A 115,343-nucleotide genomic window follows, 5' to 3' on the forward strand; every position below is an offset into this window, starting at 1 on the left:
GGTGCCCGAGGTCCGGCGGCGGGTTACAGCGGCAGGCCGCGGGCGAGCATGCCCAGGGCGCGGTCGATGTCGTCCTCCATGGCGTCCACCCGGTGGTGGTCGAAGCAGTGGGAGACCGCCTCCTGGAGGGCGCCGAGGACCGCTCCGACGAGCACCCGCACCTCGAAGTCCTCCGGTGACCGGCCGCTGCGCTCGGCCAGCACCTCGCCCAGCAGGGTGCCGGTCTTGGCCATGCCCTCGCCCATGCGGGCGCGCAGCGCCGGGACCTGCCGGATCAGGGTGAGGCGGGTCAGCATCTCCGCGCGCTCGTCATCGGTGAGCTGCCGCGCCATGTCGATCAGGACGCGCCGCAGGGAGGAGACCGGCGGCTCGTCCAGCGGCCGGTCCCGGATCCCGGCGGCCATGGCCTCGTCGTACTCGTCCGTGAGGACGATGTCCTCCTTGGTGGGGAAGTAGCGGAAGACGGTGCTGGTCGAGACGTCGGCGGCCTCCGCGATCCGGTCCACCGGGGTGGCGTCGTAGCCCTGGTCGGCGAACAGCCGGTAGGCGGCCCGCCGGATCGCCTGCCGGGTCTGGATCTTCTTGCGTTCGCGCAGCCCGGGCCGGGGGTCGGCGGGGGTCGTGTGTGCGGAGGCCATGTCGATCATTGTCGGGCACCGGCGGGCGGTGCGGAGTCAGGAATGCTGATAGGCGACCAGCGAGATCCCGACGTAGTGCACGATGAAGGCGGCGAGCGTGAGGGAGTGGAACACCTCGTGGAAGCCGAACCAGCGGGGTGAGGGGTTGGGGCGCTTGGTCCCGTAGATCACCGCGCCCGCGCTGTAGAGCAGACCGCCGACGACGATCAGCGTCATGACGGCGATGCCGCCGGTGCGCAGGAAGTCCGGCAGGAAGAACACCGCCGCCCAGCCCAGGGCGATGTAGCACGGGGTGTAGAGCCAGCGCGGGGCGCCGACCCAGAACACCCGGAAGGCGATCCCCGCGAGCGCTCCGGCCCACACCAGCCAGAGCAGCAGCTGCTGTTTGCCGTGCGGGAGGAGCAGCATCGTGAAGGGCGTATAGGTGCCCGCGATGATCAGGAAGATATTGGCGTGATCCAGGCGGCGCAGCACCGCCGTGGCGCGCGGGCCCCAATTGCCCCGGTGGTACAGGGCGCTCGTGCCGAAGAGCGCGCAGGCGGTGAGGGTGAAGATGGCGCAGGCGATGCGCCCGCGGGGACTGTCGGCGAGCGCGGTGAGCACCACTCCGGCGACGAGCGCGGCCGGGAACATGCCGGCGTGCAGCCAGCCGCGCAGCATGGGTTTGAGGGGGAGTGGGGCTGCCTCGGGCCCTGGGGATTGGTCAACGGCGGCATCGGGCGCGGCTGCAGTCATGGCGCTCATGCTACCGACGCCACCGTACGTTACCGGTCCGTGTCGAGTGGTGGTCGTCACCAAGGTGCCCACTGGACAGATGGCCCGAGCCGTCGGATGATCAAATGAGCGCGGTCGGCACCGGATGAGCTAAGCATCCGGGTCGCAGCCCCCAAGGGGTAGCTGTCTCCATATGCGGATATGCGTGCACATATCCGCCCAAACCCTCAAACCAAGACGCCGGAGCAGTGCGGTTCCGGCGGGATGGAGCGATCGTGGCGCCCAGCAATGTGGCTTCCTCCCTCATCACGGCCCCGACCAGCCACCAGGAACTGATCTCCTGGGTCGGCGAGATCGCCGCCCTCACCCAGCCCGATGAAGTGGTGTGGTGTGACGGTTCGGAGTCGGAGTACGACCGTCTGTGTGCGCAACTCGTCGAGAAGGGCACGTTCAAACGTCTCGACCCGATCAAGCGCCCCAACTCGTACTACGCGGCCTCCGATCCCAGCGATGTGGCGCGCGTCGAGGACCGCACCTTCATCTGCTCCGAGAAGGAGGCGGACGCGGGTCCGACGAACCACTGGAAAGACCCCGCCGAGATGCGTGAGATCTTCGCGGGTGAACAGGGCATATTCCGGGGTTCGATGCGCGGCCGCACCATGTACGTCGTCCCGTTCTGCATGGGCCCGCTCGGCTCGCCGCTGTCCGCGATCGGCGTCGAGATCACCGACTCCGCGTACGTGGCCGTCGCCATGCGCACCATGACCCGCATGGGACAGGACGTGCTCGACGTCCTGGGTGACGAGGGCTTCTTCGTCAAGGCCGTCCACACCCTCGGCGCCCCGCTGGAGCCCGGCCAGGCCGACGTTCCGTGGCCGTGCAACAGCACCAAGTACATCTCGCACTTCCCGGAGACCCGCGAGATCTGGTCGTACGGCTCCGGCTACGGCGGCAACGCGCTGCTCGGCAAGAAGTGCTACGCGCTGCGCATCGCCTCCGTCATGGCGCGTGACGAGGGCTGGCTCGCCGAGCACATGCTGATCCTCAAGCTCACCCCGCCGCGCGGCGAGGCCAAGTACGTCGCCGCGGCCTTCCCGAGCGCGTGCGGCAAGACCAACCTCGCGATGCTGGAGCCGACCATCCCCGGCTGGACGGTCGAGACGATCGGCGACGACATCGCCTGGATGCGGTTCGGCGAGGACGGCCGGCTGTACGCGATCAACCCCGAGGCGGGCTTCTTCGGCGTCGCGCCCGGCACCGGAGAGCACACCAACGCCAACGCGATGAAGACCCTGTGGGGCAACTCCGTCTTCACCAACGTCGCGCTCACCGACGACGGCGACGTGTGGTGGGAGGGCATGACCGAGGAGCAGCCCGCCCACCTCACCGACTGGAAGGGCAACGACTGGACCCCGGCGAGCGAGACGCCCGCGGCCCACCCCAACGCCCGCTTCACCGTGCCCGCCGGACAGTGCCCGATCATCGCGCCCGAGTGGGAGGACCCCAAGGGCGTGCCGATCTCGGCGATCCTCTTCGGCGGCCGCCGCGCCAGCGCGGTCCCGCTCGTCACCGAGTCCTTCGACTGGCAGCACGGCGTCTTCCTCGGCGCGAACGTGGCGAGCGAGAAGACCGCGGCCGCCGAGGGCAAGGTCGGTGAGCTGCGCCGCGACCCGTTCGCGATGCTGCCCTTCTGCGGCTACAACATGGGCGACTACATGGCCCACTGGGTCAAGGTCGGCAAGACGTCCGACCCGGAGGCCGCGGCCAAGCTGCCGAAGATCTACTACGTCAACTGGTTCCGCAAGGATGCCGACGGGCACTTCGTGTGGCCGGGCTTCGGCGAGAACAGCCGGGTGCTGAAGTGGATCGTGGACCGGCTGGACGGCAATGCCGACGGGGTCGAGACCCCGATCGGCGTGCTGCCCACCCGCGACGCGCTCGACACGGACGGCCTGGATCTCGACGACGCCTCGCTCGACCTGCTGCTCAGCGTCGACAAGGACGTCTGGCGCGAGGAAGCGGCCCTGGTGCCCGACCACTTGAACACCTTCGGTGACCACACGCCGAAGGAGATGTGGGACGAGTACCGGTCGCTGGTGCAGCGCCTGGGCTGAACCGCCACGTCATCAGGCCGGGGCCCGCACCGCACGGTGCGGGCCCCGGCCTGTGCGCACACGTTCTCCATGCGGGATGTGATCGAGGGGAGTCCCTACACATGGGGGCTGGACGGTTTTCGGTGCGGCGACGGATGGTAGGCCCTGGACCCCAGCACGATGCCGAGGAGAGCACCGCATGAGTGTCGCGCCCAGTGAATCCGTCGCCTTCAAACCCTTCGCCTCCGCTCCCGGCGAGGCGAGCACCGACCGGGTCTCGGCGATCCGGCTCTCCCTGGTGTACCTGCCGCTGCACGCGCCCATCAGCGACGCCAAGGTGCTGACCGGCAGGCAGAAGCCGCTCACCGAAGTGGCCTTCCTCTTCGCCGAGATCAGCACCGAGGGCGGCCATCAGGGGCTCGGCTTCAGCTACTCCAAGCGGGCGGGCGGGCCCGCGCTGTACGCCCATGCCCAGGAGGTCGCGCCCGAGCTGATCGGCGAGGACCCCAGCGACATCGCCCGGCTCTGGAACAAGCTGGTGTGGGCGGGCGCGTCCATGGGCCGCAGCGGGGCCGCCGTGCAGGCGGTCGCCGCGTTCGACATCGCGCTGTGGGACCTCAAGGCCCGGCGCGCGCGGCTGCCGCTGGCCAAGCTGCTGGGCGCGCACCGCGACGCGGTCAGCGTCTACAACACCTCCGGCGGTTTCCTCTCCACGCCCATCGAGCAGGTGCTGGAGAACATCGACCTGGCCCGCGCCCGGGGCGTCGCCGGGATCAAGCTCAAGGTCGGCTCGCCGGACCCGCGCGTGGACCTCGCCCGGGTGGAGACCGTACGGGAGCATCTGGGAGACGGCGTTCCGCTGATGGTGGACGCCAACCAGCAGTGGGACCGGACCACCGCCACCCGGGTCGGCCGGGTGCTGGAGAAGTTCGACCTGACGTGGATCGAGGAGCCGCTCGACGCGTACGACGCCGAGGGGCACGCGGCGCTCGCCGCCACCCTGGACACCCCCATAGCCACCGGCGAGATGCTGACCAGCGCGCATGAGCACGCGGCGCTGATCGAGGCGGGGTCCTCCGACTTCGTACAGCCCGACGCCCCGCGGGTCGGCGGCATCACCCCGTTCCTCCAGATCATGACGCTCGCCGACTACAAGGGCCGGGGCCTCGCCCCGCACTTCGTGATGGAGATCCACGCCCATCTCTCGGCGGCCTACCCGCGCACCGCGTGGGTCGAGCACTTCGAGTGGCTGGAGCCGCTGTTCAACGAGCGGATGGAGCTGCGCGACGGCCGCATGGTCATCCCCAACCGCGCCGGGCTCGGCCTCTCGCTCAGCGATCAGGCGGCGGCCTGGACGAAGGAGGCGGCGCGCTTCGGCGAAGGCGCCTGACGGCCGCTAATCGGTCTGCGCCGTGAAGGCCGCGTACGCGGGCTCGTCGAAGAGGACGAAGCGCACCTCTTCGACGGCCGTGTCCGCGGCGCGGACCGTCTCCACCGCGATCCGGGCGGCGTCGTCCATCGGCCAGCGGTAGACGCCGGTGGAGATCGCCGGGAACGCGACCGTCCGCGCGCCCAGTTCGTCGGCGACGCGCAGGGACTCGCGGTAGCAGGACGCCAGCAGGCCGGAGCGGTCCTCGGTGGCGGACCACACCGGGCCCACGGTGTGGATGACCCAGCGGGCGTCGAGCCGCCCCGCCGTCGTGGCCACGGCCCGGCCGGTGGGCAGCCCCTTGCCGTAGTGGGAGGCGCGCAGGTCGCGGCAGGCGGCGAGGATCTCGGGCCCGCCCCGCCGGTGGATCGCGCCGTCGACCCCTCCGCCGCCGAGGAGGGAGGAGTTCGCCGCGTTGACGATGGCGTCGACGTGCTGGGCGGTGATGTCGCCGTGGACGAGGGTGAGGGTGGTCATGGTTCCATCGTGGGCCATGGCCCCGGGCCGCCCCAGTTCAGACCGCGACGGCCAGCCCCGCCGCATGCGCCTCCAGGCGCTCGGCGGTGAGCTCGGTGGCCGCCGCGTCCTCGCGCGAGGTGGCGATGACCAGGGCCCAGCCCGCCAGGGTGTGGGCGCGCTGGTGGAGCGCGGCGACATGGGCCGGGTCGGCGCTGGCCGTGGTGGGGTCGGCGCGCAGCGGGGCGCGGCCGTCACGCAGCCGTGTGACCTGGTCGACCAGGCGCTCGGCGGCCTCGTCCAGCGCCGGGTCCGGGGTGAGGACGCGCAACTCGTCGGTCACGGTCAGCAGCGCGGTCAGATGTCCGGCGAGCCGAATGTCCAGTTCCTCCTCGCGGGAGCGGTGGGGGAAGTCGGGCTCGGGCTCGGCCATGGTGTGGACCGACTTGGTGCGGATCGGCTCGTACATGGATGGCCTCCAAACGTTCAGGAGGCCATCCTAACTTAGACACAGTCTAAAGTTGAGCCTTCTGTAGAAACTCGCTTCCGGTCGCTCAGGGCTGGCCGTAACCGTCGAGGAAGTTCCCGATCCGGGTCACCGCGTCGGCCAGGTCCTTCTTCGCCGGGAGCGTGACGATGCGGAAGTGGTCCGGCTCCGGCCAGTTGAAGCCCGTGCCGTGCACGATCATGATCTTCTCGGCCCGCAGCAGGTCGAGCACCATCTGCCGGTCGTCCTTGACCTTGTAGACCTTGGGGTCCAGCTTCGGGAACGCGTACAGCGCGCCCTTCGGCTTCACGCAGCTCACGCCCGGGATCTGGGTCAGCAGCTCATACGCGGTGTCGCGCTGCTCCAGCAGCCGACCGCCCGGGAGCACCAGGTCGTTGATCGACTGACGGCCGCCGAGGGCGGTGGCCACCGCGTGCTGTGCGGGCATGTTGGCGCACAGTCGCATGTTGGCGAGGATCGTCAGCCCCTCCAGATAGCTGGAGGCGTGGGCCTTGGGGCCGCAGACCGCGAGCCAGCCGCTGCGGTAGCCCGCGACGCGGTACGCCTTGGAGAGCCCGTTGAAGGTCAGCGTCAGCAGGTCCGGGGCGATGACGGCGGTCGGGGTGTGGGTGGCGCCGTCGTAGAGGATCTTGTCGTAGATCTCGTCGGAGCAGACGATCAGCTGGTGGCGGCGGGCGATGTCGGTGATGCCGCGCAGCACCTCTTCGCTGTAGACGGCGCCCGTCGGGTTGTTCGGGTTGATGATGACGATCGCCTTGGTGCGGTCGGTCACCTTGCGCTCGATGTCGGCGAGGTCCGGCAGCCAGTCCGCCTGCTCGTCGCAGCGGTAGTGGACGGCGGTGCCGCCGGCGAGCGAGACCGAGGCGGTCCACAGCGGATAGTCGGGGGAGGGGACGAGGACCTCGTCGCCGTCGTCCAGCATCCCCTGCATCGACATCTGGATCAGCTCGGAGACGCCGTTGCCGAGGAAGATGTCCTCGACGTCGAGGTGGATGCCCTGGGTCTGGTAGTGCTGCATCACCGCGCGCCGGGCGGAGAGCAGCCCCTTGGCGTCGCCGTAGCCGTGGGCGTCGCCGAGGTTGCGCAGCATGTCCTCGAGGATCTCCGGCGGGCAGTCGAACCCGAAGGTCGCCGGGTTGCCGGTGTTGAGCTTGAGAATGCGGTGACCCGCTGCCTCCAGTCGCATCGCCTCCTCGAGTACCGGGCCACGGATTTCGTAGCAGACGTTGGCGAGCTTCGTGGACTGGATCACCTGCATGTCGGCCACCTTACGGCGGAGTATCCGGCCGTGCTCGGTGTTTTTCGCCACGTGGACGGCGTGTGGACGGTGTGCGGGGGCGCTCCCGGGCCGTTCCGAGCGCATCGCGCCCCCTCCGCGCCGGTCGGTAACAAGTGGGTTACCCCCGTTAATTTCCGCGAACGAAGGGTTGGCCTGGGCGGAACCGCTGGCTATCGTTCACGCACCTCACCCAATCGTTCAGCTGAACGAATCTGAACGAATCGAGTCGGCGCGTGAGCCGAAGGGGCCTGGCCGAAGCGCCCCGGAGGCGAACCGAGCCCCGAAGCGAAGGTGCCCCCGTCCATGTCCGAGACCTCCCTCCGAACAGACCCCGGGGCGGCCGGGATACCGCGGCGGTCGGTGCTCGCCGCGGCGGCCGCGGGCGGCGGTGCCCTCGCCGGGTCCGCCCTGCTGACCGGCTGCTCGGGCGCCGCGTCCGCGTCCCCGACCGAGGCCGTGCCCACCCGCGGCCCGGCCGGGCGCCCCGACCGCGGCGGCACCCTGCGCATCGCCCGGCCGCCCGCCTCCGACGCCGAGACCCTGGACCCGGCGAGCGCGCTGTCCGCGTACGAATACCTCGGCGCCCTCTACAACCGGCTCGTCCGCGTCGACAAGGAGGGCAAGGTCGCCCCCGACCTCGCCGAGTCCTGGGAGCCCGACGCCAAGGCGAGCACCTGGACCTTCCGGCTCCGCCGCGGGGTCACCTTCCACGACGGCTCCGCCTTCACCTCCGCCGACGCCGCCTACACCCTGCGGCACATCCTCGACGCCGCCACCGCCTCCCCGCAGGGCCCGGTGCTGGCCCCGCTCGTGGACCCGAAGCGGCTGCGCACCCCGGATCCGCACACCCTCGTGATCCCGCTGAAGAGCCCGCACGCCGAGTTCCCCAGCCTGCTCACGCACTACAACTGCTACGTCGTCCCCGACGGCAGCGCCAAGTCCATCGGCCGCACCGGCATCGGCACGGGACCGTTCAAACTGGCCTCGTTCACCTCCGCCGGGCCCGGCCGGGTCGTGGCGTACGGGGACCACTGGGCCGGGCGCCCGGTGCTGGACGCCATCGACTTCTTCTCCGTCGCCGACATGCAGGCCCGGGCCAACGCCCTGCTCGCCGGGCAGGTCGACCTGCTCTCCCAGACGAACCTGGACTTCGCCACCGCCCGCGTCATCGCCGCCTCCAGCCGCGCCACCATCGCCCGGTCGAAGAACGCCCAGTGGTATGTGCTGCCGATGCTCACCACCGAGAAGCCGTTCACCGACGTACGGGTCCGGCAGGCCATGAAGCTCGCCTACGACCCCGAGCACATCCGGAAGGTCGCCCTCCAGGGTGCGGGCACGCTCGGCTGGGACAACCCCGTACCGCCGAACGACCCCACCCACATCGCCGCCCACCCCGCCCACGACCCCGAGCGGGCGCGCCAGCTGCTGAAGCGGGCCGGGCACGAGCGGCTGGCGGTGGACCTCTACACGTCCTCGTACGACCCGATCTTCACGCCCATGGCCCTCGCCTACCAGGAGTCCGCGGCCCGCGCCGGGATCCGGGTCCGGGTCAGGACCGCGGCGGCCGACTCGTACTACACCCAGATCTGGATGAAGAAGCCGCTCATGGCCACCTACTGGTACACCGGGCGCCCCGTCGACCAGCTGCTCAACCAGGTCTTCCGCAGCGGCTCCTCCTACAACGAGACCGCCTGGTCGGACAAGGAGTTCGACGCGCTCCTCGACCGGGCCCGCCGCGAGACCGACGAGGGCCGCCGCCGCGAGCTGTACGGGCAGGCGCAGACCCTGTTGATCGAACGGGGCGGGGCGATCACCCCGATGTTCGCCGACCGGCTCACCGGCATCTCCCGGAAGGTGCGCGGCTACGCCGAGCACGGCTTCGAGTTCGACTACCTCGGCATCGGCCTGAAGGGGGCGTGAGGAGCGTGCTCACCTTCATCGTCCGCCGCATCGTCGCCGCGTTCGGCACCCTGCTGCTGTCCTCCGTCATGGTCTTCCTGGCCGTCCAGGCGCTGCCCGGCGACGTCGCCACCCAGGTGCTCGGCAAGGACGCCACCCCCGACGCGGTCGCCGCGCTGCGCAAGCAGATGGGGCTCGACCAGCCCGCCTGGGAGCGCTACCTCGACTGGATCAAGGGCGCCCTGCACGGCGACTTCGGCACCTCGCTGGTCACCACCAAGCCAGTGGGCTCCGAAGTCGCCCAGTACCTCGGCAACTCCGCCCTCATCGCCGTCGTCACCGTCCTCTTCGCGGTCACCGGCTCGCTCGTCCTCGGCATCCTCGCCGGGCTCTACCGCGACCGCTGGCCCGACCACGTGATCTCCACGGTCAGCCTGGTCGGGATGTCCATCCCCGAGTTCGTCGTGGCCACCCTGCTGGTGCTCGCCTTCTCCGTCACCGTCCCCGTGCTGCCCGCCGTGGTGCTGTACGGGCCGGGGGCCGGGGTCGGGCAGCTGCTGCCCGCGGTGTGGCTGCCCGCCGCGTCGCTCGCCATCGTGATGGCCGCGTACATCGTGCGGATGGCCCGTACGTCGGTCATCGACGTCATGGCGAGCGAATACGTCACCACCGCCCGCCTCAAGGGCCTGTCCACCTGGCGCGTGGTCACCCGGCACGCGCTGCCCGGCGCCCTGCTGCCCACCCTCCATGTGATCGCGCTCAACGTGGCCTGGCTGATCGGCGGCGTCGCCGTCGTCGAGAACGTCTTCAACTACCCCGGCATCGGCAAGCTGCTGCTCACCTCCGTGCAGAACCGCGACCTGCCCGTCATCCAGGCCATCGCCCTCATCAGCGCCGTCGTCTACGTCGTCTGCAACCTCGCCGCCGACCTCGGCTCCATGGCCCTCAACCCCAAGCTCCGCACCCGAGGAGGGAGGATCCGATGAGCGCGCTGAAGACGCCTGCCGCGGCCCCCGTTCCCGCACCGTCCGCCCGGTCAGGGGCCGCCGGCTCCGCCGCCGCCCGCGCCTGGCGCACCGTACGCTCCTCCCGCCCCGCCGCCATCGGGCTCGCAATCGTCGCCGTCCACGTCGTGATCGCGCTGCTCGCCCCGCTGCTCACCCCGTACCACCCCACCGTCGGCGACGCCTCGCACGCGCTGCTCGGGCCCGGCGCCGACCACTGGGCGGGCACCGACCAGTACGGGCGCGACGTGCTGACCCGGGTGCTGTACGGCGGGCGGTACGCGCTCGGCGTCTCCGTCACCGCGACCCTCCTCACCATCGCGCTCGGCACCGTCCTCGGCTGCGCGGCCGCCCTGCGCGGCGGCTGGCTGGACGATGTGCTGATGCGGATCCTGGACGCGGTGCTGTCCATCCCCGCGATCCTCGTCCTGCTGGTCATCGTGACCGCGCTGGGCACCGGCTCCGGGGTCATCGTGCTGGCCATCGGCGTCATCTGCGTCCCCCAGGTGGTACGCGTCGTCCGCGGCGCCGCGCTCGCCGTCGTCCCCCAGGACTACGTGACCGCGGCACGCGCCCGCGGCGAGAGCACCTGGGCGATCCTGCGGCGCGAGGTGCTGCCCAACATCACCGACGTGGTGTGCGTCGAATTCGCCATGCGCGCCTCCTGGGTCGTGCTGCTGATCTCCTCGCTGTCCTTCCTCGGCTTCGGCGCCGACCCGCCCACCCCCGACTGGGGCCTCATGGTCTCCGAGAACCGCACCGCCATCACCGTCGTGCCGATGGCCAGCCTCGCGCCCATCATCGCCCTCGCCACCCTCGTCGTCGGGCTCAACCTCGCCGCCGACGGCCTGTCCAAGGCGTGGGGCGTCGACCGCATCCGGGAGGGCTCCTGATGAGCGCCATCGTCTCCGTGGCGGGCCTGGGCGTCGCCTACCGGTCCGGCGGGCGGGAGATCCCCGTCGTCCACGATGTCGGTTTCGAGCTGCTTCCCGGCCGGACCCTCGCCCTCGTCGGCGAGTCCGGCAGCGGCAAGTCCACCGTCGCCGCCACCCTGCTGGGCCATCTGCGGTACGGCTCGCGGCTCACGGGCGGCACGGTGCGCGTCGACGGGCAGGACGTCTTCGCGCTCCCCGCGCGCGAACTGCGGCGGCTGCGCGGCGGCACGGTCGCGATGATCGCCCAGAACGCGGGCCAGGCCCTCACCCCCTCCATGCGCATCGGGCGGCAGATCGCCGAGGCGGGCGGCGACGTGCCCGTCACCGACCTCCTCGAACAGGTCCGGCTGCCGCGCCCCGCCGAACTCGCCCGCCGCTACCCGCACGAACTCTCCGGCGGGCAGCAGCAGCGCGTCGCCATCGCCATGGCCATCGCCACCCGCCCCAAGGTCCTGGTGTTGGACGAGCCCACCACCGGACTCGACGTCCTCACCCAGCGCTCCGTCCTGGACCTCGTCCGCTCCCTGCGCGACGAACTCGGCCTCGCCGCCGTCCTCGTCAGCCACGACCTGGGCGTCGTGGCGCGGATGGCCGACGAGGTGTGCGTCTGCGAAGCGGACCGTCTTCGCCGGCCGACCCGTACACCCGCCGCCTGCTCGCCAGCGTTCCCCGGCTGACGGACACCGGGCTCGCCCTCGTCGGCGAGGACGGGACGCGGGAGGTGCGTCCGAAGCGGACCGTGCCGGACGATGCGGTTCCGTCTGTTGATGTGCGGGACGTGACGATCGACTACGGCTCGTCCCGTGCCGTCGATGGTGTCTCCTTCCAGGTGCGGCGGGGTGAGGTGCTGGCCCTGGTCGGCGAGTCCGGCAGCGGAAAGTCCACCCTCGCGTGGGCCCTGGCCGGACTGCGGGGCCTCTCGGGCGGGGCGATGACCCACGAGGCCGGTGGCCAGGCCGGTGACGGGGCCGGTGACCTGGGCGCGAGCGCGCGGCGGCGGCCGCTTGCGCTCCGGCGCAAGATCCAGCTCGTCTTCCAGAACGCCGATACGTCGCTCAACCCGCGGCGTTCGGTGGGTGACGCGGTGCGGCGGCCCCTGCGGTTCTTCGGTGCCGCGGCTTCCCGTGATGAGGCCGCCGAGCGGGCTCGCCGCCTCATCACCGACGTCCGCCTCGACCCCGACTTCGCCGACCGGCTCCCCGCGCAGCTCTCCGGCGGCCAGCGGCAGCGCATCGGCATCGCGCGGGCGCTGGCCGGTGAGCCGGATGTCCTCATCGCGGATGAGATCACCACGGCGCTGGATGTGTCCGTACAGGCCGATGTGCTGCGCCTGCTCGATGATCTGCGGCGGGAGCGGGACGTGGCCTGCCTCTTCATCAGCCACGACCTGGCGGTGGTGCGGGGGATCGCCGATCGGGTGGTGGTGCTGCGGCACGGGGTGGTGGTGGAGGAGGGGCCGACGGACGCGGTCTTTGCCGCCCCCGGTCACCCTTATACGCGGCAGCTGATGGCCGCCGCGCTGGAGCCCGACCCGGATGCGGTGTCCCCTGCCGGGGCGGCCGACGACTGGGCCGATGCCGCGGAGCCGGGTGCGGTCTGGGACGACGTGGGCGACGCCCACCGGGTGCGGCGCTGGCGGTCCGCGGATGGTTAGCCCCCACCCCGCCCCTTCCCGAAACCGGGGCGCAGCCCCGGACCCCAGGCCCCGGCGTTGCCCCTTGAGCTTTCGTCGCCGCGCGCGGGCCGGTGGCCGGGTTGTGCCCACCCGTTCCGCCCTGCGGAACGATTGCCCACAACATGGCGCACATCCGCCCCGCCGCGGGAGCGGGGTCCGGGGCGGAGCCCCGGTTCGGGAAGGGGCGGGTGGGGAATGGGGCGCCGTTGCGGGTGAGCCCCAGCCTGTCGCCGCAACCATCAATTGAGGAACCCCGACGGTGAGAACCCGGTCCGCGAGAGCGGCGCCGGTTTAGGCGCAAAAAAGGGAGTGACGTGAGGTACCGCGAGACGTTCGACCGTGAGGTGCGGGTCGAGGACGTATGGATTCCGACCCGCGACGGAACGCGGCTGCACGCGCGCGTCTGGCGGCCGACGGACGCGGAGACCGCCCCCGTACCCGCCCTGCTGGAATACCTCCCGTACCGCAAGAGCGACTGGACCGCGCCCCGCGACGCGCAGCGTCACCCCTGGTACGCCGGGCACGGCTACGCCTCCGTACGGGTCGACCTGCGCGGCAGCGGCGACTCCGAGGGCGTGATGCGCGACGAGTACGACGAGACCGAGCTGGCGGACGGCGTGGACGTCGTCAACTGGCTGGCCGCGCAGCCCTGGTGCACCGGCAAGGTGGGGATGTTCGGGATCTCCTGGGGCGGGTTCAACGCGCTCCAGATCGCCGCCCTGCGCCCCGAGCCGCTGAAGGCGATCGTCACGGTGTGCTCCGCGGACGACCGTTACGACAACGACGTCCACTACATCGGCGGCGCCGTCCTCGGCATCGACATGCTCGCCTGGGCGGGCACGATGCTGGCGTTCACCGCGCGCCCCCCGCACCCCACCTCCGTCGGCGAGGACCGCTGGCTGCCGATGTGGCGGGAGCGGCTCGACGCGCTGGAGCCGTATCTGCACACCTGGCTCGCGCACCAGGAGCGGGACGCGTACTGGCGGCACGGCAGCGTGTGCGAGGACTACGCGGCGGTCGACGCCGCCGTGCTCGCGGTCGGCGGCTGGGCCGATCCGTACCGGGACACCGTGCTGCGCCTGGTGGAGCACCTCGACGCGCCCGTACGCGGGCTGATCGGCCCCTGGTCGCACCAGTACCCGGACCGGGGGCTGCCGCCGGGTCCGGCGATCGGGTTCCTCCAGGAGACGCTGCGCTGGTGGGACCACTGGCTGAAGGGCGAGGAGACGGGGGCCATGGACGAGCCGCTGCTCCGGGCGTGGATCAACGATCCGGTGCCGCCCGCCACCTCGTACGACACGATGCCCGGCCGCTGGGTCGGCGACGACGCCTGGCCCGCCCCGTCCGTGACCTGGGACGAACGTCCACTGGGAGGCGACGAGCCGGTGATCGTGCGGTCGCCGCTGCACACCGGGCTCGACGCGGGCCGCTACTTCCCCTTCGGCAACGCCACCGATCTGCCGCCGGACCAGCGCGAGGAGGACGGCCGCTCGCGCTGCTTCGACTCGGCGCCGCTGGACGAGCGGGTGGAGATCCTGGGCCGCCCCCGCGTACGGCTGCGGCTCGACAGCGCGACCCGGCGCGCCCATGTGATCGCGCGCGTCTGCGACGTGGCGCCCGACGGCTCGTCCACCCTCGTCACCCGCGGGGTGCTCAACCTGATGTCCCGGCACGGCCGGGAGAAGGCCGTGGAGTGGGAGCCGGGGCGTTACGAGGACGTCGAGTTCGAGCTGAACGGGACCGGCTACGCCTTCCCGCCCGGGCACCGCATCCGGGTCGCGGTCTCCGACGCGTACTGGCCGTGGGTCTGGCCGCACGGCGAGCGGGGACAGCTCACCGTACGGCCCGCGGAGAGCGCGCTGCTGCTGCCCGTACGGGACCCGGGCGCGGACGCCGCGCGCCCGCCGATCACCTTCGAGGAGCCCGAACAGGCCCCGCCGCTCGCCGTGACCGTGGACGCGCCCGCCGAGCCCCGCCCCGAACGGACCGTCACCCACGACGTCGCCGCGGGGGAGTGGGTGCTGGACGTGGATCCCAACTACGGCGGTTCGCGCACCTATCCGGACGGGCTGCGGTACGAGGAGAGCGCCCGCGAGACGTACCGCATCCGCGCCGAGGACCCGCTGTCCGCCGTGGCAAGCTCGCGGTGGACCATCCGGCTGCGGCGCGACGGCTGGGACGCGGAGATCCGTACCACGACCGAACTGCGCGCCACGGCGGAGGAATTCATCATGGACAGCAGCGTCGAAGCACGGGCGAACGGAGAGACAGTGGCCAACCGCGTATGGCAGCACAGCATCCCGAGGACGTCCGCGTGACGTCCTCGCCCGAACGCCGCCCCGCCCGCCGCGCCGTCGCCGCCTCGGCCCGCACCCGACAGCCGACCGAGGTACGGCGCCGACTGATCGTGGAGGCCGCCGTTCCGCTCATCGCGGAGCGGGGCACCGCGGGGGTCGGGGTGCGCGAGGTCGCCGCCGCGGCGGGGGTCTCCGTCGGCACCGTCACGTACCACTTCGAGAGCGTGCAGGAAGTCCTCTCCGAGGCGATGGTCCTGCACATCGAGCGCTACTACGCCGCCCTCACCGAGGCCGCCGACCGCGCCACCAGCGGCGCGGAGGGCCTGCGGCTGCTCATCGACGCGCTCTTCACGGACGACACGGACCGGCACTGGCGGATGTGGTTCGACTACTGGAACGCGGGCGAGCGCGACCAGACGTTCGCGCGCGGGGCGGCCGAGCGGTACGAGAGCTGGCACGGCGAGATCCGGTCGCTGGTGGAGCGGGGCTGCGCCGAGGGCGACTTCCGCTGCGACGACCCGGCGGACTTCTCTCTCCGCTTCTCCGCGCTGGCGGATGGGCTGGCGTTGCGGCGGCTGCGGCAGGTCCCGGCGCTGAGCGTCGAGGACGCGCGTCGGCACCTGCGGCGGTTCGTGGACGCGGAGCTGCGGGGGTGAGCGGCGGTCTCATGAAGCTGACGGCGATCACGCTCGACTGCGCCGATCCGGAGGCGCTGGCCGCGTTCTACCGGCGCGCCACGGGGCTCGAGCTGCACCCCGCGAGCAACCGGGACTTCGCCGCCCTCACCCGTCAGGGCGGTCAGGGCGGGCCCGTCCTCGGCTTCCAGCGGGTGGATGACTACCGGGCCCCGCGCTGGCCCGCCCAGACCGTGCCCCAGCAACTCCACCTCGACTTCGAGGTCGACGACCTCGACGAGGCCGAGGCCCTGCTGCTGGAGCTGGGCGCGACGAAGCCGGAGCAGCAGCCGGGTGGGGACAGGTGGCGGGTCTTCACCGACCCGGCCGGGCACCCCTTCTGCCTGCTCCCGAGTCAACGTCACGAAGCGCCGTGACGGGTGTCGATGACGCAGAAGCGGTTGCCGTCCGGGTCCGCGAGCACCACGAAGTCGGCGTCGTCGGGGTAGAGGTCCCAGTCGACGCGCTGGGCGCCCAGGGACACCAGCCGCTCGACCTCCGCCGCTTGATCGGCCGCGTCACCGGCGTACAGGTCCAGATGAATCCGTGGATGCTCCTGGACCGGCGTCTCGCTGAGGCCGAGTGACAGCTGGACCCCGGCTCCTCGGGTCGGGACCAGCACGACCCAGTCGGGTTCGATCTCCTCGCGGGGGACGTAGCCCAGGGCCTCCATCCAGAACGCGGCCGCCCGGGGCACGTCCGCGACACCCAGCACGACGGATCCGATGCTCAGCATGCGTCAATCCTTCCCGGACGTGGCGCGGCGCACGGCGCGCCCCGCCAGGGTGTCCGTGCGGCGGCCGTCCTCGATGACGAAGCGGCCGTCGATGAGGACGTGCGGGATGCCGAGCGGGAGCGTGCGCGGGTTCTCGAAGGTGGAGCCCGCCGCCACCGTGTCCGGGTCGAAGAGGACGAGGTCCGCGCGGTAGCCCTCGCGGATCAGGCCGCGGTCGGGGAGGCGGAGGCGGGCCGCGGGGCGGCCGGTGAGGTGGGCGACGCACTCCTCCAGCGACAGGACGCCCAGGTCGCGGACGTAACGTCCCAGGTACTGGGGGAAGGTGCCGTACGCCCGGGGGTGGGGCTTCGCGCCGTGCAGGATGCCGTCGCTGCCGCCCGTGTGGACGGGGTGCTTCATGATCGCCTGGACGTTCTCCTCGTGGCCGACGTGCTGGAGGATCGTCGGGCCGAGCCGGTCGTCGAGGAGCAGGCGGCGGGCGGTGGCCCACGGCTCCTCGCCGCGCTCGCGGGCGCTCGCGGCAACCGTCTTGCCGACGTGGCTGCCGAGGGCCGGATCGTTCACCCCCGAGATCTCGATCGTGTCCCAGTCGATCGGCACGCCGTGGCAGCCGTCCGCCCCCTCGACCTCCACGACACGGCGGATGCGCTCCGCCGTCGTGTCGTCGCGCAGCCGCGCGAGGATCGCGTCGGGGCCGCCCTCGGCGGCCCAGCTGGGCAGCATCGCGGCGAGGGTGGTGCAGCCGGGGAGGTAGGGGTAGGTGTCGAGGGTGATGTCGGCGCCGTCGGCGAGCGCGGAGTCGAGCAGCGCGAGGAGTTCGGGGGCGCGGCCCTTGTTGACGCCGAAGTTCATGGTGGCGTGGGCGAGGTGGAGCGCGCAGCCCGCGTCGCGGGTGAGGGCCACCATCTCCTCGTACGCGCGCAGGGCGCCCGCGCCGTAGGAGCGGTGGTGCGGGCAGTAGTAGCCGCCGTACGCCGCCACGACCCGGCACAGCTCGGTGAGTTCGGAGTCGGTGGCGTACATGCCGGGCGTGTAGGTGAGCCCGGAGGACAGCCCGACGGCGCCCTGCTCCAGCCCCTCCGTCACCAGCTGCTTCATCCGGGCGATCTCGGCGGGCGTCGCGTCCCGGTCCTCCCAGCCGAGGGCGAGCATGCGGACGGTGCCCTGGGGGATGAGGTACGCGGCGTTGACGGCGATGCCCCGGCCGTCGAAGCCGTGGTCGAGCCGGTCCAGGTACTCGCCGACGGTGCGCCAGGTGAAGTCGATGTCGGAGCCGTCGCCGTTCCAGCCGGTGATGGCGGTACGGATCTGGGCGAGGGTGCGGTCGTCGACGGGCGCGTACGACAGGCCGTCCTGGCCGATGACTTCGAGGGTGACGCCCTGGGCGGCCTTCGCCGAGTGTTCGGGGTCGCGGAGCAGCGCGAGGTCGCTGTGCGCGTGCATGTCGATGAAGCCGGGGGAGAGGGCGAGGCCGTCGGCGTCCACGGTGCGGCGGGCGCTGGGCCGCGGGCCGCCGCCCTCGCGCACGACGGCGGCGATCCGCCCGCCGTCCACGGCCACGTCGGCCCGGCAGGCGGCACCGCCGGTGCCGTCGATGACGCGCGCGTCGCGGATGACGAGGTCCATGCGGTGCTCCTTCTGCCGGTTCGCGCCTGCGGCGCGCTGTCATCCCACCCACCCGCCCTTCGTTGTGTGGGGCCCTACGGGCCCCACACCCCGGCAACCCCCGCCGGGGGCTCGCCCCCCGGCATCGCCCCGGGGCGGGCCTCGCCCCACTGCGGCGGGGGCCGGGCGCAGGCCCGGGGAGGGCGGGTGGGTGGGTCAGAAGAACGTGCGGATGTAGTCCGTGACCGTCCCGTCCGCCTCCGCCAGGGGGATCAGCTGCCACTTGTCGAAGCTGGTGCAGGGGTGGGAGAGGCCGAGGGCGACCCAGTCGCCGACTTCCAGTTGTGCGCCCTCGGCGACCGTGACCCAGGCGTGCTGGTCGGAGAGGCCGGTGACGACGAGGCCGTGGGCGGGGCGGAGGGAGCCGTCGTGGGCGGAGCGGACGAGTTGGGGTTCGGGCAGGTGGAGGTCGTACGCGGCGTCCCGCTTGCCCGCGTTGAGGAAGGCCTGGCCGGGTTCGGGGCTGGAGACGACCTGGGCCCAGAGCCGGAAGGCGGGCTGGAGCTCGCCCTCCTCCGGGATGCGGTTGAAGGGGGTGATGTGCCGGTAGTGGCCGTCGTCGTGGGAGACGTACGCGCCCGAGCGCAGCAGCTTCAGCACGGGCCGGGAGAGCGCGGGCAGTTCGGCGAAGACATCGGCGACCGCGTCGAACCAGGCGCTGCCGCCCGCGCTGACGACGATCTCGTCCACGCCCGCGAAGCGGCCCGCCGCGTCGAAGTCGGCGGCGAGGGCGGTGAGGCGGCGCAGCCAGGCCCGTACCCGCTCGCCGTCCGCCTTCGGCACCTCGCCCTCGTAGCCCGCGACGCCGACCAGCCGCAGCGTCCCGGCGGCGGCGACCGCGTCGGCGACCGTGGCGCACTCGGCCTCGGTGCGGACCCCGGTGCGGGCGCCGTCGCCCGCGCCCAGCTCGACCACGACGTCGACGGGCCGCCCGGCCCCGGCCCGGCGCAGGGCCGCGTCCATGAGTTCGACGCCGCGTACGGAGTCCACGTAACAGACGAAGCGGAAGCCGGGGTCGGCGTCGAGTTCGGCGGCGAGCCACTCCAGGGCGGCGGCGTCGACGACCTCGTTGGCGAGGAAGATCCGCTGGATGCCGAAGGCCCGGTAGATCCGTACGTGGGAGGGGACGGCGGCGGTGATGCCCCAGGCGCCGTGGGCGAGCTGGCGCTCGAAGAGCTGCGGGGCCATGGAGGTCTTGCCGTGCGGGGCGAAGGCCAGGCCGTGGGCGGCGGAGTAGCGCTCCATGGCGAGGAGGTTGTGTTCCAGGGCCTCGGCGGACAGGGCCAGTACGGGGGTGGTGAAGCCACCGGTGAACAGGTTGCGGCGTTCGGCGGCCAGCTCGGCAAGCGTACGGCCCTCGGCGTCCGGCGGCAGCCCCTTGAAGCGGTGGTCGGCGCGCTCCTGCGCGAGCCGGGCGACGGCGGGGTGCGTGGCGGCGTGCTCGCGGTGGTCGGTGGCCATGGAGGCGCCTCCCGTACATTTCTGGTTGCAGTATCTGCAACGTTCATTGCGTATAACGCTTAGCGCTGTTTAACATCCGCCCAAGCACCGGGTCAACGGTGTGTGCCATGCCCCCACGCGCAAGGAGCGAATCCGATCGTGCCTCCAGCCCCGAGTGTCGACGTCGTGTGCCTCGGCGAGTCGATGGTGACCTTCGTGCCGTCCACGCCGGGACGGCTCGCGGAGGTGCCCGCGTTCGCGCGGGGGATCGGCGGGGCCGAGTCCAACGTGGCGTGCGGGCTTGCGGGCGCCGGGCACGACGTGCGCTGGATCAGCCGGGTCGGCACGGACGGCTTCGGCGAGCATCTGCTGACGGAGATCGCGGCGGCCGGGGTGGACGTCAGCGGCGTCCAGCGCGATCCGCGCCGCCCCACCGGCATTTACTTCCGTACGGCGGGCGAGCGGGCCGTGGAGTCCGAGCCGTCCACAGAAGACGACGGCGAGCAGCCGCTCGCCGAGGTCCTCTACTACCGCGCCGGATCCGCCGCCGCGGCCATGTCCCCGGCGCTCATGCCGCGCGAACAGACCTGGTCCGGCCGGATCCTCCACCTCACCGGCATCACCGCCGCCCTCTCCGCCGACTGCCTCGCACTGATGCGCGAGCTGACCACCCGCGCCCCCGGCCGCCCGCTGGTCTCCTTCGACCTCAACTACCGCGTCTCGCTGTGGGAGGATCCCGCCCCGGACGAGGGACCGTCCGTGCTGCTCGACCTCGCCCGCGGCTGCGACCTGGTCTTCGTCGGCGAGGACGAGGCGGAGGCCGCCTGGGGCATACGCGGCGGCGCGGCGGCGATCCGCGAGGCCCTGCCCGAGCCGGACGTGCTGGTGGTCAAGCAGGGCGCCGCCGGGGCCACCGCGTACGCCCGCGGGGCGGACGGGGCCGACACCGTCACCTTCGCGCCCGCCCTGCGCGTGGACGTCGTGGCCCCGGTCGGCGCGGGCGACGCCTTCGCCGCGGGCTTCCTCTCCGGCACCCTGCGCGGGCTGCCGATCGCACAGCGGCTGCGCCACGGCCATCTGATGGCGGCGGCCGTCCTCACCGTCCCCGGCGACCTCTGCACCCCGCCGTCCCGCGCGTACGCCGACCGACTGGTGACACTGGACGCCGCCGAGTGGGGGACACTGCGATTCGGCCCCGGCTGGGCAAACCCGGCGCAATCGGGGTCCGATACCGCGGTGGTGGAGGTAACCGACCCATGAGCCAGACCGTCGACCGAGCATTGAGCATCCTGCCCCTGCTGGCGGAGGGACCCGCCAACCTGGAGCAGGTCGCCTCGCGGCTCGGCGTGCACAAGTCGACCGCGCTGCGGCTGCTGCGCACGCTGCACGAACACGGCATGGTCTACCGCCAGCGGGACCAGCGCTACCGGCTGGGCGCCCGCCTCTTCGCGCTCGCGCAGGAGGCGGTGGAGAACCTCGACGTACGGGAGATCGCCCACCCCCATCTGGTCGCGCTCAACGAGCGGTGCGGACACACCGTGCACCTCGCGGTGTACGAGGAGAACGAGGTCCTCTACATCGACAAGGTGGAGAGCCGCTACCCGGTGCGGATGTACTCGCGGATCGGCAAGCCCGTCGCGATCACGGTCGCCGCCGTCGCCAAGCTGCTGCTGGCCGACCTGCCGGAGCCCGAGCGGCGGGCGCTGGCCGAACGGCTCCCGTACCCGGCGTACACGGCCCGCTCCACCCCCAACGCCACCGCGTTCCTGAAGGAGCTGGAGACCGTACGGGAACAGGGCTGGGCCACCGACCTCGGCGGCCACGAGGAGTCGATCAACTGCGTCGGTGCGCCGATCCGGGGAGCGGACGGCCGGGTCGTCGCCGCGTGCTCGGTGTCGGCGCCGAACGTCGTCGTCACCGCGGACGAACTGCTCACCCTGCTCCCGGCGGTGCGCCGCACCGCGGAGGACATCAGCCGGGAGTACTCGGGCGGCGCCCCGGCCCGGCCGTCCGACGGACGAGGAACAGCCGAGGCACCGCCTGAAGTTACTCCCGAAGCAACACCCCCAGTAACACCCGAGAAGAGAGCCGAGGATTCCTCCTCATGACCGAGAAGCTCCAGAAGACCGCGATCACCCCGGCCACCCACACCGCGCCGCCGGCCAAGTTCTCGCACGGCGTCAAGAAGGGGAACATCCTCCAGGTCGCCGGTCAGGTCGGCTTCGGCCCCGCGGTCCCCGGCCAGGCCCCCGCCCCGGTCGGGCCGACCCTGCGCGAGCAGACCCTCCAGACGCTGCGCAACGTGCAGTCCGTGCTGGAAGAGGGCGGGGCGAGCTGGGAGGACGTGGTGATGATCCGCGTCTACCTCACCGACACCGGTCACTTCGCCGAGTTCAACGAGATCTACAACGAGTTCTTCGCGGACCTGAAGGAGGCCCCGGCGGCCCGTACGACGATCTACGTCGGGCTCCCCGCCGGGCTGCTCGTCGAGATCGACGCCCTCGCCGTCCTCGGCTGACGCGCACCCTCCCCCGAACCCCCGCGGCGGGCGGGGTCTCGAACCCCCGCCCGCCCCGGGATCCCCCCACATCCAGGACCAGACCCCTGATCACCCGCGCCCAGATCACATGCCCCGCGCGCGGCCCCCCGCCGTGCGGCGATACCCCCTACCCACTTTCCGGAGTCCCCCATGCTGCTCGCAGCCGCCCCCGCTGCCGAGACCCCACCCCACACCGGTGGTCTGCTCGCGATCATCCCCGGCACCGCCGGTCTGCTGACCGTCGCCGCCCTGGGTATCGCCCTCCTGCTCTACCTGATCATCAAGGTCCGGCTCCAGCCCTTCGTGGCGCTGCTCGGCGTCTCCATAGCCGTCGGCCTGGCCGCCGGGCTCTCGGTCACCGAACTCTTCGGCACCGTCCAGAAGTCCGACGCCGTCTCGCTGATCGAATCCGGCATGGGCGGCATCCTCGGCCACATCGCGATCATCATCGGCCTGGGCACCATGCTCGGAGCGATCCTGGAGGTCTCCGGCGGCGCCGAGGCGCTCAGCTCCCGGCTGCTCGGCCTCTTCGGGGAGAAGCGGGCGCCGCTCGCCATGGGGCTGACCGGCCTGATCTTCGGCATACCCGTCTTCTTCGACGTCGGCATCTTCGTCCTCGCGCCGATCGTCTACGCGGCCACCAAGCGCAGCGGCAAGTCGATCGTGCTGTACGCGATGCCGATGCTGGCCGGGCTCTCCATGACCCACGCCTTCCTGCCCCCGCACCCCGGCCCGGTCGCCGCGGCCGGACTGCTCCACGTCGACCTCGGCTGGGTCATCCTGATGGGCATCCTCGTCGGCATCCCGTCCGTGCTCGCCGCGTGGGCGTACGCCGCCTGGATCGGCAACCGCCTCTTCGTCCCCGTACCGCAGGACATGGTCGAGGCGGCGGAGGAGTCCCGGGAGGCGGTCGAGGCCGAACAGCGGGCCGCGGGCACCGGGGCCGCGGAGCGGCCGGTGGCGGTGAGCACGGTCCTCGCCATCATCGGTACGCCGCTGATCCTCATCCTCTGCGCGACGTTCTCCTCCATCGCGCTGGACCCGAGCACCGGGCGCTCGGTCATCGAGTTCTTCGGCCACCCCTTCGTGGCGCTGACGATTGCCCTGTTCCTCGCGTACTACCTGCTGGGCATCCGCCGCGGCTGGTCCCGCACGTCCCTGGAGACCGTCTCCACCGCCTCGCTCAAGCCGGTCGGCAACATCATCCTGGTCGTCGGCGCGGGCGGGGTCTTCGGCGCCGTCCTCAAGGGCAGCGGCGTCGCCCAGGCCCTCGCGGACGCCTTCGACAGCGCGGGCCTGCCGGTCATCCTGCTGTCCTGGCTGATCTCCGTGGTGCTGCGGGTCGCCCAGGGCTCGGCGACCGTCGCCATCGTCACCACCGCGGGCATCGTCTCCCCGATGCTGGCCTCGGGCGACTACTCACAGGCCCATCTGGCGCTGGTCATCATGGCGATCTCGGCGGGCTCGATCTTCGCCTCGCACGTCAACGACGGCGGTTTCTGGATGGTGGCGAAGTACTTCGGGATCTCCGAGCGGGACACGCTGAAGTCGTGGACCGTCCTGGAGTCGGTGCTGTCGGTGGCGGGCTTCGTGGTGGCGGGCCTGCTGAGCCTGGTGATCTAGCCCCCAACCGGGGGGGGCGTGCCCCGGGGGCCGCAGGGACCCCGGGGCACGGTCCGTCGGCGTCAGCTCGTCGCGCAGTACTGCGCTTCCTTGCCGATCGACCGGTACATGCAGTCCGCGTTCTCCAGCAGCTGGAGCACCGCGTCCTTGTTACGGCTCGTCTCGCGCTCGATCACCTCGTCCGGCGGGTAGAAGCCGCCCGCACCGCTCGACGCCGGGTACATCTCGAACGTGTACGCGAACACCTTCTGACTGCCCCACAGCCAGTCGTCGATCGTCCCGTCCGTGATGTAGAGGTCGCTCGACTGCTCGGGGGTGTAGCCGTTGCTCGCCGCCATCTTCCTTCCGATCGCGGCGAACGCGTCGTGGTCGTCCTGGGTCATCCCGGTCGCGGTGTCGCTGTACGTCCAGCCGAACGGCCACAGCACCAGCTCGCTGTAGGTGTGGAAGTCGATGGCGGCCTTGAGCTGCTGCTTGCCGCCGACGACCCGGCTGCGCGCGAAGTCCGCGACGACCTTCACCTCGGGGGCCGACTCGGCCTTGGCGCCGCGGTAGGTCTCGGAGCCCGCGGAACCGGAGGAGCCGCCGCAGCAGCCCCACTTGTAGTCCCAGTTGCGGTTGAGGTCGGTGCCGACGGAGGAGGAGCCGGAGTTGGGCTGCCGGTTCTTGCGCCAGCTGCGGTAGCGGCCGGTCGCGATGTCGTACTCGCCGCCGTCCGGGTTGAGGTCCGGGACGATCCAGATCTCGCGGCCCTTGACGATGTCGGTGATGCGGGAGTCGGTGCCGTAGCCGTCGGTCAGCTGGTGCAGCAGATACAGCGCCATCTCCACGGTGAGGTGCTCACGCGCGTGCTGGTGGTGGGTGAACAGCACCTCGGGCTCGGCCTCGTCCGTGGCCACGTTGTCGCTGATCTTCAGGGCGACGATGTTCCGACCCTCGTACGACTTTCCGATGACGCGCTTGCTGAGAAGGGCGGGGTACTTGGCTACGGCCGCGTCGATCTCGGCGTTCATCTCGGCGTAGTTGTGGTACTTCGAATCCGCCGAGGGGAAGTCGAACGGCGCGGCGGCCCGGCCCTTGCCGCGGTCGGCCGGACCGGGCAGCTCGGTGAGCCGGTAGCCGAGCGCGCGCAACTTCTTGACCTGCGCGGAGTCGGCGGTGACGACGACGGAGCGGGCGTCCGTCTCGTCGATGGAGACGCCGGTGGCTGCGACCGTGGAGCGCTCGGCGGCGGTGGCCGGGCCCGCGACCTCGTACTGGCGCACGTTCTCATCGTCGGCGCCCGGGTGGGACGCCGGGTCGGCCGCCGCATCGGCCGAGGTGGCGCGCCCCGGGGCCGGATCGTCGGCCTGGGCCGCGATCGGTGCGGCGAGGGCGAGGGACAGCAGGGCGGCGAGGGCGGTGACCCGTCTGCCGCGGGTGCGAAGTCGCATAACTGCTCCTGGGGGGTGAGAGGCGAGCGACTGCTGCGCCAGTGTTCGGCCATGCGCATGACATGGTCAAGGGAGGGAAATGGTCGAAGCCGAAGGAACTTCTCATCGAGGGAAGGAACCCCCCTGTGAACAGACCTCTCGTCGGCGCGCTCTCGGCCCTCTTACTGGGCGGCGCGACCCTCGTGGGCGCCGGTGCCGCCCCGGCGGCCGCCGCCTCCTCCCACCCCCGGGCCGCGCAGGCGGTCGACTTCGCCGGAACGGTCGCGCTCAGCAACTGCTCCGGCTCGGTCGTACGGACCGCGAAGTCCGCCGACACCGACCCCGCGCTCGTCCTCTCCAACGGGCACTGCCTGGAGAGCGGCTTCCCGAGCGCGGGAGAGGTGATCGTCGGCCAGTCGTCGAGCCGCAGCTTCACCCTGCTGAACAGCTCCGGCGGGAGCGCGGGCACGGTACGGGCGAGCAAGATCGCGTACGCGACCATGACCGACACCGACGTCTCGCTGTACCAACTGACCTCGACGTACGCACAAATACAGCAGAGGTACGGCATCAAGGCCCTGCAACTGTCCGAGAGTCGCCCGGCCCAGGGCACCAGCATCAAGGTGGTCTCCGGCTACTGGAAGAGGATCTACTCCTGCAATATCGACGGATTCGCATACCGTCTTAAGGAGGGCGAGTGGACCTGGAAGGACTCGGTCCGCTACACCTCCGCCTGTAACACGATTGGCGGAACGTCCGGTTCACCCGTCGTCGACGCCACGACCGGCACGGTCCTGGCCGTGAACAACACGGGCAACGAGGACGGGGCGCGCTGCACCCTCAACAACCCGTGCGAGGTCGACGAGAGCGGGGCGGTGACGGTCCGCCAGGGCATCAACTACGCCCAGCAGACCTACGGGATCACCAAGTGCGTGACCACCGGAAACAAGATCGACCTCAGCCTGGCCGGATGCGCGCTGCCCAAGCCGTGACCTAGGGCCGGCCCCACCGCGGTCCGGGGGCGGGCGCCAGTGCGCCCCCGGACCGTGACGCGCCGTCCGTGCAGCGGCACGGCTTCCTGCCCTCGCGCCGTCGTCCCCCTGGAGCGGAAGGTGGCGGTCACCGGCTTCTCGCAGGGTGCCTCGGCCGCGCTCGGGCTGGCCCGCTCGCTCCAGGCGGGCGAGGACCGCTGGTTCCGGCTGGGTGCGCTGGCGCCGATTGCGACCAAGGTGGTCCAGACCAATATGGTTGTCAAGTCCATGGCATATAAGTGCTGGTCGCGGGCTACACCTCGCGCACCCGTCCGGGGAGGCGGCAGCCGCACAGGGAGCCCGCACAGACCAGGAGGGTGTAACTCAGAGGAACTGTTCTCTCACGCGGCTTTCGTGGATAAAGTGACGATGCACCAGCCAGGGGCAGTTAACGACCTGCGGCCGCCGCCGCTCGGCGAGGACGTGAGACGGGGTAGCCGACGTGCCCACCGCGATAGCAGTCACCAGCCGTGAGCTGGTGCTTCCACCGCCCGACGGGCAGACCCCGTCGGCCGTAGTGCTCCGCCCGCCGGAGGAGCAGTCGCTGGACGACGCGCTCGCCGAGGTCGGGGCGCTCCTGGAGTACCAGGGCTATCTGGTGGCGCTCTATCCCGCCGCCACCCCGCCGCCCTTCATCCGCAGGCTGCACACCGTGCGCTCCGTCCTGGAGAGCGACCGGATGGCGCTGTGTCCGCTCGAACTGCCGCCGCTGGCCGTCGCCGTCATCGCCCGTCAGCTGCGCCGGCTGTCCATGTCCGACTTCAGTCCGGGCGTGCTGGCCTGTTCCGCCCGGCTGCTGGCGCACTACGTGCACGCGGGCGCGCTGCTCGGCAGCGTCGCCCGGCTGGACCGGGTGCCGGTGAGCCTCACCTCGCACGTCAAGTCCTGGATGCCGGGCGCCCAGTTCGCGGTGCTCGCGCACCCCGAGCCGCAGCTGGTCAAGGTGGGCGGGGGCGGTGCGCTGCCCGGGCCCGCGTACGCCACCCACATGACCGTCGCGCGCGGCCAGCTCACCAGCCACGGCCATGGGACGGCCCCGCGCGACGACTGGGTCACCGGGGCGCTGGCGCCCTCCTGGGGCGTCGGGGACGTCCAGGAGGTGCCGCTGCCCGCCGCGTCGGCGCGCTGGTGGGGCACCCCGAAGCTGATCGAGTTCGCGGCGGCCATCCCGGACCTCTCCGTGCTCTACCAGCTCGTGGCGTCCGTACGGAGAGAGGAGTGCCACTGGTGCGGCTTCGAACTCATCGGGGACCGCTGCGCGTTCTGCTCCTGTCCGGTGCCGCGCGGCGATGAGATTCCCGCCCTGACCCAGTCCGCCGAGCGTCCCGCCCTGACCAGCCGGTAAACGTCCCACTCACGAGGTTGTCCGTCCATGAATTCTCGCCAGCGCCGCGGAGTCATCCTGCTGGTCCTGTCGGTCCTGTGCGCCGGTGGCGCGTTCGCCGGAGTGCTCTCCGTCGTCAACGACGTGGAGTCCAAGGTCGGCCCCGAGACGACCGCGTACAAGCTGAAGGGGAACATCGAGGCGTACCAGGCCCTGGACGCGGGGGACTTCGAGAAGGTGTCGATGCCCGAGCGCTGGGTGCCCTCCACCGCCGTCACCGATCTCTCCGAGGTGCGCGGCAGGATAGCCGCGACCAAGCTCAGCCAGGGGTCGCTGCTCCAGACGGACATGATCGCCAACCGGCCCGCGCTGAAGGCCGGACAGCAGGAGATCGCCATCATGATCGACGCCGCGACGGGCGTCGCGGGCAAGATCACCCCCGGTGCGAAGGTCAACATCTACGCCACCTTCGAGGGCAAGGCGCAGGGCGAGGCGTCGGTCTCCAAGCTGATCGTCGACGACGCGGAGGTCATCGACGTCGGCAAGCTGTCCGCGCTGAAGCCGGACGAGGACGACGAACGACGCGTCGACCAGGCCGTGCCGATCACCTTCGCGCTCGACACCAAGGACGCGCAGCGCGTCGCGTACGCCGAGTCCTTCGCCTCCCACGTACGGCTGGCCCTGATCGGCCCCGGCGCGGACGCCCCCGTCTCGCCGCGCGACCGCACCTACACCCTCGACGGCGACAAATGACCCGTGTGACTGCGCCCGTGACTGACGGAGAAGAGTGAGGAGGTGCCGCGGTGACGATCAGAATCCTCCCGGCCGTCGGCGACCCCGACGCGGCCCGCGCCATCGGCGGGCTGCTCGGCCAGCTGCCCGGCGTCGAACCGTCGGCGCCGGTGGGCGACTCGACCCGGCTGCTGGACACCCTCGCCGCGCTGGCCGCCGCCTCGCTGGAGGACCTGCCCGAGGTCGTCCTCGTCCATGAGCGGATCGGCCCGTCCCCCGCCCTGGAGCTGATCCGCGAGGTCGCGCTGCGCTTCCCGGCGGTGGGCGTGGTGCTGGTCACCGGCGACGCGGGACCGGCCCTGTACTCGGCCGCCATGGACGCGGGCGCGCGCGGCATCGCCGGGATACCGCTGTCGTACGACGAGCTGGCGGCCCGCGTCCAGGCCGCCGCCCAGTGGGCCACCGGCGTACGGCGCCACCTCGGGGGCGGCGGCGACGTGGCCGCCACCGGCCCTGGCGGCACGCTGGTCGCCGTCGCGGGCGCCAAGGGCGGAGTCGGTACGACCGTGACCGCCGTCCAGCTCGCGCTGGCCGCGCGGGCGGCGGGCCGCACGGTCGCCCTGGTCGACCTGGACCTCCAGTCCGGCGACGTGGCCTCCTACCTCGACGTCCAGTTCCGGCGCTCCATCGCCGACCTGGCCCAGATCACCGACATCTCGCCGCGGGTGCTCCAGGACGCGGTCTTCACCCACCACACCGGGCTCGGGCTGCTGCTCGCGCCGGGGGAGGGCGAACGCGGCGAGGAGGTCACCGACCGGGCGGCCCGGCAGGTCGTCGGCGCGCTGCGGACCCGGTTCGAGCTGGTGGTCGTCGACTGCGGTACGCAGATGACCTCGGCGGGCGCGGCCATCGTCGAACAGGCCGACACCGCACTGCTGGTGACCACCCCGGACGTGGTCGCGGTGCGGGCGGCCAAGCGGATGGTGCGGCTGTGGGACCGGCTCCAGATCCGCAAGGCCGAGGAGACCGTGACCGTCGTCAACCGGCACACCCGCAGCGCCGAGATCCAGCCGCAGCTGGTCGCGCGCGCCACGGGCACGGCGGTGGCGCGCACCGCGATCCCGGCCGGGTTCAAGGAGCTTCAGCCCGCCGTCGATTCGGGCCGCATGCAGGACCTGGACGCCAAGTCCGCCGTCAAGCAGGCGCTGTGGGGGCTCGCCGGGGAACTGGGCCTGGTGGACGGCACCCCCGGCACCCCTGGCGCGCCCCCGCCCGGCCGCCGCGCTCCCCACCGGGGCGGGCACGCCCAGGGCGGCGACCGCTCCCTGCCCGGGCTGCGGCGGCGCCGTGCCATAGGAGCGGGACAGTCCGACGACGGTGACGGCGGCGATACGGGCTCCGGGACGGACGCCCTGAACGAGATCCCTCCGTCCGGCACCGGCCGTTTCCTGCGCAAGCGGGGCGGCGACCGCGGCCAGGTCACGGTCGAGTTCATCGGCGTCCTGCCGCTGGCGCTCATCGTGCTCGCGGTGATCTGGCAGCTCGTGCTCGTCGGCTACACGTACTCGCTCGCGGGCAACGCGGCCGACAAGGGGGCCAGGGCGGGCGCGGCCGGGGGAGCCGCCGCCTGCCAGGCCGCGGCGCAGGACGACATCCCCGGCTCGTGGAGCGCCGACATCGACTGCCCGGGCGCGGGCGACGGCGCGGTGTACCGGTCGACGGTGAAGCTGAACGTCCCGATCCTGTTCCCGGGCGCCGCCGACTTCCCGTGGACGGTGACCGGTTCGGCGGGCGCGTCGGACGAGACGGAAACCGCGGCGGGCACGGAGCAGTGAGGGGGCGTACAGCGATGACCCGACGGACAGGCACCGGGCGGGACCGGGGGCAGGCGTCGATCGAGTTCCTGGGCTTTCTGCCGATCCTGATCCTCGTCGCGCTGGCCGCCGTTCAGCTGGGGATCGCCGCGTACGCCGTCCAGCAGGCGGGTACGGCGGCGCGGGCGGCGGCGCGTACGGGCTCCCAGGACGAGCCGGGCACCACCCCGGGGGCCGCCGGGAAGGCGGCGATCAGCGGCTGGCTGGCCGACGAGACGAACATCAGCGACGGCGACTGCAACGGTGACGAGGCGAGCGCGACCGCGTCCGTCAAGATCCCCTCGGTCATCCCCGGCTTCGACATCTTCGGCAGCGCGGAGAGGAGCGCCACCATGCCGTGCGACGACGGATCCCTCCAGGCGGCGGGAGGGCGGCCATGAGCCTGCGGGCCCGTATCAACGCGCCCGAGGGGCCCGCCGAGGGCCGCCAGGACGGGCACCTCGTCGCCGTCTACCGCGCCAAGCTGCTGGAGGAGATCGACCTCGCCGAGATGTCCTCGCTGGCCGCCGCCGAGCGCCGGACCCGGCTGGAGCGCGTCCTCGGCCACATCATCAGCCGCGAGGGCCCGGTGCTGTCCACCGGCGAACGCTCCCAGCTCATCCGCCGGGTGGTGGACGAGGCGCTGGGCCTCGGCGTGCTCGAACCACTGCTGGAGGACACCTCCATCACCGAGATCATGGTCAACGGGCCGGACCAGATCTTCGTGGAGCGGGCGGGCCGGGTCGAGCTGGTGCCCGTCCGGTTCGCGTCCGAGGAGCAGCTGATGCAGACCATCGAGCGCATCGTCTCCACCGTCAACCGGCGGGTGGACGAGTCGAATCCGATGGTCGACGCCCGCCTCCCGTCCGGCGAGCGGGTCAACGTGATCATCCCGCCGCTGGCACTCACCGGCGCCACGCTCACCATCCGCCGCTTCCCGCGCGCCTACACCCTCAGTGAGCTGATCGGCATGGGCACGCTGGACGAGCAGATGCTGATGCTGCTGGCGGCGCTGGTGCGGGGCAAGTTCAACGTCGTCGTCTCCGGGCCCACCGGCTCCGGAAAGACCACGCTGCTCAACGCCCTCTCCGGGCTGATCCCGGACGGCGAGCGGATCATCACCGTCGAGGACGCGGCCGAACTCCAGCTCCAGCAGACCCATGTCATCCGGCTGGAGTCCCGGCCGCCCAACGTCGAGGGCAAGGGCCGGATCACCATCCGCGACCTGGTTCGCAACTCGCTGCGCATGCGCCCCGACCGCATCATCGTCGGCGAGGTGCGCGGCGGCGAGACCCTCGACATGCTCCAGGCCATGTCCACCGGCCACGACGGTTCGCTCGCCACCGTCCACGCCAACAGCGCCGAGGACGCGCTGATGCGGCTCCAGACGCTCGCTTCGATGTCCGACGTGGCGATCCCGTACGAGGCGCTGCGCGACCAGATCAACAGCGCCGTGGACTGTATCGTCCAGCTCGTCCGGCACGCCGACGGCTCCCGCCGGATCAGCGAGATCGCGCTCCTCGACAGCCACGGCCACGAGGAGTACCGCATCGCCACCGTCTGCCGCTTCGACGCCCAGCCCATGGGCGCGGACCGGATCGTGCACGGACGGTTCTCGTACTTCCCGCTCCCGGAGCGGGTCGCGGAGCGGCTGCGGATGGCCGGTGAGGCGGTGCCGCCCGCCTTCGGGGTGGCCGCCTTCCCGGCGCAGCTGACCACGCGGGGCGCCGCGTACGACAAGGGCGCGTACGGCGCGCGGGACGGGAGGTAGCCGCATGGACCGGCTCGCGGTGCTGACGCTCGGCACGACGCTGGTGTGCGGCGCGCTGGGCGTCGCCGGGGTGCACACCTACGCCCGGGGCACGGACCGGCAGCGCGCGCTGATCGACCGGCTGTCGGAGTCGGGGGCTGCGGCACCGGCCGGGCGTTCGCGCCGCTTCGCCCGCGTGGACCGGCGGCTGCGTACCACCTCCCTGGGGCGCCGGCTGGAACTGCGGCTGGCGGCGACGGGTTTGGACGTCACCCCCGGCGAGTTCTTCGTCTACACGGCCGCCGCGGCGGCCGGGCTGTGGGTGCTGGCGGCGTCGCTGCTGGCCTCGTTCTTCGGCCCGATCGCGGCCGTCATCGCCGTCTGGTCGGCGTTCGGGTTCCTGGGCTGGCAGCGGCAGAAGCGCATCGAACGCTTCATCAACCAGCTGCCCGAGCTGTCCCGCATCCTGGCCAACGCCACCCAGGCCGGGCTGGCGCTGCGTACCGCGCTGAGCATGGCAGCGGACGAGATGGAGGCCCCGGCGGGCGAGGAGCTGTCCAAGGTCTCCGCCAAGCTGGCGGTGGGCCACTCGGTCGACGACGCGCTGGGTGAGCTGGCCGAGCGGCTGCCGTCCCGGGAGCTGGTGGTGCTGGTCACCACGCTGGTGCTGTCCAACCGTGCGGGCGGGACCGTCGTCAGCTCGCTGCGCAACCTCACCCACACGCTGGAGGAGCGGAAGGAGACCCGGCGCGAGGTCCGCACCCAGCTCTCCCAGGTGACTGTCACCGCGTATGTGGTGCCGCTGATGGGCATCGGCACGCTGCTGCTGATGAACCGGATCTCGCCGGGCTCGCTGGACCGCATGACCTCGTCCATCTGGGGGCAGGCCGCGGTGATCGGGGCCTTCGCCCTGTACGGGATCGGCTTCTTCCTCATCCGCCGCATGTCGAAGATCGACGTCTGACCGAGGTAGTGGGCATGGGTTTTGGAGTGCTGCTGGCACTGGCGGCCGGGCTCTCGGTGGCGGGCATCGCGTACGGCATCGCGCTGTACCGCAGCGAGGCCAAGCTGCCGAGCGACCTCGCGGTCGCGCTGGAGGTCGGGGCGACCCGTACGAACGCGGTCGGCTCGGCCGTCGACCGGCTCGGCATGCGCTACGCCCCGCTGGTGCTGCGGCTGATGGGCGAGAAGCGGGTGGCCCGGGTGCGCCGCCGCATCGATCTGGCGGGCCATCCGGGCGGGCTGACGGTCGACCGGTACGCGGCCCGCCGGGCGGTGTACGGGATCCTCGGCTTCGGCGGCGCGCTGGTCATGCTGATGAAGGGCCAGCTGCTGCTGGCCGTGCTGCTGGTCGTCTTCGGCCTGTTCTGGATCGAGGTCGGGATCTGGGCGGCGGTGCGGGAGCGCAAGGACGCGATCGACCGGACCCTGCCCGACTTCCTGGACGTGCTGGCGGTCGTGGTGAGCGCCGGACTGGGCTTCCGGCAGGCGCTGGACCGGGTGTCGGAGAAGTACGAGGGCCCCTGGGCGGATGAACTTCGCATCACACTTCGGCAAATGGACATGGGGGTCAGCAGGCGCCAGGCGTTCGAAGAACTGCGGAAGCGGAACGACTCCGAACAGGTCGCCCAGTTCGTGACCGCGCTTCAGCAGGGCGAGGAACTGGGCGCTCCGATCGTCGAGACACTGATCGCCATCGCGAACGACATGCGCCGTACGGACGCCCAGAACGCCCGGCGCCGTGCCGCCCGTGCCGTCCCCAAGGCGACCATGGTCATCACCACCTTCATGGTGCCGGGGACGATGGTGCTGCTCGTGGCGGGGTTCTTCATCGGCTCCGGCACGGACTTCGGTTCGGTCACGGGAGATTGACGGTCATTTGGGCGAATATGCTTCGCGATCGCAATCAGGTATGGGACAGTCGTCGGCGGAACTCCTCGGCGGCGGGAGGGGGTGAGACGGATGGGCCGCGGCAAGGGACCCCCGCGCGCAGGGTTCGAACACCGTGTATCAGGAAGGCAATGCCCCCTGGGACACTGTTCCGAGGCAACTGTTTCGGCGTACTTTGCTCGTGTCGCGAGCGACACCACGGGGGTTGAGTCGCCGGACCAGAGTGGGACGGCCACCCATGGAGGGGAACACGATGGGGAAGCGCGTTATGGGGAACGACCGGGGGCAGACCTCGATCGAGTACCTGGGGATCATTGCCGTGGTGGTCGCCATCGTCCTGGTACTGGCGACGACGGACTTCGGAAGCATGATCGCAAACGCGATCTCCGACAAGATCGCCCAGGTCGTCGGCATCTGAGTGAGCGCGTGAAGGCTCGCGGATACCGCAACAGCGACACCGGGCAGGCCTTTCCGATCTACATCACCGCGGTCGCGGCCCTGCTCTTCCTCGCCCTTGCCTTCTTCGCGGTGGGCCAGGCCGGGGCCACCCGCAACGGCGGACAGACCGCCGCCGACGCGGCCGCCCTCGCCGCCGCCCAGGACTACCGCGACCAGCTGGGCACGGCGCTGCTGGAGGCCGTGGCGGACGGCAGCGCGCTGGAGGACCTGCTGAACGGGCGGGGGATCGGCGTGGGTGACGCGTGCGAGCAGGCCGAGGGGTTCGCCCAGCAGAACGGCGCGGACGTAACCGGCGAGGGCTGCGTCCCGGGCTACCTGCCCACGTCCTTCACCGTCACCGTCAAGACGCAGAAGCCGGTGGGCAAGACCGTCATCCCCGGTACGGAGAGCGAGTACGCCACGGCGAAGGCCAAGGCGGTCATAGGTCCGCGCTGTACGCTCCAGCCGCCTGACGAGCCGTCGCCCACCCCGACGCCGACTCCGACGGGCGACGAGGACGGAGACGACGGCGGCGGAGGCGGCGACGGCGGCGACGAGGACGAGCCTTCCGCCGTGCTGATGTGTGACGGCAGGACAGTGACCATCGACCCGGCGCACCCCGAACTGCTCCCGGACGTCAAAGACCTGTTCTCCGTGCACCTTGCCGACTGAGCGACCGACGAGTAGACGAGCAAAGGACAGCGAGCGATGAGCATTCGGCACACGACGAAGGCCCGGAGGGGGGCTGCCGCGGCGGCGCTCGGAGCGGCCCTGACCCTCGCCGTGGCCGGGTGCGGCAGCGGCGACGGCGGCGGCAAGGAGGACGGCTCCCCGCAGAAGTCGACCGCGGCCAAAACCGACGACGCGCAGGGGGAGACGGAGCCCGCGGCGGACTCCAAGAAGGTCATCGGCGAGATGAAGGGGCCGAAGAACATCGTCGTCACCCTCCACTCCGCGGAGCGCGACAGCGGCGGCTTCGTCACCGTCAACGGCACGGTGACCAACCGCGGCAGCACGCTGTTCAACCCGATCGACTGGCGCTCCCCGGAGGTGGAGCTGTCCAAGTCCCGCTCGTCCGTATCGGGTGCGTCCCTCGTCGACGGGAAGGGCAAGAAGCGGTATCTCGTGCTCCGGGACACCGATGGCCAGTGCCTGTGCACCACGGGGCTCTCCGGCATCAAGCAGAACGAGAGCCGGCCGTTCTTCGCGCAGTTCCCGGCCCCGCCCAAGAGCGTCACGGAGGTCGAATTCCAGCTCCCGACCATGCCGTCCGTCAGCATCAAGCTCTCCGGGTGAGCCCCGCCATGACGTCGACGCGTACGACACCCCGCCGCGCCCTACGGTACGGCCCGGCCCTGGCCGCCCTCGCCCTCGTGCTCACCACCCCGGCGCTCAACCCCCCGGCCCGCGCCGACAGCGGCCCCGGCGCCCCCGCCGACACCAGGCCGCCCCTCAAGATCGACGCCGATGACCCCGATCTGCGGATGCCCGAGGGCGCCAAGCTGGCGGCCGGGCGGGTCCTGGACATCAAGTCGGTCGTCGAAACGGACGACGGCGACGAGCGGCGCGAGGACACCAACACCAAGGTGAGCTTCGCCCTCCAGGCCGAGGTGCTGTTCGGCAAGGACAGCGCCAAGCTCGGCGCCGAGGCGAACGCCCGTATCCAGCAGATCGCGGACGAGGCGGAGCGGCAGGACGCCAAGAGCGTCCGCGTCTTCGGCTTCACCGACAACCTGGGCTCGGCCGCGCACGGCCTCGAACTGTCCCGCAAGCGCGCCGACGCGGTGCAGCAGCAACTGGCGGACAGCCTCGACTCCTCGGTCGCGTACCAGATCCGCGGCTACGGCGAGCAGTACCCGATCGCGGACAACGCGACGGAGGAGGGCCGCAAGAAGAACCGCCGAGTAGAGGTCAGCTTCCCCCGCGGCAGCTAGCGGGTATTCCCCCACCCCGCCCCTTCCCGACCAGGGGCTCCGCCCCTGAACCCCACCCGCGGGGCGGCCCCGGCCAGGCTGCGCTTGGGCCCCGCCCCGGAAGCTGCCGGGGCTGTGCGCCCCCTGCACCGCTGGGGCTGCGCCCTTCGCCGGGCTGCACCCGCCCACGGCGGGGCTCCGCCTCAGAGCCGCCGGGGCTGCCGCGCCCCTGCACCGGTGGGGCTGCGCCCAAGTCTCGTGCGTAGCTGCCGAGCCCGTCCTGCCCCCGCCGGGGCCCGGGGCGTAACCCACCTCGGGGCCCCGCCCCGGAAGTCGCCGGGGCTGCCGTCCGTGCCACGTTGCACCGCTGGGGCGGGCCCGAGACCCTCGTGCGCAGCTGCTGCGCCCTTCGCCGGGCTGTACCCGCCCCGTCCCCATGCACCGCTGGGGCTGAGCCTCCAGAACCGGCCGGGGCCGTTGCCTCAACCTCCGCGCTGCGCCCGGTTCGTGACCCATCCGCGAGAGAGGGGCACCTCCAGCCCCTCCGGCGTTTGAGGAGCGGGGGTGCGGGGGCGGAGCCCCCGGCGTGGGGTCCGGGGCGGGGTGCCCCACTTCCAGCCCCTCCGGCGATTGAGGAGCGGGGTCCAGGGGCGGAGCCCCTTGGTTCGGGAAGGGGCGGGGTGGGGGAAGAGCCCCGCGGCGTACCCGGGAGTGGGGCGTGGGTGGGAGGGGAACCCGGGCGTTCCCGTGCCGCATCATGGGGGCGTCGTTCCACCCCGCGCGGGAGTTCCCCTGAATACCACCGTCGCCGAGATCCTCGCCGTCACCCTCCTCCTCGCCGTGCTGACGTTCGCCGTCGCCCGCCCCCGCGGCTGGCCCGAGGCGGTCGCGGCGGTGCCCGCGGCGGCGGTCGTGGTGGGGGCCGGGGCCGTGACACCGGCGGCGGCGTGGGAGGAGACGCGGAGTCTGCTGCCCGTCGTCGGGTTCCTGGCGGCCGTGCTGCTGCTGGCGCAGATGTGCGCGGACGAAGGGGTGTTCGAGGCCGCCGGGCAGGCCGTGGCGCGCGCCTGCCGGGGGCGTACGGACCGGCTGCTGGGCGGGGTGTTCGCGGTGGCGGCGGCGGTCACCGCCGTGCTGAGCCTGGACGCGACGGTCGTCCTGCTGACCCCCGTGGTGTTCGCGACCGCGACCCGGCTCGGCGCCCGCTCCCGCCCGCATGTCTACGCCTGCACCCATCTGGCGAACTCGGCGTCGTTGCTGCTGCCGGTCTCCAACCTCACCAACCTCCTCGCGCTGGAGGCGAGCGGGCTCTCGTTCACCCGGTTCGCCCTGGTCATGGCCCCGGCCTGGCTGGTGTCCATCGCGGCCGAATTCCTGGTCTTCCGCCGCTTCTTCGCCGCGGACCTGGCCGCCGGGACGACGAAGCCGCCGCCCGCCGAGTGGCCGCGGGTGCCGGTGTTCGCGCTGACCGTGCTGGGGCTGACCCTGGCCGGGTTCGTCGTGACGTCGCTCCTCGGCCTGGAGCCCGCGTGGGCCGCGGGGGCGGGGGCGCTGGTGCTCGCGGTGCGGGCGGTGGCGCGGCGGACGACGACCGTACGGGGCGTGGTGGGCGCGGCGGGCCCGCTGTTCTGCCTGTTCGTGCTCGCCCTGGGCGTCGTGGTGCGGGCGGTGCTGGACAACGGCCTGGAGGCGGCGCTGTCCCGGGTGTTGCCGGTCGGCACGGGCCTGTCCACCCTGCTCGCGATCGCGGCCATCGCGGCGGTGCTGGCGAACCTCGTCAACAACCTGCCCGCGACGCTGGCGCTGCTGCCGATCGCCGCCGAGGGCGGCCCGGGCCCGGTCCTGGCCGTGCTGATCGGGGTCAACCTGGGCCCCAACCTCACCTACGTCGGCTCCTTGGCCACGCTGCTGTGGCGGCGTATCGTCCGCCACCACGGGGCGGACGCCGACTCCGGGCTGGGCGAGTTCACCCGCCTCGGGCTGCTCACCGTGCCGACCACGCTGGTGGCGGCGACGGTGGCGCTATGGGCCATGCTGGCGACGCTATGAGGAACTCATGATCGTGCTCATCTGGATCGCCGAGGGAACCTGGCAGTCCGCCGTGGACGCCGCCCGCGACCATCTGTCCGCCGACGGCGACGCCGAGATCCGCCTGTTGTACGTCACCGACGACCATGTGGCGGGCGCCGCGCACGGCGCCTTCGCCGGGCTGCTGGGCCGGGGCCGCCCCGGGCGGGACCCCGGCGACCAGTTGGAGGAGCTGGCGGCGACCGCCGCGTCCGAGCTGCTGGACGCCGCCTCGGAGCGGCTGCACCGGCCCGTGACCCGGCTGCACCGGCACGGCCGGGTCGAACACGAGGTGGTGCGCGAGGCCGACGGCGTGGATCTGCTCATCTGCGCCCGCGACGGGGACCGCGACCGGCTGGGGCCCCACAGCCTGGGGCCCGCCGCGCGCTTCGTCGTGGACCATGCGCCCTGCGCCGTCCTGCTGGTGTGGCCGGAGCCCGCGCCCGGCATCGAGTCGCTGCCGCCACCGCCGCCTTAGCGACCCGACCTGTCAGGACTCGATCCAGTTGTGCGCCTGGGCCAGCTCGATGACGCGCCGGCGCACCTGCTTGATCTGGTCGGCGGTGAGGCTGCCGCCCATGTCGACCAGGGTCTCGGTCAGCTCCTGCCGGAATTCGGCCACCGAGAGCACGTCGCACATCGTGTCGTCGCCGGAGTCCGGTGCGGGGGAGGACCGGACGACCGGGGCGGCGCCGCGCTCCAGGATGCGGACCTCGGACGCCTTGGGGCCCTTGTCGCCGTACTCGGGGACGAACCGCACCTTAGAACCGGGCTGGAACAGGTGCTTCTCGTCCAGGAGGTCGTTCGCGTGCATGAACACATCCTCGCCACCGTCGTCCGGGGCGATGAAGCCGTAACCGCGAAACTCGTCGAACCGCAGAATCTTGCCCGTCGTCGTCAACGTGCCACCCCTACCCCTGTACCTCTACCTCATGTACCTCATCGAACACCGAGCTCAGCGTACAGAAGGCGGTGGAGACGAAGAAGGGCCGGGGTCGACCGCGACCCGGACGCCCCGCCGCAGACCCCAGCCCTCCATCGCCCCCGCCTCGGCCTCCAGGACGTGGCGTGAAAACGCCCGTGGCAGCCCGAGCCGCCCGGGGCGCAGGGTGGTGACGGCCAGCACGGTCATCCGCCGGTCGAGATAGGCGACGTCGATGGCGAAGCGCATCCGGAAGGTGTGCACCCCGCTCGCGGGGGTCAGCAGGATCGCGCCGGTCAGCCCGTCCCGGCCGAGCAGCCCGCGGGACCGGGCGCGGTAGGAGGCGGCGATCTCCAGCGGTACGTCCACACCGTCCGGGACGCGGAGCGTTCCGGTGCCGTCCCGCCAGCGGCCCATGCGCGTCCCCTTCACCACCCGTCGTCCACCCTTGGGATGAGTGTTCCACCGACGGGTTCCCCCGGCCCGCCGCTTCCGTAGGCTCGGGCCGTGCAACCGCTGCTGATCGCTCTCGCCGCCGCGTACGGCGCCGCCGCCGGGCTGCTGGTGCCGCGCCCGCTGTACCGGCTGGCCGTCGAGCCCGGGGAGCCGTGGCGCGCGGACTGCCCGCGCGGGCACGCGCTCACCGGCCCGGCCCGCGGCTGGCTGGGCCTCGCCCGTTGTGCGCGCTGCGAAACCGACGCAGGGGCGGACGACGGGACGGACGCAGGGACGGACGCAGGGGAGGACGCACCCCGGTACGGAACCGGCCCGGTGCTCCCCGCCCTGCTCACCGCGCTGGTGTGCGCGGCCCTGGCGGCGGCCGCCGGGGCCCGCCCCGAGCTGGCGGTGTGGCTGCTGCTCGCCCCGCCCGCGGTGCTGCTGGCCGGGGTGGACCGGGCGGTGCACCGGCTGCCGGACGTGCTGACCCTGCCGATGGCGGGCGCCGCGGCGGCGCTGCTCGGTGCCGCCGCGCTGCTGCCGCACAGCGCCGGGTCCTGGTCGCGGGCGCTGCTGGGCGGGGTGGTGCTGGGCGGGGCGTATCTGGTGCTGTTCCTGATCAGCCCGCGCGGAATGGGTCTGGGTGACGTCAAGTTGGCGCTGACGCTGGGCGTGGCCCTCGGCTGGTACGGCTGGGCGGTGCTCTTCTGGGGCGGGTTCGCCGGGGTGCTGCTGGGGTCGCTGTACGCGATGGCCCTGGTTCTGGCGCGGCGAGCGGGCCGCGGGACGCCGCTGGCGTTCGGCCCGTTCATGATCCTCGGCGCGGGCGCGGGGCTGGTACTGGGGGCGCTCGGCACCGGCTGACGCTTTCGCGCGTCGGCGCCGCGTACATCCTCACCCTCGCCGATGCATGGACAACCGCTCACGAAGGGTTATGGTGGAAACCCCCCCTCGGGCCGGTCCGTACTCCCCCCCACGGACCGGCCCGCTCTATTACGGGGCTTTGTGGGGTCTTCGCGGCGTAACGGCGGCACACAGCCCGCACGAGGCGTCACGCAACGTAATGACGTCGGGGGTTCCGGATGGCCTCCGGACGTCCGTGCGGTGTCTCGATACCCCGTCCGACCGGCTCGGTTAGCCACCCCCGCCGCCCCGCAGTAGGGTGCTGCCCTTGGGGCGGACAGCCATGGCGAGCCATGCAAAGCACTGAGGGGCTGGAAGACGTGAAACTGCGCGACCTGGTGTACGGGCTCTACGCACGCCGGGTGGAGGGCCGCCTCGATCACGACCAGGTGCCCAAGCACATCGGCGTCATCCTCGACGGCAACCGCCGCTGGGCCCGCGCCTCCGGCGGCACCACCGAGCAGGGTCACAAGGCGGGCGCCAGCAAGATCCAGGAGATGCTGGGCTGGTGCAGCGAGACGGACGTCGAGGTCGTCACGCTCTGGATGCTCTCCACCGACAACCTGGACCGCCCCGAGGAGGAGCTGAAGCCGCTCCTGAGCATCATCGAGGGCGCCGTGCGCGACCTGGCCGCCGACGGCCGGTGGCGGGTGCACCACGTGGGGAACCGGGACCTGCTGCCCTCCCGTACCCAGACGGTCCTCAAGGAGGCCGAGCGGGACACGGAGCACATCGACGGGATACTGGTCAACGTCGCCGTCGGCTACGGCGGCCGCCAGGAGATCGCCGACGCGGTGCGCTCGCTGCTCCTCGACCACGCCACCAAGGGCACGTCCTTCGAGGAGCTGGCCGAGGTCGTCGACATCGACCTGATCGCCGAACACCTGTACACCCGCGGCCAGCCCGATCCGGACCTGGTGATCCGCACCAGCGGCGAGCAGCGGCTGTCGGGCTTCATGCTCTGGCAGAGTGCCCATTCGGAGTACTACTTCTGCGAAGTTTTCTGGCCCGCCTTCCGCAAGGTCGACTTCCTCCGCGCCCTGCGTGACTACGCGGCGCGGCACCGCCGCTACGGCAACTAATCGCCTTATCGCACAAAGCAGTTCACCGGCCGGGGCCGGACGCGACACCGCGTCCGGCCCCGGCCGTCGTGTAGCACGCTCGTTCCACAACGTTCACGCACGGGCCGTCATATGCCATTGCATGGCCCCGCACCTTCGAGGGAATATCCCTTCCAGGTCGACGCCCTGTTCCACTGTCCAGTCGGGTGTCGAACTGCCAGCGGACGGCATCGGGTCGTCCGCCCGGGAGGCCCTTTGCACACGGACGACTGTGCGGATCGTGCGTATGACGCGGAGGGCCGGCGCTCGGCCCGTTCCGTGGGGTCTGAGCCCGGTCCGCTCCCCGTCTACGGCGGGGACACCTCACTCCCGCGACGCCGTCGCACCCCAACCTCTCCCGAGGGGGTTCGTCCACCCGTGGTGACCAGCAAGAAACGCCGCGAGCACGACCGGCGCACCTATGTCCTCGACACCAGCGTCCTGCTTGCCGACCCAGGCGCCATGTCCCGCTTCGACGAGCACGAAGTCGTGCTGCCGGTCGTCGTGGTCACGGAACTGGAGGCCAAGCGACACCACCCCGAGCTGGGGTATTTCGCCCGGCAGGCGCTGCGCCTGCTGGACGAGTACCGCATCCGGTACGGCCGTCTGGACGCTCCGATCCCGATCGGCGACCTGGGGGGCACCCTGCGCGTCGAGCTCAACCACTCCGACCCGGGAATCCTGCCCGCGGCCTTCCTGACCCACGGGGGCCGCGTGGGGGACAACGACGCGCGGATCCTCGCGGTCGCCCGGAACCTCCAGGCCGAGGGGTACGACGTCACGGTCGTCTCGAAGGATCTGCCGCTGCGCATCAAGGCGTCCTCGGTGGGGCTGCTCGCCGAGGAGTACCGCGCGGAGCTGGCGATCACCGACTCGGGCTGGACCGGGATGGCCGAGCTGGCCGTCTCGGCCGAGCAGGTGGACGACCTGTTCGCCGCCGAGACCGCGTACATCCCCGAGGCGGCCGAACTGCCCGTGCACACCGGACTGGTCCTCCAGTCCGAGCGCGGCAAGGCGCTGGGCCGGGTCACCCCGGACGGCCAGGTGCGGGTGGTGCGCGGCGACCGCGAGGCGTTCGGCATCCACGGGCGCAGCGCGGAGCAGCGCATCGCGCTGGACCTGCTGCTGGACCCCGAAGTGGGCATCCTCTCCATGGGTGGCCGGGCCGGTACGGGCAAGTCGGCGCTCGCGCTGTGCGCGGGCCTGGAGGCGGTCCTGGAGCGGCGGCAGCACCGCAAGGTGATGATCTTCCGTCCGCTGTACGCGGTGGGCGGCCAGGAGTTGGGTTATCTGCCCGGCAGCGAGGCGGAGAAGATGAGCCCCTGGGCTCAGGCGGTCTTCGACACGCTGTCCGCGGTGACCAGTTCCGAGGTGATCGAGGAGGTCGTGGAGCGCGGGATGCTGGAGGTGCTTCCGCTCACCCACATCCGCGGCCGGTCGCTGCACGACGCCTTCGTGATCGTCGATGAGGCGCAGTCGCTCGAACGGAACGTGCTGCTGACCGTTCTGTCCCGGATCGGTGCCAACTCCCGGGTGGTGCTGACCCACGACGTGGGGCAGCGCGACAACCTCCGCGTCGGGCGGTACGACGGGGTGGTGGCGGTGGTCGAGAAGCTGAAGGGGCATCCGCTCTTCGCGCACATCACCCTCAACCGCTCGGAGCGGTCGCCGATCGCGGCACTGGTGACCGAAATGCTGGAGGACGGCCGCATCTGAGCCGATAGCATCCGGTACGTCGGCAACGCGCCGCACGGAAAGGCCAATGAGCCTAGCTGTGCGGCGCGTTCTCGCGCGTGGATTTCCAGAAACCCTAGGGCGTAAACGGGGTGTGAGCTTTCACACCCCCCGGGGAATTGCCTACGGCCGTTCGTGTCCGGCAGGGTGTGGGTTCTGTCAGGCCCCGCATACGGCACACCAGTACCCCCAGCGGTACAGAACCGCAGCAGTATTCAGAACTGAACAGAGTTCGCCGTATGCCGCCCGAGCACCTTGCGGACCTCCTGCGGGAGGACGCACCGGGCCAGTGCCTCCCGTGACCAGCCACACCCACTGAGCAGTACCGGGGACGGAACAAGGGGAGGCCAGCGTCAGGGGCACGATTGCGCCCGCGAGGTCACCTAAGCGGGCGATGCTGGAAGGAAACCGAGTGAGCCGGATTTCGGTCCGGGGATTCGCAGTGGCCTCGGCCACCGCGGTCACCACTGTGGGCGCCGTCGTCGGTGTCGCCGCGGGTGGCGAGCAGCAGAGCTCGTCCGACCCGATCGAGGCGACCGCCGCCGACTCGACGCTCCTAGCGGACATACCCGCCGGCCAGCAGGCCGTGGCGCAGACCGCATCCCTGACGCAGCAGGCGGACGTCCAGTCCACCGCCGCCGACGCGGAGGCGAAGAAGTCCGCAGAGGAGGCGGCCCGCAAGCAGGCAGCCCAGGACGCGAAGGCCAAGAAGGCCGCCGCGGACAAGGCGGCCGCCGAGAAGCTGGCCAAGGAGCGCGAGGCAAAGAAGAAGCAGGAGCTCGCGAGCCGTTCGGCCACGCGGGACGCCGGCGACTTCCCGGCCAAGGCCTCGTACACCATCGCCGAGGTCCAGGCCATGGCGCGGCAGATGGTCCCGGGCGACCAGTTCCAGTGCTTCAGCAACATCGTGGACCACGAGAGCGGCTGGAACTACCAGGCCACCAACCCGTCCTCGGGTTCGTACGGTCTGGTGCAGGCGCTGCCCGCGTCCAAGATGTCCTCGGCCGGTGCCGACTGGAAGACCAACCCGGCCACTCAGATCAAGTGGGGCCTGGGCTACATGAACGACCGCTACGGCAGCCCGTGTGAGGCATGGTCGTTCTGGCAGGCCAACAACTACTACTGATCGGACCGGGCCTCCGGCCGCTCAGTGACAGAGCTTCGCGAAACCCCCGTCCGCCAGGTCGGGGGTTTCGTGCGTCCCCAGCCGGTAACGTCATCCCGACGACCACGGGGGAACCGGGGGTAGGAAAGCTGAATGTCCAGATTGCCAGATTGGGTCGGCAGATTGGGAGCCGGTCTGACCCGGCTCGCCGCTCGGCTCGAACACGAAGAGGCCGCGGCACGCGGTGACGAGAGCGGCGGCGGAGGAGCCGGTCGGCCGCCCGAGCCCGCCGGAGGCCCGGAGCCGTCACCGCATCGGCCGGAGCCGCCGCACAAGGCGCACGGGGCGCCCAGGCCGGAGGAGCCGCAGAAGCCACCCGAGGGGGCCGAGGAGTCCGAGGGGCCCAGCGTGCCCGCCCCGCCCGCCTACGCCCCCGCCGTCGCACCCCGGCCCGAGCCGGTCGACGCCGTCCCCTGGGGCGTACGGGTCGCCGCCGAGGCCGGATGGCGGCTGCTGGTGCTGGCCGGGACGGTCTATGTGCTGATGCAGGTCATCAGCTCCATCCAGCTGGTGGTGTTCTCCTTCACCGTCGCCCTGCTCATCACGGCCCTGCTGGAGCCCACCGTCACCCGGCTGCGCCTCCGGGGCGTGCGGCGCGGGCTCGCCACGACCATCACCTTCATCGGCGGCTTCATCATCATGGGGCTGGTCGTGTGGTTCGTGGTCTGGCAGGTCATGGAGAACATCGACGAGCTGTCCGACAAGCTCCAGGACGGCATCGACGATCTGCGGCGCTGGCTGCTGCACAGCCCGTTCCATGTGACGGAGAAGCAGATCAACCACATCGCCAAGAGCCTGCGCGAGGCCGTCGGCGCCAACACCGAGGAGATCACCTCGGCCGGGCTCGAAGGCGTCACGGTCGTGGTCGAGGTGCTGACCGGCATCCTGCTGACCATGTTCAGCACGCTGTTCCTGCTGTACGACGGGCCGCGGATCTGGCGCTGGACGCTGGGGCTCGTCCCCGCGGCGGCCCGGCCGGGCGTGGCGGGCGCGGGGCCGCGGGCCTGGGCCACGCTGACCGCCTATGTGCGCGGCACGGTGATAGTGGCCCTCATCGACGCGATCTTCATCGGCGTGGGGCTCTTCTTCCTCGACGTGCCCATGGCCGTGCCACTCGCCGTCTTCATCTTCCTCTTCGCCTTCATCCCGCTGGTCGGTGCGGTGGTCTCCGGCGCGCTCGCGGTCATGGTGGCGCTCGTCACCCAGGGCGTCTTCACGGCGGGGATGGTGCTGGTGGTGGTGCTGGCGGTGCAGCAGATCGAGGGCCATGTGCTCCAGCCGTTCATCCTCGGCCGCGCGGTGCGGGTCCATCCGCTCGCCGTGGTGCTCTCGGTCGCGGGCGGCTCGCTGATCGGCGGCATCGGCGGCGCGGTGGTGGCCGTACCGCTGGTGGCGGTCGTCAACACGGCGGTCGGCTATCTGCGCTCGTACAGCAGGGAGAGCGCCCTGCGCGCCGCCTCCCGCCCGCACGGCGCGACCATCATCTCGGCCGCGCCGGTCCGGCCGCCGGAGCCGCCGGGCTCGCCGGGCGAGGGCGGTACGTAACAGTGCGGAGGGGCGCCGGTGCGTAACAGCGCGAAGGGGCGCCCCACCGGACCGGTGGGGCGCCCCTTCGTCTCTGCGGCGAAAGCCCTATGGGGCGTATGGGGCCGGGCGGCGTCAGCCGTTCTCGGCCAGCACGCCCTCGGCGTCCAGGGTGGCGCCGACCGCCTGGATCACGGCGGCGATCTTGAAGGCTTCCTGGACCGTCTCGCGGTCCACGCCCGCCTTGCGGAGCACCTGCTCGTGCGAGTCGAGGCACATGCCGCAGCCGTTGATCGCGGAGACCGCGAGCGACCACAGCTCGAAGTCGGTCTTGTCCACGCCCGGGTTGCCGATGACGTTCATCCGCAGGCCCGCGCGCAGGTTGCCGTACTCCGGGTCGGACAGCAGGTGCCGGGTCCGGTAGTACACGTTGTTCATCGCCATGATGGCGGCCGCCGACTTGGCGGCGGTGTACGCCTCGGGCGACAGGTTGGCCTTGGCCTCCGGCTCCAGTTCGGAGAGCACGCGCGGCGAGCGCGAGGCGATCGCGCAGGCCAGCACGGTGCCCCACAGCTGCTGCTGCGGAAGCTCGGAGTTGCCGATCACCGAACCGAGGTTCAGCTTCAGGTCCTTGGCGTAGTCCGGCAGGGCGGACTTCAGGGTGTCGAGCGCCATGTCAGTTCACCTCACTCGCCGGAGAGGAGCGCGACCGGGTCGAGGGTTTCCTCGCCCTGCGTCCAGTTGCACGGGCACAGCTCGTCGGTCTGGAGGGCGTCCAGCACCCGCAGGACCTCCTTGGGGTTACGGCCCACGGAACCGGCCGTCACCATGGTGAACTGGATCTCGTTGTTCTGGTCCACGATGAAGACGGCGCGCTGGGCGAAGCCGTCCTCGCCCTCGATGCCCAGGTCGCGCATCAGCTCGTGCTTGGAGTCCGCCATCATCGGGAAGGGCAGGTCACGCAGGTCGTCGTGGTCCTTGCGCCAGGCGTGGTGGACGAACTCGGAGTCGCCCGAGAAGCCCAGGATCTGGGCGTCACGGTCGGCGAACTCCTCGTTCAGCTTGCCGAACGCCGCGATCTCGGTCGGGCACACGAAGGTGAAGTCCTTGGGCCATGCGAAAACGATCTTCCACTTGCCCTCGTAGGTCTTGTGGTTGATCTGCTCGAACTCCTGCCCCTTCTCCAGCGAGACGCAGGCGGTCAGGTCGAACTCGGGGAACTTGTCACCGACAGTGAGCACGTTTCTCCTTGCAGCTTTCGCGTGGGAGGGACCCTTTGTGGGGGTTTCCCGGGGTTGGACGGTCTCCACCCTGGCACATGCCACATTGATCAGTGAAATAGCTACACTCGGTCGGGTTGATTGGAGGTGGTTATCAGTGGCCGCGACAGCGATACCGGCAGGAAAGCCGCGGCAGCCGAGCTTGTCCCAGCTCAAGGCGTTCGCCGCGGTCGCCGAGCATCTGCACTTCCGGGATGCGGCGTCCGCCATCGGGATGAGCCAGCCCGCCCTTTCGGGCGCCGTCGCCACCCTGGAGGACACGCTCGGAGTGCAGCTTCTCGAGCGTACGACCCGCAAGGTGCTCCTCAGCCCGGCGGGGGAGCGGCTGGCCGCGCGAGCACGCTCCGTGCTCGCGGAGGTCGGCGCGCTGCTGGAGGAGGCGGAGGCGGCGCGGGCGCCGTTCACCGGGGTGCTGCGGCTCGGGGTGATCCCGACCGTGGCCCCGTATCTGCTGCCGACCGTGCTGCGGCTGGTGCGCGAGCACTATCCGCGCCTCGACCTCCAGGTGCACGAGGAGCAGACCGCCTCGCTGCTGGACGGGCTCGCCCACGGGCGGCTCGACCTGCTGCTGCTCGCGGTTCCCCTCGGCGCCCCGGGGGTGGTGGAACTGCCGCTGTTCGACGAGGACTTCGTGCTGGTCACGCCCCGGGACCACTGGCTGGGCGGGCGTACGGACATACCCCGCGAGGCGCTCAAGGAGCTGGATCTGCTGCTGCTGGACGAGGGCCACTGCCTGCGCGACCAGGCCCTCGACATCTGCCGCGAGGCGGGTCGGACCGAGGGCACCCCGGTGACCACGACCGCCGCCGGGCTCTCCACGCTGGTGCAACTCGTCGGCGGCGGGCTCGGGGTGACGCTGCTGCCGCGTACCGCGCTACGGGTCGAGACCGGCCGCAACGAGGACCTGGCCACCGGCGACTTCGCCGACCCGGCCCCCGCCCGCCGCATCGCCCTGGCCATGCGCGCCGGGGCCGCGCGGGCGGAGGAGTTCGAGGCCCTGGCCGCCACGCTCCGCGAGGCGGTGCGACCGCTTCCGGTGCGGGTCGCACGCTGACGCGCCGTCGCGGCGGGGGTTTCTCCCCGCCGCGACGGCGCGTGCTCTGCCCGTTGGGGGGCTACTCGGTGCGCAGGCCCTCCGGGCGCATCATGCGCCACAGCGGCGGCAGGCTGGCCAGGGTCACCACCAGGATGACGCCCGCGCCGATGCCGGTCATCGCGGCGAGTCCGGCCCAGTCCACGGCGATCCCCTCGCCGACCATCTTCAGCAGCAGGACGCCCAGCGCCAGCCCGCCCGCGATCGACAGCGCGAGACCCAGCACCACCGGGACCGCGGTCTGCCACAGGATCGACCAGCTCAGCGTGGTGCGCCGGGTGCCGAAGGCGACCAGGACCGAGAGCAGCCGCTTGCGGTCCCGCAGTTGCTCCAGGGTGGTCACGATCATGCTGGCCCCGATGAGCAGCAGCGTCGCGGTGGCGCCGATGAACAGGACGTTGCGGATCGCCTGGAACTCGGACGACTGCGACGAGCTGGTGAGTTGCATCACGTCGAGCGTCGGGGCGATCGTCGCGCTGGCGTTGCGTACGTACTCGGCGGCGTCCGGCACCTTCGGGTCCAGCCTGAGCATCGCCACCGCCTGCGGGTCGGACAGGTCGGAGACGTCGAAGGCGCCGGGGGTGGCGAGGATGCCGGTGCGCTGGGCGCCGATCGGGTCCTGCCTGGACTCCACCTTCTTGGCAGAGCGGGGGACCGTCCACAGCTTCGGCTTGCCGGGCGTGGGTATGCCGTCGTCGAAGGCCAGATTGATCTGCGCGCCGGGCTTCGCGAAGGCGTGGTCGGTGCCCGTGTACTCCGGGTCCGCGGTGACGGTGAACACATCGCCGTCCCGGCAGCTCGTGATGTGGGCCAGCTCGCGCAGCGCCGGGCAGTCGGCGACGGTGAGGGAGTCGGTCGGGATGTAGGCCGGGTCCTTCACCTTGCTGCGCGGGTCGGAGAAGGAGTCCTCGGTGACCCCGAGCACGCTCCGCACGCCCTTGGCCGCGCCGAGCCGTGCGAAGGCGTCGCGGGCCTGGGCGCCGTTGTCCACGTTCATGTTCACGACCAGCTGGGCGCGGTTCGGGTCCTGGTCCGTCTCCTTGGTGTTGTGGGCCTCCACGCTCGCGAAGAGCATCTGGAGCGCGATGGCCCCGGCGACCGCCACCGTGATGCCGCTGACCGCGCGCGCCGCGGTGCCGCTGCTGAGCTGGAGCCGGCGGGTGGCGAGCTGCCAGGGCACCGGGCCCTTGCCGAAGCGCTCCACCACGGCCTCGACCAGCCAGGGCAGCAGCGCGGTGGTGCCGATGAGGAGCAGCACGGCACCGGCCGCGGCCTGGTACGGCTTGAGGTCGCCGCCCGAACTGCCCGCCCCGAAGCCGCCCGCGAGCGGAGCCAGCAGCCCGATGCCGAGGAGCGGCAGCAGCAGTCGCCACCACAGCCGTCGCCGCTTGGGGGTGGCGTTCCGTACGACGCCCAGCGGCTCGATGGCGATGGCGCGCAGGGCGATGAGCGTGACGGCGACGGCCGAGGCGGGCACGGTCAGCACGATCGCCAGGGCGAGCGGGAGGGAGGGCGTGATGTCGGAGGTGAAGAAGCTCATGCCCATCATCGAGGCGCCGCCGATGGCCTCCCGCACCAGCAGGAAGAGCGCGGCGCCGACCGCGAGCCCGAGGAGCGATCCGAAGAGCGACTCACCCGCGGCGATCCGCCGCGTCATGTGGATGTCGGCGCCGACCAGCCGCAGCGCGGCCAGCCTCTTGTCGCGCCGCTCGCCGCCGAAGCGGGCGGCGGTGGCGATGAAGATGAGCACCGGCAGCAGCAGCACCACACAGCCCATGACGACCAGCAGCACCAGCGCGGGATCCAGTTCGTCCCCGCTGGTGTCCTGGGCGCCCCAGCGGTCGATGCGGTATTCGGAGGGGACGCGGTCGAACTGCTCCTGGGGGACGCCCGCGTAGTAGCGGAGTTCGGCGGGGCCGCTCAGCCCGCTGTCGCCGATCACGCCGACGGTGCGGTACGGGAAGCGGTCCCGGAGCAGCTTGCCCTCGTCGGAGTCGAGCAGCTCCTTCAGCGCGGGCGAGACCCACATCTCCCCGGCGGCCGGAAGGCGGCCGATGCCCGGCGGATGGGGCGGACGGTCGCCGTCGGGCGCCATCACCAGGCCCTGGATGTCCTTGTCGTGGTAGTCGGTGTTCGCCATGGCCAGGCGGATCGTGCCGGGGCCCGGCTTCGGCTCCTCCCCGAAGCCGAAGGCGGCGATGGCGTTGGACCGCTCGTTGCGCGCGGAGTCCATGGAGGGGACGGAGGCGGCGAGCAGCAGCAGCGTGACACCGAGGCCGACGCCGACCGCCGTCATGATCGTCCGGGCCCAGCTCTCCCGCCCGCCGGTGACCGCGAACCGGCCGCCCATGGCGAGGTCCGCGGCCCACCGGGCGATGCCGGGGCGCTGCGGCGGCTCGGGGGCCGGGGCCGGGGGCGAGGGCCGTACGGCCGTCAGGGTCGCGCGGCCGGAGGTGCCGTCGCCCGGGCTCGTGTGGCCGTCTTTCGGGCCGCTCATCGGACGCCCGCCATGTCCCGCGCCTTGCCGTCGCGCACGACGACCTCGCGGTCGGAGTACGCGGCGACCCGCGCCTCATGGGTGACCAGGACGACCGCGGTACGGGTCTCCCGGGCCGCCTCGGTCAGCAGCTCCATCACCCGCTCGCCGTTGAGGGAGTCCAGCGCACCGGTCGGCTCGTCGGCGAACAGCACCCGCGGCCCGGTGACCAGCGAACGGGCGACCGCGACGCGCTGCCCCTGACCGCCGGAGACCTCGCCGGGCCGCTTGGCCGCCACATCGGCGACCTCCAGCCGCTCCATCCAGGACACCGCCCGGGCCTCGGCCTCCTTGCGCTTGACCCCGTTGAGCCGCAGCGGCAGCGCGACGTTCTCCACACAGGTCAGCTCGGGGACGAGCTGGCCGAACTGGAAGACGAAGCCGAACTCACCGCGGCGCAGGCTGCTGCGCTCGGCGTCCGACAGGGCGGACAGCTCGCGCCCGCCGTAGTGGACCGCGCCGGAGTCCGGCCGGACGATCCCGGCCAGGCAGTGCAGCAGCGTCGACTTGCCGGAGCCGGAGGGGCCCATCACGGCGACGACCTCGCCGGGGTGGATGGAGAAGTCCGCGCCGTCCAGCGCGGGGGTGGGGCCGTACGACTTGTGCAGGCCGTCGGCTATCAGCAGGGATCCCGCCGGAGTCATGAACGCACCGCCTTGGCGAGTGGGCTGAGGCGGGCCGCGGTGAGCTCAAGCCAGCGCAGGTCGGCCTCGAGGTGGAAGAGGGCGTGGTCGCAGATGAGTTGGTCGCTGAGGTCGCCGCGGCGCTTGCGCTGGGTCAGCTCGCGCATCAGCCGCAGGTGTTCCGCGCGCTGGACGTCGAGCAGATCGGCGGCGTCGCGCCCGGTGAGCAGGGCGAGGACGACCTTGGTGTAGAGGACCGACTGGAGGTAGGGCTCGGGCTTCTCGGGCTGCGCGAGCCACTGCTCCACATCGGTGATGCCCGCGTCGGTGATCGCGTAGCGCTTGCGCTCGGGACCGCCCGCGTGCTCGACGCCGTCGACCTCCACGAGGCCGTTCTTCAGGAGCCGGGACATGGTCGAGTAGACCTGTCCGTAGTGCAGCGGGCGGTCGTGCCCGAACTTCTCGTCGAAGGCGCGCTTGAGGTCGTAGCCGTGTCGTGGACCGGACTCCAGAAGTCCGAGCAGGGTGTGGCCGATTGACATGCGCGGCACTCTACACCATGCGTATACCTCGTGTGTATAGTTGCGATGGGCGATGTATCTGCCCTGGTCAGCGGCCTACTGTGCGGTCCGGCCCCCGCCGTTAGCTGTCATCGGGCTCGTCCCCGCCAGCCGGGCGGGGCGGGCGGCCGCGGCGGGGGATCGGGCGGGCCGTGCCGGGCAGTCGGCCCGCGTCCGCCAGCGCCTTGCGCAGCAGGAACTCGATCTGCGCGTTGGCGCTGCGCAGTTCCTCGCCCGCCCACCGGGCGAGGGCGTCGTGGACCGCCGGGTCGAGCCGCAGCAGCATCTGCTTGCGCTGCCGCCGCGGCTGCCGACCGGTCGCGCCCGCGCCGGGCGTGGCCGCTCCGGGCGTGCCCGCTCCGGCGGTGCCCTCCGCGGTGGTGCCCTCCGCGGTCGTGCCCTTCTCGTCCCGGTCCGTCACTGGTAGAGCGTGCCGGTGTTGAGGACGGGCTGCGGGGCGCGGTCGCCGCACAGAACCACCATCAGATTGCTGACCATCGCCGCCTTGCGCTCCTCGTCCAGCTCCACGATCTCCTCTTCGGTGATGCGGGCCAGCGCCGCCTCGACCATGCCGACCGCGCCGTCCACGATCTGCCGCCGGGCGGCGACCACGGCGCCCGCCTGCTGCCGCTGGAGCATCGCGGAGGCGATCTCCGGGGCGTACGCGAGATGGGTGAAGCGCGACTCGATGATGCGGACCCCGGCCGCCTCGACCCGGGCGTGCAGCTCGATCGCGAGCTTCTCGGTGATCTCCTCGGCGTTGCCGCGCAGCGACAGGCCGTCCTCGTCATGGGCGTCGTACGGGTACTCGATGGCGATGTGGCGCACGGCCGCCTCGGTCTGGGTGGCGACGAACTCCAGGAAGTCGTCCACCTCGAACATCGCCTGCGCGGTGTCCTCGACCTTCCAGACCACGACGGCGGCAAGCTCGATCGGGTTGCCGTACGCGTCGTTGACCTTGAGCACCGCGGTCTCGTGGTTGCGCACCCTGGTCGAGATCTTCTCCCGGCTGGTCAGCGGGTTCACCCAGCGCAGCCCGTCGGTGCGGATGGTGCCGCGGTAGCGGCCGAAGAGCTGGACGACCCGGGCCTCGCCCGGCGCGACCATGTTCAGCCCGCACATGGTGATGATCGACGTGAGGATCACCACGATCCCGGCGACGATCAGCGCCGTGGACCCGGCGCCCTTGTGGTCGGCGGCGACGGCGGCCCCGGCCAGGATCAGCCCCACCCCGGCGATCAGCCCGACCAGGCCCAGCAGCAGGGCGAGGCCGCCGCTGATGTTCTTGGCGGGCCGCTCCCGTACCTGTGGCTCGGGGATGGCCGGTATGTCGGCGGTGGGGGTGGCGGTGTCGGTCATGGGGTCCCCGTTTCTCTTCGAGAGTGTCTAGCAAAGTGATAGCACATTTGGCTTCCTGTGCAACCCTCGGCGGTGCTGGCCCGTCAGTTCCCCTGAGGGACGTGCTCTTTGTCACGTACGGAAAAAGCTTGATCGATGAGTATTTGCCGGTAGTTGCGGTGCTAGCTTCATGAGCTGGCTTGGGTGCGGGGGGCGGATGGACTGGAGCGGCGGGAGAGATGGGTAGAGCGGACGATCGGCGGGCGCGGCAGAAGGGCGCACGCAGGGCCAAGAAGGCCGCCAAGCAGGGGGGTATACGCCGGTTCTTCACCTGGAAGATGGTGTTGGGCTACTTCGTCGCGTTGGGCGCCCTGGCCGTCGGAGGGTTCTTCATCCTGTACATGCTCGTGAAGGTGCCCCCGGCCAACGCCGCGGCGAGGGCGGAAGCCAACATCTACAAGTACAGCGACGGCTCGATCATGGCGAAGGAGGGCTCGGTCAACCGCGAGTCGGTGCCGCTCTCCAAGATTCCCAAGAAGGTGCAGCACACCTTCGTCGCCGCCGAGAACAAGGACTTCTACACCGACTCCGGCGTGTCCTTCTCCGGCACCGCCCGCGGTCTGATCAACACCGCCCTCGGCCGGGGCAAGCAGGGTGGCTCGACCATCACCCAGCAGTTCGTCAAGAACTACTACCTGAGCCAGGAGCAGACCGTCAGCCGCAAGGCGAAGGAGCTGGTGATCTCCCTCAAGGTGGACCAGGACCGGTCCAAGGACTACATCCTCCAGGGCTACATCAACACCAGCTACTACGGCCGCGGCGCCTATGGCATCCAGGCCGCCGCCCGCGCGTACTACAACAAGGACGTCGAGAAGCTGACGGTCGCGCAGGGCGCCTATCTCGCGGCACTGCTCCAGGCCCCCAGCCAGTACGACTATTCAACGGCAGGTCCCAACGGCAAGAAGCTGGTCGTGGCCCGCTGGAACTACATCCTCAACAACATGGTCGAGAAGGACTGGCTGTCCCAGAGCGAGCGTGACGGGCTGAAGTTCCAGAAACCCATCGCGCCCCGCCCCATCGCCGGGCTCGACGGCCAGACCGGCTACGTGATCAAGGCAGCCAAGGAGGAGCTGTACAAGGAGGGGGTGGACGAAAAGGAGTTCGAGGCCGGCGGCTGGACGGTCACCCTCAACATCGACAAGAAGAAGCAGAAGGCGCTGGAGAAGGCGGTCCGCACCGAGCTGACGGACAAGCTGGACCCCAAGAAGCGACAGGTCGACAAGGACGCGCAGGTCGGCGCGATCTCCGTGGACCCCAAGACCGGTGGCATCGTGGCGATGTACGGCGGCGCGGGCGCGACCGAGCACTACATCAACAATGCGACCCGTGCGGACTACCAGCCCGCCTCCACCTTCAAGCCGCTCATCCTGGCCTCGGCCTACGAGAACGGCTCGACGACCCAGAACGGCACGCCGATCACGGCGAGCACCCTCTACGACGGCACCAGCAAGCGGCCGGTCAAGGGCAGCGTCACCGCCTTCGCCCCGCCGAACGAGGACGACAAGTCCTACGGCCCGATCAACGTCCAGAAGGCGATGAACAAGTCCGTCAACTCCGTCTTCGCGCAGATGGCGGTGGACGTGGGCCTGGACAAGGTCAAGAGCACGGCCATGGACCTCGGCATGACCGGCGACGTGAAGAACGGCTTCGACGTGCGCCCCGCGATGTCGCTCGGCGTGATGGGCGCCAGCCCCAAGGAGATGGCCGGGGTCTACGCGACCCTCGACAACCACGGCAAGAAGGTCACCCCGACGTTCGTGAAGTCCGCCGAGAAGGGCGAGGAGCAGCAGGCCGAACTGCCGGACCCGACCAACGGCCAGGCGATCAGCCGTGGCGCGGCCGACTCCGTCACCCAGGTGCTGACCGGTGTGGTCGACGACGGCACCGGCCAGGCCGTGCGCACCAAGGGCCAGGAGATGGCGGGCAAGACCGGCACCTCGGACGACAACAAGTCCGCCTGGTTCACCGGTTACACCCCCGACCTGGTCACCTCGGTCGGCATGTTCGGGGAGGCGGAGGGCGGCAAGCAGGTCACGCTCAAGGGCCTGGCCGGCGGCGGCCGGGTCAACGGCGGTGACTACCCGGCCCGGATCTGGAGCTCGTACATGGGCAGCACCCTGGACGAGGACTCGACCACGAAGTTCGACCTGGACACCGAGCTGGACAACGCGGCGCCGCCCCCGCCGACGACGGAGTCCGAGGAGCCCCCGACCACGTCCGCGCCTCCCACGAAGAGCGAGAGCCCGACCCCGAGCAAGAGCCCGACTGCGGACGACTCGCCCACCGCGCCGACCACGCCCGCGACCCCGTCGACCCCGCCGTCCACGTCCCCGACCTCACCGACCTTCAGCCCCCCGGCCACCCTGCCGGGCGGGGAGAACGGCGGCGGCGACGACGACGGACAAGGCGGAGGCTGACGGATCCGACAGGTCTGACCGATCCGACAGTCTGACCGATCCGACAGGTCTGATAGAGCCCAGCGAACCGGCCGCCCGGCACCTTCCGTGCCGGGCGGCCGGTCTCATGAGGCGGCGGGCCCGGCACGGAAGGTGCCGGGCGGCTCAGGACGGCATGGCCAGTTCGAACCAGACGACCTTGCCCGTGGACAGCCGGGTCGCGCCCCACCGCCGCGCCATCCGGTTGACCAGGTACAGCCCGCGCCCGCCCTCGTCGGACGGCCGGGCCTGGCGCAGCCGCGGCAGCTGCGGCACGTCGTCGCCGACCTCGCAGCGCAGCACGTCGGTGCGGAGCAGCCGCAGGGTGATGGGCCGCTCCGCGTAGCGCACGGCGTTGGTGACCACCTCGCTGACCAGCAGCTCCACCGCGTCCGTGAGGTCCTCCAGGTCCCAGCGGGCCAGCGCCCGGCGGGCCAGCCGGCGGGCCTGCCCGGCAGTCTGGGCCTTGGGGTCCAGGAACCAGTACGCGACGTCGCTGGGCGCGATGCCCTCGAAGCGGGCCGCGAGCAGCGCCACGTCGTCGTCGCGGTCGCCGGGCCCGAGCATGTCCAGCACCTCGTCGCACAGCGGCTCCAGCGGCGGCGGGTTGGGGCCGGTGAGCCGGGCGGTGGCGGTCAGCCGCTCGCGCAGCTGCTCGATCCCGGTCCACACGTCGCGCATCCGCGACTCGACCAGGCCGTCGGTGTAGAGCATGAGGGTGGCCCCGGCGGGCGCGTCCAGCTCGACCGCCTCGAAGTCGACGCCGCCGACCCCGATCGGCGCCCCCGGCGGCACCCGCAGCACCTCGGCGCGGCCGCCGCGGTGCAGCAGCAGGGGTGGCGGATGGCCCGCGTTGGCGACCACGATGCGGTGCGCGACGGGGTCGTAGACCGCGTACAGGCAGGTGGCCATGCGGTCGGTGCCGAGCCGCTGGGCCTGCTCGTCGAGGTGGTGCAGCACCTCCTGCGGCGGCAGGTCGAGCCCGGCCAGGGTCTGTGCGGTGGTGCGCAGTTGGCCCATGATCGCGGCCGAGGTCATGGAGTGGCCCATCACGTCGCCGACCACCAGCGCCACCCGGTTGCCGGGCAGCGGGATCGCGTCGTACCAGTCGCCGCCGACCCGCGCGGTCTCGGCCGCGGGCAGATAGCGGCTGGCCAGCCGGACGCCGGTGGGCTGGGGCAGCGAGTCGGGCAGCATGGTGCGCTGGAGCTCGTCCGCGATGTAGACCTCGCGCCCGTACAGCACGGCCTTGTCGACGCCGAGCGCGGTGTGGGTGGCCAGCTGGGCGGCGACCAGCAGATCGTCCGGCTCGAACGGCGGCCGGTCCGGGCGGCGGACGAAGACGGCGGCGCCGATGACCCGGCGGCGCCCGCGCAGCGGGGCCAGCACGGTGCGCTGACCGGTCGCCACCGACGGCCCGTCGCCGAGGAGTTCGGGCAGCGCGGCGCGGGCGGCCTGCGAGTCGCCGAACACCGGCCGCACCCCGCGCAGCACCTCGGCCAGCGGGCCGCCCGCCACCACCTCGCACAGCTCGGCCGCGGGGCCGCCGCCCACGGCGGGCGCCAGGTCGGGCTGCGAGGACATCAGCGGCAGCCGTCCGCTCTCGGTGTCCGGGTCCAGCGGGATCCGGTCGGTGCGGCGCAGCCGCAGCACCACCGGGCCGACCGGGCGCTCGTCGCCGACCGGCAGCGGATCGCGCAGGTAGACCAGGATCGCGTCGGCGAACGTGGGCACGGTGGCCCGGCACAGGCCGAGCACGATCTCGTCGAGGTCGATGCCGCGCGCGATGCGCCGCGTCGCCGCCCCGACGAACCGCAGCCGGTCCCCGCTGCGGTCCCGCAGGGCGGCGGAGCCGTCGGCGCCGGGCGCGTTCGCGGGCGGCACGGCGGGCATCCCGCCCTCGGGGGTGGTGTACGCGACCTCACCGGCGGCCGCGACGTCACCCGACGCCGGGCCCGGCCGCGCCGGGGCCGGGTGTTCGCCCGCCGCGGTGCTGGGGGCGTCGTCCCGGGCCCCGGGTCGGCGCGCCGCGCCTCTGGCGGCATTGCGGTCCGCGTCCCACACAGGCTCGCCCTCCGGTGTGCCGTGCTCCGGCTGCTCGCTCTGCGCCGTGTTCCGGGCTTGCGTCCCTCCACCGGCGCGCTTGGTCCCTTCGCCGCCGCGCGGTGCGGCCTTCGCCGCACGGTGGCCGCGGCGCTGTGGCCGTGCTTCCCCCTCGGCCGGCGTTCCGTCCGGCTCCGGGGCCGGGGCGTCGCCGGAGCCCGGGGCGGCCGCCGGGCCGTCCGCGGGGAAGGCGGGACGCGGCCGGCCGCCGCCCGGCTCCTGGCCGGGGGCGGCCGTCTGCCGCACGGCGGTCCGCGGGTCCGGGACCGCGCCGTGCGCGTCCTCGGGCGTGCCCGAGGCGGCGGCAGGGGTGGCAGCCTGTCGCCTGTTGTGGGAGGTGGGGTGCTCCGTCACGCGTGGGTTTCCATCCGTCCGGGGCCGTGCGCCCCCGTCTCGTCGGGCGCGCACCGAGTGTCAGGCACGTCGTCGGCAGTTCAGATAGAGCTGGATCTCGGGTGGTACGTCCGTGCTGGCCGGGGCGTACGCGTGCGAGTCCTCCCCGGCGATCTCGAAGCCCGCATCCGTCACGACCTGTCGAAGTTCGTCCCGCAGATAACCGGATACCCGGACCGAGTTGCCGAGGAACGGAATGGCGAAGTCGTCGACGTCCGCCTCGACCATGCCGAGTCCCAGCAGTCCCCCGGGTCTCAACACGGCGTGCAGGGCGCGCAGCGCGTACGGGATCTCCGGGCGGGGCAGCAGCAGCAGCGAGAAGTACGCGGCGATGCCGTCGAACGGGCCGATTTCCCGGGAGCCCCCGGGTCCGTACCGGCCGCCGACCCGCAGGTCGACGATGTCCACCTGGTGGAATTCGGCGCCCGGCACGTTGTCCCGGGCCAGCTTCAGCATCCCGGGCGAGATGTCGATGCCCGTCACCCGGTGTCCGGCGTCGGTCAGCTGACGGGCCGTTGGGAGCCCCGTACCGCAGCCGACGTCGAGCACGCGGGAGCCGGGCGGCAGCGTCTCGGCCAGCCATCGACCGGCCGCGACCTGGCCTTCCTTATGGGGGAAGGCGTCGTCGTAGCGGTCGCCTATCGCGTCGAACGCCTCTGCCTGACCGCTGCGGTCGAGCGCCAGGCGGTCGAAGTCCTCGTAGCCCGCATAGCCGTCGCCGTTGTCGTCCTCACCGCTCACGACTCCCGCCCCTCCTGTGACATTGCGTCAGATCGTGCGCATCGCCCGTGAGTTGCGCCTATGTCTTGTTTCCCGCATGTGCAGTGTTCCGGACGACGATCCTACGTTTGAAACACGGGGACACAGCAAGAGGTTCAGGACCTCGAGTGCGCCGACGTACGCCCCCTGTCGATACGGTCCCAGTCCGCCGGGAGAACGGGTACCGTCCACGACGGATCCGGACGCCACTCCTCCCACCCCTCCCGGAACGGCGCGTCCCAGGAGTCGATGAGCCCCACGGCGGCCCGGCCCGCCGCCCGCACCCGCTCGGCCTGCTCACCGGGCATCAGACCGGCCCGCTGCGCCTGCGCGAACTCGTCCTCGTCCTTCCATTCCCAGCTGCGGTCCGGGTAGACCGCGATGTCCAGGAAGTGGTCCTCGGAGTCCACCCCGCCGCTCCAGCGGGAGAGCGGCTCCTCCAGGTTCACGTACCAGTTCTTGAACTGCCAGCCGCGCTCCCAGAACAGCCACACCGACCAGGGCTCGCCGGGCCGGGCCAGCTTGAGCACCCCGGTGCCGAACCACTGGGACAGCGCGGTGGTGCGCGGCTTGGTGTAGCGCGTGGACAGCGGCTCGCGGTGCACCTGCGTACCGTCGGCGAGCTGCGGTTTGACGCACGCCGTGCCGGGCGCCAGCCAGACGGCCAGCACCTCCGGGGTGTCCCGGACGACGGTCACGGGACGGCAGATGTGGATGGCGTCGGAGGCGTTGGCGCGATAACGCCAGAGGATGTGGTCCCCCGGCGCCCATCTGGCGCCGCCCGCCATGCCCGTCGTCTCCACGATGTCCGCTGTCATGAGCAGATCTTAGGTGCGACGGGGCCGCCGTGCCGTGACCTATGCCGCACGCACAGTACAACAGGGGCTTACGGATGTGTCATGCGCAGCACGTCCAGCGCCTCGTCCAGCTGCTCCCGGGTCAGCAGACCGCGCTCCACATAGCCCGACTCCAGCACCACCTCGCGGATGGTCTTCCGCTCGGCCAGGGACTTCTTGGCGACCTTCGCCGCCTCCTCGTACCCGAGGTAACGGTTGAGCGGGGTGACGACGGACGGCGAGGACTCCGCGTACTCCCGCGCCCGCTCGACGTTGGCGGTGATCCCGTCGACGGTGCGGTCCGCCAGCAGCCGGGAGGCGCTGGTCAGCAGGCGGATCGACTCCAGCAGATTCTTGGCGATCACCGGGAGCATCACGTTCAGCTCGAAGTTCCCGGCGGCCCCGGCCGTGGCGACGGTCGTGTCGTTGCCGGTGACCTGGGCCGCGACCATCAGCACGGCCTCGGGGATCACCGGGTTGACCTTGCCCGGCATGATCGACGAACCGGGCTGGAGGTCGGGCAGCGCGATCTCGGCCAGACCGGTGCGCGGACCGGATGCCATCCAGCGCAGATCGTTGGCGATCTTGGTGAGGCCGACCGCGATGGTCCGCAGCTGGCCGGACGTCTCCACCAGCCCGTCCCGCGCGCCCTGCGCCTCGAAGTGGTTCCGGGCCTCGGTCAGCGGCAGCCCGGTGGCCCGGGCCAGCTCGGCGATGACGGCGGCCGGGAAGCCCGGCGGGGTGTTGATGCCGGTGCCCACGGCGGTGCCGCCCAGCGGCAGCTCCGCCAGCCGGGGGAGCGCGGCGCGCAGCCGCTCCACCCCGTACCGCACCTGCGCCGCGTAGCCGCCGAACTCCTGGCCCAGCGTCACCGGAGTGGCGTCCATCAGATGGGTGCGCCCCGCCTTGACCACCTCGGCGAACTCGGCCTCCTTGCGCTCCAGCGCCTCCGCCAGATGGTCCAGCGCCGGGATGAGGTCGGCGGTGACGGCCGCCGTGGCGGCGACGTGGATGGAGGACGGGAAGACGTCGTTGGACGACTGGCTCGCGTTCACATGGTCGTTGGGGTGCACCGGGCGGCCCAGCCGCTCAGCTGCGAGGGTGGCCAGCACCTCGTTGGTGTTCATGTTGGACGAGGTGCCGGAGCCGGTCTGGAACACGTCCACCGGGAAGTGGTCGTCCCAGCGGCCCTCGGCGACCTCCGCGGCCGCTTCCGCGATCGCGGCCGCCATGTCCTTCTCCACCACGCCCAGCTCGGCGTTGACCAGCGCCGCCGCGGCCTTGATCCGGGCCAGCGCCTCGATGTGCGCCCGCTCCAGGCGCTGCCCGCTGACGGGGAAGTTCTCCACGGCGCGCTGGGTCTGGGCGCGCCACTTGGCGTGGGCGGGCACCCGCACCTCACCCATGGAGTCGTGCTCGGTCCGGTAGTTCTCGTCGGTCATCGTGACACCTCCGTCCAGCACAGCGTCGTACCGCTATGCCGTCTTCCCGCGCCGTCCGGGGCGGACCGGTGAGCTGGGTCACCGTACGGCCTCCGGGGTGCGCGGCGCCTCCACCTCGCCGGTGCGCTTGAGCTTCTGCCAGGGCAGCAGGGCGCCGGTGGCCGCCGTCACGCACGAATGCAGCAGCACCAGGTACATCAGCTGGCGGTAGACGATCTGCTGGAGCGGCAGCACGGCCAGCGCCCGGTACCGCTCGCGGTCCAGCCGGAAGGCGTACGCCGCGCCCAGCAGCTGCACCAGCAGCAGCGCGCCCCACGCGGCGAGCGACCGCACCGGGTCCACGAAGATCACCCCGTACAGCGTGAACAGGTCGATCAGCGGCGCGAACAGCGGCGTGACGATCTGGAAGAGCACCACCAGCGGCATCCCCACCCGGCCGAACCGCCCCGAGGGCCCCCGGTCGATCAGCGAGCGGCGGTGCTTCCACAGCGCCTGCATGGTGCCGTAGCTCCAGCGGTAGCGCTGCTTCCACAGCTGGCCCAGGGTGCCCGGCGCCTCGGTCCAGGCGAGGGCGTGCTCCTGGTACACCACCCGCCAGCCGGCCCGGTGCAGCGCGATGGTGACGTCGGTGTCCTCGGCCAGGGTGTCGGCGCTCATGCCCCCGGCGTCCAGCAGCGCGCGGCGGCGGAAGGCGCCGATCGCACCGGGGATGGTCGGCATGCAGCGCAGCAGGTCGTACATCCGCCGGTCGAGGTTGAAGCCCATCACGTACTCGATGTGCTGCCAGGCGCCGATCAGCCTGCCCCGGTTGCCGACCTTGGCGTTGCCCGCGACCGCGCCGACCCCGGGGTCGGCGAAGGGGCGGATCAGCTCGCGGATGGTGGTGGGCTCGAAGACGGTGTCGCCGTCCATCATCACGATCAGCTCGTGGCGGGCGTTCGCGATGCCGTTGTTCAGTGCGGCGGGTTTGCCCGCGTTGGGCTGGCGCAGCACCCGCACGTTCGGCAGGCCCATCGCCTCCACGATGTCCGCGGTGCCGTCGGTCGATCCGTCGTCCACCACCAGGATCTCGATCGGATGGGTGGAGGCGGCCAGCGAGTTCAGGGTGTGGGCGATGCACTCCTTCTCGTTGTACGCGGGCACGATCACGCTCACCGGGTCGTGCACCTCCTGCACCAGGGTGTAGCGGCGCCGGTCCCGGGAGCGCCGGTGCCACCAGGCCAGACCCAGCATCAGCAGCAGCCGCCCGAACACCGCGAAGCCGACGACCCCCAGCATCCCGATGAGCACCGGCAGCGCGTGCTGGGTGGCCTGCGCGGCCCAGATCAGCGCCCGGCCCTCCCACACCCGCACGGCCGGGGCCGGGTGGTTGGCGCTCCGGGCGTCGAGCGCGCCGGTGATGGTGGTGAACGTGTAGCCGCGCGCCGCCATCCGGTGGATGTAGCGCTCCAGGGCCTTCACGGTCCGCGCGCGGTTGCCGCCCGCGTCGTGGAAGAGCACGGACGCGCCCTTCGTACCGCGGGGGGTGGCGTTCTGGACGATCTCCTTGACCGGAGGCCGCCGCCAGTCCTCGCTGTCGGTGTCCACGAACGCGCTGACGTAGCCCTTGGCGCCCACGTGCTGCTGGACCGGCCAGGTGCGGTCGTCCAGCGCCGAGACCTCCGAGGCGTACGGCGCCCGGAACAGCGAACTGGTGACGCCCGCCGCGCCCGCCAGCGCCAGCTGCGACTGGGCCAGTTCGCGGTTCATCCGCTGCTTGTCCTGGTAGGACAGGTCGACGTGGGAGAAGGTGTGCACGCCGATCTCGTGTCCGGCCGCCACCATCCGGCGCACCAGCCCCGGGTGGCGGACCACCATCTGACCCAGCACGAAGAACGTCCCCGGCACGCGGTGCTTGTGCAGCACCGCCAGGATCTCCGGGGTCCAGCGCGGGTCCGGGCCGTCGTCGAAGGTCAGCGCGACGGTCTTGGCGGGGATGGAGTGCTCGGTCGCCTTCCCCTTCCGGTCGAAGGTGATGACCGGTCCGCCGTTGCGCAGCCGCTCGGGGACGCTGCGGTACGAGTGTGCGGCGTGCACCCGGGCGTCGTTGCCGATCTCGGCGTACAGATATCCGTCCAGCAGCAGGGCGCAGACGAGTGCGAGCAGCGTGGCCAGGGCGAAGGCCATCCGGGTGCGGGTGCGCAGCCGAACGCGCCCCCGGAGGCGGGACGTCCGGGGCGCGCGGGGCGCGGGCGTCCCGCTGCCGGGCGTCTTGCCCAGCGTCACGAGTCTGCGGCCGCGCGGCCGCGGCAGCTTCGGCGGTCTGCCGCCGCTCATGTCGCCCTGCCGCGGAACGGCGTGAGCGTCTGCCAGTTGATCCCGCCGGGCGAGTCGGTCGGCCCCCACGCCGGGGGCTCGGGCTCGTTCACCGGGGGCTTGGCCTGGCCCTTGCCGGGGTTATGGGGGCGGTCGGGGCCCGGCTCGGCAGGCTTGCCGGGCCTGGCGGCCGGGGGCTTCTTCACCGGATCGGGCGCCGGGTCCACCGGCTTCCGGGGCGGCTTGTGGGGCGCCGGGCGCGCATGCGACGAGGCGGGCTCGTGGGGCCGCGCGTGATGCGGCGCCTGGCCGGGCCGGTGGGCCGCGGACCGTCGGTGCTGCGGGGCGTGGTGCGCGGCCGGGCGGTGGCCGGGGCGCGCGGAGTGCGCCCCGCGCTTCGGCCGCGCGTCGCGCGCCGAGGGCGCGCGGTGCGACTGGGGTGGCGCGGGGCGGGCGAGCGCGGTGGGCTTCCGGGCGCCCGCGGGGCGTGCCCCCGCGGGGGAGTGCGGCCGGGGGCGGGCCGGGCCGTTCTGGTCATCCTGGGCGTAACGGTTTTCCGACGGGCGCTCATGCGCCCCGGAACGCCCGCCGGAATGCCCCTCCGGGGCGCTCCTCGGCTCGCGGCCGAGCGCCTCCGTGGTGACGGGGCGTCCGGGGATCAGCGTCTCGGGAGCGATGGCCGTACCGCCCGCGAAACCCATTCCGAGGACCGCCGAATAGCCGAAGCAGACGGCCCCCGCGAGCGCGCCCGCGTGCCGTACCAGCCGGCCGCGGCGCCCGGAGAGGTCCACGAAGACGGGCCCCTTCCCGGCCACGTCGGAGCGGACGGGACGCGAGGGCGCACGCTCGGCCACATCTGACTGAGGATCCATGCGTCAGAGGCTAGTCCAGAAAATACGACATACAACCTATGTGTCAAATATGCGGTGTGTCATAGTTCGTCACTTTTGATCCGATGTGCGAGGTTGGCGGAGAGGCCGGGCCGGGGACCAGCCCCGGCCCCTTGGCTGCCTCACCCCCTCACCCCGGAGCGGAAGGAAGCGCGCGTGCGATTCAGGGCCAGCCCCCGCATGAGCGGCATCGCCATGGCCGGAGCCGTGCTCTGCGCCACCATCGCCGTCTGGGCGGGCAGCGAGAAGTCGTCCGAGTCGCCCGACGCGGCCTCGCACGCCGCCCCCCGCCCGGCGCCGCCCCCCGCCGACTTCGTGCCGTACGTCAGCGCCTGGGCCAGCTCGCGCTACGACATGGCCGCCGCGGCGGCGCGTGGCGTCAAGGAATTCACCCTGGGCTTCGTCGTATCGGGCGATGGCTGCGCCCCGGCGTGGGACAGCGGCATCCCGTTCGACGACCCGGCGCTGACGGCCCGTATCGAGGCCACCCGGCGGGCCGGCGGCGACGTACGGATCTCCTTCGGCGGCGCCGACGGCACGGAGCTGGCGACGGCCTGCGACGACGTCTCACAACTCGCCGCCGCGTACACCGAGGTGATCGAGCGTTACGGGATCATCCGGGCCGACTTCGACATCGAGGGCGACGCCCTCGCCGACGCCGCCGCCATCGCCCGCCGGGCCGAGGCCATCGCCCTGGTCCAGCGCACCCACGAGGGGCTGAACGTCTCCTTCACCCTGCCCGCCATGCCGAACGGGCTGACCCCCGGGGCCCTCGCCCAGCTGACCGCGGCCCGGCAAGAGGGCGTCACGGTCTCGTCGGTCAACGTCATGGCCATGAACTACAGCGGCGACCACACGGGCGACATGGGCCGCTACGCCATCCAGGCGGCCACCGCGGCCCACGAGAAGGTCCGCCGGGTGCTCGGGCTGTCCGACGCCGCCGCGTGGAAGACCATCGCCGTCACGCCGATGATCGGGGTCAACGACGTGACCGGCGAGGTCTTCACGCTGGAGGACGCGGCCGGACTCGCCCGCTTCGCGGCCACCAAGGGCATCGGGCGGCTGTCGATGTGGTCCGCGGAACGGGACCGCCCGTGCACGGCCGAGGACACGGGCGCCGAGAACGGCGGCGACACCGGCGCCGCGGCCCCCGAGCGTCCCGCCACCGCCCCCAGCACCTCCTGTAGCGGCGTCCCCCAGCGCCCGGGCGCCTTCGAGGCGGCCCTGTCCGGCTGAGCCCGCCCGACAGCCCGACGGCCCGACAGCCCGACGGCCCGACAGCCCGACGGCCCGACAGCCCGACGGCCCCGGCCACGGCCCCGTGGTGAACGGGCCACGGCCGGGGCCGTCGGGCTGCGTACGGGTCAGGCGCCGGGCCGGACCGGGATGGTGCTCACGAACGGCTGCGACGGACCGGGGTCGGTGAAGAAGTCGTTCCCCTTGTCGTCCACCACGATGAACGCCGGGAAGTCCGCCACCTCGATCTTCCAGACCGCCTCCATGCCCAGCTCCTCGTACTCCAGGACCTCGACCTTCTTGATGCAGTCCTGCGCCAGCCGCGCCGCCGGGCCGCCGATCGAGCCCAGGTAGAAGCCGCCGTGCGCGGCACACGCGTCCGTCACCCGCTGGGAGCGGTTGCCCTTGGCCAGCATGACCTTCGAGCCGCCGGCCGCCTGGAACTGCTCGACGTACGCGTCCATCCGGCCCGCCGTGGTCGGGCCGAACGAACCGGAGGCGTAGCCCTCGGGGGTCTTGGCCGGGCCCGCGTAGTACACCGGGTGGTTCTTCAGGTACTCCGGCATCTCCTCGCCCGCGTCCAGCCGCTCCTTGATCTTCGCGTGCGCGATGTCACGGGCGACGACCAGCGTGCCGGTCAGCGAGAGCCGGGTCTTGACCGGGTGCTTGGTCAGCTCGGCCAGGACCTCGTCCATGGGCCGGTTGAGGTCGATGGCGACCGCGTCCAGGTCCGGGCCCGCGCCCTTGGTCAGCTCCTCCTCGGTGGTGTCCGGGAGGAAGCGCGCCGGGTCGGTCTCCAGCTGCTCCAGGAAGACGCCCTCCGGCGTGATCTTCGCGAGCGCCTGGCGGTCGGCCGAGCAGGAGACGGCGATCGCGACCGGGCAGGACGCGCCGTGCCGCGGCAGCCGGACGACCCGTACGTCGTGGCAGAAGTACTTGCCGCCGAACTGCGCGCCGATCCCGATCTTCTGCGTCAGCTCGAAGACCTTCTCCTCCAGCTCCTTGTCGCGGAAGCCGTGACCGGTCGGGGAGCCCGAAGCGGGCAGCTCGTCCAGGTAGTGCGCGGAGGCGTACTTCGCGGTCTTCAGCGCGTACTCGGCGCTGGTGCCGCCGACCACGATCGCCAGGTGGTACGGCGGGCAGGCGGAGGTGCCCAGCGAGCGGATCTTCTCCTCCAGGAACTTCATCAGCGATGCCTCGTTCAGCACCGCCTTCGTCTCCTGGTAGAGGAAGGACTTGTTCGCCGAGCCGCCGCCCTTGGCCATGAAGAGGAACTTGTAGGCGCCGCCGTCGGTCGCGTACAGCTCGATCTGCGCGGGCAGGTTGGAGCCGGTGTTCTTCTCCTCCCACATGGTCAGCGGGGCCATCTGGGAGTAGCGCAGGTTGAGCTTGGTGTACGCGTCGTAGACGCCGCGCGACAGGGCTTCCTCGTCGCCGCCTTCCGTCAGCACGTTCTGGCCGCGCTTGCCCATGACGATGGCGGTGCCGGTGTCCTGGCACATCGGCAGCACCCCGGCCGCCGCGATGTTGGCGTTCTTCAGCAGGTCCAGCGCCACGAAGCGGTCGTTCGGGCTGGCCTCGGGGTCGTCGAGGATGCGGCGCAGCTGGGCGAGGTGGTCGGGGCGCAGATAGTGCGAAATGTCGTGCATCGCCTCGGCCGCGAGCTTGCGCAGCGCCTCCGGCTCGACCTTGAGGAAGGTGCGCCCGTCGGCCTCGAAGGTGCTCACGCCCTCGGAGGTCACCAGACGGTACGGCGTGGTGTCCTCTCCTAGGGGCAGCAGGTCCGAATAGGCAAACGCCGGGTGGGCTGGGTGGGAAGCGGCGGGCATCGCGGCCATTCCTTACTCGACGGGGGCTACGGCTGACTTCGTCGACAGCGCGTGCATAAGCGTAGAACGGGGCGGGGGAGCCGGAGCTTGTGAGGTAAGGCTCACCGGAGCCCGCCGTATATCGCGCCGCCGCACACCACTAGTCGCGATCTATCGCGACTGGGTACTCTGTCGGGCGTGGATGAGCAGCAGTCGCAGCAGCCGGTCCCCCTGACCAAGTCCGCCCCCGCTCCGGCGCCCGTCGCGGAGGCGGAGATCCGCGCGTCCGACGCGGATCGCGACCGGATCGCGGACATCCTGCGGGAGGCCCTCGCCGAAGGGCGGCTCGACCCCGAGGAGCACGCCGAGCGGATCGACGCGGTCTACCGCGCCAAGACCCGCGGCGAGCTGGAGCCCCTGGTCCGGGACGTGCCCGCGGGCCCGGCCCGCGCCGCGGCGGGCCTGCCGTCCGACGCGGCGTCCGGCCCGGCCGGTGATCCCGAGAACCTGGTCGCGGTCTTCGGCGGTGCCGTGCGCAAGGGCCGTTGGCGGCCCCGGCGCCGTACGCACGCCTTCGCGGTCTTCGGCGGCGTCGAGATCGACCTCACCGAGGCGGTCTTCGAGCAGCGGGAGATCGTCATCCAGGCGTGGGCGGTGTTCGGCGGGGTGGAGATCAAGGTCCCGGAGAACGTCTCGCTGCACGGTTCGGGCTCCGGCGTGTTCGGCGGCGTGGATGTCGCGGAACACGAGGCTCCGGACCCCGACGCGCCGGTGATCCGGGTCAGCGGATTCGCGCTCTTCGGCGGGGTCGAGGCCAAGCCGAAGCGCGGGAAACGTGTGAAGAACCTGAGGTCATAAGGGCTGAACAGCCGCTGTGCATACGGAATTTCCGGGCGGGACAACCGTGTGCATAAGCGTGCGCACAGCGGGTAAGGCTTGGTGCATCGTCTCTCGTACGGCTGATGGGGGTGCACATGGGGGCCGTACGGCGGGAGGCGGGCAAGGGTGAACACCGGAGCCGTCGTCAGGAGTAGACCGTGCTGCAACCGCATCAGCCCCTGCTGGACGCCGCCGTGCCCCCGCAGCGCACCCCCGCTCGGGATCAGGCCGGACCCTGGCACTCGGAGGCGGTGTGCCGCCGGGACGAGGCCGGGCTGTTCTTCGCCCCCTCCAAGGAGCCCACGGCTGCCAGGCTGTCGCGGGAAGAGGCCGCCAAGCGCGTCTGTGCGCGCTGCCCGGTCATGGTCGAGTGCCGGGAGCACGCGCTGCTCCAGCCCGAGCCGTACGGGGTGTGGGGCGGGCTGACCGCGGCCGAGCGCCGGGTGGTGCTGGCCCGCCGCCGGCGCCGAGAGGCGGAGCTCCAGCGCGCCGTGCGCGTTGTCGCCGCCGGGTGAATTCGTCGCGACACGGGCCGGGCCCCGCCGGATGGCGGAGTCCGGCCCGTGTCGTGTCCGGGCCCTTCCGGGACGCTAGCGCGGGCGCTCGAAGTCGACCGAGGCGTAGGCGCGCAGCTTGGACAGCCGGTGGGTGGAGTCGATCTGCCGGATCGTCCCGGACTTCGACCGCATCACCAGCGACTGGGTGGTGGCGGTCTCCGCGCGGTACCGCACCCCGCGCAGCAGATCGCCGTCGGTGATGCCGGTGGCGACGAAGAACACATTGTCGCCGCTGACCAGGTCGTCGGTCTGGAGCACCTGGTCGAGGTCGTGGCCCGCGTCGATGGCGCGCTGTCGCTCCTCGTCGTCCTTCGGCCACAGCTTGGCCTGGATCGTGCCGCCGAGGCACTTGAGCGCGCAGGCCGCGATGATGCCCTCCGGCGTGCCGCCGACGCCCAGCAGCAGATCCGCGCCGGTGCCCTCGCGCACCGCCATGATCGCACCGGCCACGTCGCCGTCGGAGATGAACTTGATCCGGGCGCCCGCCTCCCGGATCTCCTTGACCAGCCCCTCGTGGCGGGGGCGGTCCAGCACCACCACGGTGACGTCCTCGGGGCTGGACTTCTTGGCCTTCGCGATCCGCCGGATGTTCACCCCGGGCGGCGCGGTGATGTCGACGAACTCGGCGGCCTCGGGGCCGGTGACCAGCTTGTCCATGTAGAAGACGGCCGACGGGTCGAACATGGTGCCCCGCTCGGCGACGGCGAGGACGGAGACGGCGTTGGCCATGCCCTTGGCGGTCAGCGTGGTGCCGTCCACCGGGTCCACGGCCACGTCGCACTCCGGGCCGGTCCCGTCGCCGACGCGCTCTCCGTTGTAGAGCATCGGCGCCTCGTCCTTCTCGCCCTCGCCGATGACCACGACGCCATTCATCGACACGGTGTGGACGAGGGAACGCATGGCCTTCACGGCGGCGCCGTCCGCGCCGTTCTTGTCACCGCGGCCCACCCAGCGGCCGGAGGCCATGGCGCCCGCCTCGGTGACCCTGACCAGCTCGAGGGCGAGGTTGCGGTCGGGAGCCGCGGGACTGACCTCGAGCTGGGACGGCAGATGATGCTCGGTCATCGGAGCGCACCTTTCTGTACGGCGACGAACCGGAAAAAGTGAGGGTGCTCATGACCTTATCCGCTCATTGCGAAAGTGAGCAGAGGACCCCACGCATGAGCAGGACCCTGTTGCGGCCCTGTTGCCGGGTGTCGCGAGGCGATGAGGGACGATGGGGGGCGTGGCAGGTATGCGTGGCAAAGAGACGGTGCGGGACATGGTCCTGTCGCTGACGGTGATTGGTGTCGTCGCGGCGGCCATCTACGTCTTCGGCATTCCGCACGACGACAGTGACAAGGGCCAGGGCGTCCAGACGGTCGACTACCGGGTGGAGGTGGACACCGCCCGGCGCGCGGCGCCGTACCCGGTCGCCGCCCCCGAGAAGGGCAGCCTGCCCAAGGGGTGGCGCGCGACCTCGGTGACGTACCAGCCCAAGACCACGGCGGACAAGGGCGCGGCCTGGCATCTGGGCTTCCTCGACCAGAACGAGGAGTACATCGCGATCGAGCAGAGCGACGGCAGGCCGGTCCCGTTCATCGAGGACGTCACCCAGCAGGCGCGGGAGACCAAGGCCAAGCAGAAGATCGGCGGCCAGGAGTGGGTCCGCTACGAGGGTGACAAGTACGACGCCCTGGTGCGCCGCGAACCGGGCGTGACCACGGTCGTCACCGGCACCGCCTCGTATGGGCAGCTCGCGAAGATGGCCGCGGCGCTCAAGGCCGAGAAGGGCTGATCAGATACACGCGCGCCCCTTCGGCACCTGTGCCGAAGGGGCGCGCTGCTGTCTGTTCCCTCACACGGTCGTGACGACCTGGTCGAAGTCCAGGCGCGGGCTGCGCGGCTTCCAGGCGTCCTCGCCCGGCTTGCCGATGTTGACGATCATCAGCGGGGTGTGGTCGTCGTCCAGGAACTCCTTCTGGACCCCGGCCGGGTCGAAACCGGTCATCGGACCGGCGGCCAGACCGGCGGCACGGATGCCCACGATGAAGTAACCGGCCTGGAGCGAGGCATTGAACCCGGCGGCCTGCTCACGGGTGCCGCGCTCGTTGAAGAAGACGTCCTTGATCTGCGGGGCGTGCGGGAAGAGCGCGGGCAGCTCCTCGTGGAACTCGTTGTCCGCGGCAAGGATCGCGACCAGCGGCGCGGAGGCCGTCTTGGGCTGGTTGCCCTCGGCCATGTGCGGCACCAGACGCTCACGCGCCTCGGCGGAGCGGACCAGGACGATGCGCAGCGGCGACTGGTTGAAGGCCGTGGGGGCGTACTTCACCAGGTCGTAGATGGCCTGCACCTGCTCCTCGGACACCGGCTCGTCGGTAAAGGTGTTGGCGGTGTGGGCCTCACGGAAGAGCAGGTCCTGGGCGGCCGGGTCGAGTGCGAGCGTCATGCTAAACCTCCTGGTCACGGTGGTGATATCAGCGTGTGCTGCCTCCACTGTACGAGGTTTAGGTTAATGTTCAACTAAAACCGGAGCACGGTGCCCCGAATCACAACGCTCCGGCACCTGTCCCTCAGCCCCCGCCCTCGCCGTCGCCCTCCGTGCCGCCGTCCGCGCCCCCGCCGGACTCCGCCAGCGCCGCGTCCAGCCGCGCCCGCGCCCCCTCCAGCCAGCGGCGGCACACCGTGGCCAGCTCCTCGCCCCGCTCCCACAGGGCCAGCGACTCCTCCAGGCTCGTGCCGCCCGCCTCCAGCCGCCGCACGACCTCGACCAGCTCGTCCCGCGCCTGCTCGTACCCGAGCGTCGTCTCCGCCGCCCCGGCCTTCTCGTCCGTCTTCGCCATGCCCCTCAGCCTATTCAGTAGGTCCGACAGCCTCGGCAGGCTCGACAGCTCCGGTGGGGCCAACAGCTCCGGCGGATCCGCCAACGGCCCGCACCGTGAACTCGCCCTCCGCGACCCGCGCCCGCAGCTCCTCGTCCGCCGACACCTCGGCCGCCGCCCGCACCACCGACCCGTCGGCGTGCTGGAGCACCGCATAGCCGCGCCGCAGCGTCGCCGCGGGGGAGAGGGCCACCACCCGGGCCTGGGTGTGCGCCAGCTCCGAGTCCGCCCGGTCGAGCAGATGCCCCAGACAGCGCCGGGCGCGGTCGAGCACCGAGGCGATCTGCTCCTCGCGCTCCTCCACCATCCGGTGCGGCTGCCGCAGGCACGGCCGGGCGAGCGCGGACTCCAGCCCCCGCTCCTCGCGGTCCAGCAGCCCGTTGACGCTGCGCAGCGCGCGTTCGCGCAGATGCTGGATGCGCACCAGCTCCTCGCCCACGTCCGGCACGGTCTTCTTCGCCGCATCCGTAGGCGTGGAGGCGCGCAGGTCCGCGACCAGATCCAGCAGAGGCGAATCCGGCTCGTGGCCGATCGCGGACACCACCGGCGTACGGCACGCGGCGACCGTCCGTACGAGCTGCTCGTCCGAGAACGGCAGCAGGTCCTCCACGCTGCCGCCGCCGCGCGCGACCACGATCACGTCCACCGCGGGCAGCGCGTCCAGCTCCTTGACCGCCTCGATCACCTGCGGCACCGCGTGGGTGCCCTGCACCGCGACGTTGCGCACCTCGAAGCGGACGGCGGGCCAGCGCAGCCGCGCGTTCTCCAGCACGTCGCGCTCGGCGGCCGAGGCGCGGCCGCAGACCAGCCCTATCAGCTGCGGCAGGAACGGCAGCGGCTTCTTGCGCTCGGCGGCGAACAGCCCCTCGGCCGCCAGCGACTTCTTCAACTGCTCCAGCCGCGCCAGCAGTTCACCGACGCCCACCGGCCGGATCTCGGCGGCCCGCAGGGACAGCTGGCCGCGTGGCGCATACCACTCCGGCTTGGCGTGCACGACGACCCGGGCGCCCTCCGAGACCGTGTCCGCGATCTTGTCGAAGACGGCGCGGAAGCAGGTGACGGTCAGCGAGATGTCATAGCTGGGGTCGCGCAGTGTCAGGAAGACCACTCCGGCGCCCGGCCGCCGGGACAGCTGGGTGATCTGCCCCTCGACCCACACCGCCCCGAGCCGGTCGATCCACCCTCCGATCAGCCGGGACACCTCGCCGACCGGGATCGGCGCTTCCGCGGACGTGTTGAGAGCCATGACCGCGAGGGTATCGGCCACCACCGACAGAGCCCGTCGTCATCGCCCCTACGATGGGGGACATGACTGCAACCTCCGCCCGCCGGGTCCTGCTCGCTGCCCCGCGTGGCTACTGCGCGGGCGTCGACCGTGCCGTGATCGCCGTCGAAAAGGCCCTGGAGCAGTACGGCGCGCCGATTTATGTGCGCAAGGAGATCGTCCACAACAAGTACGTCGTCCAGACCCTCGAGAAAAAGGGCGCGATCTTCGTCGATGAGACGGAGGAGGTGCCCGAGGGCTCCATCGTGATCTTCTCGGCGCACGGCGTCGCGCCGGTCGTCCACGAGGAGGCCGCGCAGCGCAAGCTGGCCACCATCGACGCGACCTGCCCGCTGGTCACCAAGGTCCACAAGGAGGCCGTCCGGTTCGCCAAGGAGGACTACGACATCCTCCTGATCGGTCACGAGGGCCACGAGGAGGTCATCGGTACCAGCGGCGAGGCGCCGGACCACATCACCCTGGTCGACGGCCCGGACGATGTGAAGAACGTCGAGGTCCGCGACGAGTCCAAGGTCGTCTGGCTGTCCCAGACCACCCTCTCGGTCGACGAGACGATGGAGACCGTGGACGCGCTTCAGGACCGCTTCCCGCAGCTCATCAGCCCGCCCAGCGACGACATCTGCTACGCCACCCAGAACCGCCAGACCGCGATCAAGCAGGTCGCCGCCGAATCGGACCTGGTCATCGTCGTCGGCTCCAAGAACTCCTCCAACTCGGTGCGGCTGGTCGAGGTCGCGATCGGCGCCGGCGCCAAGGACGGCCACCTGGTCGACTACGCGAGCGAGATCGACGAGGCCTGGCTGGAGGGCGTGACGACGGTCGGCGTGACCTCGGGCGCCTCCGTGCCGGACGTGCTGGTCGAGGGCGTCCTGGAATGGCTCGCCGAGCGCGGCTTCGGGGACGTGGAGGTCGTACAGCCCATGCAGGAGTCCCTGACGTTCTCGCTGCCCAAGGAGCTGCGCCGGGACCTGCGGTCCGAGGCCTCCGCGGCCGCCGGGACGTCCGCCGGGACGTCTGCCGCGACGTCCGCCGGGACGAACGGCGCGGAGCAGTGACGAACGAACACGGCGGCGGCCAGGCCGCCCGGGTGTTCGGAGTGGACATCGGCGGGTCCGGGATCAAGGGCGCGCCGGTGGATCTGGACCGCGGCGACCTGGCCGAGGAGCGCCACAAGGTGCTCACCCCGCATCCGTCCACGCCCGAGGCGGTCGTGGACGGTGTGGTGGAGGTCGCCGAGCACTTCGGCTGGTCCGGGCGCCCGGTCGGGGTGACCTTCCCCGGCGTGGTGACGGACGGGACGACCCGTACCGCCGCGAACGTCGACAAGAGCTGGATAGGCACCGACCTGGCCGGTCTGCTCGGCGAGCGGCTGGGCGCCCCGGTCACCGTGCTGAACGACGCGGACGCGGCCGGGGTCGCCGAGATGACCTTCGGCGCAGGCCGCGGCCGCCAGGGCACCGTGATCGTGCTCACCCTGGGCACCGGCATCGGCAGCGCGGTCTTCACCGGCGGTCGGCTGGTGCCCAACACCGAGCTGGGCCATCTGGAGCTGGACGGCCACGAGGCGGAGAAGCGTGCCTCGACCAAGGTCCGGGAGGACCACGACCTGAGCTGGCCGCACTGGGCGCACCGGGTGCAGAAGTACCTGGCGCACCTGGAGATGCTGTTCTCGCCCGAGCTGTTCGTGATCGGCGGCGGGGTGAGCCGGAAGGCGCACAAGTTCCTGCCGCTGATCGAGGACATCAGGGCCGAGATCGTCCCGGCTCAGCTCCAGAACAATGCGGGGATCGTGGGTGCCGCGATGGCCGCGGCTGCCGCTGCTGACGGCGCCGCCGCTGCCGCCCCATGAGGGCGATCTTGCGGACGAGGACGATCAGCGCGGTCAGCAGCGTCCCGGCGTAGAGCCAGCCCGCGTTCAGCGAGAGCGCGGTGAACACGCCCAGCGCCTGGCCCGCGAACCCCGCGCCGCCGTCGTTGATCGGCAGCAGCCCGGCCGTGAAGGCGATCGGCACCCCGATCGCCCCCGGGAACAGGTCGGCGGGCCGTACCCACATCCCGCAGCCCGCGCACGCCAGCAGGAAGAACACCCCGTACGCGGTGGGCGACCCGGAGAACAGCAGCGCGTCCACGCAGCCGAACGCCAGCATCGCCAGCGCGGTCAGCAGTCCCGCGCCCAAGGCGGTGAGCCGGGCGCTGGGCAGGGTGACCGGCCGGTCGCGCAGCGTCGCGGCCGCGCCCAGCAGCCCGCTCCGGCCGCCCGGGCGTGCCACCGGCCGGGCGCCGCGCGCCGCGCCGCCCGCGCTCTGCCTTCCCCCTTGGCCCCTGCCCGGGTACGTGTCGTCCGCCGCCGGCCGGGGCGAGGGGGCGGCCGCCCGACGGGGCGTACGTGTCCTGTAGTGCTCCACCAGACCAACGTAGGTGGGCGGAGGGCTGTAATCCGGACTGGGACACGCCCTTCGCGGGACCTTGGCAGTCTGTTCGACTGATTGTCAGCCCGGGAGGGTGACGGTCCGCCCGGGCGGGTGACCGGAGGCGGCCCCGTAGACTGGTGGACCGGCCCCCGCGGGGGCCGGTCCCTGTCCTTGCATTCGATCCCGCTACGGGAAGCTACGGGAAGTCGCCAACGTGTCGCTCACGATCGGAATCGTCGGTCTGCCGAATGTCGGCAAGTCGACCCTGTTCAACGCCCTGACCAAGAACGACGTGCTGGCGGCCAACTACCCGTTCGCCACCATCGAGCCCAACGTCGGTGTCGTCGGCGTCCCCGACCCCCGCCTCGACAAGCTCGCCGAGCTGTTCGGCTCGGCCCGCAAGCTCCCCGCCACCGTCGACTTCGTCGACATCGCCGGGATCGTCAAGGGCGCCTCGGAGGGCGAGGGCCTGGGCAACAAGTTCCTGGCGAACATCCGCGAGTCCGACGCGATCTGCCAGGTCATCCGCGCCTTCAAGGACGAGAACGTCGTCCACGTCGACGGCAAGATCTCGCCCAAGAGCGACATCGAGACGATCAACACCGAGCTGATCCTGGCCGACCTCCAGACCATCGAGAAGGTGCTGCCCCGCCTGGTCAAGGAGTCCCGGATCCAGAAGGACAAGCAGGCCCAGGTCAAGGCCGTCGAGGAGGCCAAGGCCATCCTCGACGAGGGCCGCACCCTCTTCTCCGCGGGCATCGTCCAGGGCAGCGAGCGCGCCGCCCTCCTCCACGACCTGCACCTCCTCACCACCAAGCCGTTCCTCTACGTCTTCAACGTCGACGAGGACGAGCTGACCGACGAGGACTTCAAGGCCGAGCAGCGCTCCCTCGTCGCCCCCGCCGAGGCGATCTTCCTCAACGCCAAGCTCGAAGCCGACCTCGCCGAACTGGACGACGAGGAGGCCCTCGAACTCCTCCAGTCCGTCGGCCAGACCGAACCCGGCCTCGCCACCCTCGCCCACGTCGGCTTCAACACCCTCGGCCTCCAGACCTACCTCACGGCCGGCCCCAAGGAATCCCGCGCCTGGACCATCAAGAGGGGCGCCACGGCCCCCGAGGCGGCCGGTGTCATCCACACCGACTTCCAGAAGGGCTTCATCAAGGCCGAGGTCATCTCCTTCGACGACCTGGTCGAAACGGGCTCCGTCGCCGACGCCCGCTCGGCGGGCAAGGCGCGCATGGAGGGCAAGGACTACGTGATGCGCGACGGTGACGTGGTGGAGTTCCGCTTCAACGTGTGAGCGGTTGGACTAACACCACGTTGACGGCCTGGTAAGCATGCAGGTCAGATGGGGTCGGCTCGTCCAGGAGTCGACCCCTTGCGTATCCCGTGCCGGGATGGTGCTGGGACAGCTGACCCTGATCACGAGGCCATCGAGATCGTCTCCGAGCACGGCAATGCCGTGCGCCGTCACAGCGGGATAGATCTCCGCCAGTGTTCCCAGGGCAGAGACCCACTCCCCGACCCCGGTCAGCAGCAGCCCGATCTGGCGCCGGACGTCCAGGAGCAAACGGTTGTCCTGCGGGAGGGGGTCTTGGCAAGCGTCGCCAGGACGAGATCGTCTAGCTGAGGGGCGATCTCCGGGCAGTGGGCCCGAAGGGGGAACTGCTCCGGGGGCATGTAGCCGACGGTTCCCACGATGTCCCCGGCGGTGGTCAGACGGGATCGCCGTGGAGGTGGTCTGTCCACTCGGTCCAGTTGGCGCAACCGACTCGGCTCCCCACCAGGGGCTGGAGAGTCGACGTCGATCCCTCCGACCGGTGTGGTCAGCCCCAGGGTCCCGGTCCTGGGCGCGCGGCGGGTCGGCAGGAAGTGGCGACCTGTCGCCCGTCCGACGAACGACGCCGACGATCCGGCACGCCTCGGGTGTTGCGACGATCAGTTTCAGCCGGGACGGGCGGACGATCAGCGATCCGGTAAAGGGCGCGCGCTCGCCCAGGGTCACCGCGCTGTCGAAGTCGTCCAGCACAGCGCTGCCGCACGTCACGCCCCTTCCGCGGTCCACGGACCGGTTCCAGGGCCATGGGCGGGCCGGAGCCGGGCAGCGGGAAGCCCTTCCGGGTCCAGAATCCGAACAATCGGTTCACCTCGGGCGTATCCTCACGTGTGAGGGATTGGTGAATCCTTACAAAGAGCTTATACAAGGGGGGACATGGGGCGAAATGGGGGAAGTCCCCGCGTTGCGCGGGCCATCGTATGTCTGGTGCCTGTCGGCTTCTTCGTGGCCTCGGTGGTGGCGACGGCCGCCAATCGTGACGGGGTTCGTCACCTGGCCGTGGCGTCCGCCGTGCTGGCGCTGAACCTGGGCCTTCATCTGCTGCACTCCACCCGTGCCGCGGTGCGCCGCCGCAAGCCGTGGTGGCCGTGGTCGCTCGTCGCCCACGGGGGCGTGACCTACGCGCCGTACGTCTTCTTCCAGGACACGTGGGTCGGCATCCCGGGGTCCTTCGCCGCCGCGGTGCTGCTGACCACGCCCGTGCCGCATTCGTGGACGGCGTTCGTCGCGCTGTCCGTGCTCCAGGTCCCTCTCGTCGTAGCACTGGGCGAGACGGCGTGGCAGGGCCTCAACTCGGCGGTGTCGCATGTGGTGGGCGGTCTGGCGTTGTTCGGCGTGGTGCGCCTGGCAGATCTGGCCGAGGAACTACAGGCGGCCCGTACGGAACTGGCGCAGCAGGCCGTCGACCGCGAACGGCTGCGCTTCGCGCGTGACCTGCACGATCTGTGTGGATACTCGCTGACGGCGGTCGCGTTACAGAGCGAGCAGATCCAGTGGCTCGTCCACAGCGATCCCCAGCGGGCCGAGAAGGAGCTGGCGCGTATTCAGGCCCTGGCGCGGCATGCGCTGTCGGAGGTACGGGCGGTGTCCGCCGGGTACCGCACGCTGACCCTGGAAAGGGAGGCGCGGACGGCAGCCGACCTGCTGGAGTCCCTCGGGGTCGACGTCGACGTCGAACTGGCCGGGCGCCTGCTGCCGCGACCGGTCGACGAGACGCTGGCCATCGTGGTCCGGGAGGGCGTCACCAATGCGCTGCGGCACAGCAAGGCCCGGCGCTGCGCCATCCGCTTCACCGTGGACAGCGGGCAGGCGGACGGCGGGTGGGCGCGCCTGGACGTGACCAACGACGGGCTCGCTCCGGGGCAGGTCGGGGAGGCCGGCAGGCGTCTGCTGGAGGGGGCGGGCAGCGGTCTGCGCAATCTTCGCGAGCGGGTCGCGGAGCGGGGTGGCGTGCTGACCGCCGAGGCGGACGGCGAGGGCGGGTTTCGGCTCGAGGCGACCCTGCCTTGCGCGAGCCGCGACACGGCAGAGAACGGGGTCTCCGGCCGGGCGTGAGACTGCGGGGCGCGGCGGGGCGGTCAGGAAACGGCCCTGGCCAGGCCACCGGGCATGGCCGCGGCGCTCCGCATGGCAAGGCGGCCGGCGACCGTGACCGTGGCGACGGCGACCATGGGGGCGCCGACGGCCAGCGCGGCCAACGGCCCGCCGGCCAAGGCCGGGACCGCGGAACCGGTCACCGCGATGCTGAGCGGCACCAGGACCGACGCACAGACCAGAGCGGCCAGCAGCAGTGCGACCACACAGGTGAGCACGGCCTCCCAGGCCAGCATCCGCAGTACCTGGGCCGACTGAGCACCGGCCAGGCGCAGCAGGGCAAACTCCCGGCGGCGGCCCGCCGTAGCCATGCTCAGGGTGTTGATGACGGCGATGGACGTGAACAGGTTGATCATGGTCAGCAACAGCAGCACGAACAGGTTGGCCGCCGCGCCGGACTCCGCTTCTCTCTCCGTCGCCCCGTCACTGATCCGCGCGCCCGGGAAATCCGCCGCCAGGGTCTTCAGCTCTCGCTCGACAGCGCCCCGATCGTCCCCGGGGGCGGTCCGTACGAGAACGGTGTCGTCCACCGGGGCGGCCGCGTGCCGGGCCGCCGAGGCACGGGGCAGCAGCGCGTCGGCGAAACCCTGGTCACGGGAGTAGACGGCCGCGACGCGGTACGTGTCCCGGCCGCCGTCGTCCCAGTCCACTCGGACACGGTCGCCCACCGTGACGCTCAGGCTGCGGGCCGCGCCGGCGCCGAGCGCCACGGACGAGTCGCCGAGGCGGGCGAGCGAGCCCGCGCGGACCCCGAGGTCCAGGAGGTCGGGCACCGCCTCGGCCCGCATCGCGACCAGGCTTCCGCCGAAGATGGACGCGTCGTCGTCCTGGCCGGCGTCCGCGCGGCTCAGTTCGCCGTCCACGGTCAACTGCCCGGAGGCCGCAGCCACGCCGGGGAGCCGGGCGGCCCGTTCCGCGTAGCCCGGCGCGATGCCCGGCCCGGCCGAGGACACGACGTGATCGGCGAGCAGACGCTGCTGCTCCGCCCGTTGCGCGCCCTGCGACGTGACCAGCGGCACGCAGCGCAGGGTGCCGGTGAGGGAGAGGGCGAGCACGAGCGGTGTCACGGTGGCGGCCAGCCGCGCGTTCTGCCGGAGGAGGTTACGGACCGCCAGCGCGCCCTCCCTGGGCAGGAACCACGTCACCGGGGCCAGGAACAGGGCACCGGCGACACGGCAGATCAGCGGCGCCAGCAGCGCCATCCCGATCATCAGGACGAGCACCATGCTCTCGGTCGTCCCGCCGCCACCGTCCAGCCGACCGGTCGCCACGGCGCCCAGACAGCCGCCTGCCCCGGCGAGCACGCCCATGCCGAGCAGTACACGCCGCGGGCCCAGCTTCGGCGTCGGAGCGGCCGACTCGCGGAGCACGTCCACCGGCCGTACCCGCGAGGCGCGCCGCGCGGCGGCGAACGCCGCGAGCTGCGCCACGACCGCGGCCAGCACGATCGTCGCCCAGGGCGCGACCGGCCCCACGGACAGGGCGAACGACGGGGGCAACACCTCCCCGTTCACCAGCCCCCGATGCAGGAGCATCGCCACGCCGATCCCACCGGGGACGCCGAGCAGCGCCGCCGCCACGGTCATCAGCAGGACTTCCACCGCGATCATCCGGCGGATCTGCCCCTTCGTGGCCGCGACGGCCCGCAGCAGGCCGATCTCGGTCATCCGCCCGGCGACCGCGAACGTCAGCGTGCCGGAGACGACGAAACCCGCCACGAACAGCGACAGCACCCCGAATGTTCCGACGAGCGAGGAGAGCGTGGACGCCGGGGACGGCACGCCCCAGAACTCCGCCTCCGCCCGCCCGGCACCGGAGGCGACCACGAGTGACCAGGCATCGTCGCCGTACAGCGATGTGACGGCCTTCTCCACCTGCCGCCGGAGAGCCGCCGTGTCCGTCGTCCCCTCTGCCAGTACGCCTACGGCTCGCACAGGCTGGTCCGACTCCGCGAGCCGCTCTGCCTCTCGGGAGGTATGGAACACCGCGTACTGGCGCGCGAGTCGCCGCGGTGGGTCGGCGACACCCGAGACCTGGTACGGGCGCAGCCCGTCCGGACCGGCCAGCCTCACGGTGTCGCCCACCCCGGCGTCGAGACGCCCGGCCAGGGCACCGTCCAGCACGACCTCCGCGTCACCGGCGGGCGCGCGGCCCTGCCGCAGCGCGAAGGGCCCGAGGGCGGCACTCTCCCAGGAGTGCCCCAGGAACGGTCCGTCCCAGGGCGCCTCGACCGGCTTGCCCGACGTGTCCACCGCCGTGGTGGGGACGGACAGTTCGGGGACGGCACGCTCGACGGACGGCAACCTCTCCAGCGCCGTACGGAGTTCCCCGGCCCGGGGCACGAACGGCTGCCCGGCGACGACCACGTCCGTGCCCGCGTAACGCTCGGTGCGGGATTCGGCGCGGGTGCTCGATTCCAGCAGCACGGCACACGCCGTCGTCATGATCAGCGCCAGGGCGAGGGCCACGAAACTGGCTGCCCAGCTTGCCCTGCGGCCCGAAAGGGTCCGCCATGCGATTCGTAACATGGGTGCCTTTCGGGGGCGGGCGAGGATTTCCTCGCGGTGGGCGCTGAAAGCTTATCGAAAATTGTTCGGGCGGGTGCCAAGTCCCGGATGAGGTAAGGAGTTTGGCCGGTTTGAATACCTGGAGCCATGCGTTTTTCACGGGTCGACTTGTGCGTTGTGTACTGGTGCGTTTCTTCCTGCGTGTGAAAGGTTTCCAGGCAGTTCGAGGCATTCGAACGCGACCGTATGGATTAGCGGGGGGACGCAGGGATGCGGTACGACGCGTATTGCATGGTCGATCGAACGTTCTTCGACGCGCCGGGGGAAGCACAGGACCAGGAGTACGCCTTCGCCGCCACCGACCGGGAACTGCCCGAGGGATGGCGCAAGGTCCGCCAGGACGACTGGCTGGTGTGCACTCCTGAGGGCACACGTCGGCCGGCCCAGGGCTGGAAGGTGCACGCCTCCGGGTGCCAGGACAACGCCGAGAAGATCCTCGATGCCGTCCACAACTTCTGCGTGCCCCGGGGAATCCCGTTCAAATTCCTGCGCGGCCAGCACATCCTCCAGCTGCGGAACATGAAGTACGCGTCCCGGGGCGCCAGCGGCAAACTGGTCACGATCTACCCGGCGGACGAGGCGGAGCTGCGCGAGGTCCTCGAAGGCGTCGAGGCCCTCGTCGGCGGCGAGCCCGGCCCGTACATCCTCAGCGATCTGCGGTGGCACCAGGGCCCGTTGTACGTGCGCTACGGCGGCTTCGTCGAGCGGCACGTCGTCTCGGAGAAGGGCGTGCTGGAGCCCGCCGTCGAGCGGCCCGACGGCACGCTCGTCCCCGATCGCCGCCTGCCCGGCTTCCACGTCCCCGACTGGGTGACGCTCCCGGAGTTCCTCCAGCCGCACGTCGAGGCGCGGCGTGCCGAGTCCCTGGCCGGTCTGCCGTACGCAGTGCGCCGCCCGGTGCACTTCTCCAACGGAGGAGGCGTGTACATCGCCGAGGACACCCGCACCGGCAAGGAGGTGATCCTCAAGGAGGCCCGCCCGTACGCCGGTCTGACGGCCGACGGAAGAGACGCCGTGACCCGCCTCCAGTGGGAGCGGGACGTCCTGGAACGGCTCGCCGGACTCGACGCGGTTCCCGCGGTGGTCGACTACTTCACCGTGGGGGATCACCACTTCCTCGCCCAGGAACTCGTCGGGGGTCAGCCGCTCAGCAAGTTCTTCGGCCTGAAGTACCCGGAGACCGGCCCGCGGGCCGACCCCGAGGAGATCGCCGGCTACACGGAGTGGGCGATGGGTGTCTGCCGTGCCGTGGAGCGTGCGGTCGTCTCGGTGCACGAGCGCGGGATCGTGTTCGGCGACCTGCACCCCTACAACATCATGGTCGGGGACGACGGCCGCATCGGGCTGATCGACTTCGAGGTCGCGGCACCGGTCGAGTCCGGGGCGGTACGGATGCTCGGCCACCCCGCGTACGCGGCGCCCGGCGACCGCAAGGGGTTCGCCGCGGACACGTACGCCCTGGCGTGCATCAAGCTCGCGGTGTTCCTGCCGCTGACCGCTCTGCTGAGGCTGGACCTGCACAAGGCGGCGGAACTGGCCGACGAGATCGCCGCACGGTTCCCCGTGCCGCGGGAGTTCCTGGACTCGGCGGTGCGGGAGATTCTCGGCGAGAGCACCGGGGCGAGCGGTGGCCCGGCCGGGAGCGGGCCTGCGGTGGAGCGTGGCCAGACGGACGGGAGGGGCGGTGCCGTCCGCGACAGACTCCGGGGGCGGGACGGCCGGCCGCCCCGCCCCGGGCCCGATCGCCGGAGCTGGCCCGCCGTGCGCGGGTCGCTGGCCGGCGCGATCCTGGCGAGTGCCACTCCCGGCCGTGACGACCGTCTGTTTCCCGGAGACATAGCCCAGTTCAGCACCGGCGCGCTCAACCTGGCCCACGGCGGCGCGGGCGTCCTGTACGCCCTGGACGTCACGGGCGCGGGCCGCTACCCCGAGCACGAACAGTGGCTGCTGGAGCGGTCGTTGCGCCGCGAGCAGCGGGCCAGGATCGGGTTCTACGACGGGCTGCACGGGGTGGCCTACGCCCTCGACCACCTCGGCCACCACGACGACGCCCGGCAGGTCCTCGACCGTTGCATGGGCGAGAAGTGGCAGCGCCTCGGCACGGACCTGTACAGCGGCCTGGCGGGAGTCGGCCTCAATCTGCTCCACTTCGCGGAGAGGACGGGCGACAGCGGTCTGCGGGTGGCGGCCCTGGAGGTGGCCGGCACCGTGGCGGAGCGGCTCGGCTCCGATACCGACGTACCCGAAGTGAGCGGCGGCCAGCACCCCAAAGCGGGCCTCATGCACGGATCGTCGGGCCCGGCCCTGCTCTTCCTGCGCTGCTACGAGGCCACCGGCGACCACGTCTTCCTGGACCTCGCGGCGACCGCGCTGCGCCAGGACCTGCGCCGCTGCCTCACCCGGGAGGATGGTGCCCTGCACGTCAACGAGGGCTGGCGCTCGCTGCCGTATCTCGCCGAGGGCAGCGCGGGTGTCGCCATGGTGCTGGACCTGTATCTCGCCCATCGCGACGACGACCGCTTCCGGGCGGCGGCGGCAGGCGCCCTGATCTCGTCCAGCTCCCAGTTCTACGTCCAGTCCGGACTCTTCAACGGCCGGGCGGGCATCATCAACCACCTCGGGGCCGTGTCACCGGAGCGTACGCCGGCAGCCGATCCGCTCCTCGCCGCACAGATCGACGCCCTGTCCTGGCACGCACTGGAGTACCAGGGAGAACTGGCCTTCCCGGGGGAACAGTTGCTCAGGCTGTCGATGGACCTGGCGACCGGATCCGCCGGTGTGCTGCTGGCCCTCGGTGCCGCTCTGCACACCGGGCCGGTCCACCTGCCCTTCCTCGGCCGGCACCGGCCTGCCTGACCTCACAGATCTGCCCGCCGATCACGGCGGGCGCCCGCACCGCGGGCACGCGCATCCGCGCCAGAAGGAGGTGATTCCCATGTCCCTGCTCGAACTTCAGGAGATGGAGCTGCCCACCGAGTCCTCGGAGGAGACGGTTCTCGGCAGCGGTAGGAGCCAGCACTGCTCGGACGCCAGCTGGGTCTTCTGCTGACCCGCTCACGGGCCGTGACCGGCTCACAGTACGACCGACACGTACCGATCGATCGAAGAGAGAGGAAACAGCATGTCCCTGCTCGAACTTCAGGAGATGGAACTGCCGACCGAGTCCTCGGAGGAGACGGTTCTCGGCAGCGGTAGGAGCCAGCACTGCTCGGACGCCAGCTGGGTCTTCTGCTGAGTCCAGCGCCCCGGGCCTGCACACAGCGGCAGGCTGAAGGCACCTGACACGGCTTCCACGCCGTGAGCGGACCCGGTCGGCGGGTGGGGCAATCACCCGCCGGCCGGTCCGTGTTTCTTCCCGGCCGCCCGTCGGACCTCGTGCAGGGAGCAGTTCCAGTGACCGTGCGTCAGCCGTTGGAGAGCGCGGCCCGGCTCCCGGGCCGTGCGGCGGACCGGATACTTCTGTGTACCACGCGCGAGGGCGGCGTCTGGACGACCGTTCTGGTCATCACGGCCGTCTTCTCGACCACGGCCCAGATCCTGTTCCCGGCCTTCCTCGGCAAGGCCCTGGACTCGGCGCTCGACGGTGGCGGCGGGGCGAGCGGGTGGACGATCGGCTGCCTCTTGGCCGTCACCGCCATGGCCGCGGCCGACGCGCTGTTCGAGCTGGCCGCCGGGGCCGGCGCCGCCTGTGGAACCGCTCTGCTGCGACGTTCGATGCTCGCGACGCTGCTCTCGTGGTCCGGGCCCGGCGGGCCCCGCACCACCGCAGGCGACATGGTGAGCCGGCTGGTCGGTGCCGCGGCCGAGGCGGGCGGGGTCGCCGCCGTACTCGTCCGCGCGGCGCTGTCGATCGTGCCGGCCGTCGGCAGTGTCGTCGCCCTCTTCGTCATCGACCCCTGGCTCGCAGGCACCTTCCTGCTGGGCCTGCCGGCGGTCGTCCTCCTGCTGCGCGCGTTCACCCGCCACATCTCCGACGTGTCCGTCCGGTACCAGGAGACACAAGGGCGCCTCGCGACCGCCCTGCTCGAGGCCCTCACCGGACGCCGCACCATCGCCGCCGCGGGCACGGCCGACGCCGAGGTCCGGCGGGTGCTGCGCGCGCTGCCCGAGCTCAACCGGCTGGGACACGGCATGTGGCAGGCCCAGACCCAGGCGGCCGGCCGGTCCGCGCTGCTCACACCGCTGCTCGAGATCGCGGTCCTGTCCGTGGCCGGTTTCGCCCTTGCCGCCGGCCGTATCACCGTGGGTGAGATGCTGGCCGCCGCGCAGTACGTCGCCATCGGCAGTGGCCTCGGTATGACGACGATGCTGCTCGGCAGGCTGGCCAGGGCGCGTGCGGCTGCGGAGCGGGTGCACGGGGCGCTGGCACAGCCCGTCCTGGAGTACGGGGACCGACGGCTGCCCCCCGGCCCGGGCCACCTGGAGCTGCGGGCCGTGCAGGTGACCGCCGGGGGCGAACGTGTCCTGGACGGCGTCGATCTGACGGTTCCCGGAGGCACGTGCACGGCGCTCGTGGGTGCGTCGGGTTCTGGGAAGTCCCTGCTGGCCGCCGTGGCCGGGCGGCTGACGGACCCGGACGCCGGGGCGGTCGTCCTCGACGGCATGCCCTTGGGGCAGCTGACCCACCGCGACCTGCGATCCGCCGTCGGCTACGCCTTCGAGCGGCCGGTGCTCTTCGGAGAGACGCTGGGCGACGCCATCGCCCGCGGTACCGGCCGGACGGCCGGGGACGTACCGGAAGAGCGGATCGTGGTGGCCGCGCGGGCCGCGGATGTCGACGGATTCGTCCGGCGGCTCCCGGACGAGTACCGGACCCCGTTGGGGGAGGCGTCCCTGTCCGGAGGCGAGGTGCAACGCATCGGGCTGGCCCGGGCGTTCGTGCACTCCGGCCGACTGCTGATCCTTGACGACGCCACGTCGAGCCTGGACACGGTCACCGAGCACCGCATCAGCCAGGTCCTCACCGGAGCCTTGCGCGACCGGACCCGGATCGTCGTCGCCCACCGCGCGGCCACGGCCGCCCGCGCGGACAGCGTCGTATGGCTCGACGGCGGACGGGTGCGGCGCGTCGGTCCCCACCACGAACTGTGGCGCACGGAACCGGAGTACCGGCGGGTGTTCCGCGGTGCCGAGGCTGTCGAGGAGGAACCGTCGTGAGGGCCGGATCACCAGGGGAGCCCATGCTCCCCGTGCTCATCGCACCGCTCAGGGCGCGGCCCGACCGTCTGCTCGCACTGGTCCTCTGGTCCTTGGTCGAGGCGGTCCCCGCGCTGCTCGCCGGCCATCTCGTGGCTCGGGCAGTCGACCAGGGGTTCGCGGCCGGAAGGCCGCTCATCGGGCTGGCCTGGCTCGCCTTGATGGGCCTCGGCGTCTTCGCCGGAGCATGGGGAACGCGGCAGGCGTATCCGCTCTTGGCCGAGGTGGTCGAGCCCTTCCGGGACGACCTCGTGCGCAAGGTGGCTGAGGACTCCCTGCGGCAGGCAGTGGCGGGCCGGGCCGTCGACGCTTCGGGCGTCTCCCGGCTGACTCTCCAGGTCGAGATGGTGCGCGAGGCCTACGCGGGCGTGCTGATGGTCGTCCGGGGGTTCCTCCTCACGGTGGGCGGGGCACTGCTCGGCATGGTGTTCCTCGCACCGCTGATCCTGCTGCTCGTTGTACCGCCGCTGCTGGTGGGGCTCGGTCTCTTCCTGGTACTGCTGCGCCGGATGGCCACCGCGCAGCGCGACGTCATCGTCGCGGACGAACGGGTCGCGGAGGCGGCCGGCGCCGCGTGCGCGGCCGACAGGGACATCGTGGCCTGCGGTGCGAAGGACGGCGTACGGGCGGACCTCGTCGAGCACATCGACGCACAGGCCGCCGCCGCCCGGCGACTCGCCGTCCTGATGCCGGCACGTGTTCTGTGCCTGGCCGTCGCCGGCTGGCTTCCCTTGCTCCTGTTGCTGACGGCGGCCGGTCGGCTGGTCGACGGCGGACTGTCCGCCGGCGCCGTGCTGGGCGCGGCGACGTATGTGACAGGCGGACTGCAACCGGCGGTCCGTTCCCTCATCCAGGGCTTGGGCGGCAGTGGACTCCGCCTGGTGGTGGCACTGCGCCGCATCCACGAGGCACAGGGGCCGACGGCTTCGCCGGCGGATCCGGCGCGGGGTGCGGATCCGGTGCCGGGCGCGACCTCCCAGCCGCCCCTGACGACGGCCCCCACGGCCTACGACGTCGAACTCACCGCCGTCACCTTCGCCTACGGACCGCAGGCGGCCCCGGTGTTCCGGGAGCTGGATCTCACGCTGTCCGAGGGCGGACATCTCGCGGTCGTCGGGCCGAGCGGCATCGGCAAGTCCACGCTGGCCGGCCTGATCGGGGGGACCCTGGAGCCGGACAGCGGCCTGATCCGGCTCGGGGGCCGACCGCCCGGTGCCCTGCCCGGGGCCGACCTGTCCGCCCTGCGGGTCGTCGTTCCCCAAGAGGCGTACGTGTTCTCGGGCGACCTCTGCGAGAACCTGCGCTACCTGTGCCCCGACGCCTCCGAGCACGAGGTGGTGGCAGCCGTGGAGTCCGTGGGCGCCGGACCGCTCGTGGCGCGGCTCGGTGGGATCGGTGCGGTGATCGATCCCGCCGCACTCTCGTCCGGCGAGCGCCAGCAGATCGCGCTGGTCCGCGCCTACCTGTCCCCGGCCCCCCTCGTCCTGCTGGACGAGGCGACCTGTCATCTCGACCCCGCCGCCGAGGCACGGGCGGAGGAGGCGTTCGCGCGGCGGCCCGGCTCCCTGGTCGTGATCGCTCACCGAATCAGCTCCGCGCTGCGTGCCCGGCAGGTCCTCGTCCTGGACGGCAGCCGGGTTGTGAGCGGCGCACACGGCGAGGTCCTGGAACGGTCGCCGCTCTACCGGGATCTGGTGGGGCTGTGGAGCGAGGACGGGCAGGAGCCGCTTGCGGGGAGCGACGAGGCGTCCCCGACCGTCGGCGGGATCGTCAGAGCCACCCCGCCTCGGTCGCGATCCTGATCGCGTCCACGCGGCTGCGGGCCTGCGTCTTCGCCACGGCGGAGGCCAGGTGGTTGCGTACGGTTCCGACCGAGATGTAGAGCTGCGCGGCCACGTCCCGGGCCGACGCCCCCTGTGCGGTGAGCCGCAGGACCGACACCTCACGCGGGGTCAGCGGATTTTCGGTCGCCGTCGCGGCCGCGAGCACCAGCTCGGGATCGACGACCCGACGCCCCTGCGCCACCTGGCGGATGTCCTCCGCGAGCCGGGCCGTCGGGGCGTCCTTGCGGACGAAGCCGACGACTTGGGCCGACAGCGCGCGACGCACGTGTTCCGGCCGTGCCACGCTCGTCAGGACGAGTGTGCGGCACGAGGGTAACCGGGCATGAAGTTCCACGGCGGCCGTGATCCCGTCCGTACCGGGCAGGTCGATGTCGAGGACCGCCACGTCCGGCGGTGTGCGCAGGGCGGTCGGGACGATGAGGTCTCCGTGGTCGACCGCCGCGACGACCTCGAGGTCGGGTTCCTGGGACAACAGCGCGGTCAACGCCTGACGGATCAGCGGGGCGTCCTCGGCCAGGAGCACGCGTATGCGATCGCCGCTCCCGGGTCTGCCCCCGCCTGTTCTCTCCGCGCTTTCTTCCACGCTAGGCCCCCAGCCGATCGCTGCACGTTCGAACCAATGACATGCGACGTCGATCATGTGAGCAAGAAGCAAACCGGCCACGAAATACACCCTCCCGGAGTAGCTCTTCGCACCGGGCCCGGCCGGCACACCACAGGGCAAGGAGCCCGCTCTTTCGTAGTCAGCGATGCCCCCATGAACCGCGTACCGCGACGCGATGCGCGGGTGAGGTCGGCCCCGGTGAAGTCCGCGCCCTGCGCGTCCGAGCGGTAGAGATCGGCCCCCCGATGGCGTCAACGGGCGTCAGCGCTTCGGTTTGCCCTTGGTGTACAGCCAGGTGTCGAAGAGCTTGCTCAGGTCCTTGCCGGACAGGCGCTCGGACAGGGCGATGAATTGGCGCGTGTCGGCGTTGCCGTGGCGGTGGTCCCGTGGCCAGGTGCGGAGGATGCGGAAGAAGGTGCGGTCGCCGACGGCGCGGCGGAGTTGGTGGAGGGCCATCGCGCCACGGCCGTAGACGGGTGGGTCGGAGATGTGGCCGGGGGAGGGTGGGGTGGCGGGCGGGAAGGACCAAATGCCCTTGCTCTCGTCGTCCGTGCCGTCGTAGAAGGCGTCGAAGGTCTGCTGGGCGGTGCGGCCGCGGTGCTGTTCGGTCCAGAGCCATTCGGCGTAGGTGGCGAAGCCCTCGTTGAGCCACATGTCCTTCCAGGCGCGCGGGGTGACCGAGTTGCCGAACCACTGGTGGGCGAGTTCGTGGACGATCAGGCGCTCGTCGGGGGCGGCGGCGAAGTAGGGCCTGGTCTGGGTTTCCAGGGCGTAGCCGAGCTCGGGGAGGCGGTCGACGATGGCGCCGGTGGAGGCGAAGGGGTAGGGGCCGAAGGTGCGGCGTTCCCATGCGGTGATCTTGGCGATCTGGTCGGGGACGTCGCGGGAGGCATCGGCCTCCTCGGGGTCGATGGCGACGTACTGGGGGAGGCCGTGGGCGGTGGTGGTGTGGATGTCGAAGTGGCCGATGGCGACGGTGGCCAGGTAGGAGGCCATGGGGTCGTGGGTGCGCCAGTGGTGGGTGGTGCGGCCGTTGTGGGTGTCGCGGCGGGTGAGTTCGCCGTTGGAGACGGCCGCGTAGCCCCGGGGGACGGTGACCGTGATGTCGTACGTGGCCTTGTCGGAGGGGTGGTTGTTGCCGGGGAACCAGGTCATGGAGCCGGTCGGCTCGCCGAGTCCTACGGCGCCGTCGGTGGTCCGGAGCCAGCCCTCGCGGGAGCCGTCCGGGTCGGTGATGGCCTTCGGCTTGCCGTCGTAGACGACGGTGGTCGTGAAGGTGCGGCCCTCGGGGAGGGCGGCGGCGGGGGTGAGGGTCAGCTCGGTGCCGTCGCGGGTGGCGCGGGCGGAGCGGCCGTTCACGGTGGTCTCGCGGACGTACAGTCCGGCCAGGTCGAGGTGGAATGAGCTGAGGGCGCGGGTGGCGCGGGCGGTGATCCGGGCGGTGCCGCGCAGCCGGTGGGTGCCGGGCGTGTAGTCGAGCGCGAGGCGGTAGTGGGTGACGTCGTAGCCGCCGTTGCCGAGGCGGGGGAAGAGGGGGTCGCCCTTGCCCGCCGCGCCCGGGGCCGGGGGCGCCTCGTGGGACGGTCCGGTGCAGGACGTGCTCAGCAGCAGGAGCGGGGCCAGGAGCAGGGCGCCGGGGAGGAGGCGTGCGGGTCGCTGGGGCACGGTTCTCCTCGGGTGGGCGGCCTGCGGACTCATGATCACCATCAAACCGGGTGAACCGGATGCCTGTCGATATAAACGTCTCCGAACTGGAGTTCACCACTTCTAGTGAAGCTTTGGCCGTCAGTTGCTATCGGCAACCGACGGTTGTCAAGCTGTTGCTGACTGTCAACCACTGGGAGTGCACGTGGCCTTTGGTGACCAGCCCGCATACCTCCGTGTCGCCGACGACCTCCGGAAGAAGATCGTCGCGGGCGATCTGCCACCGCACGCCCGCCTCCCCTCCCAGGCGCGGATCCGCGAGGAGTACGGGGTCTCCGACACCGTCGCCCTCGAAGCCCGCAAGGTGCTCATGGCCGAGGGCCTGGTCGAGGGCCGCTCCGGGTCGGGTACGTACGTCCGTGAGCAGCCCGTCCCGCGCCGTCTGGTGCGCACCGGCTATCACCCCCGGGGCGAGTCCAGCCCGTTCCGGCAGGAGCAGGGTGACGACCGGGTCAGCGGCACCTGGGACTGCGGGAGCGAACAGGAGGAGGCGAGCCCGGAGATCGCCGAGCGGCTGCGGGTCGAGCCGGGCGAGCGCGTCATGCGCACCCGGTATCTGTTCCGGGCGGCGGGCGAGCCGGTGATGCTCTCCACGTCCTGGGAGCCGCTCGCCGTCACCGGCCGCACGCCCGTGATGCTGCCCGAGGAGGGGCCGTTGGCCGGGCGCGGGGTGGTCGACCGGATGGCGGCCGTCGACGTCGTGGTGGACAACGTGGCGGAGGAGGTCGGGGCGCGTCCCGGCCTCGCCGAGGAGGTGCTGGCGCTCGGCGGGGTGCCGGGCCATGTGGTGCTCGTGATCTCCCGTACGTACTTCGCGGGCGGTCGGCCGGTCGAGACGGCGGACGTGGTGACGCTGGCCGAGCGCTACCGGGTGGCGTACCACCTGCCGGTGAAGTGAGGCGTGGAGCGGACTTGGCCGGGGTGGGCGTCTCCGTCTGCGGCGGTTCTCCGGCCCCGGCTGCGTGACCGCGAGTTTACGTCCGCCTCTTCGCCGTAACGGACCGGCAACGCCCGCTCGCGGCCTGCCGACATGTCACCGGCCTAGCTTCCTCTGGCGTACCGCTCACGCGCCGAACGACAGGGGAAGCCGCCATGACGGACACGGTCACACCCGACCAGACGCAGACGGGCTCGACAGCGGCCCGCGCGCCGCGGCGCAGTTATGCCCGGCTCGCCGCCGACGAAAGCCGGGAGGACTACTCGCTGCGCTACGCGCCGCACTCCTACCGCCGTTGGTCGCCGACCATGGTCGCGTCGACGGCGCTCGGCGGCATCGCCTATCTCGCCGACTTCGCGATCGGCGCGTCCATCGTCTTCACGTACGGCTTCACCAGCGGTCTCGCCTCGATCCTCACCGCGGCGACGATCATCTTCCTGACCGGTATCCCGATCGCGCGCGCCTGTGCGACTTACGGGCTGGACATGGATCTGATCACCCGTGGCGCCGGGTTCGGCTACTTCGGATCGACTCTGACGTCGCTCATCTACGCGAGCTTCACCTTCATCTTCTTCGCGCTGGAGGGCTCGATCATGGCGCAGGCCATGCAGCAGGCCCTCCACATCCCGCTCCCCATCGGGTATCTGATCACCACTCTGATCGTCATCCCCATCGTCTTCCGCGGGATGGGCGCGCTGGCCAAGGTGCAGGCGTGGACGCAGCCGCTGTGGCTGATCGGGCTGGTGCTGCCGTTCGTGGTGCTGGCCTTCGAACGGCCGGACGCCTGGGCCTCGTTCGCCTCCTTCGGCGGTACGGAGGGGGCGGGGTCCGGGTTCGACTGGATCGGGTACGGGCTCGGCACCGGCGTGGCGCTCTCGCTGATCGCCCAGATCGGTGAGCAGGCCGACTATCTGCGCTTCATGCCCGCCAAGACCGAGCAGAACCGGCGGCGCTGGAATCTGGCGGTGCTGGCCGCCGGGCCCGGCTGGGTGGTGATCGGCGCGGCCAAGCAGCTCGGCGGCGCGTTCCTGGCCTTCGTGGCGCTCGGCGCGGTCGGCACGACCCATGCCCTGGAGCCGATCGCCCCGCAGATCGAGGCGTTGAAGCCCTGGCTCGGCTCGGTCGCGCTGCCGGCCGCCGCGCTGTTCGTCGTGGTCTCCCAGATCAAGATCAACGTGACCAACGCCTACAGCGGCTCGCTGTCCTGGTCCAACTTCTTCTCCCGGGTGACCCATCGTCACCCCGGCCGGGTCTGGTACATCTTCCTCAACCTCGCCATCGCGCTGGCGCTGATGGAGATGAACATGTTCGCGGCGCTCAACAAGCTGCTGGGCTTCTACTCCAACGTCGGCATCGCCTGGATCGCGGCGGTCACCGCCGATCTGGTGATCAACAAGCCGCTGGGGCTGAGCCCGAAGTACATCGAGTTCAAGCGCGCGTACCTGTACGCGGTGAACCCGGCGGGGTTCGGTGCGATGGTGATCGCCTCGGTGGTTTCGATCATCGCCTTCTTCGGAGTGTTCGGTGAGGTGGCCGAGGCGTTCTCCACCTTCATCGCCTGCGGTCTGGCGCTGGTGCTCAGCCCGCTGCTGGCCTGGCTCACCCGGGGGCGCTACTACCTGGCCCGGCCGAACCCGGTGAACGGGCCGGGGGTGGAGGTGCCGGACGTCACCGCCGTCCACACCTGCGCGGTGTGCGAGACGGCGTACGAGCTGCCGGACATCGCCGACTGTCCGGTGCGGGCCGGGGCGGTGTGCTCGCTGTGCTGCTCGCTGGACGCCGAGTGCGGTGACGCCTGCCGCAAGGGCCCCAAGGGTTCGCACGGCGCGGCCCCCGTCCTGTTGCCGGTGCCGACCGTACGAGCGAGCGGGGCGCGACGAGCGAGCGGGGCGCGACGAGCGAGCGGGGCGCGCGCGAGCGACGGGTAAGGCTGCGCAACAGCGTAAGAGAGCCGAGGCGGGTAAAAGGCCGGTAATTTATTCGGCTGGTCTTTTCTCCGACTCGCGGCCAACTTGAGCCGGATTTGAGCTTGTTGGTTCATGGGCGGCGCCGTGTTCCCCGTCCCTCGCTATTCAAAACCCATGCGCCGGAATCGATGCCCGCGGCTTGTCCAATCGGGCGCATTCGGCGATATCACAGCGGAATGGCGGCGCCGGTGAGGGCGCCGCCTCCGCGCCGCCTCCGTGCTGGCCCGTACCGTCTGGCCAGCGCCTTCGTGTGACGCCGAACGCCGTGGCGGGTCCGTAGAGGTTTTGCGAAGGCCCTTCCCGTAGCGGCCCGCATGCGCTCCGCAAGACCCCCGCCGGATTGGTGTGTTGCATAGATCACACGCGATGTCCGATAGCTCAGATCGGCCTCAAGCCCGTAAAGCGCACCCTTATTTCGCTTGTACGATGGCGCGGTTTGCATCAGGTCTGGGGGGCGAAAGGAGCGTGAGGGGCGTTGACCACGGAGCAGGGTTCCCACTCGCATTACAAACGGTCACTCGGCACGGTGGCCCTCACCGCGGTGGGCCTCGGTTCGATCATCGGCTCCGGCTGGCTGTTCGGCGCCGCGCGGGCCGCGGCGCTGGCGGGCCCGGCGGCCATCTTTGCCTGGGTGATCGGAGCGGCGGTCGCCCTGACCATCGCCCTGACGTACTCCGAACTCGGTTCGATGTTCCCCAAGGCCGGCGGCATGGTGCGGTACGGCCAGTACTCGCACGGCTCGCTGGCCGGATACCTGGCCGCCTGGGCCAACTGGATCGCGATCGTCTCCGTCATCCCCGGTGAGGCGACCGCGTCCGTCCAGTACATGAGCTCCTGGGACTTCGGCTGGGCCAAGGAGCTGTACGACGGGAAGGAGCTGACCGGCACCGGTGTCACGCTCGCGTCCGTGCTGCTGGTCTTCTACTTCTTCCTCAACTGGTTCGCGATCACCCTCTTCGCGAAGACCAACACCGCGATCACCGTCTTCAAACTCGTCGTCCCGGCCCTGACCGCGGGCGCCCTGCTGATGGCGCACTTCGACACCGGCAACGTCACCGGCAACGGGGGCTTCACGCCGAACGGCTGGAACTCGGTGTTCACCGCTGTGGCCGTCTCCGGCATCGTCTGGGCGTACAACGGCTTCCAGTCGCCGCTGAACATGGCGGGCGAGGCCCGCAACCCGGGCAAGTCGCTGCCCAAGGCCGTCATCAGCTCCATCCTCATCGCGCTGGTGATCTACGTGGCCCTCCAGGTCGCGTTCCTGACCGCCGTCCCGGCGGCCGACCTCGCGCACGGCGGCTGGGCGAAGCTCTCGTACGACTCCCCGCTCGCCGACCTCTCCCTCGCCTGGGGGCTGAACTGGCTGGCGCTGCTGCTGTACGCGGACGCCTTCGTCTCCCCGTCCGGCACCGGCATGATCTACGCGGCCACCACCTCCCGCATGGTCCAGGGCGTCCAGGAGAACGGCCACCTGCCCGGCGTCTTCGGCAAGGTCGACCCGAAGACCGGTATTCCGCGTCCGGCGCTGGTGCTCAACCTGGTGATCGCCTTCGCGTTCCTCGCGGTGTTCCGCGGCTGGGGCTCGCTGGCCGAGATCGTCTCCGTGGCGACCGTCATCTCGTACATCACCGGCCCGGTCGCCGTGATGTCGCTGCGGCGGCTCTCCCCGGACCTGCCGCGTCCGGTGAAGCTGCGCGCGATGCCGGTCATCGCGCCGATCGCGATGGTCTTCGGTTCGCTCGTCCTCTACTGGGCCCGCTGGCCGCTCACCGGCAAGGTCATCTTCATCATGGCGATCGGCCTGCCGATCTGGGCCTGGTACGAGCTGCGCAAGCCGTGGGCCGAGCTGAAGCCGCATCTGGCGGCGGGCGCCTGGATGGTGGCCTATCTGCTGGTCATGGCCGCGGTGTCGTGGGCCGGCGGCAAGGAGTTCGGCGGCCGCGGCTATCTGCCCGAGGGCTGGGACATCCTGGTCGTCACCCTGATCGCACTCGGCTTCTACGTCTGGGGCGTGCGCAGCGCATGGCGCAATCCCACGCTGCTGGAGGCCGAGCGCGAGCTGGCCGACACCACGGCCGAGGAGCTGACCGGCGAGGCGGACCGGGAGACGGTCTCCGCGCGCCGTTGAGCGCGTGGCCGGATGCGTGCCTCGTTGTGAGAACACGTATCCGCTGCGTGAAGGTAGGGCGTAGGCTCGGGCATATGCGGAACGGGATTTCCTTAACGGTGTCGCCCAGACGCGTGCCCGGGTGCGCCACAACGGAGGGGGCGGAGAGATGAGTGACGGCAACGCTGTGCTGCCATGGCTCGTCATCCGCCAGGACGGCAACGGCAACCGCTATCGCGTCGGCCGCTACGCCACGCGGACGGAGGCCCAGGAGGTCGCCGACCGACTGGACGACCAGGGGCAGGAGCAGCTCTACGTCGTCGAGCGGACCGCCGCGACCGGGCAGGCAGGCTGACGCCGTCCGTCCGAGGTGCCGTCCGTACAACCTGTACATGGCCTTGCTGCCGGCGGGCCGGAGTCTCCCGTTCGTCCGGGCGGGAGAATCCGGCCCGCCGGGCTCTGCGCGAGGGCCCGGCGGGGCTGTGCGGGCCCGGCGGGGCTGTGCGGACACCCCCTAGAGTGCGGGCATGACGGTGCGCGTGGTGGTGGGCGGAGCGGTGTTCGACCGGGGGCGGCTGCTGGCCGCGCGGCGCAGCGCCCCGCCCGAGCTGGCCGGGCGCTGGGAGCTGCCCGGCGGCAAGGCCGAGCCCGGTGAGACGCCGCGGCAGGCCCTGGTGCGGGAGCTGCGCGAGGAGCTGGGCGTCGAGGTCGAGCCGCTGGAGCCGCTGCCCGGCGAGTGGCCGCTGAAGCCCGGTTACGTCCTGCGGGTGTGGACCGCCGCGCTGCGCTCCGGCGAGCCGCGTCCGCTGGAGGACCACGACGAGCTGCGCTGGCTGACCCCCGACCGGGTGGACGAGGTCGACTGGCTGGATGAGGACCGGCCCGCGGTGGCGGAGGCGGTCCGACGGCTGCGCGCCGCGGAACACCCCCGTCCGCGCGCCCGCTGATCCCCTGTGAGCTCATTCGGCCCTGCCGGGACGGTCCGGGGCGGTACCGGGCCCGGGATTCGGGTATGTGCTGATTAACCCCTCTGAACCGTCTGAATCCCTCCATTTCGGCGGGGCCGTGCGGCGGCTGGTAGCGGCTGGGAAGTGATCGGCGTGAGTGAGAGCGCAGGGACGGCCGCCGGGCCCACCCCCGGTTTCGTCGAGTGGGTCTTCCCCGCCGAGCCGGGCTCCGCCCGCGCCGCCCGCTGCCTGGTCCGGCAGGCGCTGGACGACTGGGGGCTGTCGGCGCTGGGCGATGTGACGGCGCTGCTGGTGAGCGAACTGGTCACCAACGCCCTGCGGTACGCGAGTGGCCCGATCGGGCTGCGCATGTACGCCCGTCGCGAAACCGGCGTGCCGCGTTCCGTGCTGATGGTCGAGGTGTCCGACCCGCTGGACGATCCGCCGCACGCGCGTACGGCGTCCCCGGAGGACGAGAGCGGCCGGGGGCTGGAGTTGATCGCCCGGGCTGCGCTGCGCTGGGGCACCCGTCGGGGGCGGGCCGGAAAAACGGTGTGGTTCGAGCTGCCTCTCCCCGGTTAGGAGTGAGGGGGAGCGCTGATCTTGAGCGCTTCATCAAAAGCCGGGACGGAAACGGATTGCGGGCTGAGATAGTGCTGTGATCGTGAAGACCGTACTCCGGATGGCCGTGGTGCTGGATACTCGGCTATCTGTAGCCGGTCGGAGCACCTGAGCCGGAGGGGACGGGCGCATGAGCGAGAAGCCAGCGGGGGCGGATATCCCCGAGGAGACGGTCGGTTCGCAGGTGTCGCCCGTGTCGCAAATGTCATCAATGCCTGGATCGGTGTCGGGGTCGGTGCTGGGCTCGCTGTCCGATGTGTGGCAGAGCAGTCCGCCCGGATCGATCTATGACTACATCCGTATCGCCTCCTTCTCGCTCGGGTCCGACGGCCGTATCGCGCAGTGGAGTGAACGCGCCGCCGAGCTGCTGGGACTGACGGCGGCCCAGGCCGTCGGCAAGGACCCGGTGGACGCCTTCGTACCGGCTGAGCTGCGGGAGACCGGCCGCCGCAAGGTCGCCGACATCCTGGACGGCCGGGAGTGGACCGGCCTGGTCCCCTACCGCAGCCCCCAGGCACCCGGCGGAGTCGGCATCGCCGAGGTGTATGTGATGCCGAGCCAGGACGAGGACGGGGAGCGCACCGCGCTCTGTATCGCCGTCGATGTGGGCGCGCTGCGCGGACTGGAAACCGATCTTGCCGCCTCACAGGCCGTTTTCGGTCAATCTCCGCTTGGTTTCTTTCTGTTCGGTACAGATTTGCGCATGCTCCGCGTCAACGAGCGCTTTGCGACGGTTTTCGGCCGCCCGGTCGAGGAGTACCGCGGCGCCACCGCGCACGATCTGCTGCCCCGGGGCGAGGCCGACCGGCTCGCCGCCGCCCTGCGCCAAGTCCTGGACAGCGGAAGCTCCCTGACGGACATGCCGATCATGGGCCCGGTCCCCGGCAGCCATGACCGCCGCCGCTGGTCGGTGTCGCTGTACCGGCTGCACAGCGGATCGGGCCGCCCCATCGGCATCGCCGGGCTCGCCACCGACGTCACCGGCCGCCGCCGCGCCGAGCAGGAGGCCGCGGGCGTACGCCGCAACCTGGCGCTGCTGAACGAGGCCGGGGCCCGAATAGGCACCTCGCTGGACCTGGAGACCACCGCCCGCGAACTCCTGGACGTGGCCGTCCCGCAGTTCTGCGACCTGGCCTCCGTCGACCTCTACCAGGGGCTGCTGTCCGGTGACGAGACCCCGCCCGGGCTCGCCGACGGCAGCGCCGAGCTGCGCCGCGTCGCCTTCGCCAGCGCCGTCTCGGACGGCCCCGTCGCCTTCGGCGACGTCTACCGCACCGACGACAGCGGCCAGGGCGAGCTGCCCAAGCCCATCGAGGTCGGCGAGGTGCACCGCTACCCCTTCCACTCGCTGTGCGCCCACGCCCTGCGCACCGCCCAGGTCCGGGTCGTCACCGGCCGCGACAGCGGCGAGGGCCTGGAACTCGGCACCATGCTCCAGTCCACGCTCCTGGTGCCGATGGTCGCGCGCGACACCGTCGTCGGCCTCGCCCAGTTCTCCCGTACGAAGGGCAGCGAACCCTTCGGCGAACGGGACCGGGCGCTCGCCGTCGAACTGGCCGCCCGCGCCGCCGTCTCCATCGACAACGCCCGGCTCTACCGCAGAGAACACGAGCGCGCGCTGATCCTCCAGCGCAGCCTGCTCCCGCCCGGCGACCCGGAGGCCGCCGGGCTCGATATCGCCTGCCGCTATCTGCCGGGCAACGCGGCCACCGAGGTGGGCGGCGACTGGTTCGACGTCATCGAACTGCCCGGGCACCGCACCGCGCTGGTGGTCGGCGACGTGATGGGGCGCGGCCTGCGCGCCGCCGTCGCGATGGGCGAGCTGCGCACCGCCGTCCGCACCCTGGCCCTGCTGGACCTGGAGCCCGCCGAGGTGCTGTCCGCGCTGGACGAGATCGCCCGGGGGCTGGGCGCGCCCGGCGGCTCGACCGCCGGGGCGCGGGCCGCGGGGCGGTCCGCCGACGGCTCCTCCGACCTGTCCGAGGTCTACCTCGCCACCTGCGTCTACGCCGTCTACGACCCGGTCACCCGGCGCTGCACCTTCGCCAACGCGGGCCATCTGCCGCCCGGCCTGGTCGAACCGGGGGAGGGCGCCCTGCTGATGGAGGTGCCGCCGGGGATGCCGCTCGGGGTCGGCGGCGAGCCGTTCGAGGAGATCGAGGTCGAGCTGCCGGACGGCGCGCTGCTGGCCCTGTACACCGACGGCCTCGTCGAATCCCGCGACCACGCCCTGGACGAGGGGCTCCAGGACCTCCGTACCGCGCTGTCCACCGACGAGGGCGCCAACCGTCCCGACAGTTCGCTGGAGGACATCTGCGACCACGTCCTGAGCAGCCTCGACACCCACCACGGCGAGGACGACATCGCCCTGCTCATGGCCCGGGTGCAGGGCCTGCCGAGCGGGTCGGTCGGCGACTGGAACCTGCCCAGCGACCCGCAGTCGGTCGGGCGGGCCCGGGAACTCGCCCGTGAGCAGCTGGAGTCCTGGGGCCTGGAGGGCCTGGTCGACACCACCGAGCTGCTGGTCAGCGAGCTGGTGACCAACGCGCTGCGGTACGGGGAGGGCGAGATACGGCTACGGCTGCTGCTGGACCGGACGCTGGTGTGCGAGGTCTGGGACGGCAACCTGGTCCAGCCGCGGCGGCGGCGCGCCCGCGACACCGACGAGGGCGGCCGCGGGCTCCAGCTGGTCGGCCTCCTCAGCGCGGGCTGGGGCAGCCGCCGCACCCCGCACGGCAAGACGGTCTGGTTCGAGCTGGCCCTCCCGGACGGCGAGTCCTCGGGGCCGGACTCGGTGGAAGCGCTGCTCAGCCTGTGGTGAGGCGCGGGCCCGTGTCACCACGGGCCCGCGAGACGCCAGGCTAGCCCTCCCGGCGGCGGATCTTGTTGCCCAGCCAGACCAGGGGGTCGTACTTGCGGTCCACGGCCCGCTCCTTGAGCGGGATCAGCGCATTGTCGGTGATCTTGATCCCCTCGGGGCAGACCTCCGTGCAGCACTTGGTGATGTTGCAGTACCCGAGACCGTGCTCGTCCTGGGCGGCCCGCTTGCGGTCGATCCCGGCCTCGCCCGCCGCGTCCAGCGGATGCATGTCCAGCTCCGACACCCGCATCAGGAAGCGCGGGCCCGCGAACGCCTCCTTGTTCTGCTCGAAGTCGCGCAGTACGTGACAGGTGTCCTGGCACAGGAAGCACTCGATGCACTTGCGGAACTCCTGCGAGCGCCCCACGTCCTCCTGCTGCATCCGGTACTCGCCGGGGCCCAGGCCCTCCGGCGGGACGAAGGACGGCACCTCCCGGGCCTTGGCGTAGTTGTAGGACACGTCCGTGACCAGGTCACGGACGACCGGGAAGGCCCGCAACGGCGTCAGGGTGATCGTCTCGTCGCGGCTGAAAATCGACATCCGCGTCATGCACAGCAGCCTCGGTCGTCCGTTGATCTCGGCGCTGCACGAGCCGCATTTGCCCGCCTTGCAGTTCCAGCGGACCGCCAGGTCCGGTGCCTGGGTCGCCTGGAGGCGGTGGACGATGTCCAAAACGACTTCGCCCTCATTGACCTCGACGCGGAAGTCCCGCAGACCGCCGCCGTCCACATCGCCCCGCCACACCCGGAAGTGGGCCTCGTACGCGCTCACCGGGTCAGCTCCTCGTCCGTCAGGTACTTCACCAGCTCGTCCTTTTCGAACAGGTTCAGCAGGTCGGGCCGGATGGGCGGCGTCTCGCGCCGCTCCAGCCGGATCTGCCCGCGCCCGGGATCGGTCGGCGCGGCGAGACCGGCCGACGGGTCGGAGAGGCGGCAGACCAGGTTGACCCGGCGCCATTCGCGGTCCATCTCGGGATAGTCGTCGCGGGTGTGCCCGCCGCGGCTCTCGGTGCGCTCCAGGGCGGCGCGCGCCACGCACTCGCTGACCAGCAGCATGTTGCGCAGGTCGATGGCCAGGTGCCAGCCGGGGTTGAACTGCCGGTGGCCCTCGACCCCGGCCCGCCGCGCCCGGACCCGCAGCGCCGCCAGCCGGTGCAGCGCGTCCTCCATCTCACCGGCCCGCCGGATGATGCCCACCAGGTCGTTCATGGTCTGCTGGAGTTCCTGGTGCAGCGTGTACGGATTCTCGGCGGGACTGGACGGCTGCTCAGCCGCGGAGCCCGCGGATACGGCGGACGGCACCTCGCCGTCCTCGGCGCTGAACGGCCGCAGCGCCTCGGCCGCCGCCAGGTCCAGCTGGGCGTCGTCGGGCACCGGGCGGGAGCCGGACGCGGCGGTCTCCTGTGCGTACCGGGCCGCGTGGAGCCCGGCGCGGCGGCCGAAGACCAGCAGGTCGGAGAGGGAGTTGCCGCCGAGCCGGTTGGAGCCGTGCATGCCGCCCGCGACCTCGCCCGCGGCGAAGAGGCCGGGGACGCCGCTCGCGGCCGCGGTGTCCGGGTCGACGTCCACCCCGCCCATCACGTAGTGGCAGGTGGGGCCGACCTCCATGGGCTCGGCCGTGATGTCGACGTCGGCCAGCTCCTTGAACTGGTGGTGCATGGACGGCAGCCGCCGCGTGATCACCTCGGCGGGCATCCGGGTGGAGACGTCGAGGAAGACGCCGCCGTGCGGGGAGCCGCGGCCCGCCTTGACCTCGGAGTTGATGGCGCGGGCCACCTCGTCGCGGGGGAGCAGCTCGGGCGGGCGGCGGTTGTGGTCCGGGTCCTCGTACCAGCGGTCGCCCTCGTCCTCGGACTGGGCGTACTTCTCCTTGAAGACGTCCGGAATGTAGTCGAACATGAACCGCTTGCCGTCGCTGTTGCGCAGCACCCCGCCGTCCCCGCGCACCGACTCGGTGACGAGGATCCCCTTGACCGAGGGCGGCCAGACCATGCCGGTCGGGTGGAACTGCACGAACTCCATGTTGATCAGCGGGGCCCCGGCGAGGAGGGCCAGCGCGTGGCCGTCGCCGGTGTACTCCCAGGAGTTGGAGGTCACCTTGAAGGACTTGCCGATGCCGCCGGTGGCCAGCACCACGGCCGGGGCCTCGATCGCGAAGAAGCGGCCGGACTCCCGTTCGTACCCGAAGACCCCGGCGACCCGCTCGCCCGCCGCGTCCTTGACGATGCGGGTGACCGTGCACTCCTGGAAGACCTTGAGCCGCGCCTCGTAGTCGCCGGTCTCGGCCTTGTCCTCCTGCTGGAGGGAGACGATCTTCTGCTGGAGGGTGCGGATCAGCTCCAGGCCGGTGCGGTCCCCGACGTGGGCGAGCCGCGGATACTCATGGCCGCCGAAGTTCCGCTGGGAGATCCTGCCGTCCGGGGTGCGGTCGAAGAGCGCGCCCCAGGTCTCCAGCTCCCAGACCCGGTCCGGGGCCTCCTGGGCGTGCAGCTCGGCCATCCGCCAGTGGTTGAGGAACTTGCCGCCGCGCATGGTGTCGCGGAAGTGCACCTGCCAGTTGTCGCCCGCGTTGACATTGCCCATGCTGGCGGCGATGCCGCCCTCGGCCATCACCGTATGGGCCTTGCCGAACAGCGACTTGCAGATGACGGCGCAGCGCATGCCCTGTTCGCGTGCCTCGATCGCGGCCCGCAGCCCGGCGCCGCCCGCGCCGATCACGACCACGTCCCAGGCCTGACGTTCGACTTGCGTCATCGTTGAAGGCACCTCTCCTAGAAGAACCGGGGGTCGTCGAAGGCGCCGCTCGCCAGCAGGAACACATAGAAGTCGGCGACGGCGACACTGATCAGCGACGCCCAGGCCAGCTGCATGTGGCGCGCGTTGAGCGAGCTGACCCAGCCCCAGAGCCGGTAGCGCACCGGATGCCGGGAGAAGTGCTTGAGCCGGCCGCCGACGATGTGCCGGCAGGAGTGGCAGGAGAGGGTGTACGCCCAGATCAGCGCGATGTTTGCGAGCAGCACCAGGGTGCCGAGGCCCATGTGACCCCACCGGCCGTGTTCGTCCCGGAAGGCGAGCACGGTGTCATAGGTGAGGATCCCCGCGACGATCACCGCGAAGTAGAAGAAGTAGCGGTGGATGTTCTGGAGGATGAGCGGGAAGCGGGTCTCGCCGGTGTAGTTGGCGCGCGGCTCGGCGACCGCGCAGGCCGGTGGTGAGGCCCAGAAGCCCCGGTAATACGCCTTGCGGTAGTAGTAGCAGGTCAGCCGGAAGCCGAGCGGGAAGATCAGGATCAGCAGGGCGGGGGACAGGCCCCACCACGCGCCGAAGATCTCCCAGTTCGCGCCGCCCTTCATGGGGACGCAGTTCTGCGCGATGCACGGCGAGTAGAACGGGGAGACGTACGGCTCGGCGTAGTAGTTGTCTCCGGCGAAGGCCCGCCAGGTCGAGTACACGATGAACGCGAACAGCCCGGCGGCGGTGACCGCGGGCGCCAGCCACCAGCGGTCGGTCCGCAGATGGCGGGCGGGGATGGCGGCGCGCGACGGGCTGCGCACGCCGCTCGTGGCCGCTTCCCGCTCGGACGGCGTGGCGGCTTGGGGGTCGGTGCCAGTGGCCAAGGAAAACTCCGCGGTGGAGTGGTGTGGGGGACGGTCGGGTGCGGACCCGTCGGGCCGGGTACGCGCCGGGCGACCCCTTTAGGGAGCGTGACGGTCGCGCGCGCCGAGACCCTCGTCGTCGACGTCCGACCACAGCGCGCTGTTGTACGGCGCGTCGGGGACCGGGACCATCTCGGGGCGCGGCCGCTCCGCGGCGGGGGCCGTATCGCGCAGCAGGGCGAGACTCTCGCGCAGGTGGTCCGCGTCGGTGCGGACCCGTCGTATCTCCAGCCCGCCGGCGCCGACCCGGTCTTCCAGCCGGGTGACGGAACGGACCAGCTCGTCGAGACAGCGTTGGACGGCCGTCAAGTCGTCGTTCAAGGACATGACTTGCCCTCACTTCCGCGGTTGCGGTTGGCGGCGCTCATGCGACAGCGAGTGTTACGCGTCACAGTCCTGGTTGGGAAGGGATCTGCCGCGATTGGCGGAGTCACCGGCGTGATCACGCCGCCGTGCGCCGGGGTGCGCGCCGGTCGTACTGATCCGGTCGGGTGATCCTGTCCCCTCCATGGCCGTCCCGAGGTGCTGTCTCATGATCCGTCGCTTTGAGTAAGGAGTATATGCGACAGGCGTCAAAATGTGCGAAATGCGCTTAATATCGGCACCCCCCGGAGGTCACGAGCCATGTCCATCGACAAGCGACGCTGCGCCGTGCTGCTCGCCGCGGGAGTGCTGCTGCCGCTGCCCGTCCTCACCGGGTGCAGCTCCGGCGACGACGACGGCCCGCCGTCGCCCGCGGCCCGGGACATCGCCCCGGCCTCCCGCGCGCAGACCGCCCCCGGCGGCACGCTGCGCTGGGCGCTGGACGCCCGGCCCGCGACCTTCAACGCCTTCCAGACCTCCGCCGACACCGGCACCGAGCGGGTCGCCGGGGCGGTGCTGCCCGCGCTCCACACCCTCGATGCCCGTGGCCGCCCGCAGCGCAACGCCGACTACCTGGAGTCCGCCGAGGTGGTCTCGCGCGAGCCCAAGCAGGTCGTGGTCTACAAGCTCAACCCCAAGGCGGTGTGGAGCGACGGCCGCCCGCTCGGCGCGGAGGACTTCTCCGCCCAGTGGAAGGCCCTGCGCGGCACGGAGAACGCCTACTGGACCGCGCGCAACGCCGGATACGACCGCATCGCCAGGATCCAGCCGGGGGAGAAGGACCACGAGGTCAAGGTCACCTTCGCCAAGCCGTACACCGACTGGCGGTCGCTGTTCACGCCGCTGTACCCGAAGAGCATGATGAGCAACCCGGCCGTCTTCAACGCCGGGGCCCGCAAGGGGCTCGCCGTCACCTCCGGCCCCTTCATGGTCCGCGCGGTGGAGGACACCTCCGTCACCCTCGTACGGAACCCCAAGTGGTGGGGCGACCGGGCGCGGCTGCACCGGCTGGTCTTCGAGGCCGTCCCGGCCCGGAAGCGGGCCGCCGCCCTGGTCGACGGGACCCTCGACCTGGCCGAGATCGACCGGTCGACGGCGCGCCGCATCCAGGCCGCCGAGCCCTCGGGTAAGCGGGCCGCCGGGGCCAAGCTGCACCCCTCCGGCAAGGCGGGCGCGCCCAAGCTGGAGACCCACGCGCAGGACGCCGCGGACGCCACGCGCGCCCGGGCGGAGGCCGAGCAGGCGGAGGCCGGGAAGGCGCGGGGGGTCGAGCGGTCCGAGGCCGTGGCCCTGCGCAGGTACGCGCTGCGCACGGCGCTGGACCCCGCGTACACCCAGCTCGCCATCAACGGCGCCAAGGGCCCGCTCGCGGATGAGCGGGTGCGGCGCGCGGTGGCCCGCGCGATCGACCGGCAGGCGCTCGCCAAGCTCGTGCTGAAGCCGTTCGGGCTGCCCACCGAGCCGCTGGGCAACCATCTGCTGATGTCCGAGCAGAAGGGCTACAAGGACCACAGCGGCGCCCTCGGCGGCCCCGACACCCAGGCCGCGCAGTCCCTGCTCGCCGACGCGGGCTGGCGCCCCGGCGGCTCGTCCGCCCGCCAGAAGTCGGTCGACGGCAAGACGGACGACGAGGGACAGCAGCCGGCCCCGGCCGACGGCAACGCAGACAACGCAGACAAGGCGGGCAAGCCCTCCGGTGCCGCCCCGGCCGCGGGCGACGCGGGCCGGTCCGGGCGCTCCCACCCGGCCGTCGTGCAGAAGAAGGGACGGCCGCTGGTGCTGCGCTTCGTCGTCCCGTCGGACTCCGGCGGCTCGCTGCGCGCCGTCGGCGAGCGCATCGGCCGGATGCTGGAGGAGATCGGCGTCCGCACCGAGATCACCACGGTGAAGAGCGACGCCTTCTTCAAGGACCACATCGCCACCGGCAAGTACGACCTGGCCCTCTACTCCTGGCCCGCCTCCGCCTACCCGGCGACCGACGGGCGCCCGATCTACGCCAAGCCCCAGCCGGCCGCGGACGGCTCGCTGGTGGTGGAGCAGAACTACACCCGGGTCGGTACGGACCAGATCGACCAGCTCTTCGACCAGGCGCTCACCGAGCTGGACGGCGGCGCCTCGCGCGCCCTGGTCGGCCGGGCGGACGCCCGGATCTGGGCGGCGGCCGGGTCGATCCCGCTCTACCAGCCCCCGCAGCTGGTCGCGGTCCGGAAGACGGTGGGCAACGCCGGAGCGTTCGGCTTCGCCACCCCCCGCTACCAGGACATCGGCTTCCGTAAGTAGGCGCGAGGCCGCGCGGTGAGCGGGCGCGAGGCCGCGGTATGCAGGCGCGGGACGGCGCGGGGACGGGTGGCGGCATCCGTCCCCGCGCCGTCCCCTTACCATGGGGTGAGGCCGTGGCGTAAGCAGCCCGGCGGAAAGGCGCGCCGGACCAAGGAGCGCGCTGCCACCCACGAAACCGGGAGAAGCGCGCTCGTATGCCCACGCGCCACGATATTCGTAACGTTGCCATCGTCGCCCACGTCGACCACGGAAAGACGACCCTCGTCGACGCCATGCTCAAGCAGGCCGGTGCGTTCGCCGCGCACCAGCAGGTCGACGACCGGGTCATGGACTCCAACGACCTGGAGCGCGAGAAGGGCATCACCATTCTCGCGAAGAACACCGCGGTGAAGTACCACCCGGCCGACGGCAGCGACCCCGTCACCATCAACATCATCGACACCCCCGGCCACGCCGACTTCGGCGGCGAGGTCGAGCGCGGTCTGTCCATGGTCGACGCCGTGGTGCTGCTGGTGGACGCCTCCGAGGGCCCGCTGCCGCAGACCCGCTTCGTGCTGCGCAAGGCGCTCCAGGCCAAGCTGCCGGTCATCCTGTGCATCAACAAGACGGACCGCCCGGACTCCCGGATCGACGACGTCGTCAACGAGACGTACGACCTGTTCCTGGACCTGGACGCGACCGAGGAGCAGATCGAGTTCCCGATCGTCTACGCCTGTGCCCGTGACGGCATCGCCTCGCTGACCAAGCCGGAGGACGGCACCGTCCCGGCCGACAGCGACAGCCTCTGGCCGTTCTTCGTCACCCTGCTGGAGACCGTCCCGGCGCCCGAGTACGACGCGGCCGCCCCGCTCCAGGCCCATGTCACCAACCTGGACGCGGACAACTTCCTCGGCCGGATCGCGCTGCTCCGCGTCGAGCAGGGCGAGCTGAAGAAGGGCCAGACCGTCGCCTGGATCAAGCGCGACGGCTCGATCTCCAACGTCCGCATCACCGAGCTGATGATGACCGAGGCGCTCACCCGCAAGCCCGCCGAGGTGGCCGGGCCCGGGGACATCTGCGCGGTGGCCGGTATCCCGGACATCATGATCGGCGAGACCCTGGCCGACCCGGAGAACCCGATCGCGCTGCCGCTGATCACCGTCGACGAGCCGGCGATCTCGATGACCATCGGCACCAACACCTCGCCGCTGGTCGGCAAGGGCGGCAAGGGCCACAAGGTCACCGCCCGGCTGGTCAAGGACCGCCTCGACAAGGAGCTGGTCGGCAACGTCTCGCTGCGCGTGCTGCCGACCGAGCGCCCCGACGCCTGGGAGGTGCAGGGCCGCGGTGAGCTGGCGCTGGCGATCCTGGTCGAGACGATGCGCCGGGAGGGCTTCGAGCTGACCGTCGGCAAGCCGGAGGTCGTCACCAAGGAGGTCGACGGCAAGCTCCACGAGCCGATCGAGCGTCTCACCATCGACGCGCCGGAGGAGCACCTCGGCGCCATCACCCAGCTGATGGCGACCCGCAAGGGGCGCATGGAGACCATGACCAACCACGGTTCCGGCTGGATCCGCATGGAGTGGATCGTGCCGTCCCGCGGCCTCATCGGCTTCCGCACCGAGTTCCTGACCCAGACCCGCGGCACCGGTATCGCGCACTCCATCTTCGAGGGCCACGAGCCGTGGTTCGGCGAGCTGCGCACCCGTAACAGCGGCTCCCTGGTGGCCGACCGCTCGGGCGCGGTGACCGCGTTCGCGATGACCAACCTCCAGGAGCGCGGCGTGCTGTTCACCTCGCCGGGCACCGAGGTGTACGAGGGCATGATCGTCGGCGAGAACTCGCGCTCCGATGACATGGACGTGAACATCACCAAGGAGAAGAAGCTCACCAACATGCGGTCCTCGACCGCGGACGTGACCGAGTCCCTGGTGCCGCCGCGGCTGCTCTCGCTGGAGCAGTCCCTGGAGTTCTGCCGCGACGACGAGTGCGTCGAGGTCACCCCGGAGACGGTCCGCATCCGCAAGGTCGTACTGGACCAGAAGGAGCGCGGCCGCGCCGCGTCGCGCGCCAAGCGTTGATGTTGCGCGTCGAGCGCTGACGTACGCCTCCGTACGCCCCGGCAGCCCGGGCTTCCGCTTCTCGTGCGGAGCCCGGGCTGCCGTCGTGTCAGGAAGCCGCCCGTCAAGCGGATATCCGGCACATGGTGTCCGGATATCGGTGTTCGGGCTCCGCATGATGTGTTAACAGTCCGTTTCGCGTGTGTCTGTCTGCGGCAGTTTTGTCCGGATTTCGAAGCTCCGCGCGTAGATGATGTGACCAAAGCGAGACCCATAAGGTGTGGTTTACGGGGCTGGCGTGCTCAATCATGGGGTCCATTGAGCTCGGGTCAACGGGTCGCACGCTGTGGGGAGCGCGGACCTACGAGCACATCTGGGGGGTCCGGTCCCTTTCGCTGTCAGGGGTGTCAGCGTGTCTCCGGGCACCCCTCTCGTAGCAGCAGAGGACTCCGGAGGAGGCAAACCCATGCGTGGTGCCAAGAGCGCCAAGTGGGTCGCGATGGCCGCGGTCGTGGCACTGGGCGCGACCGCTTGTGGCGGCGGCGGTGACAGCGGGGACGACGAGAACGCGGCCGTCGACCCGAACGGTGTGTACACCTATCAGGACGTCGAGCCGCAGAACCCGCTGATCCCGACCAACACCAATGAGGTCGGCGGCGGTTACATCCTGAAGAACCTCTTCCGCGGCCTGGTCGACTACGACGTCAAGGGCAACCTGCGCAACCAGGTCGCCCAGAGCGTCGAGTCGAAGGACAACCAGAAGTTCACGGTGAAGCTGAAGAAGGGCTGGAAGTTCCACAACGGCGAGCCGGTGACGTCCAGTTCCTTCGTGGACGCCTGGAACTACGGCGCCAACGCCAAGAACGCCCAGCTGAACTCCTCCTGGTTCGCCGACATCAAGGGCTACGACCAGGTCCACCCGGAGAAGGGCGACCCGAAGGCCGACAAGCTGTCCGGCCTGAAGGTGGTGAACGACAACGAGTTCACCATCGAGCTGTCGCACCCGGTCTCCACCTTCAAGGACCGGCTCTTCTACGACGCCTTCTTCCCGCTGCCCAAGGCGTTCTACAAGGACCCGAAGAAGTTCGGCGAGGCCCCCATCGGCAACGGCCCCTACGAGGTCGACGGCAAGTGGGAGCACAAGGTCCAGTTCAAGGTGAAGAAGTACGCCGGTTACACGGGTGTGGACAAGCCCAAGAACGGCGGCATCATCTTCAAGTTCTACAACAAGGACGAGAGCGCCTACAACGACCTGGTCTCCGACAAGCTGGACGTGATGTACCAGGTCCCGCCGTCGTCGATCAACGTCTACAAGACCGACCTGGGTGACCGCGCGGCCGACCAGATGTTCGGCGGCAACACCACCATCGCCTTCCCGCTGTACGACAAGGAATGGGCGAAGCCGGAGAAGGCCAAGGTCCGTCAGGGTCTGTCCATGGCGATCGACCGCGAGACCATCGCCAAGACCGCGCTCAAGGGCTCGAAGGACGCGGCCGACGGCTGGACCCCGAAGGTCGTCGAGGGCTACCAGCCCAACGCCTGCGGTGAGTACTGCAAGTTCGACCCGAAGAAGGCGAAGCAGTTCATCAAGGACGGCGGCGGCGTCCCCGGCAACAAGATGACCATCGCCTACAACGCCGACGGCGGCAACAAGGAATGGGCGGAGGCGGTCTGCAACGACATCAAGCAGAACGCCGGCGTCCCGTGCGAGGCCGACCCCCGCGCGACGTTCCAGCAGCTGCGCACCGAGATCACCGAGCACAAGATGAACAGCGCGTTCCGGATGGCCTGGGTCCAGGACTTCCCGAACATCGCCAACTTCATCTCCGAGCAGTACCGCACCGGCGCCGGCGCCAATGACTCCGGCTTCAGCGACAAGAAGCTCGACAAGCTGATGGAGGAGGCCGACAAGGCCAGTTCCATCGAGGAGTCCAACAAGCTCTACGCGCAGGCCGAGGCGAAGCTCAAGGACACCATGCCCTCCATCCCGCTCTTCTTCGACCACACCAACGGCGGTCACTCGAAGAACGTGCAGAACGTCAAGTTCGACACGTTCCGGCAGGCGATCTGGACCGACGTCGAGGTCAAGAAGTAGTCGTACGGCTTGCAGTGACGCAGTCCCAGTGACCGCCCGTCCCTCACGGACGGGCGGTCGCTGGGCGCGTCGGCGACAGGAGGACACCCATGGGGCGATACGTCGCGAGGCGACTGCTCCAGATGATCCCGGTCTTCATCGGGACCACACTGCTCATCTTTCTGATGGTGTATTCGCTGCCCGGCGATCCCGTCAAAGCGCTCTTCGGCCAGCGGGCCTCCGACCCCGCCACGGTCGAGCGACTGCGCCATCAATTCGGCCTGGACAAGCCGCTGATGACCCAGTACTGGGACTACATCACCGGGCTGTTCCGAGGCGACTTCGGGCAGAGCTTCACCGGCCGCCCGGTCGCCGACCTGATGGCCGACGCCTTCCCGGTCACCATCCGGCTCGCGCTTCTCGCCTTCGGCATCGAGATCGTCATCGGCGTCACCCTGGGCGTGGTGACCGGCCTGATGCGCGGCAAGTTCCTGGACCGGTTCGTGCTGGTGTTCACCCTGATCGTGACCTCGATCCCGGTGTTCGTGATCGGCTTCGTGACCGTGTTCCTGTTCGGCCTGAAGTGGAAGGTCATCACCCCGACCGTCCAGGACTCCATGGACATCGCGCAGCTGATCGCACCGGCCCTGGTGCTGGGCGCCCTCTCGCTCGCCTATGTGTCCCGGCTCACCCGGACCACCGTGGTGGAGAACCTGCGCGCCGACTACATGCGCACCGCGCTCGCCAAGGGCCTGCCGCGGCGCCGGATCATCGGCGTCCACCTGATGCGCAACTCGCTCATCCCCGTCGTCACGTTCCTCGGCACCGACCTCGGCACCCTGATGGGCGGCGCGATCGTCACCGAGGGAATCTTCAACATCCAGGGTGTGGGCAACACCCTCTTCCGGGCCATCCAGACGAGTGAGGGTCCCACCGTCGTCGGCATCGTGACCGTGCTCGTCCTCGTCTACCTGATGAGCAGCCTGGTCGTCGACCTGTTGTACGCAGTCCTGGACCCGAGGATCCGCTATGCCTGAGAAAACTCTGGCCCCCGAGGCCGGCCCCGCATCTTCAGGCCCCGCCGTCGCGTCCCCGGCGAGCGGCGAGGTCACCAAGGCCCGCAGCCTGGGCCAGGACGCCTGGCGCGAACTGCGCAGCAACCCCATCTTCTGGGTCTCCGCCGTGCTGCTCGTGCTCTTCGTGCTCATGGCCGCCGTGCCCAGCCTGTTCACCAGCACCGACCCGGGCCACGCCGATCTGCGCAACCACTACCTCGGCAAGCCGGAGTGGGGGAACTTCTTCCAGCCGGACTGGTTCGGCTACAACGGCCAGGGCCAGAGCGTCTACGCCCGGACGATCTACGGCGCCCGCGCCTCGGTCATCATCGGCTTCTGCGTGACCCTCGGGGTCACCCTCGTCGGCGGTCTGATCGGCATGTTGGCCGGATACTTCGGCGGCTGGCTCGACACCCTGCTCTCCCGGCTCACCGACATCTTCTTCGGCATCCCGCTGCTGCTCGGCGGCATGGTGCTGCTCCAGGCGTTCACCCACCGCACCATCTGGACCGTGGTGCTCGCCCTCGCCACCTTCGGCTGGATGCCGCTCGCCCGCGTGATGCGCGGCGCGGTCATCACCCAGAAGCAGGCCGACTTCGTGACGGCGGCCCGGGCGCTGGGCGCGGGCACGACCCGCATCCTGCTCCGGCACATCCTGCCCAACACCCTCGCCCCGGTGATCGTCGTGGCCACCATCGCGCTCGGCGGCTTCGTCTCCACCGAGGCGACCCTGTCCTACCTGGGCATCGGTCTCCAGTCGACGGTCTCGTGGGGCGTGGACATCTCGGACGCGCAGAATGTCCTCCGGGACGCTCCGCACGTGCTGCTCGTTCCGGCCACCTTCCTGAGCCTGACCGTGCTGTCGTTCATCCTGCTCGGCGACGCGGTGCGCGACGCCTTCGACCCCAAGCTGCGCTGAGGGAGGCGTACGTGACCACCATCGAGAAGACCGGCGCGGAGCCCTCCGCGCGCGTCGAGGACGCAGGCGGCGGCCCGCTGCTGGAAGTCCGCGATCTGCACGTGGAGTTCCACACCAGGGACGGCGTCGCCAAGGCCGTCAACGGCGTCAGCTACTCCGTGAGCGCGGGCGAGACGCTGGCCGTGCTCGGCGAGTCCGGCTCCGGCAAGTCCGTGACCGCGCAGGCCATCATGGGCATCCTGGACATGCCGCCCGGCAAGATCCCGCAGGGCCAGATCCTCTTCCGCGGCGAGGACATGCTCACCATGGCCCCGGAGGAGCGTCGCAAGATCCGCGGCCGCAGGATCGCCATGATCTTCCAGGACGCGCTCTCCGCGCTGAACCCGGTGCTCTCCGTCGGCTACCAGCTCGGCGAGATGTTCCGGGTCCACCAGGGGCTGTCCAAGAAGGACGCCAAGGCCAAGGCCATCGAGCTGATGGAGCGGGTCCGCATCCCCGCCGCCAAGCAGCGGGTCAACGACTACCCGCACCAGTTCTCCGGCGGTATGCGCCAGCGCATCATGATCGCCATGGCGCTGGCCCTGGAGCCGGACCTGATCATTGCCGACGAGCCGACCACCGCGCTCGACGTGACCGTCCAGGCCCAGGTGATGGACCTGCTCGCGGAACTCCAGCGCGAGTACAACATGGGCCTGATCCTGATCACCCATGACCTGGGCGTGGTCGCGGACGTCGCCGACAAGATCGCGGTGATGTACGCGGGCCGGATCGTGGAGACCGCCCCCGTGCACGAGCTGTACAAGCGCCCCGCCCACCCGTACACCAAGGGACTGCTCGACTCCATCCCGCGGCTGGACCACAAGGGCCAGGAGCTGTACGCGATCAAGGGGCTGCCGCCCAACCTGCTCAAGATCCCCACCGGCTGTGCGTTCAACCCGCGCTGCCCCAAGGCCCAGGACATCTGCACCACGGAGGTCCCGGCGCTGGCCGCGGTCGCCGAGCAGGACGGCACCGAACTGCCGGGCCGCGGCAGTGCGTGCCACTTCTGGAAGGAGACGATCCATGGCTGATACGGGGAAGAACGACAAGGCCGTGGACGTCACCAAGGCCGAGGGCGCCAAGGAAGCCGCGGCCGCCACCCCCAACGTCACCGAGGTGACGACGGTCGACGCCGCCACCGAGGACGAGGCCGTGGCCGCCCTCGACGCCAAGGTCGACCGCGGGGAGCCGATCCTCCAGGTGCGCAACCTGGTCAAGCACTTCCCGCTGACCCAGGGCATCCTCTTCAAGAAGCAGGTCGGCGCGGTCAAGGCGGTCGACGGCATCTCCTTCGACCTCTACCAGGGCGAGACGCTCGGCATCGTGGGCGAGTCCGGCTGTGGCAAGTCCACCGTCGCCAAGCTGCTGATGACCCTGGAGACCGCCACCGCGGGCGAGGTGTTCTACAAGGGCCAGGACATCACCAAGCTGTCCGGGCGCGCCCTGCGGGCCGTCCGCCGCAACATCCAGATGGTGTTCCAGGACCCGTACACCTCGCTCAACCCACGGATGACGGTGGGCGACATCATCGGCGAGCCGTACGAGATCCACCCCGAGACCGCGCCCAAGGGCGACCGGCGGCGCAAGGTCCAGGAGCTGCTGGACGTCGTCGGCCTCAACCCCGAATACATCAACCGCTATCCGCACCAGTTCTCCGGCGGCCAGCGCCAGCGCATCGGCATCGCCCGCGGCCTCGCGCTCAACCCGGAGATCATCATCTGCGACGAGCCGGTCTCGGCGCTGGACGTGTCGGTGCAGGCGCAGGTCATCAACCTGATGGAGAAGCTCCAGGACGAGTTCAACCTGTCCTACATCTTCATCGCCCACGACCTGTCCATCGTCCGCCACATCTCCGACCGGGTCGGCGTGATGTACCTGGGCAAGATGGCCGAGATCGGCACCGACGCCGAGATCTACGACCACCCGACCCACCCGTACACCCAGGCCCTGCTGTCCGCGGTCCCGGTGCCCGACCCGGAGGCGCGGGAGGGCCGGGAGCGCATCATCCTCACCGGCGACGTCCCCTCCCCGGCCAACCCGCCCTCGGGCTGCCGGTTCCGCACCCGCTGCTGGAAGGCCGAGGACAAGTGCGCCAAGGAGGTGCCGCTGCTCGCCATCCCCGAGCGCTTCGCCGGTACCGACTCGCTCGCGGCGCACGAGTCGGCGTGCCACTTCGCCGAGGAGAAGGACGTGGTGCACGCGTAACGCCCCCATGGGGCGCCGAACGCGGCGAGGGCCGCCCGGAACCGCGATGCGCGGTCCCGGGCGGCCCTCGTCGTTGGACCTGCTACCCGCTCACCGGCCGTGGACGGCCTCGTACTCGGCCTGGAACTCCTCCGCGATCACGTCGCCGCCCTCGCGACGCCAGCGCGCGACCGCGCCGTCCCAGGCCGAGATGGGCTTCTGGCCCTGGGCGATGGCGTTGGTGGCGTCGTTGAGGATGAGCGAGAGGTTCTGGGTCTTCTTCACGCCGGTGCGGCTGATGAGGCCCGAGTTGGGCGGGGAGAGGGCGATCGGGAGCTGGGCGGTCTGGTAGGCGTGGGCGCGGCGGGCGGCGTCGGGGTTGCCGGGGAAGTAGCTGACGGTCGGCGGGCAGGTGAGGTATTTGATCGGGACGACGCTGGGGTTCTCCTTGCCCGCGAGATCGGTCA

Annotated in this window: 100 protein-coding genes and 1 pseudogene (1 of these 101 cut by a window edge); 62 read left to right on the forward strand and 39 right to left on the reverse strand. The window is 71.3% G+C overall.

What is annotated here, in order from left to right; translation table 11 throughout:
• Positions 1-23: 23 nt before the first annotated feature.
• A complete protein-coding gene (locus tag HYQ63_RS27080) occupies positions 24-647 on the reverse strand; it encodes a TetR/AcrR family transcriptional regulator (RefSeq protein WP_179936502.1) in 624 nt (207 codons plus the stop codon).
• A 27-nt stretch (positions 648-674) separates the two neighbouring features.
• Positions 675-1,382, reverse strand: coding sequence for a hemolysin III family protein (locus HYQ63_RS27085; RefSeq protein WP_179936503.1), 708 nt, complete (start codon positions 1,380-1,382; stop codon positions 675-677).
• A gap of 245 nt (positions 1,383-1,627) precedes the next feature.
• Here HYQ63_RS27085 and HYQ63_RS27090 point away from each other — a divergent pair, with 245 nt between their 5' ends.
• Positions 1,628-3,466, forward strand: a complete 1,839-nt coding sequence (locus tag HYQ63_RS27090; RefSeq protein ID WP_179936504.1) for a phosphoenolpyruvate carboxykinase (GTP) — start codon at positions 1,628-1,630, stop codon at positions 3,464-3,466.
• A 178-nt stretch (positions 3,467-3,644) separates the two neighbouring features.
• A complete protein-coding gene (locus tag HYQ63_RS27095) occupies positions 3,645-4,835 on the forward strand; it encodes a mandelate racemase/muconate lactonizing enzyme family protein (protein WP_179936505.1) in 1,191 nt (396 codons plus the stop codon).
• Between the two features lie 6 nt (positions 4,836-4,841).
• On the opposite strand, the gene HYQ63_RS27100 is transcribed toward HYQ63_RS27095, so the two are convergent.
• The 3 genes from HYQ63_RS27100 to HYQ63_RS27110 form a co-directional block, all read right to left on the reverse strand.
• Positions 4,842-5,351 carry an O-acetyl-ADP-ribose deacetylase gene (locus HYQ63_RS27100; RefSeq protein WP_179936506.1) on the reverse strand — a complete coding sequence of 170 codons (510 nt, stop codon included), beginning with the start codon at positions 5,349-5,351 and terminating at the stop codon, positions 4,842-4,844.
• Between the two features lie 37 nt (positions 5,352-5,388).
• Positions 5,389-5,799, reverse strand: a complete 411-nt coding sequence (locus HYQ63_RS27105; protein ID WP_179936507.1) for a hypothetical protein — start codon at positions 5,797-5,799, stop codon at positions 5,389-5,391.
• A gap of 85 nt (positions 5,800-5,884) precedes the next feature.
• The gene (locus HYQ63_RS27110) at positions 5,885-7,096 is read right to left on the reverse strand and encodes a pyridoxal phosphate-dependent aminotransferase (RefSeq protein ID WP_179940548.1); all 1,212 of its coding nucleotides are present in this window, start codon (positions 7,094-7,096) and stop codon (positions 5,885-5,887) included.
• 324 nt (positions 7,097-7,420) lie between these two features.
• On the opposite strand from HYQ63_RS27110, the gene HYQ63_RS27115 reads away from it, so the two are divergent.
• From HYQ63_RS27115 to HYQ63_RS27145, 8 genes are all read left to right on the forward strand, one after another.
• Positions 7,421-9,037 carry an ABC transporter substrate-binding protein gene (locus HYQ63_RS27115; protein WP_179936508.1) on the forward strand — a complete coding sequence of 539 codons (1,617 nt, stop codon included), beginning with the start codon at positions 7,421-7,423 and terminating at the stop codon, positions 9,035-9,037.
• Between the two features lie 5 nt (positions 9,038-9,042).
• On the forward strand, positions 9,043-10,002 hold the full coding sequence (locus HYQ63_RS27120; protein WP_179940550.1) for an ABC transporter permease: 960 nt from the start codon (positions 9,043-9,045) through the stop codon (positions 10,000-10,002).
• Positions 9,999-10,913 carry an ABC transporter permease gene (locus HYQ63_RS27125; RefSeq protein ID WP_179936509.1) on the forward strand — a complete coding sequence of 305 codons (915 nt, stop codon included), beginning with the start codon at positions 9,999-10,001 and terminating at the stop codon, positions 10,911-10,913. Before HYQ63_RS27120 ends, HYQ63_RS27125 begins: the two co-directional genes overlap by 4 nt.
• Positions 10,913-11,632, forward strand: a complete 720-nt coding sequence (locus tag HYQ63_RS44910) for an ABC transporter ATP-binding protein (RefSeq protein WP_257232170.1) — start codon at positions 10,913-10,915, stop codon at positions 11,630-11,632. The genes HYQ63_RS27125 and HYQ63_RS44910 overlap by 1 nt, the downstream gene beginning before the upstream one ends.
• A complete protein-coding gene (locus HYQ63_RS44915) occupies positions 11,557-12,609 on the forward strand; it encodes an ABC transporter ATP-binding protein (RefSeq protein ID WP_306664841.1) in 1,053 nt (350 codons plus the stop codon). Before HYQ63_RS44910 ends, HYQ63_RS44915 begins: the two co-directional genes overlap by 76 nt.
• Before the next feature lie 335 nt (positions 12,610-12,944).
• A complete protein-coding gene (locus HYQ63_RS27135; protein WP_179936510.1) occupies positions 12,945-14,948 on the forward strand; it encodes a CocE/NonD family hydrolase in 2,004 nt (667 codons plus the stop codon).
• The gene (locus tag HYQ63_RS27140) at positions 14,915-15,583 is read left to right on the forward strand and encodes a TetR/AcrR family transcriptional regulator (RefSeq protein ID WP_179936511.1); all 669 of its coding nucleotides are present in this window, start codon (positions 14,915-14,917) and stop codon (positions 15,581-15,583) included. The genes HYQ63_RS27135 and HYQ63_RS27140 overlap by 34 nt, the downstream gene beginning before the upstream one ends.
• A gap of 11 nt (positions 15,584-15,594) precedes the next feature.
• Entirely contained in the window at positions 15,595-15,978 is a 384-nt protein-coding gene (locus HYQ63_RS27145; protein ID WP_179940552.1) for a VOC family protein, read from the forward strand.
• Here the strand turns inward: HYQ63_RS27145 and HYQ63_RS27150 are convergent.
• From HYQ63_RS27150 to HYQ63_RS27160, 3 genes are all read right to left on the reverse strand, one after another.
• A complete protein-coding gene (locus tag HYQ63_RS27150; RefSeq protein WP_179936512.1) occupies positions 15,963-16,337 on the reverse strand; it encodes a VOC family protein in 375 nt (124 codons plus the stop codon). The genes HYQ63_RS27145 and HYQ63_RS27150 overlap by 16 nt on opposite strands.
• Positions 16,338-16,340: 3 nt before the next feature.
• Positions 16,341-17,963: an amidohydrolase family protein gene (locus HYQ63_RS27155; protein ID WP_179936513.1), complete on the reverse strand. Its 1,623-nt coding sequence runs from the start codon at positions 17,961-17,963 to the stop codon at positions 16,341-16,343.
• A 195-nt stretch (positions 17,964-18,158) separates the two neighbouring features.
• Positions 18,159-19,463 (reverse strand): alanine racemase, encoded by a 1,305-nt coding sequence (locus HYQ63_RS27160; RefSeq protein ID WP_179936514.1) that lies wholly within the window; start codon positions 19,461-19,463, stop codon positions 18,159-18,161.
• A gap of 138 nt (positions 19,464-19,601) precedes the next feature.
• Here HYQ63_RS27160 and HYQ63_RS27165 point away from each other — a divergent pair, with 138 nt between their 5' ends.
• The 4 genes from HYQ63_RS27165 (at position 19,602) to HYQ63_RS27180 (ending at position 23,604) form a co-directional block, all read left to right on the forward strand.
• The gene (locus HYQ63_RS27165; RefSeq protein ID WP_179936515.1) at positions 19,602-20,702 is read left to right on the forward strand and encodes a sugar kinase; all 1,101 of its coding nucleotides are present in this window, start codon (positions 19,602-19,604) and stop codon (positions 20,700-20,702) included.
• Positions 20,699-21,550, forward strand: a complete 852-nt coding sequence (locus HYQ63_RS27170) for an IclR family transcriptional regulator (RefSeq protein WP_179936516.1) — start codon at positions 20,699-20,701, stop codon at positions 21,548-21,550. Before HYQ63_RS27165 ends, HYQ63_RS27170 begins: the two co-directional genes overlap by 4 nt.
• Positions 21,547-21,960 carry a RidA family protein gene (locus tag HYQ63_RS27175; RefSeq protein WP_179936517.1) on the forward strand — a complete coding sequence of 138 codons (414 nt, stop codon included), beginning with the start codon at positions 21,547-21,549 and terminating at the stop codon, positions 21,958-21,960. The genes HYQ63_RS27170 and HYQ63_RS27175 overlap by 4 nt, the downstream gene beginning before the upstream one ends.
• 171 nt (positions 21,961-22,131) lie before the next feature.
• Entirely contained in the window at positions 22,132-23,604 is a 1,473-nt protein-coding gene (locus HYQ63_RS27180; protein ID WP_179936518.1) for a GntP family permease, read from the forward strand.
• 62 nt (positions 23,605-23,666) lie between these two features.
• On the opposite strand, the gene HYQ63_RS27185 is transcribed toward HYQ63_RS27180, so the two are convergent.
• Positions 23,667-25,037 (reverse strand): M14 family metallopeptidase, encoded by a 1,371-nt coding sequence (locus HYQ63_RS27185; RefSeq protein WP_179936519.1) that lies wholly within the window; start codon positions 25,035-25,037, stop codon positions 23,667-23,669.
• 125 nt (positions 25,038-25,162) lie between these two features.
• On the opposite strand from HYQ63_RS27185, the gene HYQ63_RS27190 reads away from it, so the two are divergent.
• From HYQ63_RS27190 to HYQ63_RS27255, 14 genes are all read left to right on the forward strand, one after another.
• Positions 25,163-26,008, forward strand: a complete 846-nt coding sequence (locus HYQ63_RS27190; RefSeq protein ID WP_179936520.1) for a serine protease — start codon at positions 25,163-25,165, stop codon at positions 26,006-26,008.
• A gap of 481 nt (positions 26,009-26,489) precedes the next feature.
• Positions 26,490-27,392, forward strand: coding sequence for a hypothetical protein (locus HYQ63_RS27195; protein ID WP_179936521.1), 903 nt, complete (start codon positions 26,490-26,492; stop codon positions 27,390-27,392).
• Positions 27,393-27,419: 27 nt separating this feature from the next.
• Entirely contained in the window at positions 27,420-28,124 is a 705-nt protein-coding gene (cpaB, locus tag HYQ63_RS27200; protein ID WP_179936522.1) for a Flp pilus assembly protein CpaB, read from the forward strand.
• A gap of 50 nt (positions 28,125-28,174) precedes the next feature.
• Positions 28,175-29,938 (forward strand): P-loop NTPase, encoded by a 1,764-nt coding sequence (locus tag HYQ63_RS27205; protein WP_179936523.1) that lies wholly within the window; start codon positions 28,175-28,177, stop codon positions 29,936-29,938.
• Positions 29,939-29,952: 14 nt separating this feature from the next.
• Complete coding sequence (locus HYQ63_RS27210; protein WP_257232176.1) at positions 29,953-30,357, forward strand: TadE/TadG family type IV pilus assembly protein; 405 nt, start codon at positions 29,953-29,955, stop codon at positions 30,355-30,357.
• Entirely contained in the window at positions 30,354-31,727 is a 1,374-nt protein-coding gene (locus tag HYQ63_RS27215; RefSeq protein ID WP_009715378.1) for a CpaF family protein, read from the forward strand. Before HYQ63_RS27210 ends, HYQ63_RS27215 begins: the two co-directional genes overlap by 4 nt.
• Positions 31,728-31,731: 4 nt before the next feature.
• Positions 31,732-32,670 carry a type II secretion system F family protein gene (locus HYQ63_RS27220; RefSeq protein WP_179936525.1) on the forward strand — a complete coding sequence of 313 codons (939 nt, stop codon included), beginning with the start codon at positions 31,732-31,734 and terminating at the stop codon, positions 32,668-32,670.
• Between the two features lie 14 nt (positions 32,671-32,684).
• Complete coding sequence (locus HYQ63_RS27225; protein ID WP_179936526.1) at positions 32,685-33,578, forward strand: DUF5936 domain-containing protein; 894 nt, start codon at positions 32,685-32,687, stop codon at positions 33,576-33,578.
• 271 nt (positions 33,579-33,849) lie between these two features.
• The gene (locus HYQ63_RS27230) at positions 33,850-34,014 is read left to right on the forward strand and encodes a hypothetical protein (RefSeq protein ID WP_179936527.1); all 165 of its coding nucleotides are present in this window, start codon (positions 33,850-33,852) and stop codon (positions 34,012-34,014) included.
• 8 nt (positions 34,015-34,022) lie between these two features.
• On the forward strand, positions 34,023-34,706 hold the full coding sequence (locus HYQ63_RS27235; RefSeq protein ID WP_179936528.1) for a pilus assembly protein TadG-related protein: 684 nt from the start codon (positions 34,023-34,025) through the stop codon (positions 34,704-34,706).
• 36 nt (positions 34,707-34,742) lie between these two features.
• Positions 34,743-35,330 (forward strand): hypothetical protein, encoded by a 588-nt coding sequence (locus HYQ63_RS27240; protein WP_179936529.1) that lies wholly within the window; start codon positions 34,743-34,745, stop codon positions 35,328-35,330.
• An 8-nt stretch (positions 35,331-35,338) separates the two neighbouring features.
• Complete coding sequence (locus tag HYQ63_RS27245; RefSeq protein ID WP_179936530.1) at positions 35,339-35,968, forward strand: OmpA family protein; 630 nt, start codon at positions 35,339-35,341, stop codon at positions 35,966-35,968.
• 726 nt (positions 35,969-36,694) lie between these two features.
• The gene (locus HYQ63_RS27250; protein ID WP_257232178.1) at positions 36,695-37,996 is read left to right on the forward strand and encodes an SLC13 family permease; all 1,302 of its coding nucleotides are present in this window, start codon (positions 36,695-36,697) and stop codon (positions 37,994-37,996) included.
• A 7-nt stretch (positions 37,997-38,003) separates the two neighbouring features.
• Complete coding sequence (locus tag HYQ63_RS27255; RefSeq protein WP_179936531.1) at positions 38,004-38,492, forward strand: universal stress protein; 489 nt, start codon at positions 38,004-38,006, stop codon at positions 38,490-38,492.
• 12 nt (positions 38,493-38,504) lie between these two features.
• Here HYQ63_RS27255 and HYQ63_RS27260 read toward each other — a convergent pair whose 3' ends face one another.
• Both HYQ63_RS27260 and HYQ63_RS27265 read right to left on the reverse strand, forming a co-directional pair.
• Positions 38,505-38,915 (reverse strand): cold shock domain-containing protein, encoded by a 411-nt coding sequence (locus HYQ63_RS27260; protein WP_063735814.1) that lies wholly within the window; start codon positions 38,913-38,915, stop codon positions 38,505-38,507.
• Between the two features lie 54 nt (positions 38,916-38,969).
• A complete protein-coding gene (locus HYQ63_RS27265; RefSeq protein ID WP_179936532.1) occupies positions 38,970-39,353 on the reverse strand; it encodes a DUF192 domain-containing protein in 384 nt (127 codons plus the stop codon).
• Between the two features lie 90 nt (positions 39,354-39,443).
• Between HYQ63_RS27265 and HYQ63_RS27270 the strand changes: the two genes are divergently transcribed.
• The 5 genes from HYQ63_RS27270 to HYQ63_RS27290 all read left to right on the forward strand — a co-directional run bounded on the left by HYQ63_RS27270 (position 39,444) and on the right by HYQ63_RS27290 (position 45,821).
• Complete coding sequence (locus HYQ63_RS27270; RefSeq protein ID WP_179936533.1) at positions 39,444-40,238, forward strand: A24 family peptidase; 795 nt, start codon at positions 39,444-39,446, stop codon at positions 40,236-40,238.
• Between the two features lie 359 nt (positions 40,239-40,597).
• The gene (locus tag HYQ63_RS27275) at positions 40,598-41,359 is read left to right on the forward strand and encodes an isoprenyl transferase (RefSeq protein WP_179940556.1); all 762 of its coding nucleotides are present in this window, start codon (positions 40,598-40,600) and stop codon (positions 41,357-41,359) included.
• A 396-nt stretch (positions 41,360-41,755) separates the two neighbouring features.
• The gene (locus tag HYQ63_RS27280; RefSeq protein ID WP_123100607.1) at positions 41,756-43,093 is read left to right on the forward strand and encodes a PhoH family protein; all 1,338 of its coding nucleotides are present in this window, start codon (positions 41,756-41,758) and stop codon (positions 43,091-43,093) included.
• Positions 43,094-43,505: 412 nt separating this feature from the next.
• A complete protein-coding gene (locus HYQ63_RS27285; RefSeq protein WP_179936534.1) occupies positions 43,506-44,237 on the forward strand; it encodes a transglycosylase SLT domain-containing protein in 732 nt (243 codons plus the stop codon).
• A gap of 132 nt (positions 44,238-44,369) precedes the next feature.
• A complete protein-coding gene (locus HYQ63_RS27290; RefSeq protein ID WP_179936535.1) occupies positions 44,370-45,821 on the forward strand; it encodes an AI-2E family transporter in 1,452 nt (483 codons plus the stop codon).
• Between the two features lie 114 nt (positions 45,822-45,935).
• Here the strand turns inward: HYQ63_RS27290 and HYQ63_RS27295 are convergent, their stop codons facing one another.
• Both HYQ63_RS27295 and HYQ63_RS27300 read right to left on the reverse strand, forming a co-directional pair.
• Entirely contained in the window at positions 45,936-46,475 is a 540-nt protein-coding gene (locus HYQ63_RS27295) for an alkyl hydroperoxide reductase (RefSeq protein ID WP_179936536.1), read from the reverse strand.
• A gap of 11 nt (positions 46,476-46,486) precedes the next feature.
• Complete coding sequence (locus tag HYQ63_RS27300) at positions 46,487-47,041, reverse strand: peroxiredoxin (protein ID WP_179936537.1); 555 nt, start codon at positions 47,039-47,041, stop codon at positions 46,487-46,489.
• Positions 47,042-47,177: 136 nt separating this feature from the next.
• Between HYQ63_RS27300 and HYQ63_RS27305 the strand changes: the two genes are divergently transcribed.
• Complete coding sequence (locus tag HYQ63_RS27305; RefSeq protein ID WP_179936538.1) at positions 47,178-48,134, forward strand: hydrogen peroxide-inducible genes activator; 957 nt, start codon at positions 47,178-47,180, stop codon at positions 48,132-48,134.
• Positions 48,135-48,195: 61 nt separating this feature from the next.
• Here HYQ63_RS27305 and HYQ63_RS27310 read toward each other — a convergent pair whose 3' ends face one another.
• The 5 genes from HYQ63_RS27310 to HYQ63_RS27330 form a co-directional block, all read right to left on the reverse strand.
• Positions 48,196-50,670 (reverse strand): ABC transporter permease, encoded by a 2,475-nt coding sequence (locus HYQ63_RS27310; protein ID WP_179936539.1) that lies wholly within the window; start codon positions 50,668-50,670, stop codon positions 48,196-48,198.
• A complete protein-coding gene (locus tag HYQ63_RS27315; protein WP_179936540.1) occupies positions 50,667-51,353 on the reverse strand; it encodes an ABC transporter ATP-binding protein in 687 nt (228 codons plus the stop codon). The genes HYQ63_RS27310 and HYQ63_RS27315 overlap by 4 nt, the downstream gene beginning before the upstream one ends.
• The gene (locus HYQ63_RS27320) at positions 51,350-51,874 is read right to left on the reverse strand and encodes a PadR family transcriptional regulator (protein ID WP_179936541.1); all 525 of its coding nucleotides are present in this window, start codon (positions 51,872-51,874) and stop codon (positions 51,350-51,352) included. Before HYQ63_RS27320 ends, HYQ63_RS27315 begins: the two co-directional genes overlap by 4 nt.
• Positions 51,875-51,974: 100 nt before the next feature.
• Positions 51,975-52,178 (reverse strand): hypothetical protein, encoded by a 204-nt coding sequence (locus tag HYQ63_RS44920; RefSeq protein WP_257232650.1) that lies wholly within the window; start codon positions 52,176-52,178, stop codon positions 51,975-51,977.
• Positions 52,179-52,309: 131 nt separating this feature from the next.
• Positions 52,310-53,251: an SPFH domain-containing protein gene (locus HYQ63_RS27330; protein WP_179936543.1), complete on the reverse strand. Its 942-nt coding sequence runs from the start codon at positions 53,249-53,251 to the stop codon at positions 52,310-52,312.
• A gap of 218 nt (positions 53,252-53,469) precedes the next feature.
• Here HYQ63_RS27330 and HYQ63_RS27335 point away from each other — a divergent pair, with 218 nt between their 5' ends.
• Positions 53,470-55,707, forward strand: a complete 2,238-nt coding sequence (locus HYQ63_RS27335; protein ID WP_179936544.1) for a transglycosylase domain-containing protein — start codon at positions 53,470-53,472, stop codon at positions 55,705-55,707.
• A 144-nt stretch (positions 55,708-55,851) separates the two neighbouring features.
• Here the strand turns inward: HYQ63_RS27335 and HYQ63_RS27340 are convergent, their stop codons facing one another.
• The 6 genes from HYQ63_RS27340 to HYQ63_RS27365 all read right to left on the reverse strand — a co-directional run bounded on the left by HYQ63_RS27340 (position 55,852) and on the right by HYQ63_RS27365 (position 64,425).
• Complete coding sequence (locus HYQ63_RS27340) at positions 55,852-58,182, reverse strand: SpoIIE family protein phosphatase (protein WP_179936545.1); 2,331 nt, start codon at positions 58,180-58,182, stop codon at positions 55,852-55,854.
• Positions 58,183-58,242: 60 nt separating this feature from the next.
• Positions 58,243-58,962 (reverse strand): bifunctional 2-polyprenyl-6-hydroxyphenol methylase/3-demethylubiquinol 3-O-methyltransferase UbiG, encoded by a 720-nt coding sequence (locus HYQ63_RS27345; protein WP_179936546.1) that lies wholly within the window; start codon positions 58,960-58,962, stop codon positions 58,243-58,245.
• Between the two features lie 134 nt (positions 58,963-59,096).
• The gene (locus HYQ63_RS27350) at positions 59,097-59,798 is read right to left on the reverse strand and encodes a DUF402 domain-containing protein (RefSeq protein WP_179936547.1); all 702 of its coding nucleotides are present in this window, start codon (positions 59,796-59,798) and stop codon (positions 59,097-59,099) included.
• A gap of 68 nt (positions 59,799-59,866) precedes the next feature.
• Positions 59,867-61,258: an aspartate ammonia-lyase gene (locus HYQ63_RS27355; protein WP_179936548.1), complete on the reverse strand. Its 1,392-nt coding sequence runs from the start codon at positions 61,256-61,258 to the stop codon at positions 59,867-59,869.
• Positions 61,259-61,336: 78 nt separating this feature from the next.
• Positions 61,337-63,574 (reverse strand): bifunctional polysaccharide deacetylase/glycosyltransferase family 2 protein, encoded by a 2,238-nt coding sequence (locus HYQ63_RS27360; RefSeq protein WP_179936549.1) that lies wholly within the window; start codon positions 63,572-63,574, stop codon positions 61,337-61,339.
• Complete coding sequence (locus tag HYQ63_RS27365) at positions 63,571-64,425, reverse strand: hypothetical protein (protein ID WP_179936550.1); 855 nt, start codon at positions 64,423-64,425, stop codon at positions 63,571-63,573. Before HYQ63_RS27365 ends, HYQ63_RS27360 begins: the two co-directional genes overlap by 4 nt.
• Before the next feature lie 174 nt (positions 64,426-64,599).
• Here HYQ63_RS27365 and HYQ63_RS27370 point away from each other — a divergent pair, with 174 nt between their 5' ends.
• A complete protein-coding gene (locus HYQ63_RS27370; protein WP_179936551.1) occupies positions 64,600-65,679 on the forward strand; it encodes a chitinase in 1,080 nt (359 codons plus the stop codon).
• A 128-nt stretch (positions 65,680-65,807) separates the two neighbouring features.
• On the opposite strand, the gene HYQ63_RS27375 is transcribed toward HYQ63_RS27370, so the two are convergent.
• Positions 65,808-67,508: a fumarate hydratase gene (locus tag HYQ63_RS27375; protein ID WP_179936552.1), complete on the reverse strand. Its 1,701-nt coding sequence runs from the start codon at positions 67,506-67,508 to the stop codon at positions 65,808-65,810.
• Positions 67,509-67,685: 177 nt separating this feature from the next.
• Between HYQ63_RS27375 and HYQ63_RS27380 the strand changes: the two genes are divergently transcribed.
• Together HYQ63_RS27380 and HYQ63_RS27385 are read left to right on the forward strand one after the other, a co-directional pair.
• Positions 67,686-68,345: a DUF1707 domain-containing protein gene (locus HYQ63_RS27380; protein ID WP_257232181.1), complete on the forward strand. Its 660-nt coding sequence runs from the start codon at positions 67,686-67,688 to the stop codon at positions 68,343-68,345.
• A gap of 179 nt (positions 68,346-68,524) precedes the next feature.
• Positions 68,525-68,881, forward strand: a complete 357-nt coding sequence (locus HYQ63_RS27385; RefSeq protein ID WP_179936553.1) for a WhiB family transcriptional regulator — start codon at positions 68,525-68,527, stop codon at positions 68,879-68,881.
• Between the two features lie 75 nt (positions 68,882-68,956).
• Here the strand turns inward: HYQ63_RS27385 and glpX are convergent, their stop codons facing one another.
• The gene (glpX, locus tag HYQ63_RS27390) at positions 68,957-69,988 is read right to left on the reverse strand and encodes a class II fructose-bisphosphatase (RefSeq protein ID WP_123106165.1); all 1,032 of its coding nucleotides are present in this window, start codon (positions 69,986-69,988) and stop codon (positions 68,957-68,959) included.
• Positions 69,989-70,157: 169 nt separating this feature from the next.
• Between glpX and HYQ63_RS27395 the strand changes: the two genes are divergently transcribed.
• Positions 70,158-70,700 carry a DUF4245 domain-containing protein gene (locus HYQ63_RS27395; RefSeq protein ID WP_179940560.1) on the forward strand — a complete coding sequence of 181 codons (543 nt, stop codon included), beginning with the start codon at positions 70,158-70,160 and terminating at the stop codon, positions 70,698-70,700.
• 60 nt (positions 70,701-70,760) lie between these two features.
• On the opposite strand, the gene HYQ63_RS27400 is transcribed toward HYQ63_RS27395, so the two are convergent.
• From HYQ63_RS27400 to xseA, 3 genes are all read right to left on the reverse strand, one after another.
• Complete coding sequence (locus HYQ63_RS27400; protein ID WP_179936554.1) at positions 70,761-71,351, reverse strand: malonic semialdehyde reductase; 591 nt, start codon at positions 71,349-71,351, stop codon at positions 70,761-70,763.
• 124 nt (positions 71,352-71,475) lie between these two features.
• The gene (locus HYQ63_RS27405; protein WP_179936555.1) at positions 71,476-71,745 is read right to left on the reverse strand and encodes an exodeoxyribonuclease VII small subunit; all 270 of its coding nucleotides are present in this window, start codon (positions 71,743-71,745) and stop codon (positions 71,476-71,478) included.
• Between the two features lie 10 nt (positions 71,746-71,755).
• Entirely contained in the window at positions 71,756-73,030 is a 1,275-nt protein-coding gene (gene xseA / locus HYQ63_RS27410; RefSeq protein ID WP_179936556.1) for an exodeoxyribonuclease VII large subunit, read from the reverse strand.
• A gap of 53 nt (positions 73,031-73,083) precedes the next feature.
• Between xseA and HYQ63_RS27415 the strand changes: the two genes are divergently transcribed.
• Both HYQ63_RS27415 and ppgK read left to right on the forward strand, forming a co-directional pair.
• The gene (locus tag HYQ63_RS27415; protein WP_373689147.1) at positions 73,084-74,124 is read left to right on the forward strand and encodes a 4-hydroxy-3-methylbut-2-enyl diphosphate reductase; all 1,041 of its coding nucleotides are present in this window, start codon (positions 73,084-73,086) and stop codon (positions 74,122-74,124) included.
• Entirely contained in the window at positions 74,121-74,918 is a 798-nt protein-coding gene (gene ppgK, locus HYQ63_RS27420) for a polyphosphate--glucose phosphotransferase (RefSeq protein WP_179936558.1), read from the forward strand. The genes HYQ63_RS27415 and ppgK overlap by 4 nt, the downstream gene beginning before the upstream one ends.
• Here the strand turns inward: ppgK and HYQ63_RS27425 are convergent.
• Entirely contained in the window at positions 74,812-75,474 is a 663-nt protein-coding gene (locus HYQ63_RS27425; protein ID WP_257232182.1) for a DUF6542 domain-containing protein, read from the reverse strand. The genes ppgK and HYQ63_RS27425 overlap by 107 nt on opposite strands.
• A gap of 220 nt (positions 75,475-75,694) precedes the next feature.
• Here HYQ63_RS27425 and ychF point away from each other — a divergent pair, with 220 nt between their 5' ends.
• Both ychF and HYQ63_RS27435 read left to right on the forward strand, forming a co-directional pair.
• Entirely contained in the window at positions 75,695-76,783 is a 1,089-nt protein-coding gene (gene ychF / locus HYQ63_RS27430; protein WP_179936559.1) for a redox-regulated ATPase YchF, read from the forward strand.
• Between the two features lie 963 nt (positions 76,784-77,746).
• A complete protein-coding gene (locus tag HYQ63_RS27435) occupies positions 77,747-78,874 on the forward strand; it encodes a sensor histidine kinase (RefSeq protein ID WP_179936560.1) in 1,128 nt (375 codons plus the stop codon).
• 23 nt (positions 78,875-78,897) lie between these two features.
• On the opposite strand, the gene HYQ63_RS27440 is transcribed toward HYQ63_RS27435, so the two are convergent.
• Complete coding sequence (locus HYQ63_RS27440) at positions 78,898-81,381, reverse strand: ABC transporter permease (protein ID WP_179936561.1); 2,484 nt, start codon at positions 81,379-81,381, stop codon at positions 78,898-78,900.
• Positions 81,382-81,690: 309 nt separating this feature from the next.
• On the opposite strand from HYQ63_RS27440, the gene lanKC reads away from it, so the two are divergent.
• From lanKC to HYQ63_RS27455, 5 genes are all read left to right on the forward strand, one after another.
• The gene (lanKC, locus tag HYQ63_RS27445) at positions 81,691-84,336 is read left to right on the forward strand and encodes a class III lanthionine synthetase LanKC (protein WP_179936562.1); all 2,646 of its coding nucleotides are present in this window, start codon (positions 81,691-81,693) and stop codon (positions 84,334-84,336) included.
• Positions 84,337-84,415: 79 nt separating this feature from the next.
• The gene (locus HYQ63_RS44925; RefSeq protein ID WP_248500420.1) at positions 84,416-84,529 is read left to right on the forward strand and encodes a SapB/AmfS family lanthipeptide; all 114 of its coding nucleotides are present in this window, start codon (positions 84,416-84,418) and stop codon (positions 84,527-84,529) included.
• A 72-nt stretch (positions 84,530-84,601) separates the two neighbouring features.
• Positions 84,602-84,715 (forward strand): SapB/AmfS family lanthipeptide, encoded by a 114-nt coding sequence (locus HYQ63_RS44930; RefSeq protein ID WP_248500420.1) that lies wholly within the window; start codon positions 84,602-84,604, stop codon positions 84,713-84,715.
• Between the two features lie 158 nt (positions 84,716-84,873).
• Entirely contained in the window at positions 84,874-86,637 is a 1,764-nt protein-coding gene (locus tag HYQ63_RS27450) for an ABC transporter ATP-binding protein (RefSeq protein ID WP_257232189.1), read from the forward strand.
• Between the two features lie 23 nt (positions 86,638-86,660).
• Positions 86,661-88,478, forward strand: a complete 1,818-nt coding sequence (locus tag HYQ63_RS27455; protein ID WP_179936563.1) for an ABC transporter ATP-binding protein — start codon at positions 86,661-86,663, stop codon at positions 88,476-88,478.
• On the opposite strand, the gene HYQ63_RS27460 is transcribed toward HYQ63_RS27455, so the two are convergent.
• The 3 genes and pseudogenes from HYQ63_RS27460 to HYQ63_RS27470 form a co-directional block, all read right to left on the reverse strand.
• A complete protein-coding gene (locus HYQ63_RS27460; RefSeq protein WP_179940566.1) occupies positions 88,447-89,049 on the reverse strand; it encodes a response regulator transcription factor in 603 nt (200 codons plus the stop codon). The genes HYQ63_RS27455 and HYQ63_RS27460 overlap by 32 nt on opposite strands.
• A 107-nt stretch (positions 89,050-89,156) precedes the next feature.
• Positions 89,157-89,357 (reverse strand): annotated as a pseudogene (locus tag HYQ63_RS46100) (pentapeptide repeat-containing protein); the annotation flags it as partial.
• A gap of 28 nt (positions 89,358-89,385) precedes the next feature.
• Complete coding sequence (locus tag HYQ63_RS27470) at positions 89,386-90,822, reverse strand: M1 family metallopeptidase (RefSeq protein ID WP_179936564.1); 1,437 nt, start codon at positions 90,820-90,822, stop codon at positions 89,386-89,388.
• 151 nt (positions 90,823-90,973) lie between these two features.
• Between HYQ63_RS27470 and HYQ63_RS27475 the strand changes: the two genes are divergently transcribed.
• The 7 genes from HYQ63_RS27475 (at position 90,974) to HYQ63_RS27505 (ending at position 100,228) form a co-directional block, all read left to right on the forward strand.
• Positions 90,974-91,726 (forward strand): GntR family transcriptional regulator, encoded by a 753-nt coding sequence (locus HYQ63_RS27475; protein WP_179936565.1) that lies wholly within the window; start codon positions 90,974-90,976, stop codon positions 91,724-91,726.
• 194 nt (positions 91,727-91,920) lie between these two features.
• The gene (locus HYQ63_RS27480) at positions 91,921-93,693 is read left to right on the forward strand and encodes a cytosine permease (protein ID WP_179936566.1); all 1,773 of its coding nucleotides are present in this window, start codon (positions 91,921-91,923) and stop codon (positions 93,691-93,693) included.
• Between the two features lie 514 nt (positions 93,694-94,207).
• The gene (locus tag HYQ63_RS27485) at positions 94,208-95,860 is read left to right on the forward strand and encodes an APC family permease (RefSeq protein WP_179936567.1); all 1,653 of its coding nucleotides are present in this window, start codon (positions 94,208-94,210) and stop codon (positions 95,858-95,860) included.
• A 148-nt stretch (positions 95,861-96,008) separates the two neighbouring features.
• Complete coding sequence (locus HYQ63_RS27490; protein ID WP_063735773.1) at positions 96,009-96,194, forward strand: SPOR domain-containing protein; 186 nt, start codon at positions 96,009-96,011, stop codon at positions 96,192-96,194.
• Positions 96,195-96,366: 172 nt separating this feature from the next.
• On the forward strand, positions 96,367-96,786 hold the full coding sequence (locus tag HYQ63_RS27495) for a (deoxy)nucleoside triphosphate pyrophosphohydrolase (protein WP_123103370.1): 420 nt from the start codon (positions 96,367-96,369) through the stop codon (positions 96,784-96,786).
• Positions 96,787-96,930: 144 nt separating this feature from the next.
• Complete coding sequence (locus tag HYQ63_RS27500; protein WP_179936568.1) at positions 96,931-97,368, forward strand: ATP-binding protein; 438 nt, start codon at positions 96,931-96,933, stop codon at positions 97,366-97,368.
• 169 nt (positions 97,369-97,537) lie between these two features.
• Complete coding sequence (locus HYQ63_RS27505; RefSeq protein ID WP_179936569.1) at positions 97,538-100,228, forward strand: SpoIIE family protein phosphatase; 2,691 nt, start codon at positions 97,538-97,540, stop codon at positions 100,226-100,228.
• A 40-nt stretch (positions 100,229-100,268) separates the two neighbouring features.
• Here HYQ63_RS27505 and HYQ63_RS27510 read toward each other — a convergent pair whose 3' ends face one another.
• From HYQ63_RS27510 to HYQ63_RS27525, 4 genes are all read right to left on the reverse strand, one after another.
• Positions 100,269-101,039, reverse strand: a complete 771-nt coding sequence (locus HYQ63_RS27510; RefSeq protein ID WP_179936570.1) for a succinate dehydrogenase/fumarate reductase iron-sulfur subunit — start codon at positions 101,037-101,039, stop codon at positions 100,269-100,271.
• Complete coding sequence (locus tag HYQ63_RS27515; protein ID WP_179936571.1) at positions 101,036-103,021, reverse strand: fumarate reductase/succinate dehydrogenase flavoprotein subunit; 1,986 nt, start codon at positions 103,019-103,021, stop codon at positions 101,036-101,038. Before HYQ63_RS27515 ends, HYQ63_RS27510 begins: the two co-directional genes overlap by 4 nt.
• Before the next feature lie 17 nt (positions 103,022-103,038).
• A complete protein-coding gene (locus tag HYQ63_RS27520) occupies positions 103,039-103,884 on the reverse strand; it encodes a hypothetical protein (RefSeq protein ID WP_063735771.1) in 846 nt (281 codons plus the stop codon).
• Positions 103,885-103,962: 78 nt separating this feature from the next.
• Complete coding sequence (locus HYQ63_RS27525; protein ID WP_179936572.1) at positions 103,963-104,250, reverse strand: hypothetical protein; 288 nt, start codon at positions 104,248-104,250, stop codon at positions 103,963-103,965.
• A 297-nt stretch (positions 104,251-104,547) separates the two neighbouring features.
• Here HYQ63_RS27525 and HYQ63_RS27530 point away from each other — a divergent pair, with 297 nt between their 5' ends.
• From HYQ63_RS27530 to HYQ63_RS27560, 7 genes are all read left to right on the forward strand, one after another.
• A complete protein-coding gene (locus HYQ63_RS27530; protein WP_179936573.1) occupies positions 104,548-106,566 on the forward strand; it encodes an ABC transporter family substrate-binding protein in 2,019 nt (672 codons plus the stop codon).
• Between the two features lie 194 nt (positions 106,567-106,760).
• The gene (gene typA / locus HYQ63_RS27535; protein ID WP_179936574.1) at positions 106,761-108,626 is read left to right on the forward strand and encodes a translational GTPase TypA; all 1,866 of its coding nucleotides are present in this window, start codon (positions 106,761-106,763) and stop codon (positions 108,624-108,626) included.
• A gap of 445 nt (positions 108,627-109,071) precedes the next feature.
• Positions 109,072-110,700, forward strand: a complete 1,629-nt coding sequence (locus tag HYQ63_RS27540) for an ABC transporter substrate-binding protein (RefSeq protein ID WP_179936575.1) — start codon at positions 109,072-109,074, stop codon at positions 110,698-110,700.
• Between the two features lie 89 nt (positions 110,701-110,789).
• On the forward strand, positions 110,790-111,716 hold the full coding sequence (locus tag HYQ63_RS27545) for an ABC transporter permease (RefSeq protein WP_179936576.1): 927 nt from the start codon (positions 110,790-110,792) through the stop codon (positions 111,714-111,716).
• Entirely contained in the window at positions 111,709-112,653 is a 945-nt protein-coding gene (locus tag HYQ63_RS27550) for an ABC transporter permease (RefSeq protein ID WP_179936577.1), read from the forward strand. Before HYQ63_RS27545 ends, HYQ63_RS27550 begins: the two co-directional genes overlap by 8 nt.
• Positions 112,654-112,664: 11 nt before the next feature.
• Entirely contained in the window at positions 112,665-113,723 is a 1,059-nt protein-coding gene (locus HYQ63_RS27555; RefSeq protein WP_179936578.1) for an ABC transporter ATP-binding protein, read from the forward strand.
• Positions 113,716-114,897, forward strand: a complete 1,182-nt coding sequence (locus HYQ63_RS27560) for an ABC transporter ATP-binding protein (RefSeq protein ID WP_257232199.1) — start codon at positions 113,716-113,718, stop codon at positions 114,895-114,897. Before HYQ63_RS27555 ends, HYQ63_RS27560 begins: the two co-directional genes overlap by 8 nt.
• Positions 114,898-114,987: 90 nt before the next feature.
• On the opposite strand, the gene HYQ63_RS27565 is transcribed toward HYQ63_RS27560, so the two are convergent.
• Positions 114,988-115,343, reverse strand: the final stretch of a protein-coding gene (locus HYQ63_RS27565; RefSeq protein WP_179936579.1) for an extracellular solute-binding protein. Its footprint extends 1,303 nt past the window's final position; the window shows 356 of its 1,659 coding nt (coding positions 1,304-1,659); the start codon falls outside the window, past its right edge — the gene reads right to left on this strand; its stop codon occupies positions 114,988-114,990.

The organism is Streptomyces sp. Rer75 (assembly GCF_013414305.1).
GTDB lineage: Bacteria > Actinomycetota > Actinomycetes > Streptomycetales > Streptomycetaceae > Streptomyces > Streptomyces himastatinicus.

Excerpts from the sequence above, each read along its gene's own strand:
- HYQ63_RS27295 (WP_179936536.1), bottom strand. The coding sequence starts at position 46,475 with ATGGCGCTCGACACCCTGAAGTCCGCCCTGCCGGACTACGCCAAGGAC.
- HYQ63_RS27320 (WP_179936541.1), bottom strand. The coding sequence starts at position 51,874 with ATGTCAATCGGCCACACCCTGCTCGGACTTCTGGAGTCCGGTCCACGA.
- HYQ63_RS27230 (WP_179936527.1), top strand. The coding sequence starts at position 33,850 with ATGGGGAAGCGCGTTATGGGGAACGACCGGGGGCAGACCTCGATCGAG.
- HYQ63_RS27365 (WP_179936550.1), bottom strand. The coding sequence starts at position 64,425 with ATGGATCCTCAGTCAGATGTGGCCGAGCGTGCGCCCTCGCGTCCCGTC.
- HYQ63_RS27400 (WP_179936554.1), bottom strand. The coding sequence starts at position 71,351 with ATGACGCTCGCACTCGACCCGGCCGCCCAGGACCTGCTCTTCCGTGAG.
- HYQ63_RS27145 (WP_179940552.1), top strand. The coding sequence starts at position 15,595 with ATGAAGCTGACGGCGATCACGCTCGACTGCGCCGATCCGGAGGCGCTG.
- HYQ63_RS27395 (WP_179940560.1), top strand. The coding sequence starts at position 70,158 with ATGCGTGGCAAAGAGACGGTGCGGGACATGGTCCTGTCGCTGACGGTG.
- HYQ63_RS27285 (WP_179936534.1), top strand. The coding sequence starts at position 43,506 with ATGCTGGAAGGAAACCGAGTGAGCCGGATTTCGGTCCGGGGATTCGCA.
- HYQ63_RS27140 (WP_179936511.1), top strand. The coding sequence starts at position 14,915 with ATGGCAGCACAGCATCCCGAGGACGTCCGCGTGACGTCCTCGCCCGAA.
- HYQ63_RS27160 (WP_179936514.1), bottom strand. The coding sequence starts at position 19,463 with ATGGCCACCGACCACCGCGAGCACGCCGCCACGCACCCCGCCGTCGCC.
- glpX (WP_123106165.1), bottom strand. The coding sequence starts at position 69,988 with ATGACCGAGCATCATCTGCCGTCCCAGCTCGAGGTCAGTCCCGCGGCT.
- HYQ63_RS27525 (WP_179936572.1), bottom strand. The coding sequence starts at position 104,250 with ATGTCCTTGAACGACGACTTGACGGCCGTCCAACGCTGTCTCGACGAG.
- HYQ63_RS27095 (WP_179936505.1), top strand. The coding sequence starts at position 3,645 with ATGAGTGTCGCGCCCAGTGAATCCGTCGCCTTCAAACCCTTCGCCTCC.
- HYQ63_RS27100 (WP_179936506.1), bottom strand. The coding sequence starts at position 5,351 with ATGACCACCCTCACCCTCGTCCACGGCGACATCACCGCCCAGCACGTC.
- HYQ63_RS27405 (WP_179936555.1), bottom strand. The coding sequence starts at position 71,745 with ATGGCGAAGACGGACGAGAAGGCCGGGGCGGCGGAGACGACGCTCGGG.
- HYQ63_RS27115 (WP_179936508.1), top strand. The coding sequence starts at position 7,421 with ATGTCCGAGACCTCCCTCCGAACAGACCCCGGGGCGGCCGGGATACCG.
- HYQ63_RS27550 (WP_179936577.1), top strand. The coding sequence starts at position 111,709 with ATGCCTGAGAAAACTCTGGCCCCCGAGGCCGGCCCCGCATCTTCAGGC.
- cpaB (WP_179936522.1), top strand. The coding sequence starts at position 27,420 with ATGAATTCTCGCCAGCGCCGCGGAGTCATCCTGCTGGTCCTGTCGGTC.
- HYQ63_RS27225 (WP_179936526.1), top strand. The coding sequence starts at position 32,685 with ATGGGTTTTGGAGTGCTGCTGGCACTGGCGGCCGGGCTCTCGGTGGCG.
- HYQ63_RS27355 (WP_179936548.1), bottom strand. The coding sequence starts at position 61,258 with ATGACCGACGAGAACTACCGGACCGAGCACGACTCCATGGGTGAGGTG.
- HYQ63_RS27310 (WP_179936539.1), bottom strand. The coding sequence starts at position 50,670 with ATGAGCGGCCCGAAAGACGGCCACACGAGCCCGGGCGACGGCACCTCC.
- HYQ63_RS27255 (WP_179936531.1), top strand. The coding sequence starts at position 38,004 with ATGATCGTGCTCATCTGGATCGCCGAGGGAACCTGGCAGTCCGCCGTG.
- HYQ63_RS27415 (WP_373689147.1), top strand. The coding sequence starts at position 73,084 with ATGGGGGACATGACTGCAACCTCCGCCCGCCGGGTCCTGCTCGCTGCC.
- HYQ63_RS27505 (WP_179936569.1), top strand. The coding sequence starts at position 97,538 with ATGAGCGAGAAGCCAGCGGGGGCGGATATCCCCGAGGAGACGGTCGGT.
- HYQ63_RS27290 (WP_179936535.1), top strand. The coding sequence starts at position 44,370 with ATGTCCAGATTGCCAGATTGGGTCGGCAGATTGGGAGCCGGTCTGACC.
- HYQ63_RS27375 (WP_179936552.1), bottom strand. The coding sequence starts at position 67,508 with ATGCCCGCCGCTTCCCACCCAGCCCACCCGGCGTTTGCCTATTCGGAC.
- HYQ63_RS44930 (WP_248500420.1), top strand. The coding sequence starts at position 84,602 with ATGTCCCTGCTCGAACTTCAGGAGATGGAACTGCCGACCGAGTCCTCG.
- HYQ63_RS27105 (WP_179936507.1), bottom strand. The coding sequence starts at position 5,799 with ATGTACGAGCCGATCCGCACCAAGTCGGTCCACACCATGGCCGAGCCC.
- HYQ63_RS27170 (WP_179936516.1), top strand. The coding sequence starts at position 20,699 with ATGAGCCAGACCGTCGACCGAGCATTGAGCATCCTGCCCCTGCTGGCG.
- HYQ63_RS27335 (WP_179936544.1), top strand. The coding sequence starts at position 53,470 with ATGGGTAGAGCGGACGATCGGCGGGCGCGGCAGAAGGGCGCACGCAGG.
- HYQ63_RS27080 (WP_179936502.1), bottom strand. The coding sequence starts at position 647 with ATGATCGACATGGCCTCCGCACACACGACCCCCGCCGACCCCCGGCCC.
- HYQ63_RS27185 (WP_179936519.1), bottom strand. The coding sequence starts at position 25,037 with ATGCGACTTCGCACCCGCGGCAGACGGGTCACCGCCCTCGCCGCCCTG.
- HYQ63_RS27330 (WP_179936543.1), bottom strand. The coding sequence starts at position 53,251 with ATGACCGACACCGCCACCCCCACCGCCGACATACCGGCCATCCCCGAG.
- xseA (WP_179936556.1), bottom strand. The coding sequence starts at position 73,030 with ATGGCTCTCAACACGTCCGCGGAAGCGCCGATCCCGGTCGGCGAGGTG.
- HYQ63_RS27515 (WP_179936571.1), bottom strand. The coding sequence starts at position 103,021 with ATGACGCAAGTCGAACGTCAGGCCTGGGACGTGGTCGTGATCGGCGCG.
- HYQ63_RS27480 (WP_179936566.1), top strand. The coding sequence starts at position 91,921 with ATGACGGACACGGTCACACCCGACCAGACGCAGACGGGCTCGACAGCG.
- HYQ63_RS44910 (WP_257232170.1), top strand. The coding sequence starts at position 10,913 with ATGAGCGCCATCGTCTCCGTGGCGGGCCTGGGCGTCGCCTACCGGTCC.
- HYQ63_RS44920 (WP_257232650.1), bottom strand. The coding sequence starts at position 52,178 with ATGCTGCTGCGGCTCGACCCGGCGGTCCACGACGCCCTCGCCCGGTGG.
- HYQ63_RS27150 (WP_179936512.1), bottom strand. The coding sequence starts at position 16,337 with ATGCTGAGCATCGGATCCGTCGTGCTGGGTGTCGCGGACGTGCCCCGG.
- HYQ63_RS27560 (WP_257232199.1), top strand. The coding sequence starts at position 113,716 with ATGGCTGATACGGGGAAGAACGACAAGGCCGTGGACGTCACCAAGGCC.
- HYQ63_RS27125 (WP_179936509.1), top strand. The coding sequence starts at position 9,999 with ATGAGCGCGCTGAAGACGCCTGCCGCGGCCCCCGTTCCCGCACCGTCC.
- HYQ63_RS27545 (WP_179936576.1), top strand. The coding sequence starts at position 110,790 with ATGGGGCGATACGTCGCGAGGCGACTGCTCCAGATGATCCCGGTCTTC.
- HYQ63_RS27180 (WP_179936518.1), top strand. The coding sequence starts at position 22,132 with ATGCTGCTCGCAGCCGCCCCCGCTGCCGAGACCCCACCCCACACCGGT.
- HYQ63_RS27490 (WP_063735773.1), top strand. The coding sequence starts at position 96,009 with ATGAGTGACGGCAACGCTGTGCTGCCATGGCTCGTCATCCGCCAGGAC.
- HYQ63_RS27155 (WP_179936513.1), bottom strand. The coding sequence starts at position 17,963 with ATGGACCTCGTCATCCGCGACGCGCGCGTCATCGACGGCACCGGCGGT.
- HYQ63_RS27315 (WP_179936540.1), bottom strand. The coding sequence starts at position 51,353 with ATGACTCCGGCGGGATCCCTGCTGATAGCCGACGGCCTGCACAAGTCG.
- HYQ63_RS27495 (WP_123103370.1), top strand. The coding sequence starts at position 96,367 with ATGACGGTGCGCGTGGTGGTGGGCGGAGCGGTGTTCGACCGGGGGCGG.
- HYQ63_RS27540 (WP_179936575.1), top strand. The coding sequence starts at position 109,072 with ATGCGTGGTGCCAAGAGCGCCAAGTGGGTCGCGATGGCCGCGGTCGTG.
- HYQ63_RS27350 (WP_179936547.1), bottom strand. The coding sequence starts at position 59,798 with ATGACAGCGGACATCGTGGAGACGACGGGCATGGCGGGCGGCGCCAGA.
- typA (WP_179936574.1), top strand. The coding sequence starts at position 106,761 with ATGCCCACGCGCCACGATATTCGTAACGTTGCCATCGTCGCCCACGTC.
- lanKC (WP_179936562.1), top strand. The coding sequence starts at position 81,691 with ATGCGGTACGACGCGTATTGCATGGTCGATCGAACGTTCTTCGACGCG.
- HYQ63_RS27240 (WP_179936529.1), top strand. The coding sequence starts at position 34,743 with ATGAGCATTCGGCACACGACGAAGGCCCGGAGGGGGGCTGCCGCGGCG.
- HYQ63_RS27110 (WP_179940548.1), bottom strand. The coding sequence starts at position 7,096 with ATGCAGGTGATCCAGTCCACGAAGCTCGCCAACGTCTGCTACGAAATC.
- HYQ63_RS27220 (WP_179936525.1), top strand. The coding sequence starts at position 31,732 with ATGGACCGGCTCGCGGTGCTGACGCTCGGCACGACGCTGGTGTGCGGC.
- HYQ63_RS27530 (WP_179936573.1), top strand. The coding sequence starts at position 104,548 with ATGTCCATCGACAAGCGACGCTGCGCCGTGCTGCTCGCCGCGGGAGTG.
- HYQ63_RS27360 (WP_179936549.1), bottom strand. The coding sequence starts at position 63,574 with ATGAGCGGCGGCAGACCGCCGAAGCTGCCGCGGCCGCGCGGCCGCAGA.
- HYQ63_RS27455 (WP_179936563.1), top strand. The coding sequence starts at position 86,661 with ATGCTCCCCGTGCTCATCGCACCGCTCAGGGCGCGGCCCGACCGTCTG.
- HYQ63_RS44925 (WP_248500420.1), top strand. The coding sequence starts at position 84,416 with ATGTCCCTGCTCGAACTTCAGGAGATGGAGCTGCCCACCGAGTCCTCG.
- HYQ63_RS27085 (WP_179936503.1), bottom strand. The coding sequence starts at position 1,382 with ATGAGCGCCATGACTGCAGCCGCGCCCGATGCCGCCGTTGACCAATCC.
- HYQ63_RS27215 (WP_009715378.1), top strand. The coding sequence starts at position 30,354 with ATGAGCCTGCGGGCCCGTATCAACGCGCCCGAGGGGCCCGCCGAGGGC.
- HYQ63_RS27245 (WP_179936530.1), top strand. The coding sequence starts at position 35,339 with ATGACGTCGACGCGTACGACACCCCGCCGCGCCCTACGGTACGGCCCG.
- HYQ63_RS27210 (WP_257232176.1), top strand. The coding sequence starts at position 29,953 with ATGACCCGACGGACAGGCACCGGGCGGGACCGGGGGCAGGCGTCGATC.
- HYQ63_RS27175 (WP_179936517.1), top strand. The coding sequence starts at position 21,547 with ATGACCGAGAAGCTCCAGAAGACCGCGATCACCCCGGCCACCCACACC.
- HYQ63_RS27470 (WP_179936564.1), bottom strand. The coding sequence starts at position 90,822 with ATGAGTCCGCAGGCCGCCCACCCGAGGAGAACCGTGCCCCAGCGACCC.
- HYQ63_RS27265 (WP_179936532.1), bottom strand. The coding sequence starts at position 39,353 with ATGGGCCGCTGGCGGGACGGCACCGGAACGCTCCGCGTCCCGGACGGT.